Raw genomic sequence first — 113983 nt, forward strand, 5'->3', positions numbered from 1 at the left:
GAGGCAGGGCGCGCCCTTGGCGTCCTGCATCTGAATTTTGATGGGGTGGAGCCATACCCTGTAACATTTAAACAGGGCGATCTACGATTTGCTAACATCGGGAACCCAGAAGCGTTCTTCCGTGTAACCGGCATGAAATTTGGTGGAAAGCGAAGCTCTATCGATAAGAGTACCGTCATCTACAATGCCAACATCACCATGCAGGACATCCCGCTTGAGGCGTACGATTATGTCGTCAACGGTAAGTCTGCCCTTGAATGGGTAATGGAACGTCAGTGCGTAAAGACGGACAAGGACAGCGGCATCGAAAATGACGCTAACCGCTATGCCATCGAAACCGTTGGCAATCCGGCCTATCCGCTGGAACTTTTCCAGCGCGTCATCACCGTCAGCTTGGAGACGATGAAAATCGTCCGCAGCCTCCCGGCGTTGGAGATCGAGTCATGACGGAGCTGTGCAAATATAAGCTTTTGTCGCCGGTCTCCGCAGGTGAAGGCGATGATCTTTTGGCAGATAAATCCCCCGAAGACGGGCTGCGACGGGTGCAGGCGCTGCTCGCAGACTGGCTCCGAATGGAAAATGTTGTCGTTCTGACCGCAGCAGGCACATCGTTCAGTGCTGGCGGGAGATTGATGGCTGGGCCAAGGGCGAACAATCTCGAATGTTTGGTTTTGGGTGCTGTCGAGAATTGCCAACTCGCAGATGATGTGCAGGCCATCATCCGCCAGCGAAAAGCGCAGTGGCCCCCCAAAGTAGATTCTGGACCTCTGGGCTTTGAGGATTGGCTAAGCTACCTCTTCAACGCCTCGGAGCTTTCGAAGCCCGAGAAATCTCCCATCAGTACGGTGAAATGGAAAGGAGAAGATAGCATCGGTTTGGATTGCAATGTCGTTCTCGGTGATGAAGACCTAAAGTTACTGAGAAAGCTGATCGAGAGAGCAATTTATGCCGAATGCGCTCTTGAGATCGATCGCAGCGAGCTCTCTGACCTAAGCGCCCAAAATACCACAGGGCATATCCCGTTTCTGGCCAAACTCATCGCCCGCGACACCAATCTTGGCCGCACACACCTTTTCACACTCAACTACGACACCCTGTTCGAGCAGGCGATGGAAGAGCTGGGCATTCAATATTTCGATGGCTTTACCGGCAAAGCAAATTCGCGGTTTGACCCCTCCGTCTATGGGTTGGATATCTACTATCCGGGTGATGTGGCGGAAGGGCGTGTCCGTCGTTTCGATAAGTTTCTCCAATTTTATAAGCTACACGGTTCTATCCACTGGCAGCCAGATGAGCGTGGCCTTGTGCGCGCCCGCCATAGGGAACTTGGATTTGCGAAGCAGTACCGACAAGCAGGCGCTGAACAGAAAGCTGCACTGCTTGCGTCCCCTGAATTTGAGGGAATAGATTCATTCGGAATTCTGCCAACGTCGCAAAAGTTTACGAAGACGCTGGATATGCCCTACGCGCATCTGTTCCGACTTTTCCACGCTCGCCTGAATCAGCCGCAAACCTTTTTGCTGGTATTGGGGTATGGGTTTGGTGACGATCATGTAACCCGCATCATTGAAACGGCACTTATGAACCCGTCACTGGTGTTGCTGGTCGTGGAGCCGAATCCCGGTAGTGCAATCGTCGGGCGCATCCGCAGCTATCAGAGTTTGGGACAGCGTGCTTTCGTGTTGACCGAGCGCGTCGGTGAAGGTGCTGCTTGTTCCTATAATGTCGCAACCTTCTCTGATTTCGCGCAGAACATCATGCCGGATGTGAAGTGGCTCGATGATTACAAACATCTTCGTAGCTTTGAGGAGCAGCTTCGTAAAACTCAGGAACGGCAGCCTGACGGGAAAACGGAGGCCGTTTGATGGAACAGCCGCGCGTCATCGGCCACGTCGTTTCGGTAAATGGATTTCGACTCAAGGTTGAGTTGTCGCAGGATGCGAAATCGTCCTCTCGTGCGACGCCCGATGGCGTGCAGCGTGCGGTTGCAATCAATTCGTTTCTGACTTTTGACCTTGGGGCGGGTTCCCATGCGATCGGTATGCTCAGCGACCTCGAAGCGCGTGAGAGCTATGATCCGACACGGGATGAAGAACTGTCCCTTGAGCTGACCAAGCCGCGCCGAATTGCTTCTGTGCAGCTCCTTGGCACTGTGCGCCATTTGGGAAAAAATAAATGGAAGTTCGATACCGGAATTACCGTTCTTCCGACATTGGACACGCCTGCCGAGGTTGCAAATCCAGAAATTTTGTCGGGTATTTTTGCTCATCCACCTCAGCGGAACCGTCCGCATGGTTGGGCTGACAAGCCTTTTGATTTTGCTCTGGAGATCGGGCACCAAACAGGTGACGAGAATACCAAGGTCAGGGCATCCTTTAATGACCTATTTTCCCGGCCGCTCGCGGTTGTAGGAAATACCGGATCTGGAAAATCCTACACGGTTGCCAGCCTAATCCGGGGTATCGGAGAGCATGATGGATTTGGTTCAGATGCGGAGGCCGATCCCCATATTTTCATCCTTGATATCAATGGCGAATACGCAAACGCATTTCTTGATCCCACCAAGACAACCTATCAGCGCGAACCTAACCGAGTTTACCTCAACGGAGAGGAGTTCTGTCTCCCCGCGTGGTTGATGAACGGCGAAGAACTTTGCGAATGGCTTCAAGCATCTGAAGCAACGCAGGAGCCTGTGCTGAAGGATTGGTGGGCGATTGCGAAAATATCCGGCTCTGGCATCGGAGCTTATGACCCGCTTCAAATTGCTGTCTCGAAGATCGATGCTGCATTCGAGTGGATGGATAGGCAGGGAAATAAGAACAATAACGGCTTTAAAATCCAACTCGATCAAGCATCGGAATATGTCACGAACATAGATTGGAGCGAAATAAAATCGCTTCCAAAGTGGAGCGGTTTCGGTGATTGGGACTCGTTGACCAATGAAAAGGCCGTTCGAGACAAGCTTGTAGAAGTCCGATCCAACCTGCTTACAGCGATTTCCGATCGGCAGAATGAAGGTATCAACTTCGCAAAGTCAGCAGATTCTCCGCGCTTTGTTGCGGTTGCTGAGTTCCGTGACCCCCGCCTTGTCGATCGAACAACGGATCAGGAAAGCGGAAAAAAGATTGACCAGTATCTGACGACGTTGAAGCTGCGTCTGCGCACCCGTCTTGACGACAGGCGATGGCAGTCGCTTTTCAGCTACGAGAAGCAGAGCATTAGCAGCTTTCAGGGCTGGATGGAGAAGCTGGGGGTCGGAAAGAGAACTGGTCCCCGTGTGTCGGTGCTCGACTTTTCCATGTTGGCATCCGAGGTTTTGCCATTCGCATGTGCGCTGTTGGGGCGGTTGTTGCTCGAAGCACGAGAAATGCTTCGCCCAGATACGCGAAGTCAGTATCCGTGGGTTTTGGTTCTGGAAGAGGCGCATAACTATGCCCGCCCCGCTGGCAAGGTCGAAGATCGAGGTCAGGCACTTTCGCGGCGTGCATTTGAACGAGTTGCGAAAGAGGGACGGAAATTCGGGCTATCGCTCATCGTCGCTAGTCAGAGGCCGAGCGAGATTAGCCCTACCATTATAAGCCAGTGCGCCAACTTTTTTTCGCACCGTTTACAGAACCCCGATGATATCGATCATTTCCGACGAATAATTCCAAAGCAAGCGCAGCGTATGCTGGATCAGGTAACAGTTCTCGCTGCTGGTGAAGCTATCGTTTTTGGTAGCGCATTGCATGTTCCGGTGCGCGTCCAGATCAGATTGCCGAAACGAGAGCCATGGAGTGCAACAGCAGCTCCATATATTGATTGGGCTAAGGGCGATGCGTTTCCATTGGCTGAGGTGGTTGAGAGCTGGGGTCTAAAGCCAATTCCTGAATCAGAGAAGTCAGAATCTTCTCAAGTTCCGGATGTACCTTCTGCGTCAACAGAATTGGATGATGAGATTCCGTTTTGATTACGTAATTTATCTGAAAATGTTAACGCTTGGTCATTTGTATTGGCAAATTAGTTATAAATAAATAGTTTGGGTGTTGCTGTGTAGGGAGGGGACATGCAGGATGAGATCTGGTTAGGTAAAGATGGCGTGCTAGCCGTCTTGCCGATCCATTTCAACTTACCGGCGCATGCCATACCTCTCGGTACGTTTGTGCGCACCGCCGAACAAGCGGAAACCATCATTGCCTCTTTGAACAGAGAGCTTTTCGATGGAAGGCTGAAATATGAGATTCTGGTTCTTCCGCCACAGGAAGGCTCCTTCAAAAGCAGGATCGGCGTCTATTTGCTTGGCGGCTGGATCGCTGTTTGGACATTTACGGAAAGCGATATCGGTCAGGCCTTCATCCGTGGTCTGACATTACAGGAACCGGCACACTGGGCCGAGCAGGCAGGTTCGGCGATCAGGGAGCAGATCGTTTCTGATGAGGATGATGAGGCCCTCGATGAAGCGGACAAAGCGCCAGAAGATGACGAAGCGAAATGCCTTGCCGCTGCTGAATTCCTGGTCGAAACAACAAAATCCTTCCTTCAAACAGATGTCGCCGGACTGGAATCGGTTGGCATAACCACGACGCGCTTCCGCGATGGATTCGCCGCACGGAACGAGTTCTACGAAGCTTGCGCCGCCACACCTGATATCCGCGCAGTCGGGTTCGAGGACGAGCCTGTTTTCCCAATCGACCGAAGCGACTTCGCGCGCCTACAGGTTGTTCTCCCGCCGGTGAAGGACGAAGACGACGAGCCGTGGCAGACGGCTATCGTTGACCTCAAGGTGACGTCCCCGAATTGGGAAAGGGAAGATCGTCAGCGTGCTTGGAAGGCGAAAGACGCCAAAGGCCGCGAGCGGCTGTTCCGGATTGAAGATGAACAGTTCTGGGGGCTGGTGAAAGCCGAACAGCTCAACATCCACATCATGGACACGATCAAGGTGCAGTGGGCTTTTCAGGGAAAGGCCAATTCACCCAAGAATATTAGGGTTCTGCGCGTTCTAGAGTTCAATGGCGATGCCTTGTCTGAGCCTCTAGACGATAATGCTCTGTCAGCGGTTTTGGGTGCATTTAGCGAAATCGACACAGATCAGGGGGACCTTTTCGCAGGCAGAGGGGGTAGCGATGAGTAGTGGACATCATTCAACAATAAAGACCATGGCCGTGCGATCCACCTCATGAGATCTCCTAGATTTGATATACGTGCAAAGAAGCTGCGAACGATATTTTCTCCACAGAACATCGAAAGGATTTGGAAAGAGAAAGTTAAAGTCTCAATGCGCGATCAGTTCATGTGCGATGGGATAGAGAATTTCGACTTCCATGTGTCACGCAAAGTAGAGAGCCAAAAACTTTCGCATTTGATATTATCGGGTGATTATGTACCGCAGAAGGCGCAACGGATCCTTGTCGAAAAAAGCAAAGGGCTTTGCAGGCAGCTCGTCATTCCGAGCATACGAGATGCCATCGTTTTGCAGTGTCTATCTGATGCTCTATATTCTGAAATCAAAGGCAAAGCGCCTACGAGCAAGGCATTCTTTGAACCGAAGGATCATAAGTTCTCGTCACCACCGAGTGGTTACGGGACGTTCGCAGCTTGGTTGAATTTCCAGAAAGAGCTGTTCGAGTTTTCAAAGACGCGCAAGTTCGTCGTCGTAACAGACATCGCCAACTACTACGACAGTATATCATACGTTCATCTCCGCAACGCCATTGCCTCGATCAGCGGCGTCGATGAATGTGTGATTGATATGCTGATATACGTCCTCAGTGATCTTCTTTGGCAGCCGGATTACACTCCTCGCATCGAGGTTGGGTTGCCCCAAATCAATCTTGATGCACCTCGCCTGTTAGCCCACTGCTTCCTCTACGAGCTAGATTCGTACCTTGCGAGCGATCCCGGACGAGACTTCGTGCGTTACATGGATGACATCGATATAGGTGTAGACACGATCGTGGATGCCAAACGGGCATTGAAGACCGTCGATCTCGTCCTTCAGACGAAGCAGGTTCGTTTGAACAGCGGCAAGACAGTCATTCTTACACGGTCCGAGGCTATTCGACATTTCCGAATTTTCGAGAACGCGCGGCTAGATTCGGTTCGGGCAAGCGTCGATCACCGCGTGAAACACGGACTTCCGTTGGACCGGCAGCGAGTTCATGTTGAAGCCAGAATCAGGCAAGGACTTCGCAAAAAATCATTCGACGCAGGGAATGGCGAAAAGGTTCTGAAGCGATGGCTGGGGCTTGCGGCTAAAACTGGCGCTGTGGTGAAGCCTGAAGTCCTCGAAGATCTCATCAAAAGAAGACCATCAGTTCGAGAGAATGTTTATTCGTTTATAAGAAGTCGCCCCCTCACTCCATCGATTGCGGGCATTCTAGCAAGGGCAAGTCAGTCAGGCCTTCTTGTTGATGATGCCGCGATGGTGGAGATGTCAAACTATCTTGTTGAAACATTTGTCAAGAATAAGCGATGTCACGCAATGCTTGAAGCGGTCATCGCGAGCAATGACCCACAAAGCTATTTTGGACTCTATTCAAGGCTTTGGCTGCTGTCGAAATATGGGACGCCGGCCCAGATTCTCACAACTCTTCGAGACGCCCGAAACATTTGGTCGCCCCATGAGCGGCTGGGTCGTCTGGCGGCTTCGTTCCTTCCCTTGTTTCACGGTTCGCCTGAAGAGAAGCCTCTTAAGCGGCTCCTCGCGGATACCTTAAATTCTGGGGTGCGCGACACATACAAATTCCATATGAAACTTGCGACCGATCTTCCAACATTTAAGGCAATGTTTGACGCGTTAAAGGCCCCAAATCCATCCCGTGGGACCGGCATTACACACGCAAAATTTCTATGCCTCCTATCCGCACTGAAAAATCCTGCCGCACCGGTCGCTCAGATTACAACCTTAAGAGCTAATCACTCCCGAGCCTTTGAGGACGCTTACTACAAAGAGATAAGCAAGCGAGTCGGTGTCTAGACTAGCTCAAATGCAAAGAGAAAGCGGCGGCCACCTGCCGCCGTTGTCACGCTTACCTGATCTCGCAGAAGGTCGTTGGCGCAGCAAAGGCCACCGAAACCACCTGCGCCGATAGTCAGGCCAGTGCGCAAGAAACATCTTTAATTTCAGAGAAGCTACTCCCTGTCAGCGAAGGCACATTTATAGGGCTATAGCGTAAACGTAGTTATCATCTTCGCCCGGTGCGGCGCGCCATTTTTCATTCGGACTCCTCATCGCCGCTATCTCGTTCGATAAGGTTTCGATCACCGCCAGCGCCCTTCAAGATCAAGGGCGCTGCGGCGCGAACACATCGCGATATCGTCAGATTAGAAGCGGACGTTCAATGTGACGTTGCCTGAGTGGTCAGTCACTCCGGACCAAAACAGCCCGCCATAGGAAATGTCCAGAGTGGCGGCGCTGCCGAGCGTCATTTCAAGGCCGGCGTTTAGAACCAGTTGGTCACTGGCCAGCGGCACTCCCGCGATTGCTGCACTCTCGCCGCCGGAGGCAAACGATAGCTGAGAGGTCGGCGTCCCTCCAAAAGCGTGTCGCCACCCAATTGTTCCACTGAGAGACGCATTCGTGCTGCCCCATCCGATGTCCGTTTCGGCGCGTAGGCCAAGCGTGGTGAAAGTGGCGGAAACTCCATCCCCGGCCGCGCTCAGAGCCGCAGAGCCTCCACTCTCGGCAAACCCCTCGGTGGACAGCCGCACATGAGCAAGGTTGGCGAAGGGTTCCAGTCGCGCACCTCCGGCCTCAAGCTGGTAGGCTGCTTCACCCCACGCTTGCAGCGTCCGGGCATTGTAGCTGGCCGAGGTCTGATCGGCGAAGCCGGAGAACGCCACTGCACGGCTGGTTTCCAGCCTATGCCAGCCGTGGGCAAGCCCGCCCTGCAGACTGAGCCCGTCCCAATGACCGCCGCCATAAATGCCAAGCGTATAGCTGTCGGCGGTGCCGGAGGAGGAACGCATATCAACCCCATAGCGAGAGCGGGAAAAGCCACCGAAGACGCCAAACCGATATACATCCAGGAACGCTGCATCGCCGCCCACCAGCAAACCGCCAACGCTGCGGTCGAGCGGGGCGGCATTGCCGTCGCTATCCCATCGTCCCCATGCGCCAAATCCACGCGTCCACAGACCCGGACGTCCAAACATCGCATGGTCTGCTCCGGCAGCCGAATTGGCACCTGTTTCACCCAATTGATCCCGAAGCCGATCCATCGCGCCATCGCGTGGGAAGCGACTGTCTTCCAGAAGCACCGTCTTCATGGAAGCGTGGATTTCTCCCGTGAGGCTGTCGAAGGCCGCGCGGGCGTCGTCCTCGTCGCCGGAAATTCCGAGCAACGCGTCGAAGACGGCATTTCCACTGCCCAGCGCCTCGAGCGGACCTGCTATCGCCATCTGATTGGGTGTGTCAGCAATATCGGAGAAGAAGACTGCCTGTTCAGAGTGCAGATGGACATTGGTCGCATCATAGCCGAGCGTGAAGTCAAGGAACACGTAGTCATCGGTTGGGCGAGCCGTATCGAATGTTCCGCTTACGCTGCCGGCGGAGATGATGGTGTAGGTTCCGGGCGTATAGGTCGACCCGTCATCGGTGCCGTTCTCCGGCGAAACATGCACCACACCACCATTGATTGTAACCGGACCGGCAGCGTCCAAAAGGTCGTTGTGTGTGCCGGCAGTGAAGCCGCCGCCCGAAAGCTCGACCTCATAGACCGAACCCGGATTGAAGAGGACACTGGCCGCACTCAACGTTCCGATGGAGTTGCCGGGAGCAAGCCGTCCGCCCGATCCCACTGTGGCGGTCCCCGTCAATGTTCCTGTCCCTCCGACAATGCCCCCATTGAGGGAAACCACATTGCCCCCAAGGCTCCCATTGACCAGAAGCGCGCCCCCGGAGATTTGCGAAACTCCGGTAAATCCCGAGGAATCCCCCGTCAGGACAGTTTGGCCGGCGAGCTGGTAGAGCCGACCTTCGCCGATCATATCGACTGCGAACTCGTGAGCGCTCCCGGTGTGATTGAAGAACAGTTTTGCGTCCTCGTGGTCTCCGAACCACAGCTCCGGCGCGTCCAGGTGGCCCGGCGCAACTGCCGTCTGACCGGCGGCAGCACCGATATTGAGCGTTCCTTCAGAGGTCGCGTTGAAGCCCAGATAGGTTCGATTGGCGACGGTCACCCGTCCGCCCTCCGCGATCGTCAGCGTGCCGGTGCCCTCTTCTGCAATGAAAAGGTGGTCGCCTGCCAGGTCGGCATTCGGACCGCTGACCAGAGCCTCCCCCTCGCCGGTGGGCGCATAGCCAAGGGTGATGGTTGAGGTGGCCGAGACTGTGCCGCCGGTGATGGCAAGCTCGCCCCTGCCTTCATCGCCCACAATCAACTCGCCATCGGCATTCAGTTCCGAATCCGCACCAGAAACATTCACCGTTCCGACCGTGTCCTGCTGCGCACCGACATAGACGTCGGAGGTGCTCACCTCGCCGCCATCAGCGATGGTCAGCAGTCCAGTTCCCCCATCGGAATTGCCCAGGTAAACACCAAGATCTGTCGTGAGCTGCGAGCCGGGGCCGGTGACGAGCGTCGTGCCATCACCCAGATCGCCGATGAACAAATAGTCGGAAGATGAGAGTGTGCCCCCCGATGTCAGCGTGAGTGTTCCGCTCGCGCCGACATCCGCTCCCAGGGTTATCTCGCCCGCATCCGACCAGCTTGCATTGTCAACGATCAGGGTGCCCTGCCCCGAACTGTCATGGGATCCCAGATACAGATTGCCATGGTTCCCAAACACCACCGCATTGTCTGAGAGAGTAATCTGGCCGATACCGCCCGTGCCGACATAGGTGTCTGCGCCCATGGTCCAGTTCGAACCGGCTCCCGTGACGGTCAAAGTTCCCGTTCCGCCACCCTCACCGATCGTGACATATCCGTGGGACAGGAACGTGGTCCCGTTTTGGATATTGAGTGCACCGGATTCGATGCGCCCCACTCTCGTGTCGCCTGTGACCGTCAAGTTGGCATTGTCGAATGTGGCGAAGCTGCCGCCGCCACCGGACGAGTGGCCGATCAGGAAATCCGCTCCGGCAAAGACCGATGCTCCGTTGCTGGCTTCAAGCGCACCAAGTCCGGAAAAACCGACAATCATGTTCGCACTGTTGGCATTGAGTTGGGCTGTCGAACCGGTCAGGCGAACCGTCCCTTGCGTGCTGTTGCCCTGCGCGATCAGAATGGCAGCAGCGTCTACGGTCGCATCCGTTATGTCGAGTGTGCCCGTCCCTTGCGAGCCCACGTAAAGTGTCGCGCTGTTAACCCATTGCGACGTGGCGCCTGTAATGATGACGTTCCCGATCCCCGTCGGCGTTGCGCCGAGCACCCCTTGCGTGTTGTTGACAACCCCGCCATCCGAAATGATCAGCGTTCCGAGGCCGAGATCCCCAACGGTCAGCGTATCCCCGATGTTCCAGCTATCCGGCTGGGTTCCGCCGCCCGTTCCGATGACGGTTTCCGTGGCACCTCCGTCGATGACCGCCTGTGCCAGAGCCGCTCCAGGCAATGCGGTCGATGCCATCAGCGCCATGAACGAAGCCTGGACGGTCCGGCAAACCTGTTTGCGCTCTTTCAACTCATCTTGGTTGGACTTTTCCTGCACGTCGCATTCCCCTTGAAAAGACCTCGCGCTTCCCGGATCAGTTTCGAAATCAACTGTCGCGAGTCCGCTTTTTTTTACGCGTGGAAGCGGGATGCCACATGCGACGTTTGTGCGATCGTGAACGGTTTTTCGCCACCCGTTATGGCTGTCAGGGGGTTGGCAGAGCGATGGGCTCGTCCCAGAAGTAGTCGACGATCATCTCGATCCGTGATTCCATGATCTCGGCACGCGCATCACCTTGCTGGACCGTCTGCGCGGGTGTGGTGGTTTTCATGTGGCGCTGAACCGGACGCATGGTTTCAGGATCAAGCAAGGTGGTCACTTGCGACACGGATCTCACAGGCTCCATTGTCTCCTGCGTATGTGAAAATCGCACAAGAGCGACGCCGTCGACTGTCTCCGTGTCGCAGGAGGCGTCCCGAATGGTTTCCCGCAGGGTTGCATTGCGCGCCAGCGTTTCCTCCAGCCAGTTCTCGTTGCGCATCCGGGAGGGCTGCCAGGTCTTCCCGTCGCGAGAGGTGTATTCCTCAGCCCCCAGCACCAGCCAATGAACACCGGTCTCCCGCACGGCCTGATGAAAATGACTGTAATCGCGAAACCATTGCTGCGTGTGCTGCACCGTCGCGCCACCCATGAGGGTACGGGTTTCTATCCGATAATTCTCCCATTTCTCGCCGGCAGAGAGCATGGCCTGGATATCTTCCGTGCAGCCGGCCCGCACCGGGGTGGCGAACGGGAAAATCACGAGTAGGCCGATGAGAATGCGGTACATGACGAGGATCCTATTGCTGCATGAACCCGATGGCGAAAATCCAGAAACCGACCTGACCGGCCAGTCCGGCGAGGAGGAGATAAAAGAAGAACCTGCCCACCCTGCCCTGCAACTGACGGGCTGCCACATGGCGCTTGAAAGGCCGATTGGCGAGGTAGCCCGGTAGTATGGTTTCACGCAGCCAGCTGTATTGAGGTACAGGTCCATCCTGCTCGATCATCGACTTTGCACCAGTGAAGAAAGAGCCGATCTTCCATCCGACAAATCCGATAAAAGCGATCATTGCCGAACCCAGCATCCACCAGGTTGTCCATGCGACATCGGCAATGGGGATTCCATAAATTGTCATCTACCGGTCCTCTTTTCAGACGTTCGGCTGCGTATGGTTCTGCGCGCCATGCCCAGGTTCGCGAAGCCGATAAACAGAAGCAGAGCAACGATGGTGAACGCGCTGCGCATGGATTGTCCACGCATGGCCGGGTCAATTGAGCGGACCTGCGGGTCTGTTGGCAGATATCGGATCGGAACGCGTTGAGGCGGGTCGTGACGCTCGTAAAAGCTGGAGGAGACCTGAACAAAACCCCGGCGCATGGTTTCGCCCACGGTAAAGCCGACTGTCATCTCATAATGATATCTCGGGCGGTCCGTGCCATGGCGCACCATGCGCTTGTCAAGGATGGTCGCCATTGTCTCGACACCAAACCTCTCGAGCGCACCATAGTGACGGTCAGTCGTTGAGAAACTCCAGAATCCATAAAGCAGCGCCGCGGCAAACGGAGCCAGCAGAACGGCGGCTTCGGCAAGGCGTCGCCAAGGTCCGGCAGGCGGTGCATCTCGCTTCGGGTGGGTCACCTCAGCCATGATCTGCCATCCGTGGCGCTCTCAGCCACCGCAGAACGAGAAGGGCCGCAATGAGTGCCGGTATCAACAGCACCTGCCCGATTGCCGCTAAAGCCGCAGGCACGGCCCAGAGCTGTTCGAAATTGTTCTGACGAACATCCCGCTTGCGGTCCGGCGTAAAGAATATTTCGTGCTGCGAACCGACTGGAAAATTCCAGTTGGGGGAGGATTGACCGGTGCTTGCCTGGGTCATCTCACCGTCTGTGAAGCGGTATCGAAAAACCGGACTGTAGTCCGTGGTGGCGCCATCCCACGGATTCCAGCCTTCCCAGGCATAGACATGAACGACCTCCCCCACGGTGCGTTGTGCACGGTGGAGAAAGCTGCGGGTTTCCCATGCCATGGCAGCGGCAGCTCCCAAAAACAACACAGGAGCCAGAAAGACGAGAACCCAGATTCGCCACGACGCTTCACGTTTGCCGTCCGGTCCGGTTCGCAGCAGGTAGAGCTGCGTCATGTTCAGCCGGATCAGGGCGGTGTGTACCATTCTATGGTGCCTCTAATGCGTCAAAGCGCGTACCGGGTTCAGGTCGCCGAAGCTTTTTGCATTGCGCGGAGCGGGTCGGGGCCATAGGCATTGTCGCCTGCGGTTCCCTTCAGAAACCCCAGCTCAATGATCATCCAGATTGCAACCGCCATGGCGAACCACATCAAAGCCATGGCTCCAACGCCCGGGACCAGAATGCTGGTGCCAGCCAGTTCCACTTCCGAGTAGCCGAACTTAAAAATATTCAAAACCTGCGAAACCACACCGGGGGCGATGAAGACGACAGCCCATGGCAAGGCAGACTTCCCACGATCATGCAGGCGTTTTACCACCACGGCCGTCCACAGGTAGACAATGGCGCCGGACAAGAGGATCTGCACAAGGGCCAGCACTGCCCCCTGCGGAAAAAGACTGACGATACCCAGGCTGGCGATCATCGCAATCGCCACAATACCGGCAAACCCAAGCCAGAAACGTCGACGCGAAATGCGCCCCTCAAAGGTGGTGAAAAGGTCCATCGCTCCCCCAACCGCGGTGCCTGAACACCGTCTTTCAAGCTGATAGCGTCATCTATGCTGGATTTTAGGCAAGGGACCGTGACCGGTCATGCGACGTTTGTGTGAGGCCGGCGCATCAAACGCGCACCTGCTCAGACGGGCACGGGCCGTTCCCCTTCATTGAGCGGGAGCAGAATGTCCGCGATCACGCCGCGCATCCAGCGATGCGCAGGATTGTCCGTCGACCGTTTGTGCCACACACCCACAATCAGTGCAGGTTCGATGGGCATCGGGGGTTTGTAGATCGCCAAATTCTGAGATGGCGCCAGTCTCTCGGCCAGTTGGCGCGGGATCAGCGATATCAACTCGCTTTCGCCCACCACGCGGCAGATGCCTGAAAAGACCGGCATTGTCATGACCACCCGGCGGCTGCGTCCCACGCGCGCCAGTGCCGCGTCGCCGGCAGCGGCATGCTTGCCTTCAGGTGAAAACAGGAGATGCCCCATCTCACAGAAGAGATCCATGTCGAGCACATCGCCAGGCTGTGCTCCTGCCCCAGCCAGAACCGGATTGTCGGCCGCAGCAATGACTGCATAGCTGGAGTGAAAGAGTGGGCGACGATCCGTCCATTCGGGAAAGTCCAGATCCGGCATGAGCGCCATGTCCGCTTCATAGCGCTCCAACGAGTCCAGGTAGCTGTTGGGCACAAGGTCGATGAGCTGCATCCGCATCTGTGGCGCCGTGATCCGAAGCTTCTGTGCAAGCTCGGGCATCAGCATCTCGGCAAAGAAATCCGCTCCCGCCAGCTTGAAACTCATCGTGCTGGCGGCGGGATCGAAGGCCGCAGGTGCCAGAAGCGCTTCCAGGCGGGCAAGTTCTGCATTAAGCGGTAGAGAAAGGGACACCGCATAATCGGTGGGCCGCAAGCCCTGCCCGTGGCGAACAAAAAGTTGATCACCCAGTGCGTGGCGAAGCCTGGCGAGCGCGCCGGAGACCGCCGATTGCGACATCCCCAGCCGCTCACCGGCCTTGACCGTAGAACCTTCTCTCAACAATGCATCGAGGACACGCAGCAGATTGAGGTCGAATGTCGCAAAATTCATTTTGCCAATAGACTCTATCTAATCAAACGATTTTTCAGATTAATTCCTCCCTGCTACAGATTGCAACAACGAGAGCGCTTTCGTTTCCTTGACCTGGGTTTATGGAGGAAGCGATGCCTGACGCATTGACCGGTCCTGGCGTCATGACGAGGGATCGGGTTCGCTACAAGATTTCATTCTCCCCTGCCGAAACCGGCAGAGCCGTATCGATCATCGACAGCGGGCCTCCCGCCTCGCGCGGTGAGCATGCAGGTCTGGAGTAGCCATGTCGTCCGCACATCACGAAAGACCGGTTGTCTATCACATCCCGGCCTGCCCTTTTTCGCAACGGCTGGAAATTCTTCTGACCCTGAAAGGACAGCTTGAAGCTGTCGAGTTTCGGGTGGTCGATATCACCCGGCCGCGCGATCCGGAACTGCTTGAGAAAACCCGTGGCACCACCGCGCTGCCGGTGCTCGAAACGCCGCAAGGTGGCATTCTCAAGGAAAGCCTGGTGATCCTCGATTATCTGGAAGAAATTGTCCCAGGGCCGCCGGTGCGGCGCATTGATCCTTTCGAGCATGCGATCGAACACATGCTGATTGCCAAGGAAGGCCCCTTCATCACGGCGGGATACAGGCTCGTGATGAATCAGGATCGCGCGGCGCGTGAAGACAAACGCGGACAATTGCTTCAGCTTTATGCGGATCTCGATGATTTCCTGGTCGCCCATGAGGCTTCAGAAAATGAAGCCAGCAATTTCCTGTTCGGCAGGTTCGGGCTGGCCGAAGTGGTGTTCACACCGATCTTCGCGCGGTTCTGGTTCCTGGATTACTATGAGGGCTTCCAATTGCCGGATGAGGCGCGCTTTGCCCGCGTCTCGGGTTGGCGCGAGGCCTGCCTTGCTCATCCTGCTGCCCAGCAGGTGAGCCGCGAGGAGATTGTCAAGCTCTACTATGACTATGCGCTTGGGTTCGGCAACGGCGCGCTGCCTCCCGGCCGGTCCATTTCCAGTTTCACGGCCCACCCCCACTGGCGGGACCGGCCCTGGCCGCCGGCCGACAAGTATGAGCGGGCAGCAAGCGATCGGGATCTGGGGCTTGCATGAGACGGGCACGACAACCAACACCGCCCGCCCGCCGTTCCGCAGCGCAAACACATCAATGGGAGACAACATGATGCGCGGTATAGCTTTTCTCTTTTTCCTGAGTGCCAGCCTCTATGCGCTGGCCGGCATGGCATTCGGCATCCACATGGCTTCGTCGCAGGATCATTCACTGGCTTCTGCCCATGCTCATCTGAACCTCATCGGTTGGGTGACGCTGGGCATGAGCGGACTTTATTATCACAACGTTCCTCAGGCAGCCGAGGGCTGGCTCGCATGGCTCCATTTCGCGATGGCCTCGCTCGGTTTGTGGATGATTGTGCCTGGGATTGTGCTGGCGCTGAAAGGCGTCACCGAGGGACTGGCCATTGCCGGATCTTTGGTCACCATCCTGTCCATGATGTTGTTTGTTTTCATCGTCTTGAGGAGCAGAACTGACCGGCCTGTCAGCATGTCCGCCTGACGCCGGTTGCAAAGCGATCAGGATTGACCGGAAACGAGAGTGGCGCCACACCACACGGCACCGCTCGGGGGAGCGAGCACCATGGACAAAGCATCAAACCTTGTCGGACAGATTTATGACGCCGTCTTCGACACGGGGATTTGGCCGCAGCTCCTGTGCTCCCTTGCGGATTATTGCGGTGTCGACAACGCCGCGCTGGTCGTAACGGACCCGCACATCCAGTTCTCCTCGGTGGTTACACCACGCGCCGATCCTGAAGTTGTTTCACATTACGCCGAAAGATGGTGGACCGAAGACCCGACAGCTGCAACGACAGCGTCCATGCCCGTGGGGCGGATAACGAGCCTCGCAGACACTGGTCGAGAAAAATTCTTTGCCAGCCGGTTCTACAATGACTATTGGCGCCATTCCGGCCTTGGAGCCGAGCGGCTGGCGAGCAATCTTTTCACTGACGGGGGCGGCTTTTCCAGCATTGTCCTGCAGGCGCCTGCGCGCCGGGATGAGATCGGGGCTGACACGGTCAAGCGATTTTCCTTCTTCATCCCCCATCTGGTGCGCGCCGTCAGCCTTGCGCGGAATCTTCAAAGAACGGCCCTTGAGACCGCGCTTCTGAAGACCGAGAGCCGCGTTCCCTCCCCGACCAGCACGGTTGTTGTTGATCATGAGCGACGTGTGCTTTTCGCCGACACCGAGGCGGAGCGCCTATTCTCACAAGACAGAGGGATTAGGGTGATCGGGGGCCGACTCTACCTTACTGGAGAGGGAGCCCATGCCGCATTTGATGCAGCCCTTTCCGGCTGTTGTGCAACAGCCCTGCCCGCAAGCCGGCGCATCACGGTGAGACGGAGCCTGGAGGCGCCTCCTTATTCGGTGGAGGTTCGTCCCATCCGCATCCCGGGCAGTGTCCCCGGCGCACCAATTCCCGCCGCCGTACTCCGTATCAGCAATCCCGAATTGCATCGCGATCGGCGCATGATGGTCCTTCAGGAGCGGTTTGGCCTCACTCCCGCTGAGGCCCGGCTTGCGTTGGAGATGCGCAGGGGAGATGGTCGCGCCGCCGCCGCCAGACGCTGCGGCATATCCATCAACACCGCCCGAACGCACCTCACAAGCATCTTTGGAAAAACAGGCGTCACGCGTCAGGCAGAGCTGATCAAGGTTTTACTGCAGCTGTAACGAAGCCACTCGACCGAGACGTTGCTCTGTTTCGCATGGATATTGGTCCAGCGCTGCGCTCTTTGAAGGTTCAAGACGAATGGAACCGGTGGCTGCGAGCCCCATGGTGAGCCCGCCTTACGGCCGGGCCGCTATAGGCCATGCCCAGAAAGGCACGGCCGACAGCGGCCCGGGAAGTTCGGTCAATCCTGGGCGTTGTAGATCGTGGCGCCTTCCTTGATGGTTTCCACGACCTTCACCTCCCGCAGAGAGCTTGGTTCGATCTTGAGAGGATTTTGATCCAGGATCACAAAATCAGCCAGCTTTCCTGTTTTCAGGCTGCCCTTCTGATTTTCCTGGTATCCCTGATAAGCGGCCCAGATGGTGAGCGCACGCAGCCCGTCATAGGCACTGACGCGCTGGTCGGGGCCGATGACATCGCCGGTGCGGCTGGTTCGATTGACCGCTGCGGACAGGACCGCCATGGCACTGGGAAGCGCCACTGGCGCATCATGATGCTGGGAGAAGATCATGCCGCGCTTGAGCGCCGACTGGGCCGGCGAAATGCGATAGGCGCGTTCCTTGCCAAGCGTCACCTCGCGATGCAGATCACCCCAGTAATAAGTGTGCATGGCGAAGAAGGACGGAAAAATGGCCAGTTCCTTCATGGCATCAAGTTGGTCCTCGCGCACGGTCTGTGCATGGATCATGACCGTCCGGCGATCATCCATGCCACGCTCTTGCGTCACCGCGCGTACGGCATTGATCAGCTGGTCGCTGGTCTGGTCCCCATTGGTGTGGACCAGCAGCTGCCAGTTGTTCTTGTAGGCCGTGTCGACGATCTTCTGTACCTCGTCCACCTCTTCAATCGCCGGATAACCATTATAGTCCTCAGGCTGGCCGGGGAGCGGTTCCTTGTAGGGTTCGCTGAGCCATGCCGTGAAATTCTGAATGGCGCCATCGAGGCTGAGCTTCGCGCCGGCAATGCGGAAGCCATTGTTATAGATGTGCGATGTGCCCACCGCCTTCAGATAATCGAGGTCTCCGCGAATATCGGGATAAACATCGATGTCGAGAATGAGCTCGTCACTGTTGGCGAGGCTGCGCCAGGTCTCCGCGACGGGCTTGGTTGCCCGCCCCTCCTGGCCGGTGGTGAAGCCGTGGGCCGCATAGGCCTTCATTCCGGCTTTCGCGATGGTGAGGTTGGCTGTCTCGTCGAGCTGGGCCAGCACGGCAAAGAGCGGCGTGAACAGCGCCATTTCCTCCAGCACGCCATTGGGCTTCTGGCTGCCTTCCACGCGCTGGATTACACCGCCTGCAGGATTCGGCGTTTCGGCCGTGTAGCCGGCCATTTCCAGCGCCTTGTCGTTCATCACGCCAAGATGCGTCGACTGATGCAGAAGGATGACGGGAATGTCCTCAGAGATCTTGTTGAGGTCTTCCGCGGTCGGATGACGTTTTTCCGCCAGCTGCGCGTCATCGTAGCCGAATCCAACGATCCAGCCCACCTTGTCGATGGCCGCCTGGTTCTCGCTCACCCATTTGTTCATGATGTCGATGATCGAGGCAATGTCATTCGCCTCGCCATCGGGGGGCGGCAGGAGATTGGCCGCGAGGGCCTGAAAACCGGTGTTCCAGATATGACCGTGGGCATCGAAGAAACCGGGCAACAGCGTCTTTCCGTCAAGGTCGACCTGCCGTGTTCCCTCGCCGATCAGAGCCGCGACGCCGGATTGGGGGCCCACATAGGCGATCTTGCCGTTCCGCACCGCAACGGCTTCTGCATATTCAGGGGCATCCCCCTCCATGGTTATGATATCGCCACCGGTGTAGACGATGTCGACGGATTTTCCCGCCTCGTCCGCCCAGGCCGTCAGGCCCGGCCCGAAGGACGCTGCCACGGTGATTGTCAGGGCTGCGACCAGTCCCTTACGTCTGTTGATCGTCATTTCGATACTCCTGGCATGCAATATGCGGCTAAGGACGGGATCACTTGCTTGCTTTGGTGACCTTCAGAAGCGGCGATCCCTTCCCCAAAAGCTCCAGGGTAGCCACGGTTGCGACCTCCGTACCGACCGGAATGGCCCGCAGATCAACGATGAAGTTGGGATTGTGCGCGGAATAAGGGAACCCCTTGCCGGCTTCCATCGATGCGCGGAACACCTCCGGATCTGCAACACCGACGATCAGATAATTGAAGGCAACGTCTTCATTGGGACCTTTCAGGAGGTGCACATCCTCCGAACCCGTTGCAGCAGGAAGCTGACTGACAACGCCTTCCTTGCCAACGAGCTTGGTGAGAGCGTCCGCGTGGCGTTCCGCCATTTCGTCATCATTCACGAGCGGAGTGGAATACCCCTTCATCGTGTATTCCGGCAGCATGTCCTCGGGCATGCCATAGGTGCGAGCGATTCCATCGCTGATGGATTTGATGCCGGCGATCATCTGTTCACGCACCTTGGCGTCGTACCAGCGCAGATTGACCTTCACCAGCGCGCTGGCGGGAATCACATTGTTGTCGACACCGGCCTGGATCGAGCCAACGGTGAGGACCGCGGTCTGCTGCGGTTCGATCGTGCGGGCCACAATCGCCTGATACTGGGTCACAGCATAGGCAGCCATGATAACCGGATCCTTGGTCATCTGCGGCATTGAGCCATGCCCGCCAACGCCCTTGAACAGGACATCGATCTGATCGGTTCCAGCCATCTTCGGACCGCCGGAACTAACCACCATGCCAACCGGGCCGGGGGCCGTATGGAGACCGATGAGATAGTCCGGCGTGGGCAGGTCGTAATCCGTCCACAGTCCATCATCGACCATCGCCTGAGCGCCAAGGATCAACTCTTCGGCCGGCTGGGCGATGAGGATCAGCGTGCCGCTCCAGCTGTCTTTCTTCTCGGCCATGATCTTGGCCATGCCGAGCATCCAGGTGACGTGGGCATCGTGCCCGCACATGTGGGCAACGGGCGACACCGTTCCATCCTCACGTTCAACGCGGACAGTGCTGGCATAGGGGAGACCAGTTGCTTCCTCAACGGCGTTTGCATCCATGTCGGCGCGGTAGGCAAGCACCGGCCCTTCGCCGTTTTTCATGATCCCCACGACGCCGGTACCGCCAATGCCCGTCTTCACTTCAAAGCCGAGGCTTTCGAGTTCCTTGGCGATGATCTCGGCCGTGCGGGTTTCCATGAAACCGAGCTCGGGATTCTGATGGATGTCTTTGAAAATGGTTTCCAGCCGGGAAGCATCCTCTTTCACGGACGCCCTCACCTGCTCGATCATTTCAGCCGAAATATGGCTCTGCTGCTGGGCATGGGCGTGTCCTGCTCCCACAAACGATGCGCCCACGAGCAACATGGTTGCCGCTATGCCTGTCCGGTTCCAAATACCCATCTTATTCCTCCTGCAGCCCGCCTCTCAGGCGGCGTTTCACATGATGTGTTTCGTTGCCGCCCATGGACAAAGCCAGTCAGGCGGCGATGTTCATCGGAGCGCCCGCGCTTTCCTGCCATATCTGTCGTGTTGCGACTTCAAGACGAGATCTCCGCAAGCCGTAGAATGGCTTTTCCTTCCTCATCCAGCAGGACAAGCTTTCGAAAGGTCTGGTGGATCTCGAAACGCCGCGCTCTCCCCAATGCGTTCAGAAACGCTTGTTCCTGGTTCATCACGGCTGGCGGACACGCCATGTTGGTCGAAGCCAGTGGGGTGAAAAGGATCGAAGCGCCTTCGACCTTCACATTGCCCCGGAAGCGGTTGCAGCCTCCCGATCCGCTCACCGCACCGTCCTCTGACAAGGTCAGCGTGCTTCTCAGGCGATCCATCACGCCGCCGCCGTCAATGTCCTCCACAAGCCATTCACCAAACAGGGAGACACTCTGGCTCACACGTTGAACAAGAATTTCTGTCTGGTTGGGACCGTCGCCGAAAACAGCATGATTTTGGGTGGTGGTGAAAAGCAATCGGCCGCCCGCTGAAATCGTGGCGCGCAAAGCATAGCGATGCCCCGGCCTTACCTGCTGCGGATCGAAACCAAGCTGATAATTGATCGGGCTGCCGGCAGCTCCTGTGACCTTCTGCGAGGCAACAACAACGGCAGGAGCATCGGCGCGCGAAACATCCAGCAACTGAACTTCAACGACAGTCCCGGAAGGGAGCGCCATGCGCTCGCGATAAACAACCGTTCCGTGAATCTCGCCGGCTGAGTCAGATCCGTGCGCAAGATTTGCAGGAACGAGCATACCGATGATGGCAAGAAGCACTGTTCTGCGGTCAACGCTCAACGCAGGGGCGAGTGCTTTGTCGTGGCCCGCCGGCCGCTCAAGATTACTCCCTAGCCCCATCTCAACTCCCGCCAACAATCGGATATGACCGGCAAAAACCTAGCCACACCGCCGGCAGAAGACTATCCAGATCACGCTGGTTTCTTGAAATCATTCAAGTTTGCTAAAGATTTCCCTCTCGTTCCTTTCGCAAGTTTATCCAAACTCAAGTTCTGGTTTCAATCTTGCGCGCCATTAAAACCGCAAGTGCTTTGCTGATTTAAGGAAACCTCGCAGATTTGTTGTACCCTCTCTATTCGGAGCCGGACAAAGACACGGCCTCCGCGTCCCTACGCGTCTGAAACTTCTCACGCGCCTCCGCCTCTATCTTTTTTTGAACCCGACCATCAAGAGACGAATCGCGGCTGAGATAAACTGTCTGACTGGGGAAAGCGAAACCGGAACCGCCCTTGGCAATGACTTCCTGAAGCTCAAGAAGCAGTTCCTCCTGCACTTCCAGAAACTGGCCGAAATCCGGCGTCATGACCGTGGCGCGAACTTCTACGTCGATGGAGGATGAACCAAAGCCGATCAGCCTGATGCGCGGCGTTCCGCTGCCCGTTTCCACCATGGGATGCGCGGCAATGGTTTTGCGCATTTCCTCCAGGATCCACATAAGCTGAAGGCGGGAGGTCTCGTAGCGCAGCCCAAGCACATGCCGGAAAAGACACTTGTTGCGCAGCGAGAAATTCACAATGTGCATCTTCGCAAGATCAGAATTGGGAACCGTGGCCAACGTTCCGTCCAACCCGCGAATTCGTGCAGAACGCGGTCCGATCGCTTCGACCGTGCCACTGCTTGCGCCATACTGGATGTAGTCGCCTATCCGAAAGGGACGATCCGCGAAGAGTGAGACTCCGCCAAACAGGTTCTCCACCGTGGACTGCGCGGCAAGGGCAAGGGCAACACCGCCCACGCCCACACCTGCGATCAGACCAAGTGCAGGAATCCCGATCTTGTCGGCGCCATAGACCAGAACCGCACCAGCAGCAGCAAGACCACCCACGCGCGCCACCAGGCGCAGAAGATTGGCATCGTAACTCTGGTCCGGGATGGCCGGCAGCGCAATGATCAATTCAACCACCAGATGGCAGACGAGCAGTACCAGCCACGCAAGGGCGAAATAGAGGAGAACGGTCGTGACCACGATCTCCATCGTCGCGAAGAAGCCGGCCAACCCCGTCTGGTAGCCTGCAAAATAGTGGGCGCCCCAAACCATTCCACCGAGCAGCAGCGGCACGGTTATCGATCGCAACAAGCCGCCGATCGAGCGGTGCCCCGTCTCGACGCCGCGCATCAGGATCCCCCAGCCGATGGTGATGACCCCGATGCCGATCCAGACCGCTGCAGTAAGAAGTGCTTTCCAAAGCTGAGTGCCCAGAAAGGGCTTCATCAGAACATCCGGCAAAGCATTGATGAAACCGTAGGGGAAAAAGGGGCCGGTAAAGGAGCGCACCTCATCGGTCCAGTTATCGTAAGCCGAGTGATGCAGTGGCGGTAATGCGATGATGCGCTCATGGAATTCCGGCAGGCGCTCAACCGTCGCGGCGGAAAACAGGAACTCCCCAGCGCGTGCGCCTTCTTCCTGCCGAACGATCTCCATCTCGGTGCCCGGGATGGTCCAGCCCTCGGGCAGGTCCTCGGTGCCGCCGGGAATCTGCTCCGCAGCGACGGAAGGCAGGCGCATGAGAATATCCACCAGTTGCGCCACGCGCAGGCTGGCCACTTCGGCGCGCTGGGCTTCAGGAATGGCGCTCATATCGAGAGCGCGGGCCGCGCGCGCAAAACTGTCGAACAGCTGATCAGCGCCTCGCGCACTCTTGCGCGCCCTGTAATCAAGATAGGTCTGCTCCACCTCCTCCGCGATCTCGATGAAGGAGTAATAGGTCGCCCTTGGTGACGAAGTATCGAGCGGGGCCAACGGTGAAACCGTCTGTTCCTGAGCGGTCGCCGATAAAGCGATGAAGAAGCTGAAGAACACAAGAATGAAACGCAATGGAAATTCCTCCAGATTGGCGCTGGATCGACCCGCCAAACACCGCGCGTTCGTGCGGTGGCAAAGCGCCTGTCCAACCGTACCGTTCGCTGGGTTGTGCAAGCGTAACCTCGACAGGCGTTAAGGGCGGTTTAACAATTGGCCTGCGCGGTGCCGCCGTCTTACGGCAAGGCGGAGCGGGCTACCTGCCGCACATGCCAGGCCAGCAGCGCCATCGAAAAACCGACAGAAACGAGCTTGATCCCAAGAAGAAGACCGATCAGCCAGACCGCCACTTGCGGAAGGCTCCACCACAGGATCAGTGAAAGGACAATTCCCAGCAATCCGCTTGCGAGTACCCAATGCCAGTTCGGAAACGGCCGAATGGTGAGCGCAAAAACCAGCTTTGCAATTCCTTCGATCATGAAGAACACGATCAGAAGCAATGTAATTGTCACAAGTCCCTGGCCGCTGTCCCTGAGGAACAGGAGGCCGATCAGGACCGCCAGAGCGACGGAGATGAGCTGAAGCCAGAAATGCGGCACCTTGCTGGCGCCAATCAGACTGACGGCCTGCGCCAGCCCGCTGATGATGAGCAACCAGCCCAGAAGGCTGATGACCGCGACGGATGAAATCGCCGGATAGACGATTGCAAGCACGCCAGCGGCCATCAGCACGGCTCCCTGGAGGAAGTACCAGATCCAGTAGCGGCGCACCGTGTCTCTGACTGCGTCGCGAAAGACTTCAGATGCTTCTTCAAGCGACAGCGACATATGCGTTCCTTCCGCGATGCGCGATCTCAGGCGGTATAACGATTGTTACACCCTGGAGAGCCCCAACAACCTCGTCTCAGAACCGAGCTGTAATGCTCGCCATGGTCAGATGACCGTCAAAGCGGTTTTCGACACCAAATTCCCAGTAGTGGCGTAGCGCGAAACTATAGGGACGCCCATTGATCGCCGTGCTGTAGGACAGAGCCGGCCCGATGCCGAAATTCTGTCCCTTGAAGGCACCCAGCGAGGCGCCGCTTCCCGTGTCGTCGCTGACCTGCTTGTAGGCGAAACCTGCCACACCGAGCGTCAAGCCATTGTCAAACACCTTGCCGATGGCGGCGTCCAGGTTGAGGCCCACACCGTTGCGGTAGTCCGAAGCGGAGTTTTTGAACTCGCCCGTCACGCCGAAGCTGGCCGAAAGCTCTATTCCCGGATCCTTCCAGATCTTGGTGAACCCCCAGGAGACGTTCACACCGAGATGATTCTTGCCGGCATTGGGCGCGAAGCCCGTGTCGTAGCGCCCGGTCGGCAGCCAAAGCGTGGTCGACAACGTATGGGAGAAGCCATTCTCGTTGCTCCAGCCGAGCTGGCCTTTGAGGGTGATATCGCCCATGCCCCAGCCGCTGGTTTCGACGTTTTGACCAAGCGCGTTGGAGCCGGCCCTGAGGCGTGTATAGCTCGCATAGGGCACGGAGACCGTCAGTCCCAGGCGGGCGTTTAAAATCTCCTGCTCGGGCACCCAGGTCAGATTGGCTATGAACGGCGAGGCCGTCTTGCGGGCGTTCAGATCGATGGTTCCGCCATCCACGGAGGCGGCTGCATACCCGTCATAATACATAAACGCCTGGGTGACGTAGAGCCCAGGTGGGGGTGTCACGCCCGCTCCAAAGGCGCTCGTTCCGGGTACGTAGAGACCCGCACCGCTTTCACCAGCCATGGCGGGTGCGCCTGCAATCAGCGCGGCGAGCAGTGCGCCGGACAAAGAAAGTTTCCGGGTGTTGATCAAGACGGTAGCCCCCCGTTTCTAGTATTACGGCGTACCGTTCCTGGCATGTCCCGCCGCCTTACCTCCGAAGGAAGGCCGCGACCGCCGCGAACCGGCACACAGTTGCTGTGGCAGATACAGATATGCTGTAGCCGTGCCTCACAGGTCGCACTTTGTCCGCCCGTCGACTATCCGAATCGCGCACGCTTTCCGGATTTTTCATTTGGTATCGGGAGCGTCTCAATCCACCGCACGGCCGGCGGCTCCCGCCGGGCCATAGCGAAGCAGAAAGGCTACAAACAGCATCAGAGTGGATGCCATAACCATGAACAACGCCGTCACCCCGTAGCCATGGAGAAGCGGAACCATGAGCAATGGGACAAGGGTGGCACCGAAACCGCGCACCCCCCACGACCAAGCGGTGGCGCGTGCGCGCTTGGCGGCCGGAACAGATTCGGCCGCATATACGACGAGGACGGGCAGAAAGATCGCGATAGACAAATTGACCAAAAAGCCTGTCGCCATAAGCCAGACCGCCTCTTGCGCAAGGCCAAACAGGACACCGAGCAGCGCCATGGCAAAACCGGTGAAGGCCAGCACGCTCCGTCGTTCAAAACGATCCACAACCAACCCGGCCAGGATGGCTCCTACCACCGGTCCAATGCTGGATACGCCGACATACAGAAGAGACTCACTGAGGCTCACACCTTTCTTGATGAGAACGGCGCCGGAAAGAAGCGGAAAGCCAATGGTCGACCAGGGCGTCAAGAAATAAAGAAACAGGAGAAAACGTATTCTGGCATCCAGAAAGCCTCCCTCGCCCAATTGTCCGGAATCCGAAGTGGCGTCACCTGGCTGTGCAACATCGCCCCCCGGCCCGTTTTCCGCTTCTGACAAATTACTGTCTTGATGCCGGGCGCGGCTTGCCAGCCAAGCTCTGGATTCCGGAAGGCGGAGAAATATCAAAGCTCCCAACACCGCAAGGACGCCGCAAAGGACAAATGCCCAGCGCCAGCCATCCAGGCCGAGCGGGGCGAGAGGTGTCAGCCACCGAACCAGGAAGGTCAGGACAAGCGGGCCTGTGGCGCCGAGCGCAACAGTGATCATCAACATCGCCCCCCTCCGGGCCGGCGGCAATATGTCGGTCAGATACGCGGCCATGAGAGGAGGATAAGCACCCAGTGCCAGACCCGAGAGCGCCCGTACCGCCGTCAGAAACGCGATATTGGGAGAAGCCGCCGCGAGCGCGGAGGTGAAAGCAATCCACACCATGAGTACGACGATGGTCGGACGTCGTCCAAATCGGTCTCCCGCCCATCCAGCTACAAATGCACCTGCTATGGCACCCAGATAAACAGCCGAAAGCAGCGTGGAGAGCTCGTGCGGAGCAACATTGTGAGGCGGCGCAGAGAAGACCGCTGAAAGAATATTGCCGAGTGCGAATTCTGCGAGATCGAACCACAGCCCCAAGGCGCAGGCCCCAACGCTTGCCAAATGTATTGGCTGCAGTTTCTGGGATTCTGGTTCGGTGGAGTTGGTCAAGGCCGCCCGCGATCAGATATGTTTAGCAACATTCGCCAATCGCTGCATAAGGCAGACGCTACAACGATACAACCAGATCACCAAAAAGGGTGCCTACCCGCCTACGGGAAAGTCTATGCACAACCATGGGCGCTCCAAATCACGCGGTTCTCATTGGCCAATACATGCACGGCAACCGGCTGACCGTCTCCCTGCAAATAGGCGTCCTAGGGCCAAACACCATTGACGAATGATTCTGGCCCGTTCGGCCCGCCCCCGCTGGCGGATCCGATCAATCATTTCCTGATCGATTCCGGTGGCTGTTGCCGGATGGAAGCATTTTTTCTCGCTTCTAATGTTAGAAAATTTTCTATCCATAATCCTCTCTCTTTCTCCTTGCCTCGTTAAACTTAAAGATTTTATGGAGCTTTTGCTTGTCAGAAAATCTCTGCCTATGTTAGATTTTCTAACATTATGAGAGAGATTGATATCGGCTGGCTGCCGTTGAATTCACTGCGGGCCCTGGCTGCATTTCACGAAGCGGGGTCTGTGGGAGCGGCAGCGCGCGCGCTCAATGTCACGCATGGGGCGATCAGCCAACATTTGCGAAGCCTCGAAGATCGGCTGCAGAGAAATTTGTTTGTCCGTTCAGGAAACCGGCTGGTCATGTTGCCGGAGGCCGCCAGCTTGGCCGAAAATTTGCTGCGCAGCTTTCGCAGCATAGGTGGAGATGTCGAACGCTTCAGGCGTGATGAGAATATCTTGAACATCACGGTCACCCCGCATTTCGCACAACATTGGTTGCTGCCTCGTCTCGGAGCCTTCCTCCAACGTCACCCAGAAATCGACTTGCGCATCAACACCGATGCCACGGTACACGATCTCGTATCCGGCGATTTTGATGCCGCGGTGCGACACGGCGATGGAGACTGGCCGGGGTTAAACTGTGAAAAGTTGCTCGAGGGGTGGGATGTCGTCGTGGCAGCGCCTTCGGTCATCGAGAGCGGAAGCATTGAGACGCCCGCCGACCTGACAGAACTGCCTTGGGTGCTGGACGAGGACAGGGAAAAGGAAATGGCCCTGTGGTTTGCCGAACATGGCGTGGCATACGAAACCCACACACGCGTCACGCGCCTGCCGAGCGCCCTAACGCTCGTCGCGGCCCTCGATGGGTATGGCGTGGCATGGCTGCCTCATGTCTACGCAGCACCCTATCTGGCTTCAGGACGTCTGCGGCAACTGTTCAGTGGGGACAGGACAGGAGATCAAGCCATGCGTTACTATTATCTGTGCTGGGCCGACCACAAGAACCGCCCGGCCTTCAGAACGTTCCGGCAGTGGATCAAACGTCGGATTTCAGAGGAAGCCGACTCCATCTGATCACCTCTTGACCATTGGACCGCAGCAGAAAGCCGGCACAGGCACCGGCGGCAGGCCTACCCCAGCGCCCGCGCAAGGGTGACGGAAGGCGTTTCCCCATACACTGATCGGTATAACGCGGCGAACCGTCCAAGGTGGAGAAAACCGTTGTGCATCGCGACCTTGGTCACAGTCATGCCCGGCTCAGGCTTTAGGAGACTCTCACGAGCAAACGCCAGATACCGACGCTGCAGATACTGCAACGCTGTCATGCCTGTTCGGTTGCGGATAATCGCCTCCACGGTTCGCAGCGCCAGCCCTGCTCCCTCACATAAACCGTGAAGCCCGATGGGATCTTCGCGATGCTCGTCGATGAGGCGCTCCATACGCGCCATACAGGCCGTCTGTCGTTGATGAGCCAGGTGGTCGCGCTTTGCTTCCCCCTCAACCAACACGCCGAGGAGCGTTGTAACAACATGTTCGCGGAGCAGCCTTAGTGCAGAAGCGCTCTCCACCGAGCACAGCGCATCTACCGAATGCGCCTGCAGCATCCGCGTGGCACTCAAATACACCTGAACCAGCGCCCGAAACCGTTTGGGATCCGGCGCCATAAAGGATGCGGGATTGAGAAAGACTTCGGGGTGCTCACGCCCGTAGAGCATGGAGGCGGCTCTGCGAAATGCTTCGTGCCTGACGACCACCCCTCCTATTTCTGCCGGTCCGTTTGTGCGCACCAGCGGCGTTTGGCCCGGAACCCTTGAAACGACCCGACCTTCCAGAAAGTCCCGCCCATCAAACAGGATATTTTTTTCGTTCAGCACGGGAAACAGGAACGTGATTGAGGGTTTGGCTCCACCCATGAATTCCGATCTTAACGCTACGGGATGGGAGAGAGAAACACCGCGAACTGCCACACCGTCGGTTAGGCTGCTGACCCTGACAGACGCCTCAAACGCCCCGTTTGCGGCGGGCACCACGCCGAAACGGCCGCCGGGAATCGCCTGGGCGAAACGTTCGAGGTCCCGGAAGGTGTGAAAACAGGAATTCGCGGGGTTGTATGGATCAGATTCCCCGGCTTCAGCCGCGCCGCCGCCGGACCTGTCAGCCTGCTCCCGCACCACTTGTTCCCGCATGCGGCTTCCGCGATCCGCTTCTTCGCGCAGCACCACAGCCCTCCCGATACGTTCACGGTGACGCGAGCATAACGAAAAACAGATCGACGCCCAAGCCTCAAGTTTCCACGAAACAACTGGCTGGGGGCAGACAGGCGCAAGATGAAAATTCTTTGAGGAGGTCCGCCCACGGCTCGGTTTGGGCCGTGGGCATTGCATATTCTTAGAAGGGAGCCTTTTCGCTCTTTTCGAATGCACCGGTTACATCCCCGGCGAGGGAAATGTTATCCGGGTCGAGCATCATGACCGGCGAACCTTCGGAAAGGTCGAACTTCCCGAGCTCGGCCCAGATCACGTTCGGGCTTGTCGTCAGTTCGAAGAAGTAGCGCCCCTCAGACAGGTTGATAGCCGTGCGATACTCAGTGTTGTAGATACCAAACCCTCCATACGGCGCGCCGAACGGCACAGAAACATTGCGGGCGATCGCCAAGACGCCGGCAACGGCCTGCTGCTCGTTTTCAGGCTCGGGAAGCATTGCCGAATAGTAAGCGGCGCGCTGGAAGCGGTCCGTCGCCTTCACGTTGCCCGGAAGAGGCGTGTTGCTGCTGGGCTCGCTGAAATCCATCTTGGCCAAAAGCGCCAATTGTTCATCATAGGCAGGATCGTTCGTGACAATGCGGTAATCCTTGCCGTGGTGAACCACCGCTTTGCCGTCGATATACTCGATCACGGCCGAATCGCCCGAAGCATCCTCCATCACCAGATGGAGCGTGCCCTTGTGGCCGTTGACTTCCGCCATGACCACCTGAACCTTCTCGAGTTCGGCCAGCGCCTCGGCAACCGTAGCCGCATTGTCGAGCACATATTGCCCCCAAAGCGCAATTTGAAGACCCGGCTTGTTGGGGTCCCGCTCGGGAAGATCGGTAGCGCTCAGATAAAGCAGGTGAACGGCAAGACCCTTTTCGTTGAATCCGTCCACCGCTCCGACACCGTACACGGTGGTAACAATTGACCCATATTTCGACGTCCATTTGGCCGGGTTATCGGAAATCAGTCGTTCCTCGCCCACCAGGCCGCCATCGCGTTCCATCCCACGCGGAAACACGGTCAACACCGGTTCGGTCGTTTCGGGCCAATCCATGGTTCGGCTGACGAAAACACCGAGGCTGTTATCGTTCCACAGGACGCGCGAGCACGCCTGTGCTGATTGAAGAGGGATCGATACGATCGCGCTTGCAGCAAGAAGAATACTTACTGCGCGATGAAACCTGGTCTTCATCTCATTCCCTTTCTGTCCGAAATCGGCTTTGTGCGAGCAATGGGCGATCTGGACCAGAACCAGCGGCTCTCGTCCCCAAACCGGCCACAACAACGAGCGACAGCGCTTGACGACGCGACCGCAGCGGCGCGAAATAGACCGCGTTGTGTCCGATCCGACTATCCAATTCTCGCAAGATACTGGAAATTGAGGTTCCTGCGTCTCGCAATGAGAGGAAAGACCAAAGCAGGGTTAACCGCATCATAAGCGCAGCGTTCACACGGGGCTTGGGTAGGATCTGTTGCCCGTGCGCCGAGCTGTAAGCCATGTGCCAGGAATGGACCCGATTGAAACTGGCGATCCCGGCAGGATTCGAACCTGCGACCATCGGCTTAGAAGGCCGGTGCTCTATCCAACTGAGCTACGGGACCGAGGTGTGGCGCTAATTCAGTGCGTCCACGGGGTCTTGCGGTCATAGCGGAAATTGTCCGCGTAGGAAACCTGGCGCCTTTTGGGCTTGTGGGGTTCTTCCACACGGAAGGGAATTCCGTTCCGCTCGGCGTAGGCGATAGCCTCTTCCCTGCTCTCAAATGTCAGGCGAACCTGACTCTTCATGTCGGCCGAGGTGGTGTAACCCATGAGAGGATCGATCTTGCGCGGTATTTCGGGATCGAATTCAAGCACCCAAAGGCCGGTCTTGGCCTTGCCGGACTGCATGGCCGTCTTGGCCGGGCTGAAAATGCGCGCAGACACGTCGTAAACCTCGTTCCAGAGCATTTTTCAGTCAGGTGGTGCCACCTGACATCCGCACGAATGCGAAAGGGTGGTCGGAGCGGCAGGATTCGAACCTGCGACCCTCTGGTCCCAAACCAGATGCGCTACCAGGCTGCGCTACGCTCCGAGCGAATGAACCCCTATAGTCTCAGAATTTTCCGCGCAAGCCCAAATCGTTGATTTCCGCATGAAGTGCGGCAACAAGTACGACATCGCCCGGCGAGGCCGGGCGATGAAAGTAGTTATTCCGTTGGTTTGGGCGTTTCGATGGTGACCTTCTCCGGAACATCAATGTTCACGCCACCTCCGTCACCGCCGCCCAGCGCGCCGCCGAAAAGCAGAAAGCCTCCAAGAGCAAGAGCAACGACGAGCCCGCCTGCGATAAACCAGCCGGCACCGCCGCCACCCCCTGAGGTCACCACCGTGGTGCGATCCTTGCGCTCATCAGTCATCATGCACTCCTTTGTCACTTGTCTGACCTGTGGAGAGCAAAACTGAGATCGGCGAGAATGGTTCCCTCAGCCACACCCCGCACACGCGTCTCGAACACGGGCTAGTCTTCGAACATCCTTTCGCCCGCTTCCAGAGCCGCGACCATCTCGGCGGCGAGCGGACGGGTGATTCTGGTCTTTCGTTCGAGGGCTGCGCGGTCAATGGCGTCCACCGCGCGGATGGCGCTTGAAAGGGAGCGTTCGATGCGGCGGACGAGAAACTGCACCACATGCGGTTCCACATCCACCTGCCGGTCGGCGAAAAGCTTCGTGATCACACCAGCAAGGAGCATATCGTCTGGCTCATCGATCTCCACCATCGCGGCAGCCCTGAGCCGCGACAGGAGATCGGGAAGTTTGATGCCCCAGGCGCTGGGAAAGCTGCGCGCGGTCAGGAGCATAGCCTGCCCGCCCGAGCGCGCCGCATTGATGAGATGGAAGAGGCCGTGCTCGTCCACCGGGCCGCCGTCCACATTGTCGATCAAGACAGGCCGCAAACCTGCCTGCTCCATGGATTCGGCCTGGATCGCTTCGCGCGGCACCGTCACCGCATTCGCCTCTTCCCGCCAGATGGCCGCAAGATGGGTCTTGCCGCTGCCAGCAGGACCAGCGAGGATCACCACAGGGGCCGGCCATGAAGGCCAGTTCTCGATCAGGGCGGCCGCGCGTGCGTTGGCAGGCGTCACCACCAGATCGTCACGGCTCAACGCTTCTCCGGGGGCCAAATCGAGCGGCAGCTGGCGCGACGGCATGGTTTCAGCCCCGGGGTTTCGGCGTTTTGGCCGGCGCGCCTTCGTGCCCGCTATAGAGCGGCGAAGCGAGGTACTGGTTGATGGCGAAGCGCACCAGAACCGCAACGGCCGCCGCTGCCGGAACGGCAATGAGAAGACCCGCAAAGCCGAACAGATAGCCGAAGGCGAACAGCGCGAACATCAGCCACACCGGATGAAGGCCCACGCTCTTGCCCACCAGTTTCGGCTGCAGAATGTTGCCTTCCAGGAACTGGCCGGAGAAGAAGATCGCCGCCACCGCGAGCACCCACCACCATTCGGGCCAGAACTGCACCAGCGCGATGCCGATCGACAGGCCGAAGCCGACGAGAGAGCCCACATATGGAATAAAGCTGATCAGCCCCGCAAAAAGCCCGATCAACAGCCCGAAATTGAGCCCCACCAGCGACAGGCCGACGGCATAGAAAATGCCGAGAATGAGACACAGTGTGCCCTGCCCGCGCACAAAGCCCGCCGTTGCGACGTTGATGTCGCGCGCGATCTGGCGCACCGTCTCCACATGGTCGCGCGGCACCCAGCTGTCCACTTTCTCGACCATGTGGTCCCAGTCGAGAAGCATGTAAAACGCAACCACCGGCGTGACGATGAAAAGGCTCGCCACATTGACGATCGCCACGCCTGAACTCCAGACCGATTTAAAGAGCGTGCCCAGAAAACTCGATCCCTGAGCAAGGATCGAGCTCAGATTTTCGCGGACCGCGTCGGTCTCACCATTGATGACATTGTCGAGCCATGCCGGCTCGAGCTGGTTTGCCAGTTCCTGAAGACGTGTCAGATACTCGGGCAGGCGCCGGGCGAAATCGGCCAGCTGCGTTCCCAGAACCGGCAGAACGATCATCAGGCCCAGCAAGAGAGCGACAACAAAACTTATGAGGATCACAACGGTCGCAGCGATGCGCGACAGCCCCATCTTCTCCAGCCGGTCGGCGACAGGATCGAGAAAATACGCAAGCACCATGCCCGCCAGAAACGGCAGCAGGATGGAACTGAAAACATAAAGAAACAGGACGAGTCCCAGCCCCGCCAGCGCCCAGAAGGCGACATGGCGCGCCAGCGTCGGGCGGGCGATCACCGGCCCGGCCCCGTTTTCAGCGTCCTTCGGCGTCACTTTCTGCATAACCACCCATATGCTTGATCCAAGCGATGAGATAGGCTGCTCCGGAAGCCACGGTCAAGAGGCCGGTTGCGACGATCAGCGCGATCCGCACCGCACCCGAACTGTACCCGAATGCGAGTTCGGCCAGAACCAGCAGCGCCAGCAATATCTGCACAAGTGTGTTCGCTTTGGAGACGAAAAGCGGCTTCATTGCCACCGGGTGCCCCATCACGTTGGCCAGAAGCACGCCGCCGACGATCAGCGCATCGCGCGAAACGACTGCGATCACCAGCCAGAGCGGCAATTCCCTCATATAGCCGAACACCACGAAAACGCTGACCAGCAGCAGCTTGTCGGCGATCGGGTCCAGATAGGCGCCAAGCTCGGTACGCTGGTCGAAATGCCGCGCGATGAAGCCATCCACCCCGTCAGATATGCCCGCTGCGAGAAAACCGGCGAATGCCCAGCCATACTCCCCCGTCAGAAGAGCGAAGACGACCCCCGGAACGAGGAAGAAGCGCATCAAGGTGATGATGTTGGGTATGGTCAACTGATATTCTCCACCCTAGCCGCCCCTTTGCTCCTGGCCGCCCCTTGCCTTGTCATTTCATTGTGGTCAAAGGCGTTTTCGGGACACACTTATCGCAGGCTTTCACACATTGTAGGGTAAGGGCACGCTTTCAATAGGCCAGCCTGTTAATATCTCCCGCCTTGCAGAAGCGCCCCCTTCATGTCAGAAGCCGAAAAAAACGCGGCGGCGAGAACGAAATGGCTCAGGACAGCAAAAATGGCCTCACCTATGCCGATGCGGGCGTCGACATCGATGCCGGCAGCCGGATGGTGGAAAAGATCAAGCCCATGGTGCGCGCCACGCGCCGGCCGGGTGCCGACAGCGAGATCGGCGGCTTCGGCGGTCTGTTCGATCTGAAAGCAGCCGGCTTCACCGACCCGATCCTCGTGGCCGCCAATGATGGCGTCGGCACCAAGCTCAAGATCGCCATCGACGCGAACCGACACGACACGGTCGGCATCGACCTCGTTGCCATGTGCGTCAACGATCTCGTCGTTCAGGGTGCCGAGCCCCTCTTCTTCCTCGACTATTTCGCAACCGGCAAGCTCGACCCCGATCAGGGCGCGGCGATCGTTTCGGGCATAGCCGAGGGCTGCCGGCAGGCCGGGTGCGCGCTCATCGGTGGCGAGACGGCGGAAATGCCGGGCATGTATCACGGCGATGACTACGATCTGGCCGGCTTTGCCGTGGGCGCGGCAGAACGGGACCGGCTTCTGCCCACCGGCGACGTGACCGAGGGTGACGTTCTTCTGGGCCTTGCCTCCTCCGGTGTTCATTCCAACGGGTTTTCGCTCGTGCGCCGCATTGTTTCCGATGCCGGTTTGGGCTGGGACGACAAGGCTCCTTTCGCGCCGGGCAAGACGATGGGCGAAGCGCTGCTTGAGCCCACCCGCATCTACGTCAAACCGATCCTTGAAACGCTCAAGGCCGCGTGGGGCATCAAGGCGCTCGCCCACATCACCGGCGGCGGCTTTCCCGAAAACCTGCCACGCGTGCTGCCTGATCATCTGGCTGCCGAGATCGATCTCGACGCAATTGATGTTCCCGATGTCTTTTCCTGGCTTGCCAAAACCGGTGGTGTTGCCGAGAGCGAAATGCTCTCCACCTTCAATTGCGGCATCGGCATGGTTGTGGCCGTTGCCGCCGATGAGGCGGCGCAGATCGCGGCACTCCTCCAGCAGGCGGGCGAGCAGGTCACCATGCTTGGCCAGATCGTGCCGCGCCAGGCTGCCGGCGTCACCTATCGCGGTTCTCTCGCCCTATGACGCGCCGGACACGCAAAAAGGTCGCGATCCTTATTTCCGGCCGCGGGTCCAATATGGCGGCCCTCATCGCGGCCGCCATCGACCCATCATTCCCTGCCGAGATCGTTGGTGTCATTTCCAATCGGGCCGATGCGCGCGGGCTGGAGGTCGCCGCCACGCACAGCATCCCGACAACAGTGGTTTCATCGCGCGATTATGATGGGCGCGAGGCGCATGACGCCGCCATCCATAAGGCTCTGACCGAGTTCAAGGCGGAAATCGTCTGTCTGGCTGGCTATATGCGCCTTCTGACACCGGATTTCGTGCAGAAATGGAAAGGGCGGATGATCAATATCCACCCTGCCCTCCTGCCAAGCTTTCGCGGGCTCGACACCCATGCCCGCGCCCTTGCGACGGGCGTGCGCGTCCACGGATGCACGGTGCATTTCGTCACGCCGGAGATGGATGAAGGCCCGATCATCGCCCAGGCGGCCGTTCCCGTCCTCACCAGCGATACGGAAGAGACGCTGGGCGAGCGGGTTCTCAAGCTTGAGCACCGTCTTTACCCGCTGGCGCTTCGCCTTCTGGCGGAAGGCCGCGTGCGGATGTCCGATGGCGTGGCCGTGTTCTCCGGCGTCGAGGACGAACATCGAGATATCGCGATCGTTTCTCCCGGCGAACGCCGCGATTGAGGGGGAAGCCTCAATCTTCGTCATCCTCGGACCTGATCCGAGGACCCATGCCAAAGCGCCGGGGATAAACCGCAGTCCTTAAAGCGTCACGCAATTTTCCTCCGCCGCACCCCATCACCACCGCAACGGCATGGATCCTATGGTCAAGCCATAGGAGACGACGTTGGCGAAGCGCATTCCCTACTCGCTATTCGCTCCTCGCTATTCGCTCTTTTCTCCCCACCCCCAAAACCTCCACTACACTCCCAGCCATCACCCCTGTCGGGAACCGGGTCCGGAGCCGGGGATCAGGAGGGGCGACGGCAGCCTCCCCCTCGGGTTCGGTGACCCGAGGCCTGTGAGGGCCCGCGAAAGGCCGGCGGCCGGCATCATGTCGGTTGCGGAAAAGCCGCTAGGGCACAGATCGCCCGAGTGACCGGTCGGCAGTCGGGACAGCGGCCGGCGGGGCGCGCTTTTCGCGCCACTTACTTCACAACAGAGAGGCACGAAAAACGCGCCCCGTTTCCCGAACCGATGGCAAACCCCGGCGGCAACCCCGCGCGGCAACGATGGAGCCTGCCCGAAATGTATCGCTGCCCAGCAAATTGCTCACCAACTTCAAACGCCCCCTTCTCCCCGCGGGCGGGGAGAAGGTGAGGATGAGGGGCGAGCGCCATCACCTGCAAGGAAACCGACAGAGGTGGAAAAGCTCGCAAGGCCTCGCCCGCTCCTCATCCCCCTGCCGGGACCTTCTCCCCTCAGGCGGGGAGAAGGAAGCCGTCATCCCGGGCCTGACCAGGAACCCATTGGAGGAACGCGCGGGCGCAGGGCCTGGAGTTCACAAAGCGCGCACCCAGACTTTCGTGTCGTGAAAGGCCGCACCGCCGTAAGGCGCAATGGAATCGGCACCCGTCAACACGTTGATGCCCTCACCGCGCTCATGCGCGCTGTTCGGCCAGATGCCCTCGGCGATCACCACGCCGCGTCGCACACCGTCGAAAAGCTTCACATGCAAAACCACCTCGCCGCGTTGATTGCCGATCTCCACGCGATCGCCTGCCTGAAGCCCGAGCTCTGCCGCATCGTCGGGGTGCAGCATCAGCTCTGGCCGCCCTTCCCGTTTCACCGAGCCCGGCGTTTCCGTAAAGCTCGAATTCAGGAAGGTGCGCGCCGGCGAGGTCGCCAGCCGGTAGGGATGCTCCGGATCGGCCACTTCAATAAAATCCATATGGTCGGGAAATTCCGGCATACGGGCGTGCGGTCCCTGCAGGCCGATAGAGGCCGGCGGACGGTTGGGCGCTGGCGTTCCGGTCCAGTCCGGCCGGAACCGATACTTGCCATCAGGATGACCGAAACCCTCGACAAAATGCGCAGTGTCGAAATCAGGCTGCACATCAGCCCAGCGATCGGCCTTGAAGCTTTCGAACGTGCCGAGCCCGCGCTTCTCCAGCATGAATTCGACATGCTCGCGCGCCGTGAGCCCGAACCCCGGCTGTCCAGCGACACCAAGTCGTTTGGCGAGTTCCTCGATCACGAACAGGTTTTCGCGTGCTTCACCAGGCGCATCCACGAGCTTGGGGCCGAGAATGATGTGCTGATGACCGCCACCGCGATAGATGTCGTCGTGTTCCAAAAACATCGTCGCCGGCAGAACCACATCGGCAAGCTTCGCCGTGTCGGTCATGAACTGCTCGTGCACGCAGGTGAAAAGATCCTCGCGCAGAAAACCCTTCTTCACCAGCCGCTGTTCCGGAGCGATGTTGGCCGGATTGGTGTTCTGGATCAGAAGTGCCGTGACGGGCGGGCCGCCATGCAGCGCTTCGTCGTCATTGGTCAGAATGCGCCCGATCTGCGCCTGGTCGAGCGAACGGATCGAGGGATCGCGCAGCGCACTGCCCTCGATCTGCGACTTGTCGAGGCGAAAAATGCCGGAATTGGAGTGAAACGCCCCTCCACCCTCATATTGCCAGCAGCCGGTAACGGCGGCAATGGAGAGGGCGGCGTGCATGTTCACAACGCCATTGCGATTGCGCGTGAACCCATAGCCCAGCCGGAAGAAGGTGCGCTTCGTCTCGCCCACCAGCCTGGCAAAGCCCTCGATTTCGTCAACCGAAAGGCCGGTGATGGCAGACGCCCATTCGGGCGTGCGGGTCTTCAGATGCGCTTCAAGTCCCTTCGGATCGTCCGTGTATTTGTCGAGAAACGCCCAATCCGCCAGACCATCGCGGAAAAGGACATGCATGACCGCGCAGGCAAGGGCAGCATCCGTGCCCGGCTTCAGAACGAGGCCGAGATCGGCCTGTTTCATGGTCGCATTGTCGTAGACGTCGATGACAATGATCTTCGCACCGCGCTCCTTGCGCGCCTTGATCGCATGGGTCATCACATTGACCTGGGTCGCAACGGCGTTGGTGCCCCAGATCACCACGCAGTCGGACTTGGCCATTTCGCGTGGATCGGGCCCGCGCAGGTCACCCGCACCCATGACAAAGCCGGTCCAGGCCGCATTGGTGCAGACCGTGCCGAAGAAGCCGGAATAGCGTTTGGCGTGCCGCAGCCGGTCGATGGAATCGCGCTGCACCAGTCCCATGGTTCCGGCATAGTAATAGGGCCAGACCGTCTCGGTCCCGTATTTTTCCTCCGCCTTCAGGAAGGCTTCGGCCACACGGTCGAGCGCGGCTTCCCAGCTCGCCTCCTTCCACTGCCCCTCACCCTTGGCGCCGGAACGAACCAGCGGCTTCAGCAGGCGGTCGGGGTGGTGGATGCGTTCGGCATAGCGGGCAACCTTGGCGCAGATCACGCCGGCGGTGTAACTGTTGTCCTTGGCGCCATGGACGCGACCAATGCGCCCGTCCTTTATTTCGACATCGAGGGCACAGGTCGATGGACAGTCATGTGGACAGGCCGAATGGCCGATATGGATGTTTGCGTGTGTGTTCATGGCGGGAACACTAGCGATTTTTCGCGTGGACGCGTAGAGCCAATCAACAGAAATTCAGATACAGCCATTACCAAAGCGGGAACGATGAACTATCGCCATGCCTATCATGCGGGAAACTTCGCCGATGTGGTCAAGCACGCCATCGTGGCCCGCATCGTCGAATATCTGAAGCGCAAGGACAAGGCGTTCCGCGTGATCGACACCCATGCGGGAATCGGTTTTTACGACCTCAGTTCAGAAGAAGCGCAGAAAACTGGTGAATGGCGCGACGGGATCGGTCGTCTGATCGAGGCTTCGCTCGATGAGAAAACATCAAACCTTTTGAATCCCTTGCTGGAAGCGGTTGAGAAAGAGAATCACGGTCCGGGCCTCCAGCACTATCCCGGCTCGCCGCGCCTCGTGCGCCATCTTCTGCGCAAGCAGGATCGCCTGACAGCCATCGAACTGCACCCACAGGACGCCGCGCGGCTGAAGGAAATTTTTGCCGGCGATTTCCAGACACGGATCATCGAACTCGATGGCTGGCTGGCGCTGGGCGCGCATCTGCCACCGAAGGAAAAACGCGGACTGGTGCTGATCGACCCTCCCTTCGAGGAAGAAGACGAGTTCGGGCGCATCGTCACGAAACTTGAAAAGGCACACCAGCGCTGGCCGGGCGGCATCTATGCGGTCTGGTACCCGATCAAGAACCATGACGCGGTTCAGGGTTTCCGCAGACGTCTTGCCGAAAGCGGCATTGCCGATGCGATCGACATCCGTCTCGAATTGCGTGCGCCCTCCAGTGAACCGCGCCTCGACGGGACCGGCATGATCGTGGTCAATCCGCCTTTCGTGCTGCGCGAGGAGATGGAAACACTGCTTCCGGTCCTTGCCGGCATTCTGGGCGAAGAGGGCAAGGGGCGCTGGGCACTCGAAAGGCTTACGGCAGAATAGCGTGACCATGCTTGACCCAAACCGCGCACTGGCGCAAAACTTTACCCCACTGCAGCGCAACAATCCGGGAGACAGACCTATGGCGCGCTTTTTGGCTCTCGCAGCCGGCCTCGCCGCTTCATTCCTTTCGATGCAGGCGATGGCAGCCGATCCGGTCGGCTCGTATGGCGCGGTCGACGATGTCTGCGCGGATGCGCGCGTTCATTCGACCATTCAGAAGCGGTTCCGCTATCAGGTTACCCATGTGCCGAACCTGCCCAACGTCGACATCGTCGATTTCTACGGATCCTACCAGACGCGCTACAGCCCGTCCTCCTATGACAGCCCGATCGAGCGGCGCTATTGCCGCGCCACGGCGCGCCTCTCCGATGGGCGCGATCGGACGATCTGGTATCTGATCGAGTATGGCCAGGGCTTTGCCGGACTCGGCAACAATGTTGAATTCTGCGTTTCCGGCTTCGACCGCTGGAACGTCTATGACGGCCACTGCCGCGTGCTGCGATAGACGACGCGATTGCGGGGCGGACCATGCGTATCGCAAAGCGGCTTTCCGCCGCCCTTCTGGCATGTCTTGTAACATTCCCTGCCCCGGCGATTGCCGGCGAGCGCGGCGCGCCGGCGGGTGAGTTCGATTTCTATGTGCTGTCTCTGAGCTGGTCGCCCAGCTACTGCGCCGCCGAAGGTGCGGAGGCCAACCGGCAGCAATGCGGACGCGAGCGCCCCTATGCCTTCGTGGTCCACGGGCTCTGGCCGCAATATGAGAAAAGTTACCCGGAATATTGCCAGTCGAAGCGCCCGCAGCGTGTGCCCAATGCGCTGGTTGATCAGTATCGAGACATCATGCCATCAGCCGGCCTGATGGGCCATCAATGGCGCAAGCACGGCATGTGTACGGGGTTTGCGCAGGAGGACTATTTCGCCCTCTCCCGCAAGGCGCGGGAACGTGTTGAAACGGCTCCCGAGTTCCGCCAGCTTGCAAAGCCGGAGATGGTTTCGCCGAAACGGGTCGAAGAGGCCTTTCTTGCAGCCAATCCCGGCCTGAAGAAAGATGCCATCGCCGTCACATGCGATAATCGCTATCTGCGCGAAGTGCGCATTTGCATGACCAAAGATCTGGAGTTCCGGTCCTGCGAGGCCGTCGATCGAAAGGATTGCAGGCGCGAGCGGGTTCTGATGCCGCCGGCGCGGGGCGGATAAAGAAAAAGCCGGGCACAGGGCCCGGCTTCTCCATTTCAGTCTGTCGCTTCGATCAGAACTGCATACCAAGGCCGAACATGACCTTGTTGGAGCTGTCGCTGACTTCCTGCGCACCGCTGCCGGTGTTGAAGGCTTCGTCACCGAACTTGGTGTAACGGTATTCGACGCGACCAAAGACCTTGTCGGTCAGCTTGGCATCGACGCCGGCACCGGCAGTCCAGCCCAGCATGGTGTTGGTGTCGGAACCGGCCGCATCGGTGATCTTCAGACGCTGCGCAGCGCCACCGGCCGTGCCGTAGATCAGGATGTTGTCGGTCGCGGCGACACCGAGACGGGCGCGCAGCGTACCGTCGACGCCATGCTTGGACTCGACACCTGCATTGGTGCCCTTCATGCCGTTGTAGCCCACATCACCTTCGACACCGTAGACGAAGCTGCCGGACTGGAAGTTCCAACCGGCAAAGCCGCCGCCCACAAAGCCATCGGTATCAATGTCGTTGCCGGCAACCGGCTGGTTTGCAGAGGTCTCACCGGAGAAACCATAGCCAAGCGCGATACCGGCGTAGCCACCTTCCCAATCGTTGATCGGGGTGGAGATCACCGGAGCGGCGGGTGGTGCAGGCGGCTGCTCCATGACTGCATCGGCAGCCTGTGCGGCACCGGCCGCTGCAACAAAACCAACGGCTGCGGCCGCGGAAAGAATAACGTTCTTATGGGCTTTCATGGTCCATACTCCTTAAGCCACTAGCATTTTCGTAGCTGTGGGCGCCCCTCTTGGCATCATGCCCTTCAAACGCTCCACGCTGGCGAAACCGGTCTCCTGGGAGGAAGCGGGCCGATCTCGCATGAGCCCTATCTGGGCGCGAAATGAGGCTGAACGTGCCCGAAAAATGGGTCTTTCAGCGGCACCAATGAGGCGGAAAATTGACGTTGCAAATAGGCAACATCCCTGTTCCGGCACCTTGGGGTCACGGGTGCGAGCTCCTATATTCCCACAGCTGTTCCGATTCTCACGAGGTTCTTCATGCTCTTCAGCCTGCTCATCCTTGCAGCCGGTGTCGCTCTTCTGATGCTGGCCGGCGACATATTCGTCAAAGGCGCTGTGGGACTGGCTGAGAACCTTGGCATCTCGCCCCTCATCATCGGTCTGACCGTGGTTGCCTTCGGCACGTCTGCACCAGAACTTTTTACCTCGATACAGGCAGCCCTTTCAGGCGCGCCCGGCCTGGCGGTGGGCAATGTGGTGGGTTCCAACATCGCCAACATCCTTCTGGTGCTTGGCCTTCCGGCGATCATTTATCCCATCGTGTCAGAGGGGAAAGGACTCAAACGCAATCTTGTGGCAATGCTGCTGACCACCGTCATCTTCATGTGGATGCTTACGGGCGGGGTGATCTCTCGCCTTGAAGGCGCACTGCTTTTCGCAGGCCTCTGCGCCTTCATCGCCTGGCAAGCGCGCGATGCTGTGAACGGCAAGGCAGCGGCAGAGCAAGACTTTCACGACGAGATCGGTGAAGCTCCGCATGATCGCAAACGGGTGACCGCCTATCTGATGGCCGGTGTAATCGGTCTGCCCATAGCGGCGCAGTTGACTGTAGCCGGCGCTGTGAGGATCGCGGAAAGTTTTGGTGTGAGTGACGCCGTGATCGGCCTCACCATCGTTGCCATCGGCACTTCGCTTCCAGAGCTAGCCACAAGCCTGGCGGCGGCACTGAAGCGTCATTCCACCGTTGCGCTCGGAAATATCGTGGGGTCGAACATCTTCAACATCGCCTGCATTATGGGCCTGACAGCGCTCATTACGCCGATCGCTGTAGATCCGCGCATTGTGTCGATCGATATGTGGGTAATGCTCGCCGCTGCCTGTGTGCTTGCGCTGCTTGGCTTTCTGCGCATCGCGTCTGGCAAACTCATGGGCAGCGCAATGCTCGCGGGGTTTGCCGGTTATATCGTCACGGTCTTTTGATCCTGCGCGAAAAGCGTATGTCGGACACAACGCGCAACTGTCAGCAGTGAAAGGTCATTCACTTTGCGGGCTTGGACGTGATCGGCATTGGGCTTAAACAACTTTGTTGAACGCTTTGACGCGGCCACCAGGTTTCGCAGTTGAGTTAAACCAAACGAGAAAGATATGGCTCAATCGAGGGCAACGGCACTGATTACTGGAGGTTCAAAGCGCATTGGCGCAGCCATTGCGCGCGACCTCGCGGGGCACGGCTTTGCCGTTGCCATTCACTGCGGTCGGTCCCGTGAAGCTGCTGAGAGCCTGGCAGATGAGATCGTCAGGGCGGGCGGTGAAGCCCATGTGGTGCAGGCTGATCTGCAGGATGGCGCGGCCACCCGCGACCTGATCGGCCAGACACGCCGAGTGCTTGGCGTACCATCCATTCTCGTCAACAACGCCTCGGTGTTTGAAGATGACGGAATTACCGACTTTACAGATGAAAGCTGGGATGCGCACTTCGACCTGCATGTGAAAGCCCCGGCTCTGCTCGCGCAAGCCCTTGCAGGAGCACTCAAGGGCGATCAGGAAGCGTTGATCGTCAACATGATCGATCAACGGGTGTGGCGTCTCAATCCTCGCTTCTTCAGCTACACCCTCTCGAAGTCAGCGCTCTGGACTGCCACACGAACCATGGCACAAGCGCTCGGTCCGAACATACGCGTCAACGCCATCGGGCCCGGCCCCACCCTGCCCAACCAGCGCCAGCAGCAGGCGGATTTCGACCGTCAGACGGATGCACTGATTCTCGAGCGCGGCCCAGATCTTGCAGATTTTGGACGCACCATCCGCTATCTTTGGGAGACACGCTCCATAACCGGTCAGATGATCGCGCTTGACGGGGGGCAACATCTTGCGTGGGAGACGCCCGACATTGCGGGAGTTCCCGAGTGAGCACCATCGTCAAATTGAAGGAGCCAGCGAACCTGGCCCTCGAGTGGGACAGCGGCGAAACAACAGACGGTGTTGTCGGGATTGAAGTCATTCAGTCAGCCGTAAAACGGCTGCCCAACGCCCCGGGCGTCTACCGCATGATGAATGCTGCAGGCGACGTGCTTTATGTCGGCAAGGCGCGCAACCTCAAGAAGCGCGTCACCAACTACGCGCAAGGCCGCGGCCACACGAACCGTATCGGGCGCATGGTTCGCGAGACCGCGTCCATGGAATTCGTGGTCACGCGGACAGAAACCGAAGCGCTGCTTCTGGAAGCCAATCTTATCAAGCGGTTGCGCCCCCGCTTCAATGTGCTTTTGCGCGATGACAAGTCGTTTCCCTATATTCTCCTGACCGGCGACCACCCGGCCCCCGGGATTTTCAAGCATCGCGGGGCGCGATCAAAGAAGGGCGATTATTTCGGTCCGTTCGCCTCGGCGGGGGCCGTTGGCCGCACAATCAACTCTCTGCAGCGCGCCTTCCTTTTGCGCACCTGCACCGATTCTGTCTTTGAGAGCCGTACCCGCCCCTGCCTGCTGTTTCAGATAAAACGCTGTTCTGGACCTTGCACGGGCGAGATCAGCGAAGAGGGCTATGCAGAGCTCGTTTCAGAAGCAAAGGCCTTTCTGTCAGGCCGCTCCAGCAAGGTGAAAGCGGAAATCGCCCAATCGATGCAGGAGGCATCCGAGGCCCTCGATTTCGAACGCGCTGCGATCTACCGTGACCGGCTTTCCGCCCTCAGCCATGTGCAAAGCCATCAGGGCATCAATCCACAAGGCGTTGAGGAAGCCGATGTGTTCGCTATTCACCAGGAGGGCGGGCAAAACTGCATTCAGGTCTTCTTCTTCCGCACCGGCCAGAACTGGGGTAACCGTGCCTATTTCCCGAAGGCCGACCCGAGCCTTGAGGCGGGAGAAGTGCTCGGCGCATTTCTCGCCCAGTTCTACGACGACAAGCCCTGCCCCCGCATGGTTCTCCTCTCGCACGAGATCGAGGAACAGGAGCTTCTGGCCGACGCGCTTTCGACACGTGCGGGCAGAAAGGTGCAGGTTTCCTGCCCGCAAAGGGGGGAAAAGAAAGATCTGACCGACCATGCGCTGCAGAACGCGCGGGAGGCATTGGGGCGGCGGCTGGCAGAGACATCTTCGCAGGCGAAGCTTATGGAAGGCTTTGCAGAGACATTCGGCCTTGAAAGCGCTCCACGGCGCATCGAGGTGTATGACAATTCGCATATCATGGGCACGAACGCGGTGGGCGGGATGATCGTTGCCGGCGCCGAAGGCTTTGCGAAGAACCAGTACCGGAAATTCAACATCCGTTCGACCGACATCACGCCGGGCGACGACTACGGCATGATGCGCGAAGTCATGCAGCGGCGGTTTTCTCGGCTGATAAAGGAGAATGGGCTGCCAGGATCGGCGGCGCCATCCGATGCAGAAATCGATCAGGAGGAGGCAGGCGAAATGCCCGCCTGGCCTGATGTTCTTCTCATTGACGGCGGCCAGGGCCAATTGGCGGCGGTCACGCAAGTGCTGGAAGAGCTCGGAATTGCGGGGCTCGTCACCGCCATCGGCGTGGCCAAGGGCGTCGATCGCGATGCCGGGCGGGAGCGCTTCTTCATAGCGGGCAGAAATCCGTTCAGTCTGCCGGTTCGCGATCCGGTTCTGTACTTTATCCAGCGCCTGCGCGATGAAGCGCACCGGTTTGCAATCGGCTCACACCGCGCCCGGCGAAAGAAGGAAATGGTAAAAAATCCGCTGGACGAGATCAGCGGCATCGGCCCTGGCCGCAAGCGCGCGCTCCTGCATCATTTTGGAACCGCGAAAGCCGTCAGCCGCGCCGCCGTTGAAGACCTCATGACAGTGGATGGCATTTCTGAGGCCATCGCCCGGCAGATTTACAATCATTTTCACGAAAACGGGTGAAGCGGCGTTGTTTCGTCGCGCCCCATCAGGTTGGCGCTTGCCGTATGCGCCTGGTTCTGATTTGACAGGAGATGATTGGCCCCTGCGCACGCAGACAGATGGGCCGGCTTCAACAGACTGGGGTGCCCAAAGCCCCCGCGGCAGACCGGAGCAGGATTGCGCTTCATGGCCAGACGTAGCACACCGGCATTCAACATCCCGAACCTCCTGACCTACGGCAGAATTCTCGCGGTGCCAGCGATTGTCCTGTGCTTCTTCCTGGAAGGCAGGCTCCAGTCGAGCGATTTCGCCCGCTGGTCGGCCCTCGCGCTTTTCATTGCAGCAAGCATCACTGACTACCTGGACGGCTATCTCGCTCGCATTTGGAAACAAACGTCCAACATCGGAAAAATGCTCGATCCCATCGCCGACAAATTGCTCGTTTCAACGTGCCTTCTGCTTCTTGCAGCCGACACGGACCGGACCATCGCCGGGTGGACCTTGTGGGCGGCGATTATCATCCTCTGCCGAGAAATTCTCGTTTCTGGCCTTCGGGAGTATCTGGCAGCTCTGAAAGTCAGCGTTCCTGTCACGCAACTGGCCAAATGGAAAACCACGATTCAGATGGTTGCCATCGGATTTTTGCTCGCCGGTCCCGCCGGTGACAAGGTCTTGCCCTATACCACACAGCTCGGCATCGCGCTCCTTTGGATTTCTGCCATCGTCACGCTTTATACGGGCTATGACTATTTCCGCGCCGGGCTGAAGCACATCGTGGAGGAATGACGATGAAGCTGATTTATTTCGCATGGGTGCGCGAGCGCATCGGCCTGTCTGACGAGACTGTGGACCTGCCTGCTGAGGTGAAGACGGTGGCAGACCTGCTCAACTGGCTGAAAGGGCGGGGAGAAAACTACAGCGCCGCACTGGAAAGGCCTGATGTTATCCGTGTCGCCATTAATCAGGAGCACGCGGACCATTCCACACGCCTGCCTGACCATGCCGAGATTGCTCTGTTCCCACCGATGACGGGAGGGTGAGAATGTCGCCGACGTGCGATCCCCTGGTACGCGTACAGGCGGATGATTTCGACCCCGCCACAGAAACCCGGCGGCTGACGGCTGGGAGACGCGACGTCGGCGCTGTGGTAAGCTTCACAGGGCTTTGCAGGGACGAGAACGGCCGTCTTGAGGCACTTGAACTCGAACATTACCCTGGCATGGCAGAGGCGGAGATTGCCCGGATCGCCAATGAGGCAACGGGACGCTGGCCGCTTACCGGGCTGACGGTTATCCACCGTTTCGGAAAGATTGCGCCGGGCGAGAACATCGTCCTCGTGGTGGCCGCTTCTTCCCACAGGCGTGCCGCGTTCGACGCCGCCGACTTCCTGATGGATTTTCTCAAGTCCCGCGCACCTTTCTGGAAAAAAGAGCATGTGGCGGGCTCAACCGAGGCAGGCTGGGTCGAAGCAAAAGATTCGGATCTCGAGGATCTAAAACGCTGGGAAGGCTGAACCGGGAGCCTTTACGCCTCGCTAACGATAGCGTTGATTTCTCTCAAGACTAGACGTTTCGACAAACCATTCGGGGTTATAGCTTCCTTCAGGTAAAGCCGGGGAGCGCAATGTCGGAATCCTTCCAGACGATGCTGGTTGCGGGAACGAATCCCGCCTGGTTGGTCGCAGCAGCAAGCCTTTTGGGATGCTTGGGGCTTGGATATCAACTGGCCCGTGTCAGCCGGCGTTATCGGGACGTGCGGGAGGAGCAGAAGAACCATCGGGAACTGATCGACAATCTTTCCGAGGGGATCTATCGCTCTTCACCCGACGGGCGGCAGCTCAGCGCCAATCCAGCTCTTGTGCGCCTTAACGGCTACGAGAGTGAGGCAGCGCTCCTTGCAGGGGTCAAGGATATTGCCAAGGAATGGTATGTTGACCCCACCCGACGCGACGCATTCCGGGCCGAGCTTGAGACCAATGGCAAGGTCGAAAATTTTATCTCCGAGGTCTATCGTCACAAGACGCGGGAGCGCATCTGGATCAGCGAATCGGCGCGCCTGGTGCGTGATCGCCGCACCGGCAAGCCTGTCTATTATGAAGGCTCCGTGCGCGAAATCACCGAAACGATGAAGCGCCTGAAACTTCAGGACATGTTCGAGAAGCTCACCTCCCAACTGCCTGGGGGACTCTTCCAATTGCTGCGACACGACAATGGCGCGTTTTCCGTTCTGTATGTGTCCAAGGGTTTACGGGAATTGCTCGGCTATGACGATCGCACAGTGCCGGACAATCCGAATACCGTTCTCCACATGGTGCATAATGATGACCGCGCACACTATCTGGAAACATTGAAGGATTCGGGACTCAAGCTTCAGCCCTGGGAATGTGAGTTTCGCATTCATGCGGTGGACGGGGTGGAAAAATGGCTGCGGGTCGCTGCCATGCCTGAAACGACGAAAGAGGGCATTGTCTGGCACGGATATCTCTCGGACATCTCCCTGCGCAAGAAGACTGAAATGGAGATCGAACGCCTGGCGTTCTACGACCCGTTGACCCGGCTTCCCAACCGGCGGCGGCTCTTCGATCAGGTCGGGCGGCAGATGGCGTTATGCAAGAAGAGCGGACATCGCGGCGCAATCCTCTTCATCGATCTCGACAATTTCAAGACCCTGAATGACACGATGGGCCACGATGTCGGGGATGTCTTTCTCAAGCAAGTCGCCGATCGCCTGCAGGCTGCCGTCGGCCCCCAGGACTCGGTGGGCAGGATCGGCGGCGACGAGTTCGTTATCGTCCTGTCCCTGAATGACACCGCGGCTGCGACGGCGACACGCAACGCCATCGTGGCAGCCAACAGGGTTCTTGCTGCTCTGCGTCAGGAATTCGTCCTGGGGCATATGATCCATCACACTTCGGCGAGCGTTGGCGTGCTCGTGTTCGACGGCAGCGAGAAGGGCCCCGAAGTGCTGATGAAGAATGCCGACATGGCGATGTATCAGGCGAAGAGTCTGGGACGAAACAATGTCGCGCTATTCGATCCGAAAGTGTTGCGGAAGGAGCGTAAGCGTTTTCGTCTGCTCAACGATATGCGCAGTGCGCTGGTGGACAACAATCTCGAGCTGCACTACCAGCCCCAGGTGAATGCTGCCGGCCATGTGGTGGGGGCAGAGGCGCTGCTGCGCTGGAACCATGCGGAGCACGGCGCGCTTTCGCCAAGCGATTTCGTGGGGCTCGCCGAACAGCACGGGCTTGCGGAACTCCTGGGACGCGGTGTGATCGACACCAGCGTGCGAACCCTTGCCCAATGGAAAGACAATCCACGGCTTGCAGGGCTGAGGATGGCCGTGAACATCAGCCTCAAGTCGCTGCGCGATCCGGATTTTCTCGATTTCCTGCATGACCGGCTCATTGCGCATGGCCTCGATCCGCAGCGGCTTACCCTGGAAATGACGGAGCGTGTCCTGACCAGCGATCAGATGCAGATTACCCGGCGCATGCATGAGCTGAAGGCACTTGGAGTGCGGCTTTCGCTCGACGATTTCGGAACGGGATACTCCTCCATCGCCTATCTGAAGAAATTGCCCTTTGACGAATTGAAGATCGATGGGAGCTTCATCGCAGATATTGAAAGCAGCGAAAGCAACCGGGCACTTGTTCAAACCATGCTCGACATGGCGTCCACGCTCGGTCTATCGGCTGTGGCGGAACATGTGCAGACCCAGCAGCAAGAACTGCTCCTGAAATCTTCAGGCTGCGCATATTTTCAGGGCTGGCTCTATGGTCGCGCCATGACGGTGACCGATTTTGCCAGTTACGTGCTGGACCGCAATCCCGCTTCCGTCCTCAAATTCCCAAACTCGCGCCAAGGCGCATGAAAAAACCGGGGCCAGGGCCCCGGTTTCAAACAATAACGGTCCTTGAAGGAGCGTTGATCAGCCGACGATCTCGGTGTCGGAGAACCAATAGCGGATCTCTTCGGCGGCGGTCTCAGGCGCATCGGAACCGTGAACGGAGTTTTCACCGATCGAGGTGGCAAATTCCTTGCGGATCGTGCCCTCCGCAGCTTCAGCCGGGTTGGTGGCGCCCATAACCTCACGATTCTTGAGAATGGCGTTCTCGCCTTCGAGCACCTGAACGACGGTCGGGCCCGACGACATGAACTCGCACAGCTCGTCGAAGAACGGCCGCTCCTTATGCACAGCGTAGAAGCCCTCAGCCTGGCGGCGGCTCATCCATACGCGCTTCGATGCCACAACACGCAGGCCGGCATCCTCGAGCTTCTTGGTGATGGCGCCAGTCAGGTTGCGCTTGGTGGCATCCGGCTTGATCATGGAAAATGTGCGTTCGATCGCCATGGTCGGTCCTTTAATTGTCTGGATTTTGAGCGACAGCTCATTTTTGGAGATGGCGCGCTCTATAGCGGTCTCGAAGGCACATGGGAAGGCCCTTCCCTTCAGCAAGCCGCCGGGACACGCCTACCAATTCCGTCGTGCAGGTCCAGGCAGCGTTCGAACCAAGCCGCAACCGGATCATCCGCCGCGAGAAGCGGGAACGGAGAGATAACGCGCGCCCACTGGAAAAAGCCTGCGACGATATAATCGGCAAAAAGAGGCGTCTGCCCACCGATGAATGGCTGCCCTGAAAGCATCAGGCGCAACGGCAGGAGGCTTGCCCGAAACCCTTCGAGACGATCCTCCCTCCCCTTTGCCGTTTCCTCCAAGGTGCGCCCGAACCGTTTTTCCCGACTGTCGCGGAAATAGGCCTGGTCGGCGGGATCAAGTGCAGCATGGATTTCAAGAAGCAATGAAGGGCCGATATAGCCGGTGAGGGTGGCCTGCGCCCATTTCTCGACAAAACGCGAGAGAGCCTTGCCCCCCTCCCCCCCGAAAAGCGAAGGTCGGTCGGGATAGGCATCTTCGAGGTAAAGTGCGATCTCGAAAGAATCGACGCACAGGCGCTCACCGTCCCGGATAACCGGAACGGTCTTGAACGCACCGGTCTCAATCTTCCCGATTTCCGTAAAACGTACGGGCATCGACTTGAACTCAAGCCCCTTGTGGGCGAGCGCAAAGGCAATTTTCCAGCAATGCGGACTGAAGGGACGCGCTTCGTCTGCGCCCACGAGATCGTACAATGCAATCGTCACGCCTGGTCCTTTCGATTACGGATGAGACCTGAGAGATTTCTCACGATTGCATATTCACTGCTTAAGGCAATGCTCCAAACGCAGGATTATCTGCTCCAGACCGCGGAGAAAAACAATGAAACAACATTTTGAGATGTTCGCCTCCTATAACCTTTGGGCCAATGCAAAAATCTATGAAGCTGCACAGGTCCTCGATGCGGAAGCTCTCAATCGAGACGTGGGCATCTTCTTCAAATCTCTGATGGGCACACTGAACCACATCCTGGTGGCAGATCTCATCTGGATGAAACGCTTTACAGGTGAAGGCGCGGCCCCCGCCCGGCTGGACACGATCCTGCACTCTGCCCTTCCTGCCCTGCGTATCGCGCGCGAAAACGAGGACAGGCGCATTCTGGACTGGATAGAAAGTCATGAAGAAGAGGCTTTTTCCGGTCGCTTCACCTATGTCACAGTCACTGACGTTCGAACAATTTCGCAACGCCTTGCGCCTGCATTGAGCCATTTCTTCAATCATCAAACACACCATCGCGGACATGCCCATGCGGCATTGTCGATCCTTGGAATAGACGCACCATCGATTGATCTGATATACTTCCAAAGGACAAAACAAGGTTCTCGCTTTGGTTGAAATATTATATACATATTTCAACCAATAAGTATCTTCGTGAATAGTATTTTATTACAATTTTTTCATTTTTGTTTTCTTGAATAAACTCTATCGTAAATACGGGTATTTAATATTCCATAGCTGCCCTACCTTTCTCCTTGTCGGAAATTACTTCGATCCAACTAAGGAGGACGATGATGAGCAGGAAGTATCAAAAAGTATACGCCAATCTGGCGTGTGGAGTTGTTATGCTCAGCATGTCACTGCCCGCAGCGGCAATCGACCTTGGCGGCGTCAGCATCGGCGGAAATGACCGTGGCGGTGTCAGCGCCAGCGTAGGTGGCGTGTCCGCGTCGGTGGGTACGAGCAATGGCGTCTCGGCAGATGTGAATGCGGACCTGGGCTCGACATCCGCCAATGTGGGGGCTTCTGTCGGAGGCGGCAGCGTTGCTGGCGTCAATGCAGACGCGAATGTTGGGGGAGCTCTCGGCGCCCAGAGCAGCACAACGGTCGGTGGAGGCGGTGGAAGCCTTTTCGGCTCCGAAACCACAGCATCGATTGGCGGCAGCAACGGTTTAAACGCAGGCGTCAACGCGAATGTCGGTAAAGATGGCGTCGGTGCCGGTCTCAGGCTGAGATTGGGCGGCGACCGCCCAGGAACCGGTGGTCCCGGCACAGGGGGGCCTGGCACAGGTGGGCCCGGTGTTGGGGGACCCGGTGTTGGGGGACCTGGCAACGGGGGTGGCGGCAATTTGGGACGCCGAGCGCTCAGCGGCTTGAGCGACCAGCAAATCGCGATTTACCGCAAACGTTGCGTCAACATCCTGCGCAATCCAAACGCATGGGAATACGATCTCGTGCAACTGTGCAAACTTCTGCGCCAAGCGGCCGCACGTTAACAGGCGCTTTATGAACACGGTGTGGCCCATCTTAGCTGGGCCACACCTGTCTGCTTTTGGCAACACCCGCCATTTTCTGATCGCCTGCAGCTTCCGGGGCGACAGTCGCGGCTTGCAAGGCTGACGACGACCCGTCAAAACGCCGTCATGTTGACGATTTCAAACTTATCGCTGCGCATTGCAGGTCGACTTCTCATCGACCAGGCTTCGCTTACTCTTCCTGCCGGAACGAAGGCAGGCCTGGTCGGCAGGAACGGAACCGGCAAAACAACGCTGTTTCGTGCGATTACTGGAGATTTAGTCTCTGAAAGCGGCACTGTAAGCGTGCCAAAGGGGACGCGGATCGGTCAGGTTGCCCAGGAGGCGCCGGGCACGGACGAGCCGCTGATCGATATCGTCCTGAGGGCCGATACGGAACGGGAAGCGCTTTTGACCGAGGCCAAGACGGCCACCGATGCGCATCGAATTGCGGAAATACAGACACGCCTTACCGATATCGACGCCCATTCTGCGGAAGCGCGCGCGGCCTCCATCCTCTCGGGCCTCGGATTTGATGCGGACGCGCAGAAGCGTCCGGCCTCCTCGTTTTCGGGCGGCTGGCGAATGCGCGTGGCGCTTGCGGCGGTGCTCTTCACCCAGCCTGACCTTCTCTTGCTCGACGAACCGACGAACTATCTGGATCTCGAGGGCACACTCTGGCTTGAAAACTACCTGTCTCGCTATCCGCACACGGTTCTTCTCATCAGCCATGATCGCGACCTTCTGAACCGGGCCGTCTCGTCCATCGTGCATCTGGAACGCAAGAAACTCACCTTCTGGCGCGGGGGATATGACCAGTTTGCGCGTCAATATGCCGAGAAGGCGGAACTGCAGGAAAAGATGCGCGTCAAGCAGGAAGCACAGCGCAAGCACATGCAGTCCTTTGTCGATCGCTTTCGCTACAAGGCGTCAAAGGCCCGCCAGGCGCAGTCACGCCTGAAAGCGCTGGAACGCATGTCGCCCATGGCCGCGGTGGTGAACGAGACAGTGCTGCCGTTCCGCTTTCCCAATCCGGAGAAAGCGGTCGCCTCCCCGATCATCGCGCTCGACGGCGGCGCGGTCGGCTATACGCCCGGCAAGCCCGTTCTGCGCGGTCTGACGCTGCGCATCGACAATGACGATCGCATTGCCCTTCTTGGGGCAAACGGCAACGGCAAATCGACATTCGCGAAACTGATCGCCGACCGGCTGACGCTCGAAAAGGGCACCAAGACGGTTGCGCCCGGACTGAAAGTCTCGATCTTCGCCCAGCATCAGCTTGACGACCTGCGCCCGGACGAGGACGCCTATCAGCATTTGCGCCGTCTGATGCCCGATGCCCCGGAAGCGAAAGTGCGGGCGCGGGTGGCGCAGTTCGGCCTGACCACCGAAAAGATGTCGACACCCGCCCGCGACCTGTCAGGCGGGGAGAAGGCACGGCTTCTGATGGGGCTTGCCACATTCGAGGCTCCGCATCTGCTTATTCTCGACGAGCCGACCAACCACCTCGACATCGACAGCCGCGAGGCGCTTGTCGAGGCGCTCAATATGTTCGACGGAGCGGTGATCCTCATCAGCCACGACCGTCATCTGATCGAGGCAACTGCGGACCGGCTGTGGCTCGTCGGTGACGGGACCGTCTCGTCCTATGAAGGTGATATGGACGATTACCGCGCCCGCATGACGGGCGGCGCCAGCCGCAACCGGGAGAAGCGGGAAACGGACAAGGCCTCCAAGGCGGACAAGCGCAAGGAGGCAGCCCGCAAGCGCGCGGCCCTCGAACCGCTTGCCAAGGAAATCAAGGCTACCGAGGGACTGATCGAGAGAACCCGCAAGCGGATCGACGCCATCGAGGCGCGGCTTGCCGATGCGAGCCTTTACGACAAGGAGCCGAAAAAGGTTTCGGAGTTGGCCAAGGAGCGCTCCGATCTTGCCACAATGCTGGCAAAGCACGAAGACCGCTGGCTCGCACTCTCCAGCGATTATGAAGAAGGGATGGCTTCGTGAAAGCGTCGTTCACCATTGGCTTCGATGCCGACGACACGCTCTGGCACAATGAGCGCTTCTACCGCTTGACGGAGGCACGCTTTGCGGAATTCCTTGCCGATTTTGCGGAGGCCGGGCATCTGACGGAGCGCCTTCTCGAGGCAGAAAAGCGCAATCTTGGGAAATATGGGTTCGGCATCAAGGGATTTACCCTCTCGATGATCGAGACCGCCATCGAGGTGACGAACGGGCAGGTGCCAGCGACAACAATCCGTGACATTCTCGACGCAGGCAGGGAAATGCTTGACCATCCAGTGGAGACTCTTCCCCACGCGCGAGAGGCCCTGGAGGCGCTTGCCGGGCGTTATCGGCTGGTGCTGATAACCAAGGGCGACCTGTTCGATCAGGAACGCAAGCTGGCAGCATCAGGCCTTGGCGATTATTTCGACGCCGTCGAGATTGTCAGCGACAAGTCTCGTGGAACCTATCAGCGAATTTTCGCAGCGCATGGCGAGGGGCCGGATCATGCGATGATGATCGGCAATTCACTCAAATCCGACGTGATCCCGGCAATCGAGGCTGGATCATGGGGCGTGTTCGTGCCGCATGACCTGACCTGGGCGCACGAACACGCGGATGAACCGGACAACAAACCCCGCTTCCGAAAGGTCGCGCATCTGGGTGAGATCGAAACTGTTCTGGCGGAAATCAGCTAACGGATTCGGTGAATTTCTGGTGCCAGGCACCCTCGCCTTTCGACAAGCTCAGAGTGCGGGCGGCAAGCGCAGAGTGAGCGCTATTGCAGCAAGGTGCTCCACGCGCCGAAAACGAGCGTCCGTCTAGGCCTTCTTCTGCCAGCGCCTGTCTGGCCCCTGCTGCCAGTAGGTGACGGAATGGCCTGCAGATTTAAGCGCTTTCCAGTATCCGCGCGCCGCGTCGAGCTGGGAAGCGTCATGACCGTCGAACATCACGACAACGCGCTCATATCCGTCCACGCCGGTTGGATCGGCTCCGTCCACGAAAAAGCGGATCTGCGCGCCATTCGGATTGACGGCTGCATCGGTCAAGAGGACTGGTTGTTGCTCGGGATGCGCGTCCCGATCCGTACCGTGGGCGAGGAAGGCCTCCTCGCGCCACGTCCACAGCCAGTTGTCGAGCGCGTCGCAACGCTCGCGGGAGCCCGTCTGGATCACCACCCTCCACCCCCGTTCGAGGCTTTTCTCCACCAGAGGCGGCAATGCCTCCTCCAGTGTCGATTCGGTCAGATGGTAGAAGAGAACATCCATCGGCCTATTCGTAATGATCCGCTACAAGGCGGTCGAGCAGGCGCACACCGAAACCCGACCCCCAGGATCGATTGATTTCGTCAAGCGGCGCGCCCATGGCGGTGCCGGCGACATCCAGATGCGCCCATGCCCCATCCTTGACGAAACGCTTCAGGAACTGTGCTGCCGTGATGGAACCGGCCAGACGGCCGGCAGAGTTCTTCATGTCTGCGTTCTTGGAATCGATCTGCTTGTCATATTCTTCGCCAAGCGGCAGGCGCCAGACTTTCTCGCCCGTTGCCTCGCCGGCAGAGAAAAGCCGCTCGGCCAGCGTGTCGTCGTTGGAAAACAGGCCCGCCCGGTGGTGACCGAGCGCCACCATGACCGCGCCGGTAAGCGTGGCGAGATCAACCATGAACTGCGGCTTGTAGCGTTCATTGCAATACCAAAGCACATCGGCGAGCACGAGACGCCCTTCCGCATCCGTGTTGATGACTTCAATGGTCTGGCCGGACATGGATGTGACGATGTCACCCGGGCGCTGGGCATTGCCATCAGGCATGTTTTCGACAAGGCCAATCAGGCCGACGGCATTGACCTTTGCCTTGCGGGCGGCGAGCGCATGCATGACGCCCACCACGGCAGCCGCGCCGCCCATGTCGCCCTTCATGTCTTCCATACCGCCAGCCGGCTTGATGGAGATGCCACCTGTATCGAAGACAACGCCCTTGCCAACGAAGGCGACAGGTTTCTCCTTCGCCTTGCCGCCGTTCCACTGGATGATGGCGAGACGTGGAGGCCGGACAGAGCCCTGTGCAACGCCGAGCAACGCGCCCATGCCGAGCTTCTTCATTTCCTTCTCGGTCAGAATTTCGACCTTGGCGCCGAGCTTTTCCAGCTCTTTCGCCTTTGCAGCAAACTCGACCGGGCCAAGGACATTGGCGGGTTCATTGACAAGGTCGCGCGCCAGCAGAACACCGTTGGCCACAGCTTCGGCACGGACAAATGCCTTTTTTGCTGCTGTTGGGTCCGCACACTGAATGACGATTTTCAGTTTCTTGGCGGGTTTGTCGTTTCCATTCTCTCGGCTTGTGGTTTTGTATTTGTCAAAGCTGTAAGCGCGCAACAGCATGCCAAGCGCCAGATTGGCTGCAGCCGCAGCATCGATTTCGGCGCCGTCGACATCCGCCACGACAGTGATCTCGGAAGCGGACTTGCCAGCGGCCAGCGCCGCACCGCCGATTTTTAAAAGTGCCTCCTCAGCAAGCTCATCGGGCTTGCCGACGCCGACGGCCGTCAACCGATCGAGCTGCGAGCCGGACGGCGCCAGAACCTCGACACTTTTTGCCAGCTTACCCGAGAAGCCTGACACCTCGAAGGCCCGCGCAAGCACACCTTCTGGATCACAAGCCTTCGCTTGCTCCCCCAGACTGCCGCCTTCGCTTGCCAGAACGACAACGGTGCCCTTGCCGGGCATTGCAAATTTGGCGAAGGAGACACTCGGTCTGTCGGTCATGATATTTCCCAGATTTCCGTGATTGGTCGATAAAGGGCGCCGGCGATCTTGGAGGTTTTATGCAAATTGGCAAGGCCCGCACACAGGGGGATCCCGAATTTTCACCGGTGGGTGCGCCCTGCACGGCTCGATTATCGCCCCATAAGCAAGCTGTTAACCGCGTTTGTTTCGCATTTTCTAACCAATCCCACCCACAGTCACCCGTGGGACAAGAAATGGTGGGCCGCCCTTCAAAGCCGGCAGTTGCGCATTGTGCGCGCGTGTCAGGACCGTTAGGTTCGCGCGCGCCTTTAAAGGGCTGTTCCAACGAAACGGATTGTCAATATCCATGCGGGTGATCGAACTTTACATCATGCGTCGCACCTTCGCGCTGTTCGCGGCGGCGTTGCTGTGGGTGCTCGCGCTGGTGTGGACGACGCAGGTCCTCAACCGGATCGATCTCGTGACCGATAGCGGCCAGTCCGCCGGCACGTTCTTTTTCGTTGCGGCCCTCGTTCTGCCGTCCGTCATCCCCATTGTGATCCCCTTTGCGCTCGGCATCGCTGTGGCTCAGACGCTCGCCACGATGAACTCGGATTCCGAGCTTGTGGTCATCAACGCGTCGGGCGCGCCGCGCGCCACCATCATCCGGCCGATCCTCATCATCGCCATCGGTGCCAGCCTTGCCTCCTTCCTGATCAACAACACGCTTGAGCCGGCCTCGCGCCAGGCTTTCCGGTCGGTGCTCGCCAATGCCCGCGCGGATCTGATTACCACAGTGCTGCAGGAAGGCTCTTTCCAGAAGGTCGATGACGGGCTTTTCGTGCAGGTTTCGGAGCGTCTGCCCAACGGCCTTCTGGGCGGTATTTTCGTGGCCGATTCGCGCGATGAGAACACCAAGCTCGTCTACCACGCACGAACCGGCGCGGCAGTGGAACGCGAGGGAGGCTCAATCCTGGTAATGCAGGATGGGATGGTACAGCGCCAATCGGTGAATGGCGACGTCTCGACGATCCGCTTCGATTCCTATGCGTTCGACCTTTCGCAGTTCACGAGCGGAGGTGGGGGAGAACCGACACTGCATCCAAAGGATCGGTCACTCCGCTTTCTTTTGAATCCGGATGTGAATGACACGTTCTACAAGAAGTCGCCCCAGATCATCCGCGCGGAACTGCATATGCGGCTTTCGGAATGGTTGTATCCGCTCGTTTTCGCCATGGTCGCGCTTGCCGTCGCCGGCGATGCGCGGTCGTTCCGCGAGGCCCGGCTCCATCCGATTGTGACCACAATGGCGATTTCGCTGATCGTGCGGTGGGTCGGGTTTTATTCGGGCACGGAAGCCGAAAGCTCCCCATTCTTCTCCTTCGTGCTTTATGCCGCTCCCCTTTTGATGATTGGACTATGTGCATTCTTCATCCTCACCAATCGCGTGATGGAATTGCCAACGCACTGGGTTGAGAAGCTGAACGCGCGCATGCAACGACTTACCGAGAGCATGACGCATTGGCGCGTCAAGCTCGCAAACAGGCGGACACCGGCCGGGAGGCGCGGATGATCGGCCTGACGCTGGGCGGCTACTTCTTTCGCCGATACGCCTCGATTGCGGCATGGAACTTCTTCGGCATCGGCCTGCTGATCTTCATCGTGACGTTCGCTGAAGTGTCGAGCCGCTCGGCCGGTTTGCCCGGCTATACGGCTCAATGGGCATTTTCTCTTGCCGCGCTGCAGACGCCGATCATCCTGTTGCAGGCTATACCCTTTATCGGGCTCATCGCCGCGATGGCGACGCTGATCAGCCTGAACCGCAAGTATGAACTCGTTGTGGCCCGCGCCGCCGGTGTGTCCGCCTGGCAGTTCCTGACGCCGATCGCGTTCGGCTCGTTTTTGTTCGGTGTTCTGGCGGTGGCGGCGCTTAATCCGCTTGCCGCCAACGGATTCGCCCAGGCACAGAGCGTTGAAGCCGAAGTGCGCGGCGCCAAGAGCAGCACCAATTCCGAGGCTGAGCAGTGGATCAAACAGCGCTCGGGCGATGAGGAAACCATCATCGGATCAAGCTCTGTTTTGAACGGCGGCCAGGTGCTGGTGCGCCCGACATTTTTCCGAATCGACGCCGACGGCCGCATCTTCGAACGACTTGACGCCGCGCGAGCGTTCCTCCGCGACGGCTACTGGGATCTCCAGGACGTGGCACGTCGACGCGGTACCGCTGCGGCAGAAAAGATCAGGAACATCCAGATCGAAACCAACCTGCAGCCGGAGTTCGTTGGCGAGCAGCTTGCCCGCCCCGAAGCAACATCGATCTATGCACTGCCTGGAAAGATTGAAGTTGCGCGCTCTTTCGGGCTCAAAGCGAACGCGTTTGCCACGCATTTTCATTCACTTGTGGTGTTGCCCCTATTGCTGGTCGCCATGACCCTGATTGCCGCTACGGTATCGATGAGATTTACCAGAATGGGACAGTCAGCAACGGTGATTCTGGGTGGAATCCTCGCCGGGTTTCTGCTTTATGTGGTTTCGGTCCTGGTCAAGGCGTTCGGCAGCGCTGGAGTTGTTCCTCCGGTGGTGGCTGCATGGACGCCTGTGGTCGTGGCGATGTTCTATGGGGTGACTTTCCTATTGTACAAGGAGGACGGTTAGTGGGGGTTGCGGCAAAGAGAGCCGGCATGTCCACACGGTTAGCGCATTTGATGGGCGCGACCGCGTTGGCAACCTTGTGCACCTATACATTGCTTCCACAGGCCCCTGCCCTTGCGCAGACGGGCGGCCTGGACGTTTCCGATTTGCCGCAGGGCGCGCAGATGCTCCTGACTGCGGACAACCTGATTTACGACAACGATCTCAATACAATCACCGCTGCTGGCGGTGTGCAGATAGAATATGCAGGCAACAGCCTCGTCGCAGACCGCGTCGTCTATGACCGCAGGACATCGCGCGTGGTGGCTCGCGGGCGCGTGCAGATAATCGAAGAAGACGGCAACAAGATCTTTGCCGACGAGATCGATGTCACCGACGACTTCCGTGACGGTTTTGTCAACGCACTGCGGATCGAAACTGTCGACAAGACCTATTTCGCTGCTGAAAGCGCGGAGCGTTCCGGCGGACAACTGACGACGTTTAACAACGGTGTCTACACCGCGTGTGAACCGTGCCGCGAGAAGCCCGGCAAGCCACCGATCTGGCAGATCAAAGCCCAGAAGATCATCTGGAACGGCGAATCAAAAACCGTTCGCTTCGAAGGTTCGCGATTTGAATTCTTCGGCATGCCGATCGCCTACCTTCCCTTCTTCGAAGTCGCCGATCCGACCGTGAAGAGAAAGTCCGGCTTTCTCATTCCCGGAGCGACCTACAAGGAGGAAATGGGGGTCGGCATCAGTGTCCCCTATTATTTCGCCTTTTCACCGACCTACGACCTGACCGTAACGGGCACCTATTATACCAAGCAGGGTTTCCTCGGTGAGGCCGAATGGCGCCAGCGTTTCGACAATGGCCAATACAGCATCAAGATCGCCGGCATCAAACAACAGGATCCGGAAGCCTGGGATGCGAATACGGTCAACAGAAGCGAAACCGGTCGTGGCATGATCGGTTCGAAGGGCCAGTTCCGCATCAATCCCCGCTGGACGTTCGGCTGGGATGTGCTGGCGCAGACCGACAAGAATTTTTCACGCACCTATGGCATCGACGGGTTTTCCGACACGGTGCAGACATCGCAGCTCTATCTGACAGGTCTCGACGACCGGAACTTCTTCGATCTCAGAGCCTATCATTTCGATGTTCAGGAAAACGTTCTCGATAGCTCGAACAAGGCGCGGAACGACAAGCAGCCCTGGGTTCTGCCCAGCTTCGATTATTCCTACACGCCTGATGAAGCGGTTGTCGGGGGCGAGCTGAATTTCGATGTGAATGTTCAGAATATTTACCGGGACAGCCTCAGCCAATCCATCGTCAATGGGGATTCGACAAGAATCGACGGCATCGAGGGATTGGCCAGCCGAATGACGGCGGAGGCCGAATGGAAGCGTTCCTTCGTAAGCGCCGGCGGCCTTGTTGTGACGCCGATCCTGCAGGCGCGGGGCGATGCGATCTACACCGACTACGATGCCAACACCGTTAATGGTGTTACCAGTTTCGAGCTCAACAGCACGGCTGTCGGCAGTGACGTTCGCTCTTCCTATTATCGCTACATGGCCACGGCCGGCCTGGAAGCGCGCTGGCCCATCCTGTTCTCCACCTCGAGCGCCAGCCATGTTCTGGAGCCGATGGCGCAGATCTTCCTGCGTCCCGATGCATCCCATCAGGACAGGCTGGGCATTCCGAACGAAGACGCGCAGTCGCTTGTTTTCGATGCGACGACCTTGTTCGAGCGCGACAAGTTCTCCGGCTATGACCGGATTGAGGGCGGCACACGCGCCAATGTGGGCGTCCGCTATTCAGGCAGTTTTGCCAATGGATGGACCACCCAGGGGCTGTTTGGACAATCCTATCATCTGGCCGGTGCCAACCCATATGCCCAGACGGACCTCGTCCATGCGGGTGCCTATTCGGGCCTGGAAACGGACGTCTCCGATTTTGTGGGTATGATCGGCATTGCCAGCCCGAATGGTTTTGCGTTTTCGGCCGGAGCACGCTTCGACGAAAAGACATTCGACATTCGCCGCACCGATCTGAAGACGGCCGCGACGTTCGGCCAGCTCACGACGTCGCTGCAATATGCCTACATCGAAGCACAGCCACTCTACGGGTTTGAAGAGGACCGGCAGGAAGTTACCGGTGTTGCCAAAGTTCGCTTTGACGAAAACTGGAGCGGCTTCGCCTCGGGTACATATGATGTCGAGAGCCAGACCCTCGTGAAGAACGATTATGGGTTCTCCTACGGCGACGAATGTTTCATCTATTCGATGACCTATTCCCGCAGCAAGAACCGCGACACGCAGGAAGTCAGCCAGTCTTTCGGTTTCCGTATTTCGCTGCGGACAATCGGCGACTTCGGCACCAGCAGCGGCGAGCTGAACACCAGCTTCTAGCCTGCCTCTTTTCAGGCCCCGTTCAGGTGACGGGGCCTTTTCACTTGGCATTTGCGCCTTCTCTCATGGCAAAAGGCCATGTTTTTGCCCCACCCGATGACGATAAAACAGCTTAAGGGACTGTAGCTCCCGTGCATTTGCTGTTATCTCAGGCGCAATTGCGGGGTGCAAAGATGAGATCAATGACGATGTTTAGCAATTGCAGGCGGTTTCTGAGCGCGGGTGTTCTTACGGTAGCCATGGCAACGGCCCTACCGTTTTTCGCCGGTGCGAGCGCACAGGCGACGGAAATCCGCTATGTGGTGAACAACGCGCCGATCACCAGTTACGATATCGACCGTCGCGTGGCGTTCCTCAAACTGCAGCGTGAAGGTGGCAATCTGCGCCAGAAAGCGACCGATCAAATGATCGAGCAGACGCTGAAAATGCAGGAAATGCAGCGGCGCAACATCAACATTCCCGATGAGATGGTGAACCAGGCCTATGCCCGCTTCGCCAGCGGCAACCGTATGTCGACCAGCCAGCTGAATACGGTTCTGGCGCAAAGTGGCGTTACAGCCGATCATTTCAAGGAATTCATCCGTTCACAGATCGGCTGGGGGCGTGTCATGCAGGCGCGCTCCAATTCGGCGGGTCGCATGAGCGAGCAGGATGTCGTTGCCAAAATGCTCCAGCAGGGCGGCAGCAAACCAAGCGCCACCGAATACATGCTCCAGCAGGTGATCTTCGTGGTCCCGTCGGGGGAACGTTCCAGCCTTCTGGGCAAGCGCAAACGTGAGGCGCAAGCCATGCGCGATCGCTTCCGCGGTTGCGATAGCACGCGTCAGTTTGCCAAGGGCCTGATTGACGTGACGGTGCGCGACCTTGGCCGCATTCTTGAACCGGAGCTTCCAGCGGACTGGAAGGATCAGGTCAAAAACACCTCTCCCGGAAATGCCACGGGCGTGCGTGAAACCGAGCGCGGAGTCGAATTCATCGGTGTGTGCAGCACACGCGAGGTTTCCGATGATCGCGTGGCACAAATGGTCTTCCAGAATGAAAATTCTGGCAATGACGCAATGGAAAAGGAAGCTCAGTCCTTCCTGGCAGAGTTGCGCAAGAACGCGCGTATCAGCCAGCGCTGATTTGCTACGGGTCCGGCGCAACCGGGCCCCTTCTTTCCACCAGCTGTTTGTCCAGAAGGAGATAGGTCGTGCTCCCGCTCGCGCTCAGCATCGGCGATCCTTCCGGGATAGGTCCCGAAATCATCCTCAAGGCCTGGCTGGAAAGACGCAGGCATGAGTTGCCTCCATTTTACCTCCTTGGGGATCCGGCGCTTGTTTCGGCGCGTGCGCGGTCCCTGGGACTGGATGTTCCGATTGCGGAAACCGAACCGGAACAGGCGGTGGTCGGCTTTGCTACACACCTGCCAATTTCGCCGCTCGACAACAGGCTGTCCGACAATCCGGGACATGCAGAAACGGTGAATGCTGCTGGCGTCATCGAGGCGATTTCGCGGGCCGTGGATGATACGATGCAGATGCGCTCTGCAGCGGTGGTGACAGCTCCCATAGCCAAGAAGCCACTCTATGACGCGGGTTTCCGCTATCCAGGCCATACGGAGTTTCTCGGTCATCTGGCAGTAGAGAATACCGGCGCTCCAGCAAAGCCTGTGATGATGCTGGCAGGCCCTGAATTGCGCACCATACCGGTGACTGTTCATGAGCCGCTGGCAACGGTTCCTTCAACACTTACACGGGAGCTTGTCGAAGAAACGGCGAGGATTGCCGCACACGATCTGCGCGCGCGCTTTGGCATTGCCGCCCCCCGGCTTGCGATCGCCGGCCTCAATCCCCATGCAGGCGAAGGTGGGGCAATGGGAACCGAGGACAACGATATCATCGCACCCGCAATCCAGACGCTGCAGGCGGAAGGCATCGACGCATTTGGCCCTCTACCCGCCGACACGATGTTTCATGCTCGCGCTCGACAAGGCTATGACGCAGCGCTTTGCATGTATCACGACCAGGCATTGATTCCCGTTAAAACCGTTGCGTTTGATGAGACAGTGAATGTCACCCTTGGCCTCCCCTTCATTCGCACCTCTCCCGATCATGGCACAGCGTTTGATATTGCTTCCAAAGGCATTGCGCGAGCTGACAGCATGATTGCGGCGATCAGGCTTGCGCGTGAGCTGGCGAACAACGCCGGTGGCGTGCGATGAGCGCCGACGGCCTGCCGCCGCTGCGCGAGGTGATCGCCGCTCATGGCCTTGCCGCGAAGAAATCGCTCGGTCAGAATTTTCTTCTCGATCTCAATTTGACGGCGAAGGTGGCGCGCGCTGCCGGAAACCTCGAAGGCACGACGGTGATCGAGGTTGGCCCCGGCCCTGGAGGCCTGACGCGAGCACTTCTCATGGCAGGCGCCGAACGTGTCATAGCTGTCGAGCGCGATGAACGCTGCCTTGACGCCCTGGCTGAAATCGCCGGTCACTATCCGGGCCGGCTTGACGTTGTCAGTGGCGATGCCATGGAAACGGATTTCGCCGCTCTGGCACCGCATGCGGCAGGTGATGTGCGGATCGTGGCGAACCTGCCCTATAACATCGGCACCGAGCTTCTGCTGCGCTGGCTGACGCCGGAAAGCTGGCCGCCCTTCTACGCCTCCATGACATTGATGTTTCAACGCGAGGTGGCGCAACGGATCGTCGCGCAGCCTGGCGACAAGGCCTACGGCCGGCTTGGGGTTTTGGCCGGGTGGCGCACGGAGGCAAAGATCGCTTTCGACCTGCCTCCACAAGCCTTCACCCCGCCGCCCAAAGTGACCTCGTCGGTGGTGCATATCGTCCCGCGTACGGCACCGCTGGCCGTCGAACCGGCGAAGCTGGCGAAAATCACCGAAGCGGCCTTCGGACAACGTCGCAAAATGCTGCGCCAGAGCCTGAAATCGCTCGGTGGGGAGACGCTTCTGGCACGGGCGGGGATTGATGCCACGCGCCGGGCAGAGACGCTTTCGGTGGCTGAATTCGTCACGCTGGCAAACAACGCCTAAGCGTCAGTTCGCCTCTTCTGCCAAAAGCCCTGCCACGAAATCGAACAGGCCGGGACGCCGGTCGCGGCGAAGGCGTTCTGCCTCGACGATCGAGCGTACTGAAGAAAAGGCCCGATCAAGCTGGTCATTGATGACCACGTAATCGTAGTCGATCCACTTTTCGATCTCGGTGCGTGCGTTTTTCAGACGTGTTTGAATGATCTCCGGCGTATCTTCTGCGCGCCGTGTGAGTCGGCCGAGAAGCTCTTTCATGGTCGGCGGCAGAATGAAGATCGACACGACATCGCCGCGCATCTTCTCGCGCAATTGCTCTGCTCCCTGCCAGTCTATGTCAAAGAGCATATCGCGGCCCTCTGTGAGCGCCCTCTCCACCGGGCCGCGTGGGGTGCCGTAAAAATTGCCGTGAACTTCGGCCCATTCGAGCAGCTCGTCATTGTCGCGCATGATTTCGAATTCGCGCTGCGACTTGAAATGGTAATGGACCCCTTCGATCTCGCTGCCTCTACGCGCGCGCGTCGTCACGCTGACAGAAAGCTCGAAACCTGGCACCTGCGCCAGCAATGTGCGCGCGATGGTGGATTTTCCCGCCCCCGAGGGCGATGACAGTACCAGCATAAGACCGCGCCGCGAGACGTCGGTGGAAACGGCAGGCGAGAATTCCGAGGACATGGTCTACTCCAGATTTTGCACCTGCTCGCGAAACTGATCCACCACGGCCTTCAGCTCCAGGCCAATGGCCGTCACGGTTGCCGCATTGGATTTTGAGCAAAGCGTATTGGATTCGCGGTTGAACTCCTGGCCCAGAAAGTCGAGCTTTCGCCCGACGGGGCCGCCTGCGGCGATCAGCGCCCGCGCCGATGCAATGTGCGTGCGCAGACGGTCAATTTCCTCGCGTATGTCGGCTTTTGCCGCGAGAATGGCTGCTTCCGCATGCAAACGATCCGAATCGAAGCCGGTGGTTGCATCGAGAAGTCGCGCTACCTGCTCCCGCAGTCGCTCCCGAATAGCCTCGGGAGAGCGCGAAGCATCTGCTTCCACCTGATCGGTCAAGGCCTCGATACGCGCCACATGATCGAGCATTATTGCTTGCAACGCACTGCCCTCATCCCGTCGGGCTTCCTCAAGGCCCTGCAGCGCTTCGTCGAAGGCCGCAAGGATCGCCTCATCCAGGGACGCGCGCATCTCTTCATCCGCGACTGGATCGGCGAAATCGAGAACCCCACGCAGACCCAGCAGCCCATCGGCTGTTGCCGGCCCCGTGCCGAACTGGTCCTGCAACCGTCCGGCAAGAGCCGCTATCTCTTTTAGAAAGTCCTCGTCGACGACAGGGCGGCGCAAAGCGGCGCTCTGCGTGAAAGTGAGTGAAGCCTGAACATTGCCGCGGGAAAATCGCTTCTGCAGGCGCTGACGCGCCGTCTGCTCGATGCGCTCGAAGCCTGCCGGCAGACGAAAGCGCGCTTCGAGGCTACGCCCGTTGACCGACTTCACCTCCCAGGCGACGCTTCCTGCATCGTGGTCGTGTGCGGCACGGGCAAAACCCGTCATGCTCTGGAGCCTGCTCATGCCTCCCCCTCGTGCAGTCGTGTCAACGCGCGCACCGGCTCAGTTCGAGCCGTTCTCGCCGGCGCTCTCACCCCCCGCCCGCCGCTCGCGTTCCACCTTGCGCCAGCGAGCGACATTTTCGTTGTGTTCCTTGAGCGTCTTGGCGAAAACGTGCCCGCCTGTTCCATCGGCGACGAAATAGAGCTCATCCGTCTGAGAGGGATTGGCCACGGCCTCAAGTGCCGCGCGGCCAGGATTGGCAATGGGTGTGGGCGGCAAACCATCGATCAAGTAAGTGTTGTAGGGCGTTTTCTTGTCGAGATCGGATCGATAAATCGGTCTATCAGATGGTTTACCCTGACCACCGAACAACCCGTAAATGATCGTGGGATCCGACTGCAGACGCATGCCTTTGCGCAAACGGTTGATGAACACGGCGGCAACCCGCGGGCGTTCGTCAGCTATGCCCGTCTCCTTCTCCACGATGGAAGCGAGTGTCACGAATTCGTTCTTGTCCTGAATGGGCAAGTCTTCGTCGCGACGTTCCCAGATGCTGTCGACAAGCTCTCGCTGATCCTCGAGCAGTTTCTCCACGACCGCCGTCCGGTCCATCCCGCGCGTGAAACGTAGCGTATCGGCGGCAAGACTGCCTTCGGGCGGGAGTTCCTCGGGCAGAGTGCCAGAAAGCTCTTCGGTTTCACGGATCCGCTCGAACACCTGGAACACGGTTTGGCCCTCAGGAATGGTGAGCGAGTAAAGAACGCTTTTGCCGCTCTTCAACAATTCCATGATCTCATGCATGGAAGCGCCGGCATCGATGGCGTACTCGCCCGCCTTCAACTCGGAATCCGCGCCATAGGCACGAACGCCGAGCGAGAATATCCGGGCATCGGAGATAACGCCTTCCCGCTCAAGCAGGCTTGCTATCTGACGAACACCGGTGTTCGGCTTGATCATAACGGTCTCAGCCGTCCGCGAAGGGCCTGGCTGATGGAATTCCCGCTTGCCAAAGTAAAATGCGAAACCGGCAAGAATGACCAGAAACACGATGGATGAGAACACGAAGTTCAGGAAAACCACAAACTGGCTGCGCGCACGCTTCGAGCGCCGCGGAGGCGGTGTGCCCGCCTCTGGCCGCAAGGTTTGGTTGGCCGATTTGAACGCACGACCGCGTTCCTCGCCCGCCTGACGGCCGTAGCCCGTATTGTCTCCGGAAGTCCCTGTCATGCCTGTTGGACCGCTCCCTCAGAACGGCGCCAATGGTCGCCGGTCCTGTCCTAATCTGTATAAACACCCTGAGCAATCACGCTGGCTTCAGAAGATCGATCTTCCAGAGCCTGGTGACCACCGTTTCGATTCGTGACTGCCAGACTGAATTGCGAAAATGGCAAAACTGCAAGCCTGTTGTTGCAAAGCCTCAGGCGTCATACCGTTTGAATACGAGAGACGCATTGGTGCCACCAAAGCCGAAAGAGTTGGACAATGCCACGTCAATCTGTCGCTCGCGCGGCTGATTGGGTACCAAGTCTATGGGTGTTTCCACCTGTGGATTGTCGAGATTGATGGTCGGCGGGGCGATGTTATCGCGAATGGCCAAAACCGAGAAAATGGCTTCTGCCGCGCCGGCTGCACCCAGAAGATGACCGATCGACGACTTGGTGGACGACATCGACACCTTGCTCGCGGCATCGCCCAGAAGACGCTCCACGGCACCGAGTTCAATCGTATCCGCCATGGTCGACGTGCCATGCGCGTTGATGTAGTCCACATCGGCGGCGGAAAGACCTGCGCGCTTCAGTGCAGCCTTCATGCAGCGATAGGCGCCGTCACCATCCTCGGCCGGAGCCGTGATGTGGTAAGCGTCGCCCGTCAGGCCGTAGCCGACCACTTCCGCATAGATCTTTGCGCCACGCGCCTTTGCGTGTTCCAGTTCTTCCAGAACGACAACGCCGGCGCCCTCGCCCATGACAAAACCGTCACGGTCGCGGTCATAGGGCCGGGAAGCCTTTTCCGGCGTGTCGTTGAAACTGGTGGAAAGCGCCTTGCAGGCCGAAAAGCCGGCAATGGAAAGGCGGGTGATCGGTGCTTCCGCACCACCCGCCAGCATGACGTCTGCGTCGCCGAGCATGATGAGACGGGCAGCGTCGCCGATGGCATGCGCGCCTGTGGAACAGGCGGTCACCACCGCATGGTTCGGTCCCTTCAACCCGTGGCGGATCGACACCTGGCCCGAGACCAGATTGATGATGTTGCCGGGGATGAAGAAGGGGCTGATGCGGCGCGGGCCGCGCTCAGCAAGCGTCAAGGCGTTTTCAGCAATGCCCTCGATGCCGCCGATTCCCGAGCCGATGAGCACGCCGGTGGCGTATTTCTCATCGTCGGTTTCCGGTTTCCAGCCCGAATCCTCAAGCGCCTGGTCTGCCGCAGCAATGCCGTAGGTGATGAACTCACCGATCTTGCGCTGCTCGCGCGGCTCCAGAAAGGCATCGGGGTCGAATGCCCCCTCGCCTTCACGCGGGATCGAATTGGCGATCTTGCAGGCCAGGTCATCGACCTCGAAACGATCGATGCGGCTGGCCGCACTCTTGCCCGAAAGCAGGCTCTTCCACCCATGTTCAACACCGAGGCCGAAAGGTGAAAGAAGCCCCATACCGGTGACGACAACGCGTCTCATATGCTGATTATCCGCCTTGACTACGTTTCGTAGCGAGAACGCCGGACGGGCGTCAGGCGGTCGCCTTGTCGATGTACTTCACAGCGTCGCCGACGGTGAGGATCGTCTCGGCTGCATCGTCCGGGATTTCCACGCCGAACTCTTCTTCGAACGCCATGACCAGCTCGACCGTGTCGAGGCTGTCTGCGCCAAGATCATCAATGAAGCTTGCGCCTTCGGTCACCTTGTCGCCTTCGACGCCCAGATGTTCGACAACGATTTTCTTAACGCGTTCTGCAGTATCGCTCATGAGAGAACCCTCGACTTTCTGAATTTCCGATCTTCGTTAGCCGCACGAATGCCGCTAATCAAGCGAAATGACGACTAAAGCGCCGATACGATCGACGCCCAGTCTGTTATGCTCCGATGACGATGCACAGCGTGCATGCGGCGGGCGGAACGGCTTCGAGCGGGCGCTTATCACGATTTTGGCGCGCGCGCCAAGCGTTATTCCTCATCCCTCCACTCCTGCGGCCAGTCGCATCAGACACCGGCCCCGGCGCGCCAGTCACGGCGCAGGAAACGCCAAACGACAAGCTCACCCGGGGTCGCGATCCCTTTGTTTCCCTGTCGTACAGGCCTTTCGAGACGAGCGCCAAGAAAGGAAGCAAGCCTTGCCGCCTGGTGATTTTGTGCGGTGGTTTCACCAAATATCTCGCAGAGGGCGAGCGTGGAGAAACCGAAGTCTAACAGGCCGCGCGTGATCTCGGCGGCACTGCCGTAGCGCCCCCACATATCCGGCGAAAGCTCTATACCCAGCTCACCACTGCCCTGTGGACAATTTGCCGTGCGGACACCGGCGCAACCGACGAGCCGGCCGGTTTTGCGCTCGATGACGGCAAACTGGTGGTTCCGGCGCGGGCGCTCCTGCGCCCAAGAGCGAAAGAGCGCCACCAGTTTGGCGGGATCGCCCGCCTCCTGCCCTGCCTTTTTGCGGGCGGAAACGAAGCGCGGGTCGGACTGGTAGGCGGCCAGCGCCGGAACGTCGGCGGGCTCGAAGTCGCGCAGCACAAATCGCCTCGTGGCAAGCCCGTCCATCGCTCCTCCTGCCCGAACCGCGCTCAGATCATCGCCATGCCGCCATTGACGTGCACGGTCTGGCCCGTGACGTAGGAGGCCTCATTGGACGCCAGATATGCGACGGCGGATGCGATTTCATCACCGCTGCCCATGCGTTTCATTGGTATGGCACCCATGATCGCGTCGCGCTGCTTGTCGTTGAGCTTGTCGGTCATGGCCGATTCGATAAAGCCGGGGGCAACGCAATTGACGGTGATGGAGCGGCTGGCGATTTCCTGGGCGAGCGACTTGGAAAAGCCGATCAGACCAGCCTTGGAGGCACAGTAATTCGCCTGGCCGGGATTGCCGGTGACGCCCACAACCGAGGTGATGTTGATGATGCGACCGAACCGGCGACGCATCATCGGGTGCGTCAGTTCGCGGGTGAGCCGGAAAACAGAGCCGAGATTGATCTCCAGCACCTGATCCCAGTCATCGTCGCTCATGCGGACAAAAAGGCCATCGCGGGTGATGCCCGCATTGTTGACGAGGATATCGACACCCTCGAGTTCCGATTCCGCCTTCTCCGCCAACTGTTTGACTTCATTGCGGTCAGACAGATTGGCGGGAAACAGCTTAACGCGATCACCGAGATCGGAAGCGAGGGTCTCCAGCTTTTCAACCCGTGTGCCGTGCAGGCCGACGACGGCACCCTGGGCATGCAGGGTGCGCGCGATGGCCTCGCCGATGCCGCCGGACGCCCCCGTCACCAGTGCCTTGCGGCCGCTCAGATCAAACATGGCCTTGTCCTTTTCAATCACCTAAATTCTTCGTTGTACAAGCGGCCCGGCTCAGCCGAGTGCCGCCATCGCCGCTTCTATATCTGCCGGTGTGTTGACCGGAACTGCGGCGAGATCGCGGTTGATGCGACGGGCGAGACCGGAGAGCACCTTGCCGGAGCCGATCTCATAAAGGGTCTCCACGCCGTTCTGTGCAAACCAGTCAATGGTTTCGCGCCAGCGCACACGGCCCGTGACCTGCTCGACCAGCCGTTCGGCGATCTCTTCGGGATCGCGCAAAGGCGAGACGGTAACATTGGCCACCACTGGAACCGCGGGGGCGTGTTTTCTGACATCGGCCAGCGCCTCGCGCATCGCCTCGGCGGCAGGCTGCATCAGCGCGGAGTGGAAGGGGGCGGAAACCGGCAGCATGATCGCACGCTTGGCGCCCTTTTCGGAGGCGAGCTTCGCGGCTTCTTCCACGGCGCTTTTGGCACCGGAGATCACGAGTTGTCCTCCGCCATTGTCATTGGCGATCTGGCAGACGCCCTCCTTGCCGGCAGTGGAGCAGACCGCTTCCACGTCTGAAGCTTCGAGACCGATGATCGCAGCCATCGCCCCCTCGCCCACCGGCACCGCAGCCTGCATGGCATTGCCGCGAATGCGCAGCAGCCGAGCGGTATCGGCCAGGGAGAATGTGCCGGCAGCGCAGAGCGCGGAATATTCGCCAAGCGAATGACCCGCCACGTAGGACACCTTGTCCTTGAGTGAGAGACCGCCCTTTTCCATCACCCGCATGGCCGCGATGGAAACGGCCATAAGCGCAGGCTGCGCATTGGCGGTGAGGGTCAACTCATCCTCCGGGCCTTCCCACATGATCCTGGAAAGCTTCTGCTCCAGCGCGTCATCGACCTCCTGGAACACGTCGCGCGCTTCTGGAAACGCATCGGCCAGATCGCGCCCCATGCCGACAGCCTGACTTCCCTGACCTGGAAAGGTGAAAGCGATGCTCATCGCCAAATCTCCGGTATTCGTCCTTATCGGGCGCATCTGGTGACGCAACACAATCGGCGCGTCAAGCTTTTTGGGTGTTTTCGGCCTGCGTTCCCTGTGACATGAAAACTCCACAATTAAGGAGAGATGTATCGCTGTTCCGCCCCATTTCCGGTGGCGTGCAGGGGTATTTTTAGACATGTCTTTTGAAACAACAGCGTTGCGACAGCAGGACGTCGCGCCTCGCGGCAAGCTTACACTTGCGCAAACGGTGGGCTTTGTTTCCGTAACGCTCTTCATTTCCACGGAAGTTGCCGCCGCCTCGGCTGCAAGCATCTGGGGGCTCTCCGGCCTGTTGCATCTTCAGGCCGTTGGCGAGATCATCCTGTCGGCCATCATAGGCGTCCCAGCGCTCTATGCGATGGTGCGGTGCGGACAGCTAGCCTTCGCTACAGAGACCGATCCGGAAAACAACTGAGCCCGTCGAAGGGTAAAACAACCTCCGCTCATGTCAGGAAATGTCAGCGAACAAGTGCGGGCGCTGGCAAGCAGGTTGCATATTGCCTATATGTGCGCGGCCTGCCATCGCCCCGACATGAGGGACTTTTCCCATGACGACAGCTCTTTCCATCAAAGATCTTTCAAAAACCTATGATACCGGTCTGACCGCTCTGAAGTCAGTGGACCTCGATATCCAGCGTGGTGAGATTTTGGCGTTGCTCGGCCCAAACGGCGCCGGGAAAACAACGTTGATCTCCATCATCTGCGGTCTGGTGAAACCTACCACCGGCACGGTGACGGTGGAGGGCAACGATATTGTCCAGAACTATCGCCAGGCCCGCCAGCTCATCGGCCTGGTGCCGCAGGAGCTGCACACCGAAACCTTCGAGACGGTGTGGGCGACGGTTAGCTACAGCCGCGGCCTTTTCGGCAAGAAGCCGGCGCCGGCGCTGGTCGAGCAGATCCTGCGCGATCTCTCACTCTACGACAAGAAAGACAGCCAGATCATGGCGCTCTCGGGCGGCATGAAACGGCGCGTGATGATCGCCAAGGCCCTGGCACATGAGCCGCGGATCCTGTTTCTGGATGAACCGACCGCGGGTGTCGACGTGGAGCTGCGCAAGGATATGTGGCGACTGGTCAAGCGTCTGCGCGACACCGGCGTCACCATCATCCTGACCACGCATTATATCGAAGAGGCGGAAGAGATCGCCGACCGGGTGGGTGTCATCAACAAAGGCCAGCTCCTTCTGGTCGAGGAAAAGGCCGAGTTGATGCGCAAACTCGGACAGAAGCAGCTCACGCTCGACCTGCAGAAGCCGCTGAAGGCACTTCCGGACCAACTCGCCGGATACGATCTTGAACTCGCCGATGGCGGCACGCGGATCATCTATCATTATGACACACAGGCGAAACGGACGGGAATTGCCTCCCTCTTGTCTGCGCTGAGCGAAGCCGGGATCATCGTCAAGGATCTCGACACGGAACAACGCTCGCTCGAAGACATTTTCGTGAGCCTCGTGGTGGAGGAAAACCAGTGAATTTCGAAGCCGTCAAATCCATCTATCTCTTCGAGATGGCGCGCATGAAACGCACGCTTCTGCAAAGCGTGATTTCGCCCGTTCTCTCCACCTCGCTTTATTTCATCGTCTTCGGCGCGGCCATCGGCTCTCGCATCGAGGAGATCGACGGCGTCCAGTATGGCGCCTTCATCGTTCCCGGGCTGATGATGCTGACGCTGTTGCAGAACTCCATCTCAAACGCATCGTTCGGCATCTACTTCCCCAAGTTCATCGGCACGATTTACGAGGTGCTTTCGGCACCGATCTCCTTTTTCGAGATCGTGCTTGGCTATGTGGGGGCGGCGGCGACCAAGTCGCTGATCCTCGGCCTCATCATCCTGGCAACGGCGCATCTCTTCGTCCCCATAGAGATAAGACATCCCTTCTGGATGCTGTTCTTCCTGGTGATGACGGCGATTACCTTCAGCCTGTTCGGCTTCATCATCGGTATCTGGGCCGACAATTTTGAAAAACTTCAGCTGATACCGCTTCTGGTGATCACGCCGCTCGTCTTCCTTGGCGGCTCGTTCTACTCCATCGAGATGCTGCCGGAATTCTGGCAGAAGGTGACGCTTGCCAACCCGGTGCTCTACCTCATCAGCGGCTTCCGCTGGAGCTTTTACGAGACGTCGGATGTGGGGATCGGCGTGAGCATCGCCATGATCTCGTTCTTCCTTGTCCTCTGCCTCAGCGCCATCTGGTGGATCTTCAAGACCGGTTACAAGCTCAAGACGTGAACGCTAAAGCGCGTCGCGATCTTTCAGATTCGCTCTGTGCGCTTTAGGTTCTTGATTTGACGCATGTCTTTGTCCCGAAACCGGTGCCCGCTTTCGGGAGACATGCGTTAACGCAGGGTCTTCAGGTAGTCCTTGAACTCCCTGCCGGCCTCTGGCGCAAAGCGGTCGCCGGTTTCGGCGACCGTCACCAGCCGATCAATGCGAAAGTTGCGGAAGTCGTCGCGCTCCTCGCACCAGGCTGTCAAAAGCCAGACATTGTCGAATGCGGTCAGCCCCAACGGGCGGACCCTGCGCGTGCTCTTCTTCTCCTTCAGGTCGAGATAGACGATTTCAAGACGCCGGCGCCCACGTACCGCACGGCGAAGGGCAGCCAGGTGGCGCTGTGCATCCGACGCCCTTGAATAGGCGATCATGTCCCCTTGCCGCACACGCCCATGCTGACCGTCGGGCGCTATTGCATCAACCTTTGCGGCCACACGGGCGGCAGCCTGCTTCAGATCGCCATCGCCGCGCGCTGAAATCAACTGCATGCCAAGTGTGATCGCGTCGAGTTCATCGGTGTCGAAGTGCAGGGGAGGAAGGAAGTAGCCGCGCTCGATCTGATAGCCGACACCGCCCTCGCCCCGGATGGGAGCCCCCATGGACTGAAGCGTGGCGATGTCGCGGTAGAGAGTGCGGACCGAAACGCCCAGCGTTTCTGCCAGTTGGGCAGCGCTGACCGGCTGGCGGTGCATCCGCAATTGTTCAAGCAATCCGAAAAGTCGTGATGCGCGCATGCTCCACCCTGACAGAAACTGTCAATCCTTCGGGATAGCTACGGCACACCGGCCTGTTCGGCAAGCCCGCCCGCAGCCGCTGCCCCTATCAAGAGGAAAACAGTCAATGTTGAGAAAATCCGAAGGCCCTGTGAGGGTGATGGGCTTTGCCCGATACCAAAAGCGCGCGGACGTGGAAACCGCCCGCATGATCGACGCCGCCCTCGCCTGGCAGGAAACCTTTCTGCGCCCGATGGACGGCATCCTCTTTCATGCGTTTCTCGGCAATCTGAACGGCGGTTTTGCCGACATCATTCTGGCCCGTGATGACCAGAGCTTCGAGGGGATGCTCAAAGCCTATGACGACGCAGAAAGCGCGAAGACGTTCATGGCATTGCTGGAGCCCGGCACCGTCCGGCTGTCGCGCAACCAGATACTGAAGCAGATCGCATCCCCGCCGGACGCGTTTTCCTGCGTTGAATTCGGAACCTTCAAGATCGCTGACGGCAGCAGTGCGAGTGAGCAGGACGTGCTTGCGATTTCGGAACGGATCGCAAGCGAATATCTCGGCCAATCCGACAATACGAGGCTCCACTACATCGGGCGAGATGCGGAAAACCGCTTTTGCGAGGTGACTTTCGGACGTTCGCTGGGCGAAACAACACGCCTGTGCGAGGGCTATGTCGGGCACCCGGTCTGCCAGCCGCTGCTCGATCTGTGCGACCCCACCAGCCTGGACCTTGATTTCTGGTACCTGCTCGCCTGAAACCGCCGCCTTGCAACTTCGTTGAAAACCTGTATAAGCGCGCGATCTGCCGGTCTCAGCTGGGGGCTGAACGGAGGGCCGTGCGCTTTTCCCGATATCGGGAAGCGTGCGTTGTGAAGACAGGTTCTTCCGCCTCCCGTGTCTCCGCTCTCGACCGTCCAACGCGCTTTTCTTCGGCCCCTCGGGGACAAGACTAGTCGCAGAGGCTTAGCCGCTGGGCCGGTGGATGGAAACGAAGAAAGGCAAGACAATGGCACTTTACGAACACGTGTTCCTTGCCCGGCAGGACCTCTCGCAGCAGCAGATCGATGCCCTTGTTGAACAGTACAAGGGTGTGATCGAAGCTGGTGGCGGCACCGTCGGCCGGGTTGAAAACTGGGGACAGAAGTCCCTCGCCTACCGGATCAAGAAGAACCGCAAGGCATACTTCACGCTCATGGACATCGACGCTCCGGCTGCGGCCGTGAAGGAGGTCGAGCGCCAGATGGGTCTGTCGGAAGACATTCTGCGCTTCATGACGGTTCGCGTCGACGCGCACGAGGAAGGCCCTTCCGCAATGATGCAGCGCCGCGACGACCGTGGACCGCGCCGTGACGACCGTGGCCCGCGTGGACCGCGCCGTGACGATCGTGGCCCGCGCCGCGACCATGACCGCGACAGCAACAAGGAAGGCTCCGAATAATGGTCGACATCAATCAGATCCCGACGCGGCGTCCTTTCCACCGCCGCCGCAAGACCTGCCCGTTCTCCGGCGCCAACGCACCGAAGATCGACTACAAGGACGTGAAGCTCCTGCAGCGCTACATTTCCGAGCGCGGCAAGATCGTTCCTTCCCGCATCACGGCGGTCAGCCAGAAGAAGCAGCGCGAATTGGCCAAGGCCATCAAGCGCGCCCGTTTCCTGGGCCTTCTGCCCTACGTGGTGAAGTAAGACTTTCGGCGCGGGCGGTTTTTCGCCCGCCCCCTCTCCGCGGCGGGCGCGGTCGAGGCTTTTCAAATCCCGAGTTGGGGCGGATGCCCCTAACTGCCACCATGGGCAGGACAGCGACTTTCGTGCCGCACAGCGGCATTTCCGTTTCTGACCTGCCTTTATGAAATTCCGGCGCAGGGCGCCGATGACAAAGGACAGAAACGATGGACGTTATTCTCCTTGAGCGTATCGCCAAGCTCGGCCAGATGGGCGACGTGGTGAAGGTCAAAGACGGCTACGCACGCAACTTCCTCCTGCCCAAGGGCAAGGCTCTGCGCGCCAACGAGGCCAACCGCAAGAAATTCGAGAGCCAGCGGGTCGAACTCGAAGCACGCAATCTGGAACAGAAGAAGGAAGCCGAGGCTGTTGCAGAGAAGCTCGACGGCAAGTCCTTCGTCGTCGTTCGCTCCGCCGCCGAGACCGGTCAGCTCTACGGTTCGGTCGCCACACGCGATATCGTTGAGATCCTGGCCGATGAAGGCTTCAAGATCGGCCGCAGCCAGGTCGAGCTCAACCAGCCGATCAAGACCATTGGCCTGATCAATGTGGCAATCGCGCTTCACCCGGAAGTCGAGGTCACCGTGACGCTCAACGTTGCGCGTTCGAGCGACGAGGCCGAGCGCCAGGCACGCGGCGAGACGCTGGATTCGGCGGAAGCCATTTACGGTGAGGACATCAACGACAGCGCGCGTCCGGACGAGTTCTTCGATCCGGAAGCCGAGTATGAAGATGAAGCTCCTGCGGGCGATGAGGCGGCAGCCGAAGAGACCGACGAAAACGCATAAATACCGCTTCTTAAGACTGGAAGCCGGGCGCTTGCGCCCGGCTTTTTTGTTAGCTGACATTGCGCGGATCAATTGTTTTGATGCTGGCTTGCATACTTTAAATGCGTATTACCAGAGCCCAGATTTTCCGCGTTTCTTTAGCCAAGCAATGGCAAGAAGCGGCAAGAGCAATCGACTGACCAAGGGCCTGACACTGTCTGGCCCCTTTTCAACGCTCACATAATTGTTTCATACTCGCAGCCTCCCGAGACTTTTGGGGGTTATGCGATGAACTGGTTGCTGGAAAAGTTCGTTTCTCGCCTCGTCCGCAAAGGAAAGCTGTCGATCACCGATGCGACGGGGAATGTGCAGGTCTTTGGTGATGGGAGCGGCGATCCGGTCCACATCGCGATTCGCACCAAGGCCGCTGAGCGCGCCATTGCCATAGATCCGATGCTGGCCGTTCCCGAACGCTATATGGACGGCGAAATCGACCTGATTGAAGGTGATATTCTCTCCTTTCTTGAGTTGGTCTATTCCAACATGGATGAAACCGGCTCTGAGCTTTTCTTGCTGAAACTGGGAGAAGCATTGCGGCACCCTTTCCGCCGGCTTCAGCAATGGAACACCGCAGCGCGGGCCAAGCGCAATGTGCATCGGCATTACGACTTGTCCGAAGAGCTCTACCGCCTCTTCCTTGACGAGGACATGCAGTATTCCTGCGCCTATTTCGAAACGCCCGAGGTCTCACTCGAGGAAGCGCAAAGGGCCAAGAAACGACATATCATGGCGAAGCTGGCCCTTGAGCCAGGACAGAAGGTTTTGGACATCGGCTGTGGCTGGGGCGGGTTGGGCCTTGATATCGCACGGCAGTTCGATGCCAATGTGTTGGGCGTAACGCTGTCGGAAGAACAGCACCGCGTGGCCAACGACCGTGCCCGCGAACAAAAGCTTTCCGACAAGGCGCGCTTCGAAATTGCCGATTATCGCTCTTTAAAGGGACCATTCGACCGTATTGTCTCCGTGGGCATGTTCGAGCATGTGGGCATCAACCACTACCGAACCTTCTTCGATCAGAGCGCACGCCTTCTGGCAGACGACGGCGTAATGTTGCTGCACACGATTGGGCGTTCTGCGCCGCCGGCCGCCACCAACGCATTTATTCGCAAGTACATTTTTCCCGGAGGTTACATTCCGGCGCTCTCGGAGATCATGCCGGCAATCGAAAGGTCCGGGCTGATTGTCACCGATGTCGAGATTTTGCGCCTCCACTATGCTGAGACGCTGAAGCACTGGCAGGCGCGCTTCCAGAAGAACCGCGCGAAGGCGGTTGAAATTTACGATGAGCGCTTCGCTCGCATGTGGGAATTCTACCTGGCGGGTTCCGAAGCCTCGTTCCGGTGGCAGGAAATGGTTGTGTTTCAGATTCAGCTCACCAAAAAGCGCGAGACCTTGCCATTGACCCGCACGTATATCGGAGAAACCGAGAAGCAGCTCGCTGATGCTGCAGCAAAGCGAGCGGGGAAATTCACCCAGGCAGCGGAATAGACTTGCAGCAAGATGGCCGATTCGGGCTCGGCGGCAATGCGATCACCGTCAAGCCTATGCTGACAGTTGCCCACAACTGAGACACTTGAGACTGTGAATCGCGGTCACATTTCATCTCCGAGCTTTCACCTTTCCCTAAGAGGGGGTACGAGAGTTCTTTGGGGGTTCCGGGTCTTCGTGTTTTGTTTGCCCGGGCACATGTGGCGCAATCATACCGGACTAAGAACAAATGGCAGAGGCGGCAATCCGCAAACTTGAGACAGCGGAAACCCAGCTTTATCGAGAAGCACCAAACAACATCGAAGCCGAGCAGGCGCTGCTTGGCGCGATTTTGGTGAACAATGACGCGCTTTACCGCGTGTCCGACTTCCTAAAGCCTGTCCACTTTTATGAGCCCTTGCACCGCAAGATCTTCGAGGTTGCCGGCGAGCTCATCCGTATGGGCAAGACCGCCAACCCCGTAACGATCAAGACGTTTTTGCCTGCCGAGGAAAAAGTCGGTGAATTGACCGTTGCTCAATATCTGGCACGCCTGGCTGCGGAAGCTGTGACCATCATCAATGCCGCCGACTACGGTCGGGCGATCTACGACCTGGCCATCCGCCGCGCGCTGATCACAGTCGGCGAGGACATGGTGAACATCGCCTATGATGCGCCGGTGGATATGGCGCCGAACAAGCAGATCGAGGATGCGGAGCGGCGTCTTTTCGAACTGGCGGAAACCGGCCGCTATGATGGTGGCTTCGAGAGCTTTGGCGATGCCACAAAGATCGCCGTGGACATGGCAAATGCCGCTTTCATGCGCGATGGGCATCTCTCGGGCATTTCCACGGGCCTGCGCGACCTCGACGCGCGTATGGGCGGGCTCCAGCCTTCGGATCTTATCATCCTCGCCGGCCGTCCGGCCATGGGCAAGACCTCGCTTGTGACCAACATCGCTTTCAACATCGCCGCAGCCTATGAGCCTGCCCAGCAGGCAGATGGCTCCTTTGCCGCTGCGAATGGCGGGGTCGTCGGTTTCTTCTCTCTGGAAATGTCGTCCGAGCAGCTGGCTACCCGTATCATTTCCGAGCAGACCGAAATCCCCTCCTCCAAGATCCGACGCGGTGAGATCACGGAAAGCGACTTCGAGAAGCTGGTTGCCTGCGCCCAGACCATGCAAAAGATCCCGCTGTTCATCGATCAGACAGGTGGCATCTCGATCGCCCAGCTCGCGGCCCGTGCAAGGCGACTCAAGCGTCAGCGGGGCCTCGATGTCATCATCATCGACTATGTACAGCTTATGCAGGGCTCTTCAGCAAAATCCGCTCAGAACCGCGTGCAGGAAATCACCGAGATCACGACGGGCCTGAAGGCACTCGCCAAAGAGCTTTCCGTGCCGATCATCGCGCTCTCTCAGCTCTCGCGCCAGGTGGAAGCGCGCGACGACAAGCGCCCGCAGCTTGCCGACCTGCGCGAATCGGGCTCCATCGAGCAGGACGCCGACGTCGTGCTTTTTGTTTATCGTGACGAGTACTATCTGAAGAACAAGGAACCGAAGCCCGGCACCGAGGAGTATCTTCAGTGGGAAGCCGAGATGAACGAAGTGCGGGGGAAGGCCGAAGTGATCATTGCCAAGCAGCGTCACGGCCCCACAGGCACTGTGCAGCTTGCCTTCCAGGGCGAATTTACCCGCTTCTCGGACCTTGCCGAAGAGGACCGCATGCCCGAGCGTTTTGAGTAACGGCGATATGACACATTCCGATCCGCATCTGCGCGGCGCCGACCCCCGTGTGGCCGGAGGGCGCCTTACGGTCGACCTCGATGCGCTCGCGGCCAATTACAGGTTCCTGGCGGAACAGTCGACACCGGCAGAGGCTGGCGCCGTTGTAAAGGCGGACGCCTATGGGCTCGGAACGGGTCCGGTGGTCGAAGCTCTGGTCGCCGAAGGGTGCCGAAAGTTCTTCGTCGCCCTCCCCGAAGAAGGACTTGCCGTTCGTGCATCGGCTCCAGAAGCCGACATTTATGTCTTCAATGGTCTGTTCAGTCCTGAAGCAGCCTCTTTCTATCGTGAAGGACGGCTTCTGCCGGTTTTGAACTCCCAATCGGATTTGGCAATCTGGGAGGCGCATGGCTGGGATGATGGGGAAACACCTCGCCCCTGCGCTCTGCACCTCGAGACAGGAATGAACCGGCTCGGACTTTCCGCAGAACGAGCGAATGTTCTGGCACAGGAAAACGCCCTGACCGGCGCACTGACGCCACGCCTGATCATCAGTCACCTGGCCTGCGCAGACTCGCCCGATCACCCGATGAACCGGCAACAACTCGAATCATTTCAGGCACTTTGCGCGCTTTTTCCAGGTGCTGAATCAAGTTTGGCAAACTCCGCAGGAATATTTTTGGGCGGCGAGTTTCTTTGCGATGTGACACGGCCCGGTGTCGCTCTCTATGGCAGCAATCCTGTGAGCGGTACCACCAACCCGATGCGGCCTGTAGCAAGCGTGCATGCCCGTATCGCACAATTGCGTCACGTGCCGGCCGGAGGCACAGTCAGCTATGGCGCCACGCCGCTCAGCCGCGACACACGCATTGCGGTGACCGCCACCGGTTATGCGGACGGCTATCATCGGTCAGGCTCTGGAGCTGGCGTGCCCTTGCGTTCTGCTCTGCCGGAAGGCGCCCACGGCTTCGTAGGAGGGAGACGCGTGCCCGTTCTCGGGCGCGTCACCATGGATATCACACTGTTTGATGTCACGGATCTCGGGCCCGATGCGTTGCAAGTGGGCGATTTCATTGAGCTCATGGGTCCCAATGTTCCGGTGGACGAACTTGCATCCGCATGCGGCACGATCTCGTATGAGCTCCTGACGTCTCTGGGGCATCGGTTCGAGCGCCACTATCTGGGTGGTGGAGGTCCCGTCTGATGGCCCGCGCACGCGTTCAGTTCATCTGCCAGAACTGCGGTACGGTGCATGCGCGCTGGGCAGGCAAGTGCGATGGTTGCGGCGCCTGGAACACGCTCATCGAGGAAGGCACCTCCAGTGGAATTGGCTCCGGCCCACAGGCGGCCTCGCGCAAAGCGCGCAAGGGACGCGCGGTGGCGCTGACCACGCTTTCCGGCGAGATCGAGGATGCGCCGCGAATCACGACGGGGATCGGTGAGCTCGACCGCGTCACGGGTGGAGGATTTGTTCGCGGTTCCGCGCTCCTCGTGGGAGGAGACCCCGGCATTGGCAAGTCCACCCTTCTGACGCAGGCGGCGGCTGCCCTTGCCGCGCGTGGGCACCGCATCGTCTATGTATCAGGCGAAGAGGCGGTCGCCCAGATCCGCCTGCGAGCCCAGCGTCTTGACGTGGCACAACAGCCGGTGGAACTGGCCGCAGAGACCAATGTCGAGGATATTCTGGCCACGATCGAGGACGGCAAGCGGCCCGATCTCGTCATCCTGGATTCCATCCAGACGCTTTGGACCGATATGGCCGATTCTGCGCCCGGCACGGTGACACAGGTGCGCGCGTCGGCGCAGGCCATGATCCGCTACGCAAAATCAACAGGCGCAGCCGTGGTTCTGGTAGGGCACGTAACAAAGGAAGGCCAGATCGCAGGCCCACGCGTGGTTGAACACATGGTCGATGGCGTTCTCTATTTCGAAGGCGAAGGCGGCCATCACTATCGCATTCTGCGCACGGTCAAAAACCGCTTTGGCCCAACCGACGAGATCGGCGTGTTCGAAATGGGCGACAAGGGGCTGCGCGAAGTGTCCAACCCCTCGGAGCTGTTTCTGGGGGAGCGAAGCGCCGCTGCGCCGGGCGCTGCCGTATTCGCCGGTATGGAGGGGACAAGGCCGGTTCTTGTGGAAATCCAGGCGCTTGTCGCGCCCTCCCCGCTCGGCACACCGCGCCGCGCCGTGGTTGGCTGGGATTCTGCCAGACTTTCCATGGTCTTGGCTGTTCTTGAGGCGCATTGCGGGGTGCGTTTCGCGACCCATGATGTGTATCTGAATGTGGCGGGCGGCTACCGGATTTCAGAGCCTGCGGCGGATCTTGCCGTTGCAGCGGCTCTGGTATCCTCGCTCACCGGGCTTGCCCTGCCCGCCGATTGCGTCTATTTCGGCGAAATCAGCCTTTCGGGCGCTGTCAGACCCGTTGCACATGCAGCGAGCCGTCTCAAGGAAGCCGAGAAGCTCGGTTTTGCCCAAGCGGTCATGCCGCCGGGTAATGAAGACGGATCGGGCGCGATAGCATCGCGGTCCGCACGCCCTGAAGCGCTGGCCGAACTTGTGGCTCGGATTGCGGGCTCCAAGGCGGAGTAGCTGGGGCGGCCTGGCGGGGCGGTTTGAACAGATCGATTGGCGGCACAGTGGCCCGAAAGACGAAGACAATGACCTTGCGGGGGCATCCTATCTGCCAAAGGAGTAGGGGTGACAATGCCAATCACGTTGCTTGACGGAATTCTTGTCGGCTTCACGCTCGTTTCGGCCATGTTGGCCATGGTGCGTGGTTTTTCACGCGAAGTGTTGTCGATCGCATCATGGGCGGCAGCCGCCGTGGCAGCCTATTATTTTCATTCTCTGGTTCTTCCCTACGTCACGCCCTATATCAGCAACGATATGTTGGCTCTGGCGGTAGCTGCAGCGGTCGTGTTCCTCATTGCACTGATCGTAGTGACGATCATCACCATGAAGATCGCGGATTTCATCATCGATTCGCGCATCGGCGCGCTCGACCGCACGCTCGGCTTCCTCTACGGTGCCGCACGCGGTATTCTGGTGGTGGCTGTTGCGTTGCTGTTTCTCAACTGGCTGATGGGTGCGAACCCGCCCAGCTGGGTAGCGGAAGCCAAGTCCCGCCCGCTGTTGGACGGCGTGGGCCAATGGATCCAAGGAATGCTTCCGGATGATCCGGACAATTCGGTTTTCGACCGCCTCACCGATGGGGTATCCGGCGAGGGCGAAACCGCAAACTGACGGTCACGGGCCGTCTGTGTCACAATGAAAGGGCGGCCAGAAATGGCACTGGAAGACAATTTGCCTCTCGCAGGCGAAGCGGACGACCATTTTCATGATGAATGCGGCGTCTTTGGTATATTCGGGCGCAGTGACGCGGCGGCGATCGTAACGCTTGGCCTGCACGCCCTGCAGCACCGCGGACAGGAAGCAGCCGGCATCGTTTCTTTTGATGGCTCTCAGTTCCATGTCGAGCGCCATATCGGCCTGATCGGCGACACGTTTACCAAACAATCGGTCCTTGACCGCCTGAACGGAAGCCGCGCCATCGGCCATACGCGCTACGCCACCACCGGCGGCTCGGGCCTGCGGAACGTTCAGCCCTTCTTTGCCGAATTGTCGGATGGTGGTCTTGCGATCGCCCACAATGGCAACATCACCAACGCAATGACTGTTCAGCGAAAGCTGCAAAAGGAAGGGGCGATCTTCTCGTCCACCTCCGATACCGAGACCGTTCTGCACCTGGTCGCCACCAGCAAAGAGCGCGACACCAACACGCGGTTCATCGAGGCGGTGCGGCAAATTGAGGGCGCGTTTTCGATTGTTGCGCTAACCTCAAAGAAGATGATCGGCTGCCGCGACCCGCTGGGCATCCGCCCGCTGGTTCTGGGCGATCTCGACGGCGCTTACATCCTGGCCTCGGAGACCTGCGCGCTCGACATTATCGGCGCACGTTTCGTGCGGGATTTGAAGCCGGGCGAGATGGTGGTCGTGACCGAAAAGGGCATCGAAAGCTTCTTCCCCTTCGAGTCAAAGGAGAAACCGCGCTTCTGCATCTTCGAGTACGTTTATTTCGCGCGCCCCGATTCTCTTGTCGAAGGACGCAACGTCTACGAGGTGCGCAAGGAAATCGGTGCCGAGCTTGCGCGCGAGATGCCGGTGGAAGCTGATATTGTCGTTCCGGTTCCCGACTCAGGCACGCCTGCCGCCATTGGCTATGCGCAAGCAGCCGGCCTCCCCTTCGAACTTGGCATCATCCGCAATCACTATGTGGGGCGCACCTTCATTCAGCCGACCGATTCCATCCGTCACATGGGTGTGAAGCTGAAGCACAACGCTAATCGCCGGTGCATCGAAGGCAAGCGGGTCGTGCTGGTGGATGATTCCATCGTGCGCGGAACCACGAGCCAGAAGATCGTGCAGATGGTGCGCGATGCGGGCGCGGCCGAAGTGCACATGCGCATCGCCTCCCCGCCCACGCGTTCGCCCTGCTTCTACGGGGTGGATACGCCGGAAGCCACAAAACTTCTGGCATCGCGCATGTCGATCGAGGAAATGGCGGAGTTCATTCGTGTCGATTCGCTCGCCTTCCTGACGATTGACGGGCTCTACCGCGCCGTTGGCGAGGCGGCTCGCAATTCAGAGCAGCCGCAATATTGCGACGCCTGCTTCACCAAGGACTACCCGACGCGGTTGACCGATCACGAGAGCACAGACAATGTGCGCACGCTTTCCCTTCTCGCAGCAGGCGGTCAATGACAGACAAAAAACCAGACCTGAAAGGCCGGCTGGCTCTTGTCACCGGCGCATCCCGCGGCATTGGCTATTTTCTTGCAAAGGAACTTGCAGCCTGTGGCGCGCATGTCATTGCCGTGGCGCGTACCGTTGGCGGTCTTGAAGAACTCGACGATGAAATCAAGGCTGCAGGCGGCGAAGCCACACTTGTTCCGCTTGACCTAACCGACATGGCCGGTATCGACCGTATTGGCGGCGCCATCCATGAGCGTTGGGGCAAACTGGATATCCTGGTCGCCAACGCCAGCATTCTCGGTGTGATCGCGCCGCTGGGCCATGTCGAGGCCAAGGTCTTCGAGAAAGTCATGAACATCAACGTGACCGGCACATGGCGTTTGATCAGATCGGTGGATCCGCTGCTGCGTGCTTCAGACGCGGGGCGCGCGATCGTGATGTCGTCGGGAGCGGCACATTCCGCGCGCGCATTCTGGGGTCCCTATGCGGCCTCCAAGGCCGCCGTGGAGGCAATGGCGCGCTCCTGGGCCGATGAAACAAAGAACATGCCGCTGCGGGTCAATTCGGTAAACCCGGGTGCAACGCGAACGGCCATGCGCGCTCAAGCCATGCCAGGCGAGGACCCCGAGACATTGCCGCACCCCTCTGAAGTGGCCGCTAAAATCCTGCCGCTTGCGAGCCCTGCATTGACGGAAACGGGACTCATCTTCGATGTGAGGAAAAACCGTTTCACCCGCTACCAGATGCCTGAATGAAGCGAATGCAGGCGCGGTTTCAAACCAGACTTCACGATTGACCTGCGGAACGCTTTCGTTACCTTTCCACGCGGCAGCGGACGAAGAGGCCGCGCCGCGAGGGGCTGCGGAAAGATGTGCGTCTTGGACGCAACTGTCCGAAGATTGAGAATGATGCCGGGCTGCACCCAAGGGTAGAGGACCGGCGATTGGGAGATGCGGCATGATACTGATCATCGAATTCGTGCTGCTTGTCCTGGCGGTGTGGGCCGTCATGGCAGGCATCGTCCAGTATCGGCGCGGTGTCAGCTTTCATCAGGCGGCCTTGCATGCGCCTTTGAAACTTCTGTTTCGCATAAGCGATCGTGAGATCGATGCGGCGCGAAAGGCCGACACACCGGTCATCTATGCCGTGTGGCATCAGTCCAGCCTCGACCCGGCAACGATGCTTGCGCTGTTGCCGGACGACACACTGCATATTCTGGACGAAGCATCGGCGAAGTCACCCTTCCTCGAACCCTGGCGTGCGCTCGCGCGTACAATCGCCTTCAACGCGCATCATGTCTTTGTCAGCCGCAGGCTCGTACGCCGCCTCAAAGGCAATGGACGGCTTGCCGTCTACATGCCGGACGAGACGGAACCGGACACCAAGGCATTTCGCCTGTTTCGTGCCGTCGCGCGCATTGCGCTCAAGGCAGAGGCACATGTGGTTCCTGTCTATATGGAACGGCGCGGGCTCGTGCCCGCGCGCCACGTGCGCACCCTGCCCCCGATGACAATCGAGGCCCTGATTGCACGCTCCGGCCGGGAAGAAATGCGCGCTTCCGAAGCCCTGTTTGGACGGATGATCGAGGTGCGCGGCGCACCGGCTCCGACGAGCGAGGCCTGATCCTACAGGATTATATCTGCTCTTCGCCGGCTTCTTCTGCCGCCTTTTTGTCTTCCAGTTCCGCGCGGCGGGCATAGGCCCGCATGCTGAAGACAAGGAAGACCAGATAGCCGAGGGCTGAGACTGTAAGCGTCATCCAGGTGAAGCTGGTGAGAAGAAGTACGTAGAGCGCCAATCCCAGAATCAGTGGAAGAACATATTCGCGCGGGACACGGCTCCCGGAGCTCTTTCCCGAATAGACTGGCAAGCGGCTGACCAACAAAAAGCCGATCAGAACAGTATAGGCTGAAGCGGCAAAGGCCATGGTGGTATCCGGCGCAATGCCCAAAAAGCCCAGGTAAACCGGCAGGAGCACAAGCGCTGCCCCGGCTGGAGCGGGAACTCCAACAAAATAATCCGTGTGCCAAGCAGGCCGATCGGGATCCTCAAGCATCACATTGAACCGGGCAAGCCGCAGACAACAGGCAATAGCAAACAGCAGTGCTGCAATCCAGCCGAGTGCGCCAGCCCTGTCCAGAACGTAGGCGTAAAGGACAAGCGCCGGCGCGACGCCGAAATTCACGATATCGGCGAGTGAATCCATTTGCGCGCCAAATTTCGACGAGGCCTTGAGCATGCGCGCCACACGCCCGTCCACCGCGTCCAGAAAAGCCGCGATCAGAACCATGACCACTGCTGTTTCGACGCGGTGCTCAAAGGCCAGTCGTATACCGGAAAGCCCAGCGCAAATTGCCAGAACGGTTATGACGTTCGGCACCAGCATGCGCAACGGAATTTCACTAAGTTTCGGCCCGCCCCCGCCATGCGGCTCGAATGGTGGAAAGGGGCCTGCCATCAGGAAACCCTGACGATGGGCTGTTTCAGATCAGCTCCGAAAGCCGCGATAACGGTCTCTCCTCCCACTGCGGTCTGTCCGACCGCCACACGGGGGACTGCACCGTGTGGCAGGTAAACGTCGACGCGGGATCCGAAACGGATAAGGCCGAAGCGCTCTCCTACAGTGATCTGGCCGGGCGCCTCCGCCCAGCAAACAATACGCCTCGCCACGAGGCCGGCGATCTGCACAACAGGAACCGGGCCGTGCGGGCTTTCGATCACAAGGCCATTGCGTTCGTTCTCGCTGCTCGCCTTGTCGAGTTCGGCGTTGAGAAACCGGCCCGGTCGATGCTCGATCAGAGAAATGCGGCCCCGCACCGGCGCGCGGTTGATGTGGCAAGAGAAGACATTCATGAAAACGGAGATGCGGGTCATCTCCCCCTCGCCCATCCCGAGCTCGGGCGGCGGGACTGCAGGGCCTACGAAGGACACCACCCCATCGGCCGGTGCGATCACCAAATTGTCGTCGACGGGGGTCACCCGCTCAGGATCGCGGTAGAAATAGACGCACCAGGCAGTGAGTATCAGACCGATCCAGAACAACGGTCCCCAGATCAGCCCGAGGACAATGGTTGCGCCGGCGAAAGCCGCAATAAAGGGATACCCTTCGCGGTGGATCGGCACCAGCGTGTTGCGGATCGTGTCAATCAGGCTCATCGGCGGCCACTTTCAAACTGAATGAATGTGCCGCCTTGGTAACGGAATCCGGGTTCTCCCGCAACGCATCAACCGGCCTGACGGCGCGTTTCCAACATCTGTGTGCGTTTGCGCTGCGTTTCAGAATGCAGTGCCGATGTCATCAATATGCCGGTTGCCGGCGAACCACCACGCCCATTTCATCCGTCTCTCGCGCCTTGCGCAAACGCTCCTCGGCTTCGGTGGCTTCACGCTGCCTGTTCCACATTTCGGCATACAGACCGCCTGCCGCGAGAAGGTCGCCATGGCGACCCCGTTCGGCGATTTCTCCGCCTTTCAACACAATGATCTCATCTGCATTGATCACCGTCGAAAGCCGGTGCGCAATCACCAATGTGGTGCGGCCACGGCTGACCGTGTCAAGCGCCGTCTGTATTTCCTGTTCCGTATGCGTATCCAAGGCTGACGTGGCTTCGTCAAGCAAGAGGATGGGCGGTGCCTTGAGGATCGTGCGGGCAATGGCGACACGCTGCTTTTCACCGCCAGAAAGCTTCAGCCCGCGCTCACCGACCATCGTGTCATAACCCTCCGGCAAACTCTCGATGAAGGAACCGATCTGCGCCAACTCGGCTGCCTTGCGCACCTCTTCATCGGTGGCGTCAGGCCTGCCGTAACGAATATTGTAGGCTATGGTGTCGTTGAAGAGCACCGTATCCTGCGGAACCATCCCGATAGCCGCACGCAGGCTCTCTTGCGTCACGTCCTTCACATTCTGTCCATCGATCGTGATCTCGCCGCTCTGGGCATCGTAGAAGCGGAAAAGAAGGCGTGAGATGGTGGATTTCCCAGCCCCCGAAGGGCCAACAACCGCGACAGTCCTCCCGGCCGGGATTTCGAAGCTTATGCCTTTGAGGATGGGCCGTTCAGGATCATAGGAGAAGCGCACATTCGCGAAGCGTACGTCGCCCTTCTCAACCGCAAGCGTCTTTGCATCGGGCTTGTCGGTGACCTCGGCCTGAACATCGAGAAGATCGAACATCTGCTCGATATCGGTCAGACCCTGGCGGATTTCACGGTAGACAAAACCAATGAAATTCAGCGGAATGGAAAGCTGCATCAGCATGGCGTTGATGAAGACGAAATCACCCACCGTCTGCGTGCCGCGCATCACTTCGTAGGCAGACAGTCCCATGGCGGCTGTCATTCCAAGGCCCAGAATGACGCCCTGGCCGAAATTGAGCCAGCCCAGAGATGTCCAGGTGCGGGTGGCTGCGTCCTCGTAGCGCGCCATCGACCGGTCGAAACGCCGGGCTTCCATGGCTTCATTGTTGAAGTACTTCACCGTTTCAAAATTGAGCAGGGAATCGATGGCCTTGGTGTTGGCGTCGGTGTCGGAGTCGTTCATCTGCCGACGAATTCCGATGCGCCAGTCACTCGCCCGGATCGTGAACCAGGTGTAGAGCCAGACCGTAACGGCAATGATCGCAACGTAGACCCAGCCATAGGCGAATGCGAAAATGCCTGCAGCGAGAACGAATTCGAGAACCGTGGGAATCGAGTTCAGAATCGTGAACCGGACGATCGTGTCGATACCCTTGGTGCCGCGCTCGATGATGCGTGACAGCCCGCCTGTGCGTCGCTCGAGATGAAAGCGAAGCGACAACTGATGCATGTGAACGAAGGTGCGGTGAGCAAGCTGGCGTACGGCATGCTGCCCCACACTTGCAAAGAGCGCATCGCGCAATTGGTTGAAACCAAGTTGAACGACACGCACGACATTGTAGGCCACGACCAACATGATGGGTCCGGCCAGCATGGCGGGCAGAAAGCCGGGTGCCTCACCTTCCCCGGAAAGTGCATTTGTGGCCCATTTGTAGAAATAGGGCACAAAAACCAGAATGACCTTGGCAAGCACCAGGAAAAAGGCGGCTATAACGACACGCCGTTTCAAATCCGCCCGATGAGATGGCCACATATAGGGCCAGAGATTGCGCAGGGTCTGGAAGGTCGAGCCCTCAGCGGATACGGTTTTACTGCTCATTCGCTTCGGCCTCGTGGTTTGATTCTCTGCTTTTCTTGGCATCGATACAGGTCTGCGTGAGACGAGCCAGGGATCCGGTCAGGCTCTGGAGAGCTTCTGTATCAACCTCGTAGCGCGAACTCTGGCGCTCTGGACGCACATGCACGAGACCTGCATCCACGAGCACTTTCAGATGCTGGGATACCGTGGATTGGGCCAGATGAAGATGCTTTACCACATCCTTGCAGCAGCACGCGTGATAGCCGGAAAGATGCTTGAGTATCTCTATCCGCGCGGGGTGAGACAACGCATTCAACCCCTTCGTCATGGTGTGATGCGCGCAGCACGTATCCGGCATTGCTCGCCGCATGGCCTGGCCCTTTCATCGTTTATCGGCGATATACGATGAAAGGGCCAGGACTTTCAAGACCTGCGAGAATTTTGTTGCCGGCTAGTTTGAGCTTTCCGGTTTGACCGCCTGATCTTCGATGGCATCCATATCGGCGGCTTCCCCTTCCTCTGTGCTCTCTGGAACGGCGAAAACCTGGCCCGGCCAGATGCGGTCGGGGTCTTCGATCTGATCCTGATTGGCGAGATAGAGCGTGGTGTATCGAATGCCACGACCATAGACCCGCCGGGAAATATGCCAGAGCGTATCGCCGCGCCGGATAATCACGGAACCATCGGCCGGAGCAAGCTTTGGTGCCGTCGTCTCGTCGGGGCCGGAAGCAGCAGCGCCGGGCGCTGCCGTCTGTTCCTCACCGGCCTTGGGTGCCTCGGTCGATGGAGAAGGAGTGTCCTTTTCATCGGAGACATCGTTGCGCACCTGGGAACCGGAATTCGCAGCAGCGACCGCCGCCACCTGCTCACCCTCTGCCCGCGTGAAGGGCACGGCTGCGCGCGCAATGACGGTGCGGCCGTCATCTGACAGCATGTCGGCACGCACGATATAGTCACCTGTCGGGAGTTCACGGGTGGCTTCGATCAGAAAGCGTCCGTTGGGTGTGGTGACCGTTTCTCCCAGAAGAATCTGGTTCACGTAAATACGGATTGTGCTGCCGGGTTGAGCAGCACCGGCAACGAAAACCTGGCGTCCGTCAATCTCGACCGCTTCGATGAAGGGGGTTTGAGGGCTCGCCGCTGGCGGTGATGTTTGTTCTGCTGCCGGCGCAGTCTCTTCCGTCGGCGGGTTCATGGCCTGGACGTTGGCTGGCGCCGGTTCGCCCTGTGGCGTTTCTTCCGGGAGCGCTTTTTCCTGACCTGCTGGTGTGGCTTCGGCCGCCTCTTCCACTTCCAGCTGCGCCCTGCCCTCTTCGGGGGTCTTGGCTTCAGGCACCGTGATCAGGCGGCTCGGCGCACCTGGCTGATCGACAAGGGCAAGCACCTGCCCGGATTCGCTATCGGGCACTGTGACGATTGCTGTTTCGACGGATGTGGCGGCGAGATTTTCAGGTGTCGTCGCCCGCAAAACGATTTGGTAGTCGCCCGGCGAGAGGGGCTCTTCAAGCACAGCTGCGAAATCACCCGAAGGACCGCTTGTCGTGGTTCCGAGAACCGTCGCGCCATTAATGATCTCCACCCGGGCGTTGGGCGCTGCCTTGCCGGCGATAACCATCGATCCGTTCGGTTCGACTCGCACAATGTCGAAGGTTGGCGGTTCAATCTCCTGTGCAGATTTCAGGGTGTCAGACGCCCTGTTTTCCGCCTTGTCATCGTCCGCACTTTCCAGGCGCGCTTCCTTTGTGCCGGCGCCTGTGCCCGCGGCATCCTGCTTGGCGGAGTTCGAAGATGCATCCGGCCCAGGAGACGGCGCCGATGACAAACCTGCCTGTTGCGGCACCTGGGTCTCGAAAGCGCCCATAACATACGCTGCCCCGAGACCCGCCACGACAGCGCCGGAGAGAAAAAGAAGCCCCTTTAAAGGTGTCAAGCCCATAAACCCACGATAGTCCCTTTGTGAAAGGCTGTAACGCTTTTTCGCGTTAGCGACAAGAAAAAGCCATCGCCCTCTTGACCGCGATGGTGGCGCGGATGAGCAATGATTGCATGAGCAAAATTGAGTCGATTTGCGTTTATTGCGGTTCAAGCAATGGGCGCCATGAACGGTATTTTCAGGCGGGGCTTGCGCTGGGACGCGATTTGGCGAAGGCGCGCCTTCGACTTGTCTATGGTGCGGGAACCAAGGGCATCATGGGCGCCGTTGCCCGAGGCACCATGGACGCCGGAGGAAAGGTAACCGGCATTATTCCCAAATTCCTCATCCGCCGTGAAGCCAACGAGGTCGATCTGGCGGAGTTGGATGAACTGATCGTCACCGACGACATGCACCAGCGCAAGCACACCATGTTCGAGCGCTCAGACGCGTTTGTCGCCCTGCCGGGCGGCATCGGGACGTTGGAAGAAATTGTCGAGATCATGACCTGGGCCCAGCTTGCCCGACACGACAAGCCCATGGTCTTTGCCAATATAGGCGGGTTCTGGAATCCCCTCCTGACACTGATCGATCATATGAAACAGGAAGGTTTTGTGCATTCCGACCACCGTGTCCGTCCCATTGTGGTGAATGAGGCTCGGGACATCGTTCCTGCTATTCTCCAAGCAGCTGAACAGCGCGCTTCCACCAATGGTGAGGACCAGGCGGTCATCGACCGGCTTTAATTCTCCACAGCTTTCCTGCAGTTGCGAGGGATTGTCATCGCCCCGTTACGCAAGTGCCGTGTCACTGTAACACTGGGCTGCTTGGCTCTCATGGCGCGGTGTAGGGCTTATGCATCCCAATTCAACTGCCGGGCCAGATTGTTTTTTATGTTCCCGGTTCCGCTTGCTCCGCGCAGCCGTCCCTGACCCGTCGATGTCCGCCGCACCCCTTCCAGACATCACGGGCTTTTCTTGCCGCCCCTCATTCAGCTTTTGGGGCGGCTATTTTTTTGCCCGGCGCGCATCCCGCAGCATCGACCAGCTATAGAGGGCAAGGGCTGCCCAAATGAGAGCGAACGCTACCGCCTTGACGCCTCCGAAAGGCTCCTTAAAGACAAACACCGCGATCAGGAAGATCATGGTCGGCGCGGTGTACTGCATGATGCCGATCGTTGAATAGCGCAGCAATTTGGCACCCATGGCGAACAGGATAAGCGGAATGGCCGTAACCGGACCGCAACCGATCAGCAGCGCGATGTCGCCCGGGTTTGACAGTGTAAAGTGCGCCCCACCCTTTGCACCCAGCCACAAGAGATAACCAAGGGCTGGAAGCGCAAGGATCAAGACTTCAAGAAAAAAACCCTGGCTCGGACCAATCGGCAGGGTTTTGCGCAAAATGCCATACGCGGCAAAGCTGAACGCCAGACTGAGGGACACCCAGGGCAGCCCGCCCGCATCCGTGGTCAGGATCAAAACGGCGAGGCCGGCAAGGCAAACCGCCGCAATCTGGTACCGGTTCAGCCGCTCACCAAGAAAAAGCGCCGCCATGGCGATGCTGACCAGCGGGTTGATGTAATAGCCGAGCGCAGTTTCGACGGCGCGGTCCACGGAAATTGCCCAGACGTAAATACCCCAATTGACGGAGATAATCGCCGCCGTCAGCGCCGCCATCAGCAGTGTGCGTGGTGAGCGAAGCGCCTGACGGATATCGGCCGTGCGTCCCAGAAGATAAAGGATGATGGCCGCCACCGGCAGGGACCAGAGAACGCGGTGAGCCACAACCTCCGTGGCGGGGATATGGGACACGAGTTTCATATAAAGAGGCAGAAAGCCCCACAGCCCATAGGCGGACAGTGCGAAGAAAAATCCGCGCATGGCATCGTTTCGGTCCGCATCAAGCGGCTTCTCTGCAATCTCGGACATGAGCTTTCCACGAGAGCCCGACCGGGGGCGACAGGCATTCTCACATCCTGTCACACCGCTCTGGATCGGCGCCATTTCATTTTATTGGTCCAGCGATCAGCGCACCACAATCAGGCAGCGCTCTCCTCTGCCTTCGCCAAAGTATCGCGGTTTTTCACCAGCTTGTAGACAATGGAATCCATCAATGCCTGGAACGACGCATCAATGATGTTGTCGGAGACACCGACCGTCCACCAGCGTGCGCCCGTGCCGTCGAAAGACTCGATCAGAACGCGGGTAATCGCCTCGGTGCCCCCATTCAAAATGCGCACCTTGTAGTCGGCCAGCGCCAGATCAGAAATTTCAGCCTGATATTTGCCAAGATCCTTGCGTAGAGCGATATCCAATGCGTTGACGGGACCATGGCCTTCAGCCACCGACATCAGCGTCTCACCATCCACCGTCACCCGGACGACGGCCTCCGATACGGTTTTCAGTTCGCCATTGGCATCGAAGCGACGCTCCACCATGCACCGAAAACCGTCAACCTTGAAGAACTCCGGCACGCGGCCGAGGGTTCGGCGCGCCAAGAGCTCAAAGCTCGCATCCGCGCCTTCATAGGCATAGCCTTGAGCCTCACGCTCCTTTACGAGCGCTATGAGCGTATCGAGACGCGGATCGGCCTTGTCTACAGCAATGCCCCGGCGCTTGAGCTCTGCGATGAAATTCGACTTCCCGCCCTGGTCAGAGACCATGACGCGGCGCGTATTGCCCACGCTTTCCGGGGGCACATGTTCATAGGTTTCAGGCTCCTTTAGCACAGCAGAAGCGTGGATGCCGGCCTTGGTGGCGAAGGCCGATGCGCCGACATAGGGCGCCTGCTGCTCCGGCGCGCGGTTCAGAAGCTCATCAAACCCATGAGAAAGGCGCGAAAGATCGGCCAGGTTCTCGTCGGGAATGCCGGTCGTAAAGCGTTCCGCATAGGCCGGCTTGAGCGCCAGTGTGGGCAGGATCGTCACCAGATTGGCGTTGCCACAGCGCTCGCCAATGCCATTGAGCGTGCCCTGTATCTGGCGCACGCCTGCCTCGACGGCGGCAAGCGAATTGGCCACGGCCTGGCCCGTATCGTCATGAGCATGAATGCCCAGATGCGCGCCGGGAATGCCGGCTGCAATCACGGCACTCACGATGTCCCTGATCTCCGCCGGCTGCGTGCCGCCATTGGTGTCGCACAGCACCACCCAGCGGCTGCCTGCGTCATGGGCCGCCTTTGCACAGGCCAGCGCATAGTCCGGATTGGCCTTGTAGCCATCGAAGAAATGCTCACAGTCGACCATCGTCTCCTTGCCGGCGGCAACCGACGCCTCGACCGAGGCGGTAATCGATTCCAGATTTTCCTCATTGGTGCAGCCGAGCGCAACGCGCACATGGTAGTCCCAACTCTTCGCAACAAAGCAGATCGCATCGCTGGCCGAATGAAGCAGGGCCGCGAGACCAGGATCATTGGAGGCCGAGACACCGGCGCGCTTGGTCATGCCGAAGGCGACGAAGGCCGCCTTCTCGGTCCGCTTCTTCGAAAAGAAGGCCGTGTCGGTGGGGTTTGCCCCGGGATACCCGCCTTCAACATAGTCGAAGCCGAAATCATCGAGCAGCTTTGCCACGGCGATCTTGTCCTCGACGGAAAAATCGACGCCCGGTGTCTGCTGACCATCGCGCAGCGTGGTGTCAAACAGGTAGATGCGTTCTTTCTGTGCCATGGTCATACGCCTGCAAACTGGTCTGTTGCCCGGATCAATCGATCAAGAATGCCCGGTTCTGAAAAGGCGTGCCCTGCCCCCTCGATCAAGTGGAATTCGGCATCCGGCCACGCCTTGTGCAATTGCCAGGCGTAGTGCACCGGGCACGGCATGTCGTAGCGGCCATGAACGATGACGCCGGGAATACCAGCAAGCTTGTGGGCGTCGCGCAGAAGCTGCCCTTCCTCGAACCAGCCGCCATGGACGAAGAAATGATTTTCGATGCGCGCGAAGGCAATGGCGAAATCCTCTTCACCAAAATCCTCTGTGAGGCCCGGATCCGGCAAAAGCGTGATGGTCTCGCCCTCCCACAGGCTCCATGCCTTTGCCGCCTCGAGCTGAACCGTCCGGTCATCCGAGGTGAGGCGCTTGCGGTAAGCCGACATCATGTCACCGCGCTCCTCCTCCGGGATCGGGGCAACGAACCGCTCCCACTTGTCCGGGAACATCTGCGAGACACCGAACTGGTAATACCAATCGAGTTCGGCACGGGTGAGCGTATAGATGCCGCGCAGGATCAGTTCACTGACGTGCCCTGAGTGCGTCTCAGCATAGGCGAGCGCCAGTGTGGAGCCCCAGGAGCCGCCGAAGACCAACCACTTTTCAACACCCATCAGGGTACGCAACCGTTCGATATCGGCCACCAGATGCCAAGTGGTGTTTGCCTCCAGCTCCGCATGGGGTTTCGAGCGCCCGCAGCCGCGCTGATCGAAGAGCATCACGTCGTATTTTTCCGGATCAAAAACGCGGCGATGCGTTGGGGAACATCCACCGCCCGGACCGCCATGAAGGAAGACGGCCGGTTTTGCGCCACGGGTGCCCACGCGCTCCCAATAGACCGCATGGCCATCGCCCACATCCAGCATACCGCTGGCGAAGGGCTCGATTTCAGGATAAAGCGTGCGCAATTCAGTCATTCTCAGTGTCTTTCCGTGCGTTTTCAGGCAGCGGCCAGTCGTCCGTGTCGTGATCAGGGTGCTGGTAGGAGACCAGGTCGCGCAGAAACTCCACCGCGTCCGCATCTTCCTCGGAGGTGTAACCTGGGAGGGCCGCGATGCCGTCAGTATAGGGGAGCTTCCCCTCCAAGCCCCACTGCACCACCGGCGCGATTTCCTCCGGGTGGTCGAAGGCGGCGATGGTTATCGCCTGCCCGTCGGGCGCTTCATAGGTAAGGGGCGTGCCGCATTCGGGGCAAAAACCCCGCAGCACATGGCTGGATGACTGGAAGCGCTTGGGTTCAGCGCGTGTCCAGGTGAGTTTCGCGCCACGCACCGAGACCAACGGAAGCATGATGTTGCCGCTCGCCTTCTGACACATGCGGCAATGGCAGACCGACGCCTCGCCAAGCGCGCCCTCAATGCGGAACCGAACCGCACCGCATTGGCAGCCGCCGGAATAGACAGGTTTGTTGTCGAGGCTCATTAGATGCCCCTCCTAGCGAATGTAAATCCTGTCTTTCACCGTTTCACCTCCCACCTGGTGCGACGTTCACTGGTTTCGGGGTCCTTATAGTCCATAAGCTGGATGCCCTGCGCGGCGAGCTCATCGCGGATGCGATCGGCTTCGGCGAAGTTTTTGTTGCGCAACTGCGTGAGCCTCTTCTCCACCGCTGTTTCGACGAGCCCGGCATCGATGGCGGCTTCGGACACCTTGAGGGCGGACCAGTTGCTTTCCGTGCCGGCGAGCAGCCCGAGAAGACCTGCGCTCGTTTTGAGGGCCTTTTTCGCCGCGCTGCTGCCCTTTGTCGCCTCGCTGCGCAATTCATGAAGACTGGCAATGGCAGCGGTCGTTCCCAGATCGTCGCTGAGCGCGGCTATGGTGTCGGCGCATCCGATATCTCCGGCTTCGACATCGCCGACAGCCCGATACCACCCGTCGAGCACCGCCTCCGCCTCTTCGAGCTTGCGCACCGAAAAGTCGATGGGCTCGCGGTAATGCGTCATCAGCATTGCAAGACGCAAAACCTCGCCCGGCCATTTACGCCCGCCGAATTTTTCCGTTTCGAGCAATTCATGGATGGTGACGAAATTGCCCTCGGATTTGGACATTTTGCGCCCCTCCACCTGGAGGAAGCCATTGTGCATCCAGTAATGCGCCATGACATCGCGGCCATGGGCGCAGCAGGATTGCGCGATCTCGTTTTCGTGGTGCGGGAAGATCAGGTCGAGGCCACCGCCGTGAATGTCGAACTCCTCGCCAAGATAGGCCGCGGACATGGCCGAGCACTCGATGTGCCAGCCGGGGCGGCCGCGAATGGTCATTGCAGCGCCACGAATGGTGAAACGCGCATCCCACCCCGGCTCATCTGCCGAGGACTGCTTCCAGAGAACGAAATCGGCCGGGTTCTTCTTGTGCGCTTCCACCGCCACACGGGCACCTGCCTGCTGGTCTTCCAACCTGCGTTTGGAAAGCCCGCCATAGGCCGGCATGGAGGCGGTGTCGAAAAGGATTTCTCCTTTCGCTTCATAGGCATGGCCGCGATCGATGAGAGATTGAATCAGGCTGGCCATATCCGTCAGCCCGTCCGCGCGCGGGAGCACGAAATCGGTGGCACGCGGCTCGATGGTCGGCTTCAGGCAACCGAGGGCGGCAACGTCGGCATGATACTGATCGGCGGTCTTCTGCGTGACTTCGCGGATCGCCTCATTGAGCGGCAGGTCGGGATAGTCGCGGCGGGCGCGGGCATTGATCTTGTCGTCGACGTCGGTGATGTTGCGCACATAGGTGACGTGGTCCTCGCCATAGAGATGGCGCAGGAGACGGTAGAGAACGTCGAAAACGATGGCCGGACGCGCATTGCCGATATGCGCATAATCGTAGACCGTCGGACCGCACACATACATGCGAATGTTCTTCTCATCGATGGGGACGAAGTCCTCTTTGGCCCGCGTCAGCGTGTTGTAGACCCTGAGGCCCCTGAAACCGTTCGTCATCCTCGCCTTCCGTTTTCAACCCCACAGCCGTGCTCAAGCGTCACGCATATTGCGGGCACGGTTTACGCCGGCCTCTGGCCTGGGCGTTTTTCTCATCGGGAAAGAAGGGCGAAAACGTCCGGACCAGCGGTGAGGCGCTAGCCGATAATGCAAATGCCAATAATGGTGCACAGCGTTTTCATGGGCTTTCTTATCGCCGCAGGCGGCAAATGCGTCAAGACTAAAAGCTGAAAGCCAAAAGGCTGGGGATCATGCCGAAACCCGGCTTCGCGCCCCGAAAGAGGTATTGCATGCAAAATGGCAATGTGAAGGAAATGTTAAGGCTGATGCGGCAATTTTAAGAATGCGTCTTCCGACGGGGCAGTCTGTCAAGATTTTGTCGGATTTGGTCCCCATCTGCGCGGAAGGGACGACAACGCGGAACCAAGGATTAGTTATGCCCCGCGACATGAACAAGCCAGCAGAGTATACCGCCGAACAGGAAAAGCTCCTGCTTAGCCAGTATCACGCGGTTGGACCCGCAGCGATCAATGCCGCTCTGCAGTGCAAGACCGAGAAGCCGGCACCGGCACCCAAGCAATCCCCTTACGACACGCAGACCGACTGAGGTTTTGCTCCGGCCTGACCGGAGCGGGTGACTAGGGGCAGCACAGTTTCCGGACATTGCGACAGCGATGGCGGGATGATGTGCAATGCTTTCAATGCCATCCCTGCATGACATCATGCGGATTTTTCGCTTGGTTCAGCAGCGACGGGCGTGTGATCTGTCGGTGCTATCTCGGTTTTCAGTGAGTCCGCCAGATGAGGAACGACCCGCTTTCCCACGGCCTGTGGGAGAAGACAGCCCCCGCAGCGCCGCAGACAACGGCCCTGACAGGCGATGTGAAGACTGACATCGCCATCGTCGGAGGGGGCTATACCGGCCTTTCCGCAGCGCTGCATCTGGCCGAGGCCGGAGCCGACGTCGCTTTGCTCGAAGCCGACGAGATCGGCTTTGGCGGCTCCGGACGCAATGTGGGCCTCGTGAATGCAGGCATGTGGGTCATGCCCGACGACCTTCCTGGCATTCTCGGCGAAACTTATGGCGAGCGGCTGCTCCGCGTTCTTGGCAATGCGCCCAGCGTTGTGTTCGAACTGGCGACACGACACGGAATGGAGTGCGAGGCTATGCCTGTGGGGACGCTCCACTGTGCGGTTGGAGAAAGCGGCCTCAGACAGCTTGACGCGCGTGCAAGACAATGGAAGGCGCGGGGCGCACCGGTTCGGCTTCTTGAACGTGAGGAAGCGCGAAAGAAGATCGGGAGCGATGCGTTCTCCGGCGCGTTGCTGGACGAGCGGGCCGGCACGATCCAGCCGTTGGCATATGCAAGAGGACTTGCCCGTGCCGCCCAAAAGGCTGGCGCGAGGCTTCACACCGGTTCCCGGGTGACGAAAGCGGAGCAATGCAGCGGCAGCTGGCGGCTTGAAACGCCCAGGGGCACGCTGACGGCACGGAAAGTGATTGTGGCAACCAACGCCTACACAACCACGCCCTGGCCGCAGATCCGTGAAGAAATTGTCCACCTGCCCTATTTCAATTTCGCCACGCCCGCCCTGCCACAAACCGTGCGCGACCACATTCTGCCGGAGCGGCAAGGTGCGTGGGACACGAAACAGATTCTGACCTCATTCCGGTGGGATCAGGAGGGGCGCCTTGTTTTCGGCAGCGTGGGAGCCCTGAAGGGCACCGGCCAAGCGGTGCACCGTGCGTGGGCTGAGCGTGCGATTGCCCGGCTGTTTCCGGAGCTGAAAGGCATCCGGTTTGAACATTGCTGGTATGGTCACATCGGCATGACCGCAGATCACCTGCCGAAGTTTCATCGCCTCGGTGACAATGTGGTCGGCTTTTCCGGATACAATGGCCGCGGCATCGGACCGGGCACCGTGTTCGGTAAAGCTTTGGCAGAGCTAATGTTGGGCCGCATTTCGGAGGAAGAGCTCCCCCTGCCCGTCAGCGACGTGTCGCGTCAATCATTCCAGACCTTGCGGGAAGGCGTGTACCGTTTTGGTGCCGAGGCAGTCCATCTCTTGCGGACCATCGCTTAAAACAGGTCGAGCTGGTCGCTGTCTTTCACGGCTTTCGCGCCGGAAACTTTTTCCTCGTGGCGTTCCACGCGCTCCTGAAGGTCCGGGCCGGCATTTGCCACCTTGTTAACCCGATCCGAGACGGGCACCGCCTCGAAAAAACCGGGCTCGGCCGGTGTGAGAAGATCAGCCACGTGACGCGGTTCCTGGTTGAGGCAGTCCAGCCAGCGGTCGAAATCCTCCGGCCTGATAACCACAGGCATGCGATGGTGAATACCACGCAAATCCTCATTCGCTTCCGTCGTCAGGATCGCGCCAGTATCGATTTCGGTTCCCCCGGGGTCGGACCAACTTTCCATCAATCCGGCGAAGGCAATCAGCCCGCCATCGCGTGGCCGGATCCAATACGGTTCCCCACGTTTCGAGCCGACACGGCGCCATTCATAGAAGCCATTGGCCGGAACCAATGTGCGGCGATGGCGCATAGCGGTGCGGAAGGACGCTTTTTCCGCTGCCGTTTCAGAGCGGGCGTTAAACAACAGTGAGAAATCGTCGGGATTTTTCGTCCAGGAGGGAATAAGCCCCCAGCGTACAAGCACGCTTTGCCGTGAAGGCAGGTTGGAACCTGCTGCCCTTGGCTGTCCCGCCAGAGCCATCAGAACTGGCTGCGTTGGCGCGATGTTGTAGCGCGGGGGAAACGGTTCAAAATCTGTCACCGCGAGCAGCGATTTCACCGCATCGGGCGTATCAGTAAGTGCGAAACGACCACACATGAAAGAGGGCTCCCTCCTAAGCCGTCAGTAGCGGCGCGCCGCCTCCTCATAGAGGTAGCGATCATACAGGCGCTCGGCATCACGCACACGCCCCTCGGCAAAGAACAGATCCGACTCCTTCAGTGAGATCCGGTTGCGAATCTTCCGTCGATCCTCATCCTTGGCAGCATCTTCCAGATTATCGTATAGCTGTTCGAGTTCGCTCTTCAGGCGATCATATTCTGATCTGGCATCATGCACACGCTTACCGACGCGATACGCGCTCTCAAAGCCGGGGGCAGCATCCGCCGGGCAGGAATTGGCGTAGCTGCGCCCGTCGCGCCCGGCACTCAAACCGTTCTCCGGTGTGCAATAACGGCGGATACCGTCTTCCCAACCGGTGCGCCATGCACGTTCGTCCACCGGCAGACTGTATTTCTCACAGGCTTCCCGGTGGCGCTGAACATAGGACGAACTCTGTCCGGCCGCGCCATCGCTGCGTCCCAAGTCGCTCCAATTTACTGTTTCGCACTCGCTCTCATTCAGCGTTGCACAGGCCGACAAAGACAACATGCACGCCAGACCTGCAACCACCCATGTGTTCTGCACCACCTGCATGATTGTCTCCTGCCACTTCAACGGCCATAACTCTCTGCCACCAATTGACTGGCAACAGTTCGGGCCGGACTTTTGGTGATCGGATTGCAGGATGCAAGGGCTTTGCTTGTGAAACCGGAAGAAATCCTGGCCGTTTCCGCGGCCGTCATTCAGGAAGACCGCGTTCTGCTGGTGCGTCGCGGCCGCGCGCCGGCCAAAGGATTGTATGCGTTTCCGGGTGGCAGGGTGGAAACAGGCGAGACACTGGAAAAGGCACTGGCGCGCGAGCTGCTGGAAGAGACCGGCTTGTTGTTGACGACAGCGAGCCCCTATCGCGATGTTGTGTTGCGTGGCGACGACGATCAGCAAATCTTTCGACTGACCGTTTTTCGCGCCACGGTCGCACGTGGCCCTGTCATAGCGGGTGACGATGCCCACGAAGCCGGATGGTATTCCCCAGAAGAAATCGCTACCCTGCCTCTGACTGAGAGCACACAACACATTATCGAAGAATTGCGTCACCTTCCCAGCGGATAAACCTGCTGGGCACCCTGCCCTCAATCTTGCCACTTTCGTGACTGTTTTGTGGTGGTCTTCCCGCAATCGCAGGCGTTTGACAGGCAGCGCCCGCTGGGAGACAACACGGCATGCGTAGTGGTTCAATATTTTCCGGCCTCGTGGCAGTTTTTCTTGTGGCTGCGCCTGCAACGCAAGCCAACGAGGCCAGCTATGAAGCCCCCCTTCTGAGATTGGCCGAGGTGCTCGGTTCGATTCACTATCTGCGCAATCTTTGCGGTGAAGACTCCGAAACATGGCGCGGGAAGATGGAAGAGCTTCTGGAGACAGAAGCGCCGTCGCCGGCCCGCCGCGAGAAATTGATCGCCAGTTTCAACCGCGGCTACAGATCCTTCGCAGGAACGTATGAAAACTGCACGGATCAGGCGCTGTCGGCCATCAACCACTATATGAGTGAGGGTGCACGCATCTCCACCGAAATCGTGCAGCGCTACGGAAACTGAGACTGACAATGAGCCGGACTCTGATCAACGTTCCAAACCTTGCCAGCCCGCGAACTCGCAGGCGTTGGCGGCATGTTCTACTGGCTGGTCTGACAGCCTTCGGCTTGAACGGAACCTCGGGCCTTTCAGCATTTGCTCTCAGTGAACTTCAGCAGGTTGAGCCCATAGAAGAAGAACAGCCCGGATCCGACAAGGTCGAGCGTGTTCCGCTTCCGCCGCCAATCCGCTTTCCCAAGAATGACACCACCGCGCCAGAGAGCCCGGAGCCCGCTGAGGATGCCTCGCCGATTGGGGACACGCCGCTGCGCGATGTCGTACGCCCGGACACCCAGATCGGCAAGGAGCTACCGGAGATCCATTACGATCTTGAAGAGTTACCCGAACCCGTTCAGCGAATGCACGGGCTTATCGTTGAAGCTGCGAAAAGCGGCGACATCGAAAATCTGCGCCCGCTAATCGGTAACGGCGACAGTGCGACCCGCCTCTCGCTCGGTGGTCTGGATGGGGATCCTCTCGAATTTCTCGTCGAGCTATCCGGAGATGAGGAAGGCCAGGAGGTTCTGGCCATACTTCTGGAGGTCCTGCTCGCCGGATATGTCCATCTCGACGCAGGGACACCCCAGGAAATGTATGTCTGGCCATACTTTTTCGCCATCCCGCTTGAATCCCTCGACAAGAGGCAGAGGGTTGAACTGTTTACGCTGGTGACCGCCGGCGACTATGAGGACATGAAAAGCTTCGGAGCCTACATCTTCTATCGTGTGGGCATCACGCCGGAGGGGCACTGGGCGTTTTTCGTCGCCGGAGATTGAGTTCATTCTTGCAAAATTAGTCGTCACCCCCATATCCGTTGAAGCTTCAGGGAGGTTTGCGATGGAGGGGATAGCGCAGTCGCAAAACGGCGTGGCGGCATTGCCAGAGAGCCGAGGTAGGCGTGGGCGTCTGGTCCGACGTGTCATTCTCTTCCAGCTCAAACTCATGGCTGACGGCATGCGCGACGTGGTGATGAGCCCTCTTTCGATTGCCGCGGGCCTGCTCGGTCTTCTTTCGCGCAATAACAGCGCCGAGGTTTATCTGGATCGTCTCATGCGCTTTGGCAGGGAGACGGATCACTGGATCAATCTGTTCGATCACCGAAGCGCGGCGAACGACTCGCCGTCTCTGGATCGCATTGCCGAACAGATCGAGGAGGCGCTTCGTCATGACTACGAAAGTGGCGGACTGAGCGCCAGAAGCGCCAGAGCCCTTGCAGAAGCGGCAGCGCGCCTGAGGGAAAAGACCACCCGTTGACTTCATCAACCATTGGCGGGTTGTCGTGAGCAACAAAGCATCCTAGCTAAATGCGGACAAGCTCTTCATCTTGCCGGATCAGCCATGCCGACCTGCCATCTCGACGAACGCGCCCTCTTTCAACTGCAGGGACCTGAGGCCGAACACTTCCTCCAGAATGTGATCACAACCGATCTCTCGGCGCTTCAGAACGGCGAGTGCCGTCCAGGCGCTCTCCTCACTCCACAGGGCAAAATCCTGTTCGACTTCCTTATCTCCCGTGCCGGTATTGACGGACTGCGCATTGAATGCCGCGCGGACATCGCCCCGGATCTGGTGAAACGGCTTACACTCTACAAGCTTCGCGCAAAGGTCGATATTTCCGATATAAAACAAACGGTAATCGCCGTTTCGTGGGAAACAGATTCCGGTTCTTCAGATAATGAATCAACCCTGATCGACAGGCGTTTTCCCGCAAATGTGCACGTTCGGCGTCACTACGGCGACGCGCCTGATGCCAGCAAAGGCAAAACGAGTTGGGATGAACTGAGAATTGCCCATGCCGTTGCAGAAAGCGGCAGCGATTTTAGCCTGGGAGACGCCTTTCCGCATGATGTTCTTTATGATCAGAACGGCGGAGTTGGGCTGAAGAAAGGTTGTTATGTCGGCCAGGAGGTGGTGTCGCGGATGCACCATCGTGGCACAGCTCGCCGGCGGTTGCTGATCGCCAGTGGTGCTGCCGATCTACCTCCGCAGGGCACCGAATTGCGTGCTGATGAAAAAATCGTCGGAGCTCTTGGAACGGTCTGCGGTGCGAAGGGGCTCGCCATAGCGCGCATCGACAGAATCAAGGAGGCTATGGACGCTTCGATACCTGTTCTGGCAGGTCAAACCGCTGTCACCCTCGCTGTACCAGAATGGGCGACATTCACCTTTCCCGAGAACAAAGACGGGGCAGACTAATGCCCGCGCGGTCCAATAAAACCGCTGCTCCCCGCGCATGGCAGCGAATGTTATCCGGGCGCCGCCTTGATCTTCTAGATCCGTCCCCCCTCGACATAGAAATCGGCGATATTGCACACGGCCTTGCCCGCGTTTCCCGTTGGAACGGACAGACCGAGGGTGATCATGCCTATTCCGTCGCGCAGCACTCCCTTCTGGTGGAAGATATCTTTCGCAGGATAGCGCGCGACGCCACCCCTGAATGCCTGATGGCAGCGTTGTTGCATGACGCTCCAGAATATGTGATCGGCGACATGATTTCGCCCTTCAAGGCTACGCTGGGCGAGGATTACAAATCAGTCGAAAAGCGCCTGCAACGCGCTATCCACCTTCGTTTCACCCTGCCTCCCGATCTGCCGGCGAAGCTGAAGAAGGCCATCAAACGCGCTGACCAGATCGCAGCCTTTTTTGAGGCGACACAACTGGCGGGGTTCGGTGTAACGGAAGCCGCCAGGTTTTTCGGCCGCCCGCGAGGGATGTCGCCGGAAGAAGTGCAGCTTGAGCCTCACCCCCCCAAACTGGCACAAGCAGCCTTCCTCGAGCGCTTTAAAAAAATAGATGAGTCGAGACGAAATAAAATAATTAAATCCAATATTTAAATCAGCTATTTTAATTACTTATAACGAAAACTGAAAATATAATCGCGGTTTAAAATTATATTACATATATACTTTTGCGCCAGGCATTCACTTGCTATACGCATCATCCAAACTGACGCAGTTTAGCGTTTCTGATCTGCCTGAAAAATTATCTTGGCGGGTGAGAACGTCGACGGGGCGGTGCTTCGGTTTCTGAAAACGGAAACCCTGAACACGCCACGGAGATGTTCGGAAAATGGAAAAGCAAGCTGGACGCCTTATCCAAACCGCAAATGCGGCATTCGGTTACATTACTGAATTTGCGCTGAACTACGGCTTCACATTTCTTGGGGCTTGCGCCCTGTTGGTGATCGGCATAATCGCCGCAAAAATGCTGGAACGCTGGGTGCGCAACACGCTCAGCAAGGTCTTTGCATTCGACGCCACTTTAACTTCATTCCTTTCGGTTCTTGCCAGATATACCGTTCTGGCCCTGTCAAGCGTCGCCGCGCTGACGCAGCTTGGCGTACCGACTGCCAGCATCATTGCCGCACTTGGTGCTATCGGCCTCGCGGTCGGGCTCGCCCTCCAAGGGACACTGCAAAACATCGCGGCCGGCGTGATGCTTCTGATTTTACGTCCCTTTGAGGTGGATGAGCATGTGTTCGCGAACGGCATCACAGGCACCGTCAGCACGCTGGGGCTATTTGCAACGGAGTTGAAAACCGATGAAGGTTTGATCGTCTTCGCTCCCAACAGCACGCTTTGGAACGCGGCCATTACCAATCACTCCCGGAACAAAGCCCGCAGGGTAGAACTCAAAATTGACGTTGGCGAAGGCCTCAGCCCCGAACAGGTGCAGACAGGGCTCATGAAAATTCTCGCTGCCGAAAAGAGCGTTCTGAAGAAGCCCAACGCTGAGACCTTGTTTTCAGCAATTGATGGCGGGACTTCTCAATTGACCCTCCGGTTCTGGACAAGAAGCGAGGGGTGGCAAAGGTCCCGTTCGGCACTAACCGAAGCCATCAACAAAAGCCTTGGCAAGAAAGGGGTGAGTGTTTCCACCCCAGACTGATACACTGAGAGGACGCCGACAGGAGAAGTTTACCTTTCAAGCCGGTCGATGAACCATTGCGTCAGGCTTGTCCAGACGGCGTCTTTTTCCCCGGCATCTTCGCACCCATGGTCGAGATTGGGATTGTCATTGACCTCAATGACATAAACTCCTTCCGGCGTGGCCTTTAGGTCGACTCCGTAAAGGCCGTTGCCTATACAGCGTGCCGCTCGTACAGCGATCTCGAGCACGTCGGAAGGGGTGTCCGCCAAGGTGAAAGAGCGAAAGCCGCCTTCATCCGGGCGTCCCTGCCTTTCGTGATTGACGATCTGCCAGTGCTTCTTGGCCATGAGGTACTGGACGGAGAAAAGCGGCCTTCCGTCGAGCACACCGATACGCCAGTCAAAGGACGTGGGTAGAAATTTCTGTGCGATGAGAAGATCGGAGTCCTCAAGCCATGTCGTCGCCAGAGCCTTCAGCTCTGCCATGTTGGCTGCCTTCTTCACCCCGCGTGAAAAAGAGCTGTCCGGCGTCTTGAGGACCAGGGGAAAGCCCAGCAGATCAGCAGCGCGTTCAAGGTCGGCGGTCCCGGCGATCATCATCGTCGGCGGAACAGGTACCCGGTGCGTGGCCATCAACTCGTTGAGATAGACCTTGTTCGTGCAGCGTATCATCGAGAGAGGATCATCGATGACCGGCATCCCCTCCTGTTCGGCGCGCCGTGCAAACCTGTAGGTGTGATTGGAAATCGATGTCGTCTCGCGGATGAAGAGGGCATCGAAATTCGCCAGACGCGGCAGATCCTTCTTGGTAATTGGCTCTACTTCAACGCCCATCCTCGCCGCAATGCGCGACCAATGCTTGAGCGAGGCTACGCTTGATGGCGGAAGCTCCTCTCTCGGGTCGATCAAGGTAGCGAACCCATAGCGCGCCGGCACCCGTGTGCGGCTGTCCCGCCACTGCCGGCTGGTGTAGTTGTGAAGCGATGATGTGAAGCGTTCCTTCTCGTCGGTGTTCATTCTCGACAGGGAGCGAAACCCGATGCGAGATATTGTCGCCCATTCGCCGTCCTTGATGACAACTTCCAGCGCGGGTGCGCGAAACCAGTCAAAAAGCAGTTTGGCGAAACGTTCCCAGGCCTTATCAGGCCCTATGCCGAAAAAGATGCTGACGCTTGAAGGAAAGCTTCCCCCCAAATCGTTGCGACAGCGGTTCAGAGCCTGCTCCAATTCCGGAAGAGCATTCTCATAGAGTTTGCGCGCAGAGAGATCGATCATGGTCTCGACTGACGGGATCACACGATGGCCACGAGAACTGGCAAGCAGAGACGCGTAGTAGCCACGGCTTTGATAGGCGTAACTGGACGACAGGTTGATGACCTTGGGGCGTTGTCCTCGGAAAAGTGCCGGGTGGGCCAGATAGTCGCGATTTGTGATGATCTTGTAGGGGGTAGCGGTCTCGTCAAGATCGCCTTTTTTGCCAGTCAGGATGACCCAACTCATTTGGGGCCGTTCTCCATGTTCAACGCGTGCAGAGCGATTTCTGGTAACGCAAAGCACTCATACCGTCGTGATAGTAATTCTCATATTGGGCAAAGCTGCGATATCCCATCTTTTCATAAAGCCGGATGGCTGGCTTGTTGTCCGACCTCACTTCAAGTCGCATGGTATGGAACCCTCGCCCACACGCTGCGTTCTCGACATAATGCAACAACAACGCAGCCACCCCCTTTCCGGTTTCCTCCGGTGCCACGGCTATCGAGTAAAGCCGCGCGACACCGCTCGTCCGTCGCGTCAAAGCCAATGCGTAGCCAAGCACCTTCCCACGCTCTTCCGCTACGCCCACAATGGCGGTTTCTGCGCTCGAAAGACGCCGGAGGGAGCGCTCGGAGAGCTTATCGCCCGAGAATGCCGCGTTCTCTACCGCAACGAGAGCAGCGAGGTCGCCAGGGAGGGCAGGACGAACCTCAATCGACATGCTCGCCCCTACGTGAAAACAGCAAGACGGCAAACGCATGACCGTTTTGACGGCGGAGTGGTTTGCAGCAACCATCCCCGGTTGCTAGACACTCGAAACCAACCAGGCAGATGCGACCGGTCGCCTGCCCCGCAAATCTCTCACGCTTGAAGCGTGGCAGAGGAGTTGGAACCGTCCCCTGAAGGCCGGCAACGACAAACATGGAACGGAGACATTCCCCAATATGGAAATGCAAACTGAGAACCTCATGACAGCTGCCCAGGCAGCGTTGTCCCAGGTCAGCGAATTTGCCGTATCTTACGCCTTCTCGATTCTCGGCGCCATCATTCTCATCATCGCCGGCTTTATTGTCGCGGGGATGGTGGAAAAATGGGTGCGCAGCGCGCTCGACCGCTTTCCCTCTTTCGACGTCACGCTCACCAGTTTTCTTTCGAAGATTGCGCGTTACGCGGTTCTGGTGCTTGTCGGCGTTACCGTTCTTGCGCAGTTCGGCGTTCAGACCGCAAGCATTATCGCCGCGCTTGGTGCCGCCGGTCTGGCAATCGGCCTCGCCCTCCAGGGCACATTGCAGAACGTCGCCGCCGGAATCATGCTCCTCGTTCTAAAACCTTTCCGCGTGGGCGAATATGTGGAGGCAAGCGGCATCTCGGGCACAATCCAGTCCATAGGCCTGTTTGCGACAGAGATGAAAACCGTGGATGGCCTGTACATTCTCGCGCCGAACAGTTCGCTGTGGAATACATCGGTCACCAACTATTCGCGCAATACGCGCCGCCGCAACGATCTCGTGATCGGCATCGGCTACGATGACGATATTGATCTGGCGCAAAAAACGATGCTCGAACTGGCCGAGGCCGACGATCGCATCCTGAGCGACCAGGAGCCAGCGACGTTCGTATCGGAACTTGGCGACAGTGCCGTCAACATCACGCTGCGCTACTGGACCACGACTTCCGACTGGTGGCAGACCCGTCTCGATATCACCAAGGCAGCCAAGAAGGCGTTTGATGAGAAGGGTATTTCAATCCCCTTCCCGCAGCGCGACGTTCATTATCTTCCGCTGCAAACCGAGGCGCAGAACACGCAGAAAACCGGCGCCGCCAAGAAGAGCGGAACCAAGAGCTGACTGCAGACATCACCTACCGGCAAGCAATTGTCGGTAGGTGACGTTCGCGAGTTGCAGGAGCCGATTTTCATCGATCGAGCCAGCCACGGTGTAGGCGAACCCTTTCTCCTGCCAATAGAAAGCGCGTCTCCCCTCGTCTTCGAAAAGTCTAAATCCGGTATCCTCCCCCTTTATGCAATGAGCGACATAAAGGGAGATGCGCTCGCCAGCCTGATCTTCATACATGAACTGAGCGGCAGCCTTTCCACCTGAAGGCAGCAGCCTTCCTCCCATGAGATCAAAGCCGTCGGCCCGCAGGTCAGGAGCGATGAGTTTGGTGCCGACCCTGTTCGAAAGCCAGCCGACCAGGTGGCTCCGCTCGCTCGCGCCCACTTCCACAACATGCAGCTTTTCGGCCGCATAGACCTGGTGAGCGGCGACTGCCTCACCGACCACGTCCAACGCCGCCAATGTCTCACCAGTGACGAATTGCTGCCGGCCCGCCCAGAAGCCGAATGCTGCTCCCGCGATAAGGCAGAGAGCGGCGACTGCACCGAGGCGGCGAAGAACCAGAGCGTGACCACCCTTGGCCGCCCGCTCATTCCCTATCATTCCTTCTTGCAGGCGGGGCGGCAGGTTCTCACTGGTCAGTTCCGCCAGCGCGTCACGAAGCAACGCGCGATCAGATTCGTAGCGTGCGCTCAAAGCTCGCATATCGGCTCTGGTTTCCAGCCAGGCTTCGTATGCGGGCATGTCCTCCCGTGGCAATTCACCATCGAGTGCGAGATGGATATCTCTCTCATCAAAGCTGCGTCCTGTCATCACTGCACCGCCTTGAGAATGCGTCGACGCCGTACCAGATCGAGAACTTCGCGCAAGTCCTGTCGTCCACGCGCCACGCGCGACATCAACGTTCCTGTGGGGACGCCCAAAACGTCTGCTGCCTCTGCGTAGCTCATACCTTCTACGCCAACCAGAAGCAGCGCGGCGCGACGGTCAGGACTGACCTCCTGCAATGCATCGAGCACGTCATGAAGATCAAGTACACCGTTCTGTTCCGGGGCGCTGACCGCCTGCGGAATATCGGCGGCTGCAGCCGAGGCGAGTTCGCTTCGTCGCTTGCGTGCCCGCACACCATCGACAAAGAGGTTGTGCATCAACGTGAACAACCATCGCCGGGGCGATGTACCCGTCTGCCAGTTCTCAAGCCGCGAAAATGCTCGTTCCAGGCAATCCTGAACGAGATCATCAGCCGCATCCGCATCGCGCAGGAGAGCTCGCGCATAACGCCGGAGCCCCGGGATTTCCCGCACAATCGCTTCCCTCTTTCCGTCCATGCACCCGCTCCCCTCTCACGGGGCGTTGTTCTTGCCCGATGAACGCTTGCCTGAAGGCATTTATTCCCGGCCACCGTGTCTAACCATTAAAAAAACTGATCGAAGATGCACAATTTGTCGATATCTCTGAAATGCCGCATACGATATTTTCATGGTCGGATTCCGGTACCAAGGCGCTCACAGGCGCGTGAAGGCAAACATGACACAGCAAAGCGCGGGCCGTGCGGCCTCTTCCAATTCGTTTCCCTGGGCGGTCGTGATCTGCGGTTGCTTGATCGCGGCTCTGAATTTCGGACCACGCTCTGCGATGGGGTTCTTCCAATTGCCGCTATTGGCTGAGACAGGGTGGGACCGCACCACGTTCGGCCTTGCGATGGCAATTCAAAACCTGCTCTGGGGGATTGGACAACCAATCTTCGGCGCGGTTGCAGATCGGTTCGGCACCTGGCGCGTCCTTGCTCTGTCGGCAGTGCTTTACGCCGTTGGGCTGTTGATGATGTCGATGCCTACCCATGAAGCCATGCTGCATATCGGCGGCGGTGTGCTCGTCGGACTGGGTGTGGCTGGCGGCTCTTTCGGTATCATTCTTGCCGCTTTCGCCCGTAACGTTCCTGCAGAAAAGCGCAGCCTGATTTTCGGTCTTGCAACGGCTTCGGGCTCCGCCGGCATGTTTATTTTTGCTCCTATCAGCCAAGGCCTGATAGATGCGTTCGGCTGGTCCGATACTCTGGTCTATATGAGCATAGCGATGTTGATCGTTCCGCTTCTGGCCATTCCTCTGGTCGGCAATGCGGCGACAGCACGCAACAATGCGGAGACCTTCAAACAGACAATCGGCGAAGCGCTGCGGGAGGCATTCGCGCATCGCAGCTTCGTGCTTCTGGTCTCGGGCTTTTTCGTCTGTGGCTTCCAAGTGGCGTTCATTACCGCCCACTTCCCGGCCTATATCGGCGATATCGGCATCGATGCACGCTATGCAGTCATCGCTCTTGCCTTGATCGGCTTCTTCAACATCATCGGCTCGCTCGCTTCGGGCTATATCGGCCAGCGTTATTCCAAACCGGGATTTCTGGCGTTGATCTATCTCGCGCGGTCTATCGCGGTAACCGCTTTCCTTCTATTACCGCAAACTCCGGCTAGCGTGATCATCTTCGCCATAGTCATGGGACTCTTGTGGCTTTCAACGGTGCCTCCAACCAATTCGTTGGTGGCGATCATGTTCGGCACCGGGCATCTGGGACTTCTGGGCGGCGTGGTCTTCTTTTCACACCAGGTCGGCTCCTTCCTGGGTGTATGGCTGGGCGGTTATCTCTATGATCTGTTCGGAAGCTACGATCCGGTCTGGTGGCTGGGCGTCCTGCTTGGTCTGTTTGCCGCTGTGGTGCACTGGCCGATCAAGGAAGCGGCGGTCGCGCGGCCTGCCCTGGCACCCGCCGAATAGGCAAACTCAGCCCGCAGCCCCCTCTGTGCTGCGGGCAAGAGCGGCGAGAAAACCACCGCGGGAGACCGGCTCTTCCATTCCGCGGGGCTCATA

Annotated in this window: 112 protein-coding genes and 2 tRNA genes (2 of these 114 running past the window's edge); 59 read left to right on the top strand and 55 right to left on the bottom strand. The window is 58.7% G+C overall.

Features of this window, described 5'->3' with window-relative positions:
• From H7H48_RS02885 to H7H48_RS02905, 5 genes are all read left to right on the top strand, one after another.
• A protein-coding gene (locus H7H48_RS02885) for a type ISP restriction/modification enzyme (protein WP_229447296.1) crosses the window boundary here: on the top strand, nt 1-447 show its 3' end. 4431 nt of this gene lie to the left of the window's left edge; 447 of the gene's 4878 nt are visible here — the last part of the coding sequence; the start codon falls outside the window, past its left edge; its stop codon occupies nt 445-447.
• Nucleotides 444-1865: an SIR2 family protein gene (locus H7H48_RS02890; protein WP_229447297.1), complete on the top strand. Its 1422-nt coding sequence runs from the start codon at nt 444-446 to the stop codon at nt 1863-1865. Before H7H48_RS02885 ends, H7H48_RS02890 begins: the two co-directional genes overlap by 4 nt.
• Nucleotides 1865-3949 carry an ATP-binding protein gene (locus H7H48_RS02895; protein WP_229447298.1) on the top strand — a complete coding sequence of 695 codons (2085 nt, stop codon included), beginning with the start codon at nt 1865-1867 and terminating at the stop codon, nt 3947-3949. Before H7H48_RS02890 ends, H7H48_RS02895 begins: the two co-directional genes overlap by 1 nt.
• 96 nt (nt 3950-4045) lie before the next feature.
• On the top strand, nt 4046-5110 hold the full coding sequence (locus H7H48_RS02900; protein ID WP_229447299.1) for a hypothetical protein: 1065 nt from the start codon (nt 4046-4048) through the stop codon (nt 5108-5110).
• Nucleotides 5111-5254: 144 nt separating this feature from the next.
• Nucleotides 5255-6955 carry an RNA-directed DNA polymerase gene (locus tag H7H48_RS02905; protein ID WP_229447300.1) on the top strand — a complete coding sequence of 567 codons (1701 nt, stop codon included), beginning with the start codon at nt 5255-5257 and terminating at the stop codon, nt 6953-6955.
• Between the two features lie 347 nt (nt 6956-7302).
• Here H7H48_RS02905 and H7H48_RS02910 read toward each other — a convergent pair whose 3' ends face one another.
• The 7 genes from H7H48_RS02910 to H7H48_RS02940 form a co-directional block, all read right to left on the bottom strand.
• Complete coding sequence (locus H7H48_RS02910) at nt 7303-10554, bottom strand: autotransporter domain-containing protein (RefSeq protein WP_229447301.1); 3252 nt, start codon at nt 10552-10554, stop codon at nt 7303-7305.
• 220 nt (nt 10555-10774) lie between these two features.
• The gene (locus H7H48_RS02915; protein ID WP_229447302.1) at nt 10775-11398 is read right to left on the bottom strand and encodes a hypothetical protein; all 624 of its coding nucleotides are present in this window, start codon (nt 11396-11398) and stop codon (nt 10775-10777) included.
• 10 nt (nt 11399-11408) lie between these two features.
• Entirely contained in the window at nt 11409-11747 is a 339-nt protein-coding gene (locus H7H48_RS02920) for a hypothetical protein (protein ID WP_229447303.1), read from the bottom strand.
• Nucleotides 11744-12259, bottom strand: coding sequence for a DUF3592 domain-containing protein (locus tag H7H48_RS02925; protein ID WP_229447304.1), 516 nt, complete (start codon nt 12257-12259; stop codon nt 11744-11746). The genes H7H48_RS02920 and H7H48_RS02925 overlap by 4 nt, the downstream gene beginning before the upstream one ends.
• Nucleotides 12252-12785 (bottom strand): DUF3592 domain-containing protein, encoded by a 534-nt coding sequence (locus H7H48_RS02930; protein ID WP_229447305.1) that lies wholly within the window; start codon nt 12783-12785, stop codon nt 12252-12254. Before H7H48_RS02930 ends, H7H48_RS02925 begins: the two co-directional genes overlap by 8 nt.
• A gap of 38 nt (nt 12786-12823) precedes the next feature.
• On the bottom strand, nt 12824-13303 hold the full coding sequence (locus H7H48_RS02935) for a DUF805 domain-containing protein (RefSeq protein WP_229447306.1): 480 nt from the start codon (nt 13301-13303) through the stop codon (nt 12824-12826).
• Nucleotides 13304-13434: 131 nt separating this feature from the next.
• Nucleotides 13435-14385 carry a LysR family transcriptional regulator gene (locus H7H48_RS02940; RefSeq protein ID WP_229447307.1) on the bottom strand — a complete coding sequence of 317 codons (951 nt, stop codon included), beginning with the start codon at nt 14383-14385 and terminating at the stop codon, nt 13435-13437.
• A gap of 113 nt (nt 14386-14498) precedes the next feature.
• Between H7H48_RS02940 and H7H48_RS02945 the strand changes: the two genes are divergently transcribed.
• From H7H48_RS02945 to H7H48_RS02960, 4 genes are all read left to right on the top strand, one after another.
• A complete protein-coding gene (locus tag H7H48_RS02945; RefSeq protein ID WP_229447308.1) occupies nt 14499-14648 on the top strand; it encodes a hypothetical protein in 150 nt (49 codons plus the stop codon).
• 2 nt (nt 14649-14650) lie between these two features.
• Nucleotides 14651-15472, top strand: a complete 822-nt coding sequence (locus tag H7H48_RS02950) for a glutathione S-transferase family protein (RefSeq protein WP_229447309.1) — start codon at nt 14651-14653, stop codon at nt 15470-15472.
• A 67-nt stretch (nt 15473-15539) separates the two neighbouring features.
• Nucleotides 15540-15932 carry a hypothetical protein gene (locus H7H48_RS02955; RefSeq protein ID WP_229447310.1) on the top strand — a complete coding sequence of 131 codons (393 nt, stop codon included), beginning with the start codon at nt 15540-15542 and terminating at the stop codon, nt 15930-15932.
• A gap of 81 nt (nt 15933-16013) precedes the next feature.
• Nucleotides 16014-17108: a helix-turn-helix transcriptional regulator gene (locus H7H48_RS02960; protein WP_229447311.1), complete on the top strand. Its 1095-nt coding sequence runs from the start codon at nt 16014-16016 to the stop codon at nt 17106-17108.
• A 182-nt stretch (nt 17109-17290) separates the two neighbouring features.
• On the opposite strand, the gene H7H48_RS02965 is transcribed toward H7H48_RS02960, so the two are convergent.
• The 7 genes from H7H48_RS02965 to H7H48_RS02995 all read right to left on the bottom strand — a co-directional run bounded on the left by H7H48_RS02965 (nt 17291) and on the right by H7H48_RS02995 (nt 26612).
• Nucleotides 17291-19036, bottom strand: coding sequence for an amidohydrolase (locus H7H48_RS02965; protein ID WP_229447312.1), 1746 nt, complete (start codon nt 19034-19036; stop codon nt 17291-17293).
• Nucleotides 19037-19076: 40 nt separating this feature from the next.
• A complete protein-coding gene (locus H7H48_RS02970; RefSeq protein WP_229447313.1) occupies nt 19077-20483 on the bottom strand; it encodes an amidohydrolase in 1407 nt (468 codons plus the stop codon).
• Between the two features lie 137 nt (nt 20484-20620).
• A complete protein-coding gene (locus H7H48_RS02975) occupies nt 20621-21430 on the bottom strand; it encodes a YbaY family lipoprotein (RefSeq protein WP_229447314.1) in 810 nt (269 codons plus the stop codon).
• Between the two features lie 232 nt (nt 21431-21662).
• Nucleotides 21663-23405, bottom strand: coding sequence for a mechanosensitive ion channel family protein (locus H7H48_RS02980; protein WP_229447315.1), 1743 nt, complete (start codon nt 23403-23405; stop codon nt 21663-21665).
• A 161-nt stretch (nt 23406-23566) separates the two neighbouring features.
• Nucleotides 23567-24157, bottom strand: a complete 591-nt coding sequence (locus H7H48_RS02985; RefSeq protein WP_229447316.1) for an HdeD family acid-resistance protein — start codon at nt 24155-24157, stop codon at nt 23567-23569.
• Between the two features lie 76 nt (nt 24158-24233).
• The gene (locus tag H7H48_RS02990) at nt 24234-25139 is read right to left on the bottom strand and encodes a transporter (RefSeq protein WP_229447317.1); all 906 of its coding nucleotides are present in this window, start codon (nt 25137-25139) and stop codon (nt 24234-24236) included.
• A 243-nt stretch (nt 25140-25382) separates the two neighbouring features.
• Complete coding sequence (locus tag H7H48_RS02995) at nt 25383-26612, bottom strand: MFS transporter (protein WP_229447318.1); 1230 nt, start codon at nt 26610-26612, stop codon at nt 25383-25385.
• A gap of 525 nt (nt 26613-27137) precedes the next feature.
• Here H7H48_RS02995 and H7H48_RS03000 point away from each other — a divergent pair.
• Nucleotides 27138-28043 (top strand): LysR substrate-binding domain-containing protein, encoded by a 906-nt coding sequence (locus H7H48_RS03000; RefSeq protein WP_229447319.1) that lies wholly within the window; start codon nt 27138-27140, stop codon nt 28041-28043.
• Nucleotides 28044-28099: 56 nt separating this feature from the next.
• On the opposite strand, the gene H7H48_RS03005 is transcribed toward H7H48_RS03000, so the two are convergent.
• From H7H48_RS03005 to H7H48_RS03045, 9 genes are all read right to left on the bottom strand, one after another.
• The gene (locus H7H48_RS03005) at nt 28100-29188 is read right to left on the bottom strand and encodes an AraC family transcriptional regulator (protein ID WP_229447320.1); all 1089 of its coding nucleotides are present in this window, start codon (nt 29186-29188) and stop codon (nt 28100-28102) included.
• Between the two features lie 169 nt (nt 29189-29357).
• A complete protein-coding gene (locus H7H48_RS03010) occupies nt 29358-30413 on the bottom strand; it encodes a linear amide C-N hydrolase (RefSeq protein ID WP_229447321.1) in 1056 nt (351 codons plus the stop codon).
• 333 nt (nt 30414-30746) lie between these two features.
• Nucleotides 30747-30823: transfer RNA gene (locus H7H48_RS03015), tRNA-Arg, on the bottom strand.
• Between the two features lie 16 nt (nt 30824-30839).
• Nucleotides 30840-31145, bottom strand: coding sequence for an ETC complex I subunit (locus H7H48_RS03020; protein ID WP_229448074.1), 306 nt, complete (start codon nt 31143-31145; stop codon nt 30840-30842).
• A gap of 71 nt (nt 31146-31216) precedes the next feature.
• Nucleotides 31217-31293 (bottom strand) — tRNA-Pro (locus H7H48_RS03025).
• Nucleotides 31294-31408: 115 nt separating this feature from the next.
• Nucleotides 31409-31618, bottom strand: a complete 210-nt coding sequence (locus tag H7H48_RS03030; RefSeq protein ID WP_229447322.1) for a hypothetical protein — start codon at nt 31616-31618, stop codon at nt 31409-31411.
• 101 nt (nt 31619-31719) lie between these two features.
• Nucleotides 31720-32409, bottom strand: a complete 690-nt coding sequence (gene hdaA, locus H7H48_RS03035) for a DnaA regulatory inactivator HdaA (RefSeq protein ID WP_229447323.1) — start codon at nt 32407-32409, stop codon at nt 31720-31722.
• A 4-nt stretch (nt 32410-32413) separates the two neighbouring features.
• Nucleotides 32414-33565, bottom strand: coding sequence for an AI-2E family transporter (locus H7H48_RS03040; protein WP_229447324.1), 1152 nt, complete (start codon nt 33563-33565; stop codon nt 32414-32416).
• Complete coding sequence (locus tag H7H48_RS03045) at nt 33537-34094, bottom strand: CDP-alcohol phosphatidyltransferase family protein (RefSeq protein ID WP_229447325.1); 558 nt, start codon at nt 34092-34094, stop codon at nt 33537-33539. Before H7H48_RS03045 ends, H7H48_RS03040 begins: the two co-directional genes overlap by 29 nt.
• A 218-nt stretch (nt 34095-34312) precedes the next feature.
• Between H7H48_RS03045 and purM the strand changes: the two genes are divergently transcribed.
• Nucleotides 34313-35380 carry a phosphoribosylformylglycinamidine cyclo-ligase gene (purM, locus tag H7H48_RS03050; protein WP_229447326.1) on the top strand — a complete coding sequence of 356 codons (1068 nt, stop codon included), beginning with the start codon at nt 34313-34315 and terminating at the stop codon, nt 35378-35380.
• The gene (gene purN, locus H7H48_RS03055; RefSeq protein WP_229447327.1) at nt 35377-36051 is read left to right on the top strand and encodes a phosphoribosylglycinamide formyltransferase; all 675 of its coding nucleotides are present in this window, start codon (nt 35377-35379) and stop codon (nt 36049-36051) included. The genes purM and purN overlap by 4 nt, the downstream gene beginning before the upstream one ends.
• 817 nt (nt 36052-36868) lie before the next feature.
• On the opposite strand, the gene H7H48_RS03060 is transcribed toward purN, so the two are convergent.
• Nucleotides 36869-38971: a molybdopterin-dependent oxidoreductase gene (locus H7H48_RS03060; RefSeq protein ID WP_229447328.1), complete on the bottom strand. Its 2103-nt coding sequence runs from the start codon at nt 38969-38971 to the stop codon at nt 36869-36871.
• A gap of 84 nt (nt 38972-39055) precedes the next feature.
• On the opposite strand from H7H48_RS03060, the gene H7H48_RS03065 reads away from it, so the two are divergent.
• From H7H48_RS03065 to H7H48_RS03075, 3 genes are all read left to right on the top strand, one after another.
• Nucleotides 39056-39904: a 23S rRNA (adenine(2030)-N(6))-methyltransferase RlmJ gene (locus H7H48_RS03065; protein WP_229447329.1), complete on the top strand. Its 849-nt coding sequence runs from the start codon at nt 39056-39058 to the stop codon at nt 39902-39904.
• A 79-nt stretch (nt 39905-39983) separates the two neighbouring features.
• Nucleotides 39984-40409: a hypothetical protein gene (locus H7H48_RS03070; protein WP_229447330.1), complete on the top strand. Its 426-nt coding sequence runs from the start codon at nt 39984-39986 to the stop codon at nt 40407-40409.
• A 23-nt stretch (nt 40410-40432) separates the two neighbouring features.
• A complete protein-coding gene (locus tag H7H48_RS03075) occupies nt 40433-41101 on the top strand; it encodes a ribonuclease (protein ID WP_229447331.1) in 669 nt (222 codons plus the stop codon).
• Between the two features lie 52 nt (nt 41102-41153).
• Here H7H48_RS03075 and H7H48_RS03080 read toward each other — a convergent pair whose 3' ends face one another.
• The gene (locus H7H48_RS03080; protein ID WP_065818289.1) at nt 41154-41825 is read right to left on the bottom strand and encodes an outer membrane protein; all 672 of its coding nucleotides are present in this window, start codon (nt 41823-41825) and stop codon (nt 41154-41156) included.
• A 300-nt stretch (nt 41826-42125) separates the two neighbouring features.
• On the opposite strand from H7H48_RS03080, the gene H7H48_RS03085 reads away from it, so the two are divergent.
• The 7 genes from H7H48_RS03085 to H7H48_RS03115 all read left to right on the top strand — a co-directional run bounded on the left by H7H48_RS03085 (nt 42126) and on the right by H7H48_RS03115 (nt 49813).
• Nucleotides 42126-43067, top strand: a complete 942-nt coding sequence (locus H7H48_RS03085; protein ID WP_229447332.1) for a calcium/sodium antiporter — start codon at nt 42126-42128, stop codon at nt 43065-43067.
• A gap of 165 nt (nt 43068-43232) precedes the next feature.
• Nucleotides 43233-43997: an SDR family oxidoreductase gene (locus H7H48_RS03090; RefSeq protein ID WP_229447333.1), complete on the top strand. Its 765-nt coding sequence runs from the start codon at nt 43233-43235 to the stop codon at nt 43995-43997.
• Nucleotides 43998-44029: 32 nt separating this feature from the next.
• Nucleotides 44030-45961 (top strand): excinuclease ABC subunit UvrC, encoded by a 1932-nt coding sequence (gene uvrC, locus H7H48_RS03095; protein ID WP_255663360.1) that lies wholly within the window; start codon nt 44030-44032, stop codon nt 45959-45961.
• A gap of 165 nt (nt 45962-46126) precedes the next feature.
• Nucleotides 46127-46726: a CDP-diacylglycerol--glycerol-3-phosphate 3-phosphatidyltransferase gene (pgsA, locus tag H7H48_RS03100; RefSeq protein ID WP_229447334.1), complete on the top strand. Its 600-nt coding sequence runs from the start codon at nt 46127-46129 to the stop codon at nt 46724-46726.
• On the top strand, nt 46723-46980 hold the full coding sequence (gene moaD / locus H7H48_RS03105) for a molybdopterin converting factor subunit 1 (RefSeq protein ID WP_229447335.1): 258 nt from the start codon (nt 46723-46725) through the stop codon (nt 46978-46980). Before pgsA ends, moaD begins: the two co-directional genes overlap by 4 nt.
• A gap of 2 nt (nt 46981-46982) precedes the next feature.
• Nucleotides 46983-47453, top strand: a complete 471-nt coding sequence (locus H7H48_RS03110) for a molybdenum cofactor biosynthesis protein MoaE (protein ID WP_229447336.1) — start codon at nt 46983-46985, stop codon at nt 47451-47453.
• Between the two features lie 110 nt (nt 47454-47563).
• Nucleotides 47564-49813 carry a bifunctional diguanylate cyclase/phosphodiesterase gene (locus H7H48_RS03115; RefSeq protein WP_229447337.1) on the top strand — a complete coding sequence of 750 codons (2250 nt, stop codon included), beginning with the start codon at nt 47564-47566 and terminating at the stop codon, nt 49811-49813.
• Nucleotides 49814-49870: 57 nt separating this feature from the next.
• Here H7H48_RS03115 and ndk read toward each other — a convergent pair whose 3' ends face one another.
• Complete coding sequence (gene ndk / locus H7H48_RS03120) at nt 49871-50293, bottom strand: nucleoside-diphosphate kinase (protein ID WP_229447338.1); 423 nt, start codon at nt 50291-50293, stop codon at nt 49871-49873.
• A gap of 98 nt (nt 50294-50391) precedes the next feature.
• Entirely contained in the window at nt 50392-51084 is a 693-nt protein-coding gene (locus tag H7H48_RS03125) for a glutathione S-transferase family protein (RefSeq protein WP_229447339.1), read from the bottom strand.
• A gap of 115 nt (nt 51085-51199) precedes the next feature.
• On the opposite strand from H7H48_RS03125, the gene H7H48_RS03130 reads away from it, so the two are divergent.
• The 4 genes from H7H48_RS03130 to H7H48_RS03145 all read left to right on the top strand — a co-directional run bounded on the left by H7H48_RS03130 (nt 51200) and on the right by H7H48_RS03145 (nt 55310).
• Entirely contained in the window at nt 51200-51712 is a 513-nt protein-coding gene (locus tag H7H48_RS03130) for a DinB family protein (RefSeq protein WP_229447340.1), read from the top strand.
• 227 nt (nt 51713-51939) lie between these two features.
• Nucleotides 51940-52590, top strand: a complete 651-nt coding sequence (locus H7H48_RS03135) for a hypothetical protein (protein ID WP_229447341.1) — start codon at nt 51940-51942, stop codon at nt 52588-52590.
• 147 nt (nt 52591-52737) lie between these two features.
• Nucleotides 52738-54615, top strand: a complete 1878-nt coding sequence (locus H7H48_RS03140) for an ABC-F family ATP-binding cassette domain-containing protein (RefSeq protein WP_229447342.1) — start codon at nt 52738-52740, stop codon at nt 54613-54615.
• Complete coding sequence (locus tag H7H48_RS03145; RefSeq protein ID WP_229447343.1) at nt 54612-55310, top strand: HAD family hydrolase; 699 nt, start codon at nt 54612-54614, stop codon at nt 55308-55310. Before H7H48_RS03140 ends, H7H48_RS03145 begins: the two co-directional genes overlap by 4 nt.
• Nucleotides 55311-55433: 123 nt before the next feature.
• Here H7H48_RS03145 and H7H48_RS03150 read toward each other — a convergent pair whose 3' ends face one another.
• Nucleotides 55434-55880: a DNA polymerase III subunit chi gene (locus H7H48_RS03150; protein WP_229447344.1), complete on the bottom strand. Its 447-nt coding sequence runs from the start codon at nt 55878-55880 to the stop codon at nt 55434-55436.
• A gap of 4 nt (nt 55881-55884) precedes the next feature.
• Entirely contained in the window at nt 55885-57375 is a 1491-nt protein-coding gene (locus H7H48_RS03155; protein WP_229447345.1) for a leucyl aminopeptidase, read from the bottom strand.
• Between the two features lie 328 nt (nt 57376-57703).
• Here H7H48_RS03155 and H7H48_RS03160 point away from each other — a divergent pair, with 328 nt between their 5' ends.
• The 6 genes from H7H48_RS03160 to rsmA all read left to right on the top strand — a co-directional run bounded on the left by H7H48_RS03160 (nt 57704) and on the right by rsmA (nt 65408).
• Nucleotides 57704-58909: an LptF/LptG family permease gene (locus H7H48_RS03160; protein ID WP_229447346.1), complete on the top strand. Its 1206-nt coding sequence runs from the start codon at nt 57704-57706 to the stop codon at nt 58907-58909.
• Nucleotides 58906-59991: an LPS export ABC transporter permease LptG gene (gene lptG / locus H7H48_RS03165; protein ID WP_229447347.1), complete on the top strand. Its 1086-nt coding sequence runs from the start codon at nt 58906-58908 to the stop codon at nt 59989-59991. The genes H7H48_RS03160 and lptG overlap by 4 nt, the downstream gene beginning before the upstream one ends.
• 26 nt (nt 59992-60017) lie before the next feature.
• On the top strand, nt 60018-62378 hold the full coding sequence (locus H7H48_RS03170; RefSeq protein WP_229447348.1) for an LPS-assembly protein LptD: 2361 nt from the start codon (nt 60018-60020) through the stop codon (nt 62376-62378).
• Between the two features lie 188 nt (nt 62379-62566).
• A complete protein-coding gene (locus H7H48_RS03175; RefSeq protein ID WP_229448079.1) occupies nt 62567-63502 on the top strand; it encodes a peptidylprolyl isomerase in 936 nt (311 codons plus the stop codon).
• Nucleotides 63503-63570: 68 nt separating this feature from the next.
• Entirely contained in the window at nt 63571-64581 is a 1011-nt protein-coding gene (gene pdxA, locus H7H48_RS03180) for a 4-hydroxythreonine-4-phosphate dehydrogenase PdxA (RefSeq protein ID WP_229447349.1), read from the top strand.
• On the top strand, nt 64578-65408 hold the full coding sequence (gene rsmA / locus H7H48_RS03185; protein ID WP_229447350.1) for a 16S rRNA (adenine(1518)-N(6)/adenine(1519)-N(6))-dimethyltransferase RsmA: 831 nt from the start codon (nt 64578-64580) through the stop codon (nt 65406-65408). Before pdxA ends, rsmA begins: the two co-directional genes overlap by 4 nt.
• Before the next feature lie 3 nt (nt 65409-65411).
• Here the strand turns inward: rsmA and gmk are convergent, their stop codons facing one another.
• The 8 genes from gmk to fabD form a co-directional block, all read right to left on the bottom strand.
• On the bottom strand, nt 65412-66077 hold the full coding sequence (gene gmk, locus H7H48_RS03190) for a guanylate kinase (RefSeq protein ID WP_223020299.1): 666 nt from the start codon (nt 66075-66077) through the stop codon (nt 65412-65414).
• Nucleotides 66078-66080: 3 nt separating this feature from the next.
• A complete protein-coding gene (locus H7H48_RS03195) occupies nt 66081-66971 on the bottom strand; it encodes a YicC/YloC family endoribonuclease (protein WP_229447351.1) in 891 nt (296 codons plus the stop codon).
• 39 nt (nt 66972-67010) lie between these two features.
• Nucleotides 67011-68177, bottom strand: a complete 1167-nt coding sequence (mltG, locus tag H7H48_RS03200) for an endolytic transglycosylase MltG (RefSeq protein ID WP_229447352.1) — start codon at nt 68175-68177, stop codon at nt 67011-67013.
• A gap of 190 nt (nt 68178-68367) precedes the next feature.
• A complete protein-coding gene (gene fabF / locus H7H48_RS03205; RefSeq protein WP_229447353.1) occupies nt 68368-69624 on the bottom strand; it encodes a beta-ketoacyl-ACP synthase II in 1257 nt (418 codons plus the stop codon).
• 52 nt (nt 69625-69676) lie between these two features.
• Nucleotides 69677-69913, bottom strand: a complete 237-nt coding sequence (locus tag H7H48_RS03210) for an acyl carrier protein (RefSeq protein ID WP_007007691.1) — start codon at nt 69911-69913, stop codon at nt 69677-69679.
• Nucleotides 69914-70146: 233 nt separating this feature from the next.
• Nucleotides 70147-70701 carry a GNAT family N-acetyltransferase gene (locus H7H48_RS03215; RefSeq protein WP_229447354.1) on the bottom strand — a complete coding sequence of 185 codons (555 nt, stop codon included), beginning with the start codon at nt 70699-70701 and terminating at the stop codon, nt 70147-70149.
• 23 nt (nt 70702-70724) lie between these two features.
• Complete coding sequence (gene fabG / locus H7H48_RS03220; RefSeq protein ID WP_065818450.1) at nt 70725-71462, bottom strand: 3-oxoacyl-[acyl-carrier-protein] reductase; 738 nt, start codon at nt 71460-71462, stop codon at nt 70725-70727.
• Nucleotides 71463-71513: 51 nt separating this feature from the next.
• Nucleotides 71514-72455, bottom strand: a complete 942-nt coding sequence (gene fabD, locus H7H48_RS03225; RefSeq protein ID WP_229447355.1) for an ACP S-malonyltransferase — start codon at nt 72453-72455, stop codon at nt 71514-71516.
• A 178-nt stretch (nt 72456-72633) separates the two neighbouring features.
• On the opposite strand from fabD, the gene H7H48_RS03230 reads away from it, so the two are divergent.
• The 3 genes from H7H48_RS03230 (at nt 72634) to H7H48_RS03240 (ending at nt 74733) form a co-directional block, all read left to right on the top strand.
• Complete coding sequence (locus tag H7H48_RS03230) at nt 72634-72912, top strand: hypothetical protein (protein ID WP_229447356.1); 279 nt, start codon at nt 72634-72636, stop codon at nt 72910-72912.
• 133 nt (nt 72913-73045) lie between these two features.
• Nucleotides 73046-73975 carry an ABC transporter ATP-binding protein gene (locus H7H48_RS03235; RefSeq protein WP_229447357.1) on the top strand — a complete coding sequence of 310 codons (930 nt, stop codon included), beginning with the start codon at nt 73046-73048 and terminating at the stop codon, nt 73973-73975.
• On the top strand, nt 73972-74733 hold the full coding sequence (locus tag H7H48_RS03240; RefSeq protein WP_229447358.1) for an ABC transporter permease: 762 nt from the start codon (nt 73972-73974) through the stop codon (nt 74731-74733). The genes H7H48_RS03235 and H7H48_RS03240 overlap by 4 nt, the downstream gene beginning before the upstream one ends.
• A 107-nt stretch (nt 74734-74840) precedes the next feature.
• On the opposite strand, the gene H7H48_RS03245 is transcribed toward H7H48_RS03240, so the two are convergent.
• Nucleotides 74841-75509: a YafY family protein gene (locus H7H48_RS03245; RefSeq protein WP_229447359.1), complete on the bottom strand. Its 669-nt coding sequence runs from the start codon at nt 75507-75509 to the stop codon at nt 74841-74843.
• A gap of 106 nt (nt 75510-75615) precedes the next feature.
• Between H7H48_RS03245 and H7H48_RS03250 the strand changes: the two genes are divergently transcribed.
• The 12 genes from H7H48_RS03250 (at nt 75616) to H7H48_RS03305 (ending at nt 87615) form a co-directional block, all read left to right on the top strand.
• Nucleotides 75616-76254, top strand: coding sequence for a hypothetical protein (locus H7H48_RS03250; protein WP_229447360.1), 639 nt, complete (start codon nt 75616-75618; stop codon nt 76252-76254).
• A gap of 250 nt (nt 76255-76504) precedes the next feature.
• Nucleotides 76505-76936: a 30S ribosomal protein S6 gene (gene rpsF / locus H7H48_RS03255; RefSeq protein ID WP_229448085.1), complete on the top strand. Its 432-nt coding sequence runs from the start codon at nt 76505-76507 to the stop codon at nt 76934-76936.
• Nucleotides 76936-77184: a 30S ribosomal protein S18 gene (gene rpsR / locus H7H48_RS03260; RefSeq protein WP_002963610.1), complete on the top strand. Its 249-nt coding sequence runs from the start codon at nt 76936-76938 to the stop codon at nt 77182-77184. The genes rpsF and rpsR overlap by 1 nt, the downstream gene beginning before the upstream one ends.
• Before the next feature lie 203 nt (nt 77185-77387).
• The gene (gene rplI / locus H7H48_RS03265; RefSeq protein WP_229447361.1) at nt 77388-78008 is read left to right on the top strand and encodes a 50S ribosomal protein L9; all 621 of its coding nucleotides are present in this window, start codon (nt 77388-77390) and stop codon (nt 78006-78008) included.
• Nucleotides 78009-78275: 267 nt separating this feature from the next.
• Nucleotides 78276-79535, top strand: a complete 1260-nt coding sequence (locus H7H48_RS03270; RefSeq protein WP_229447362.1) for a cyclopropane-fatty-acyl-phospholipid synthase family protein — start codon at nt 78276-78278, stop codon at nt 79533-79535.
• Between the two features lie 229 nt (nt 79536-79764).
• Nucleotides 79765-81258, top strand: coding sequence for a replicative DNA helicase (locus H7H48_RS03275; protein WP_229447363.1), 1494 nt, complete (start codon nt 79765-79767; stop codon nt 81256-81258).
• 7 nt (nt 81259-81265) lie between these two features.
• Entirely contained in the window at nt 81266-82441 is a 1176-nt protein-coding gene (alr, locus tag H7H48_RS03280; protein ID WP_229447364.1) for an alanine racemase, read from the top strand.
• Nucleotides 82441-83829: a DNA repair protein RadA gene (gene radA / locus H7H48_RS03285; protein WP_229447365.1), complete on the top strand. Its 1389-nt coding sequence runs from the start codon at nt 82441-82443 to the stop codon at nt 83827-83829. Before alr ends, radA begins: the two co-directional genes overlap by 1 nt.
• A 114-nt stretch (nt 83830-83943) precedes the next feature.
• Nucleotides 83944-84483 (top strand): CvpA family protein, encoded by a 540-nt coding sequence (locus tag H7H48_RS03290; protein WP_229447366.1) that lies wholly within the window; start codon nt 83944-83946, stop codon nt 84481-84483.
• A 42-nt stretch (nt 84484-84525) separates the two neighbouring features.
• Nucleotides 84526-86001 carry an amidophosphoribosyltransferase gene (purF, locus tag H7H48_RS03295; protein WP_229447367.1) on the top strand — a complete coding sequence of 492 codons (1476 nt, stop codon included), beginning with the start codon at nt 84526-84528 and terminating at the stop codon, nt 85999-86001.
• Nucleotides 85998-86747 carry an SDR family NAD(P)-dependent oxidoreductase gene (locus tag H7H48_RS03300; protein ID WP_229447368.1) on the top strand — a complete coding sequence of 250 codons (750 nt, stop codon included), beginning with the start codon at nt 85998-86000 and terminating at the stop codon, nt 86745-86747. Before purF ends, H7H48_RS03300 begins: the two co-directional genes overlap by 4 nt.
• Before the next feature lie 202 nt (nt 86748-86949).
• The gene (locus H7H48_RS03305) at nt 86950-87615 is read left to right on the top strand and encodes a 1-acyl-sn-glycerol-3-phosphate acyltransferase (protein WP_229447369.1); all 666 of its coding nucleotides are present in this window, start codon (nt 86950-86952) and stop codon (nt 87613-87615) included.
• 10 nt (nt 87616-87625) lie between these two features.
• On the opposite strand, the gene pssA is transcribed toward H7H48_RS03305, so the two are convergent.
• The 5 genes from pssA to H7H48_RS03330 form a co-directional block, all read right to left on the bottom strand.
• Entirely contained in the window at nt 87626-88450 is an 825-nt protein-coding gene (gene pssA / locus H7H48_RS03310) for a CDP-diacylglycerol--serine O-phosphatidyltransferase (RefSeq protein WP_229447370.1), read from the bottom strand.
• Nucleotides 88450-89148, bottom strand: a complete 699-nt coding sequence (locus H7H48_RS03315) for a phosphatidylserine decarboxylase (RefSeq protein ID WP_229447371.1) — start codon at nt 89146-89148, stop codon at nt 88450-88452. Before H7H48_RS03315 ends, pssA begins: the two co-directional genes overlap by 1 nt.
• A gap of 142 nt (nt 89149-89290) precedes the next feature.
• A complete protein-coding gene (locus tag H7H48_RS03320) occupies nt 89291-91168 on the bottom strand; it encodes an ABC transporter ATP-binding protein/permease (RefSeq protein WP_229447372.1) in 1878 nt (625 codons plus the stop codon).
• Nucleotides 91158-91475, bottom strand: coding sequence for a helix-turn-helix transcriptional regulator (locus H7H48_RS03325; protein WP_229447373.1), 318 nt, complete (start codon nt 91473-91475; stop codon nt 91158-91160). Before H7H48_RS03325 ends, H7H48_RS03320 begins: the two co-directional genes overlap by 11 nt.
• 123 nt (nt 91476-91598) lie before the next feature.
• Nucleotides 91599-93083: a LysM peptidoglycan-binding domain-containing protein gene (locus H7H48_RS03330; RefSeq protein WP_229447374.1), complete on the bottom strand. Its 1485-nt coding sequence runs from the start codon at nt 93081-93083 to the stop codon at nt 91599-91601.
• 95 nt (nt 93084-93178) lie between these two features.
• On the opposite strand from H7H48_RS03330, the gene H7H48_RS03335 reads away from it, so the two are divergent.
• Complete coding sequence (locus H7H48_RS03335; RefSeq protein WP_370633301.1) at nt 93179-93805, top strand: TIGR00730 family Rossman fold protein; 627 nt, start codon at nt 93179-93181, stop codon at nt 93803-93805.
• A 261-nt stretch (nt 93806-94066) separates the two neighbouring features.
• Here H7H48_RS03335 and rarD read toward each other — a convergent pair whose 3' ends face one another.
• The 5 genes from rarD to cysS form a co-directional block, all read right to left on the bottom strand.
• Entirely contained in the window at nt 94067-94987 is a 921-nt protein-coding gene (gene rarD, locus H7H48_RS03340) for an EamA family transporter RarD (protein ID WP_229447376.1), read from the bottom strand.
• Between the two features lie 110 nt (nt 94988-95097).
• Nucleotides 95098-96729 carry a citramalate synthase gene (gene cimA / locus H7H48_RS03345; RefSeq protein ID WP_229447377.1) on the bottom strand — a complete coding sequence of 544 codons (1632 nt, stop codon included), beginning with the start codon at nt 96727-96729 and terminating at the stop codon, nt 95098-95100.
• Complete coding sequence (pip, locus tag H7H48_RS03350; protein ID WP_229447378.1) at nt 96726-97679, bottom strand: prolyl aminopeptidase; 954 nt, start codon at nt 97677-97679, stop codon at nt 96726-96728. The genes cimA and pip overlap by 4 nt, the downstream gene beginning before the upstream one ends.
• On the bottom strand, nt 97672-98184 hold the full coding sequence (locus tag H7H48_RS03355; RefSeq protein ID WP_229447379.1) for a GFA family protein: 513 nt from the start codon (nt 98182-98184) through the stop codon (nt 97672-97674). The genes pip and H7H48_RS03355 overlap by 8 nt, the downstream gene beginning before the upstream one ends.
• A gap of 35 nt (nt 98185-98219) precedes the next feature.
• Entirely contained in the window at nt 98220-99695 is a 1476-nt protein-coding gene (gene cysS, locus H7H48_RS03360; RefSeq protein WP_229447380.1) for a cysteine--tRNA ligase, read from the bottom strand.
• 436 nt (nt 99696-100131) lie between these two features.
• On the opposite strand from cysS, the gene H7H48_RS03365 reads away from it, so the two are divergent.
• Nucleotides 100132-100302 carry a transcriptional regulator gene (locus H7H48_RS03365; protein WP_229447381.1) on the top strand — a complete coding sequence of 57 codons (171 nt, stop codon included), beginning with the start codon at nt 100132-100134 and terminating at the stop codon, nt 100300-100302.
• 194 nt (nt 100303-100496) lie between these two features.
• A complete protein-coding gene (locus H7H48_RS03370; RefSeq protein ID WP_229447382.1) occupies nt 100497-101780 on the top strand; it encodes an FAD-binding oxidoreductase in 1284 nt (427 codons plus the stop codon).
• Here H7H48_RS03370 and H7H48_RS03375 read toward each other — a convergent pair.
• Entirely contained in the window at nt 101777-102532 is a 756-nt protein-coding gene (locus tag H7H48_RS03375) for an SOS response-associated peptidase (RefSeq protein ID WP_229447383.1), read from the bottom strand. The genes H7H48_RS03370 and H7H48_RS03375 overlap by 4 nt on opposite strands.
• A 24-nt stretch (nt 102533-102556) precedes the next feature.
• The gene (locus tag H7H48_RS03380) at nt 102557-103129 is read right to left on the bottom strand and encodes a DUF2799 domain-containing protein (protein WP_229447384.1); all 573 of its coding nucleotides are present in this window, start codon (nt 103127-103129) and stop codon (nt 102557-102559) included.
• A gap of 108 nt (nt 103130-103237) precedes the next feature.
• Between H7H48_RS03380 and H7H48_RS03385 the strand changes: the two genes are divergently transcribed.
• The 7 genes from H7H48_RS03385 to H7H48_RS03415 all read left to right on the top strand — a co-directional run bounded on the left by H7H48_RS03385 (nt 103238) and on the right by H7H48_RS03415 (nt 108051).
• Nucleotides 103238-103645 carry an NUDIX domain-containing protein gene (locus H7H48_RS03385; RefSeq protein ID WP_229448086.1) on the top strand — a complete coding sequence of 136 codons (408 nt, stop codon included), beginning with the start codon at nt 103238-103240 and terminating at the stop codon, nt 103643-103645.
• A gap of 110 nt (nt 103646-103755) precedes the next feature.
• Nucleotides 103756-104127, top strand: coding sequence for a TIGR02301 family protein (locus tag H7H48_RS03390; RefSeq protein WP_229447385.1), 372 nt, complete (start codon nt 103756-103758; stop codon nt 104125-104127).
• Nucleotides 104128-104135: 8 nt separating this feature from the next.
• Nucleotides 104136-104939, top strand: a complete 804-nt coding sequence (locus tag H7H48_RS03395; protein WP_229447386.1) for a hypothetical protein — start codon at nt 104136-104138, stop codon at nt 104937-104939.
• 61 nt (nt 104940-105000) lie between these two features.
• Nucleotides 105001-105417 (top strand): hypothetical protein, encoded by a 417-nt coding sequence (locus tag H7H48_RS03400; RefSeq protein WP_229447387.1) that lies wholly within the window; start codon nt 105001-105003, stop codon nt 105415-105417.
• Nucleotides 105418-105501: 84 nt separating this feature from the next.
• The gene (locus tag H7H48_RS03405; RefSeq protein ID WP_229447388.1) at nt 105502-106359 is read left to right on the top strand and encodes a folate-binding protein YgfZ; all 858 of its coding nucleotides are present in this window, start codon (nt 105502-105504) and stop codon (nt 106357-106359) included.
• Nucleotides 106359-106997, top strand: coding sequence for a YfbR-like 5'-deoxynucleotidase (locus tag H7H48_RS03410; protein WP_229447389.1), 639 nt, complete (start codon nt 106359-106361; stop codon nt 106995-106997). Before H7H48_RS03405 ends, H7H48_RS03410 begins: the two co-directional genes overlap by 1 nt.
• A 235-nt stretch (nt 106998-107232) precedes the next feature.
• Nucleotides 107233-108051 (top strand): mechanosensitive ion channel family protein, encoded by an 819-nt coding sequence (locus H7H48_RS03415; RefSeq protein ID WP_229447390.1) that lies wholly within the window; start codon nt 107233-107235, stop codon nt 108049-108051.
• A 29-nt stretch (nt 108052-108080) separates the two neighbouring features.
• On the opposite strand, the gene H7H48_RS03420 is transcribed toward H7H48_RS03415, so the two are convergent.
• Together H7H48_RS03420 and H7H48_RS03425 are read right to left on the bottom strand one after the other, a co-directional pair.
• Nucleotides 108081-109532, bottom strand: a complete 1452-nt coding sequence (locus tag H7H48_RS03420) for a RimK family protein (protein ID WP_229447391.1) — start codon at nt 109530-109532, stop codon at nt 108081-108083.
• A gap of 19 nt (nt 109533-109551) precedes the next feature.
• Entirely contained in the window at nt 109552-110007 is a 456-nt protein-coding gene (locus H7H48_RS03425; protein WP_229447392.1) for a GNAT family N-acetyltransferase, read from the bottom strand.
• A gap of 247 nt (nt 110008-110254) precedes the next feature.
• On the opposite strand from H7H48_RS03425, the gene H7H48_RS03430 reads away from it, so the two are divergent.
• Nucleotides 110255-111133 carry a mechanosensitive ion channel family protein gene (locus tag H7H48_RS03430; RefSeq protein WP_229447393.1) on the top strand — a complete coding sequence of 293 codons (879 nt, stop codon included), beginning with the start codon at nt 110255-110257 and terminating at the stop codon, nt 111131-111133.
• A 9-nt stretch (nt 111134-111142) separates the two neighbouring features.
• On the opposite strand, the gene H7H48_RS03435 is transcribed toward H7H48_RS03430, so the two are convergent.
• Nucleotides 111143-111934, bottom strand: coding sequence for an anti-sigma factor (locus H7H48_RS03435; RefSeq protein ID WP_229447394.1), 792 nt, complete (start codon nt 111932-111934; stop codon nt 111143-111145).
• On the bottom strand, nt 111934-112449 hold the full coding sequence (locus tag H7H48_RS03440) for a sigma-70 family RNA polymerase sigma factor (RefSeq protein WP_229447395.1): 516 nt from the start codon (nt 112447-112449) through the stop codon (nt 111934-111936). Before H7H48_RS03440 ends, H7H48_RS03435 begins: the two co-directional genes overlap by 1 nt.
• A gap of 199 nt (nt 112450-112648) precedes the next feature.
• On the opposite strand from H7H48_RS03440, the gene H7H48_RS03445 reads away from it, so the two are divergent.
• Nucleotides 112649-113890, top strand: a complete 1242-nt coding sequence (locus H7H48_RS03445; RefSeq protein ID WP_229447396.1) for an MFS transporter — start codon at nt 112649-112651, stop codon at nt 113888-113890.
• 6 nt (nt 113891-113896) lie between these two features.
• Here the strand turns inward: H7H48_RS03445 and recO are convergent, their stop codons facing one another.
• A protein-coding gene (gene recO, locus H7H48_RS03450) for a DNA repair protein RecO (RefSeq protein ID WP_229447397.1) crosses the window boundary here: on the bottom strand, nt 113897-113983 show its 3' end. 654 nt of this gene lie beyond the right edge of the window; the window shows 87 of its 741 coding nt (coding positions 655-741); its start codon lies beyond the right edge, outside the window — the gene reads right to left on this strand; the stop codon is at nt 113897-113899.

This window comes from Nitratireductor sp. B36 (assembly GCF_020833685.1).
In the GTDB taxonomy this organism is placed as follows: Bacteria; Pseudomonadota; Alphaproteobacteria; order Rhizobiales; family Rhizobiaceae; genus Nitratireductor.

Bases quoted from the DNA above. Each gene is read 5' to 3' on its own strand.
- gmk (WP_223020299.1), bottom strand. From the start codon at position 66,077: ATGTCCTCGGAATTCTCGCCTGCCGTTTCCACCGACGTCTCGCGGCGC.
- H7H48_RS02925 (WP_229447304.1), bottom strand. From the start codon at position 12,259: ATGGCTGAGGTGACCCACCCGAAGCGAGATGCACCGCCTGCCGGACCT.
- H7H48_RS02985 (WP_229447316.1), bottom strand. From the start codon at position 24,157: ATGTCGCTGTCGCTTGAAGAAGCATCTGAAGTCTTTCGCGACGCAGTC.
- H7H48_RS03230 (WP_229447356.1), top strand. From the start codon at position 72,634: ATGTCTTTTGAAACAACAGCGTTGCGACAGCAGGACGTCGCGCCTCGC.
- fabG (WP_065818450.1), bottom strand. From the start codon at position 71,462: ATGTTTGATCTGAGCGGCCGCAAGGCACTGGTGACGGGGGCGTCCGGC.
- H7H48_RS03090 (WP_229447333.1), top strand. From the start codon at position 43,233: ATGGCTCAATCGAGGGCAACGGCACTGATTACTGGAGGTTCAAAGCGC.
- H7H48_RS02955 (WP_229447310.1), top strand. From the start codon at position 15,540: ATGATGCGCGGTATAGCTTTTCTCTTTTTCCTGAGTGCCAGCCTCTAT.
- H7H48_RS03245 (WP_229447359.1), bottom strand. From the start codon at position 75,509: ATGCGCGCATCACGACTTTTCGGATTGCTTGAACAATTGCGGATGCAC.
- H7H48_RS03305 (WP_229447369.1), top strand. From the start codon at position 86,950: ATGATACTGATCATCGAATTCGTGCTGCTTGTCCTGGCGGTGTGGGCC.
- H7H48_RS03370 (WP_229447382.1), top strand. From the start codon at position 100,497: ATGAGGAACGACCCGCTTTCCCACGGCCTGTGGGAGAAGACAGCCCCC.
- rsmA (WP_229447350.1), top strand. From the start codon at position 64,578: ATGAGCGCCGACGGCCTGCCGCCGCTGCGCGAGGTGATCGCCGCTCAT.
- H7H48_RS02940 (WP_229447307.1), bottom strand. From the start codon at position 14,385: ATGAATTTTGCGACATTCGACCTCAATCTGCTGCGTGTCCTCGATGCA.
- cysS (WP_229447380.1), bottom strand. From the start codon at position 99,695: ATGACGAACGGTTTCAGGGGCCTCAGGGTCTACAACACGCTGACGCGG.
- H7H48_RS03080 (WP_065818289.1), bottom strand. From the start codon at position 41,825: ATGAAAGCCCATAAGAACGTTATTCTTTCCGCGGCCGCAGCCGTTGGT.
- H7H48_RS03195 (WP_229447351.1), bottom strand. From the start codon at position 66,971: ATGAGCAGGCTCCAGAGCATGACGGGTTTTGCCCGTGCCGCACACGAC.
- rarD (WP_229447376.1), bottom strand. From the start codon at position 94,987: ATGTCCGAGATTGCAGAGAAGCCGCTTGATGCGGACCGAAACGATGCC.
- H7H48_RS03000 (WP_229447319.1), top strand. From the start codon at position 27,138: ATGAGAGAGATTGATATCGGCTGGCTGCCGTTGAATTCACTGCGGGCC.
- H7H48_RS02910 (WP_229447301.1), bottom strand. From the start codon at position 10,554: ATGGCGCTGATGGCATCGACCGCATTGCCTGGAGCGGCTCTGGCACAG.
- H7H48_RS03440 (WP_229447395.1), bottom strand. From the start codon at position 112,449: ATGGACGGAAAGAGGGAAGCGATTGTGCGGGAAATCCCGGGGCTCCGG.
- ndk (WP_229447338.1), bottom strand. From the start codon at position 50,293: ATGGCGATCGAACGCACATTTTCCATGATCAAGCCGGATGCCACCAAG.
- H7H48_RS03380 (WP_229447384.1), bottom strand. From the start codon at position 103,129: ATGCAGGTGGTGCAGAACACATGGGTGGTTGCAGGTCTGGCGTGCATG.
- H7H48_RS03140 (WP_229447342.1), top strand. From the start codon at position 52,738: ATGTTGACGATTTCAAACTTATCGCTGCGCATTGCAGGTCGACTTCTC.
- H7H48_RS03400 (WP_229447387.1), top strand. From the start codon at position 105,001: ATGGAGGGGATAGCGCAGTCGCAAAACGGCGTGGCGGCATTGCCAGAG.
- fabD (WP_229447355.1), bottom strand. From the start codon at position 72,455: ATGAGCATCGCTTTCACCTTTCCAGGTCAGGGAAGTCAGGCTGTCGGC.
- H7H48_RS03315 (WP_229447371.1), bottom strand. From the start codon at position 89,148: ATGAGCCTGATTGACACGATCCGCAACACGCTGGTGCCGATCCACCGC.
- H7H48_RS03250 (WP_229447360.1), top strand. From the start codon at position 75,616: ATGTTGAGAAAATCCGAAGGCCCTGTGAGGGTGATGGGCTTTGCCCGA.
- lptG (WP_229447347.1), top strand. From the start codon at position 58,906: ATGATCGGCCTGACGCTGGGCGGCTACTTCTTTCGCCGATACGCCTCG.
- H7H48_RS03420 (WP_229447391.1), bottom strand. From the start codon at position 109,532: ATGAGTTGGGTCATCCTGACTGGCAAAAAAGGCGATCTTGACGAGACC.
- H7H48_RS02965 (WP_229447312.1), bottom strand. From the start codon at position 19,036: ATGACGATCAACAGACGTAAGGGACTGGTCGCAGCCCTGACAATCACC.
- alr (WP_229447364.1), top strand. From the start codon at position 81,266: ATGACACATTCCGATCCGCATCTGCGCGGCGCCGACCCCCGTGTGGCC.
- fabF (WP_229447353.1), bottom strand. From the start codon at position 69,624: ATGAGACGCGTTGTCGTCACCGGTATGGGGCTTCTTTCACCTTTCGGC.
- H7H48_RS03170 (WP_229447348.1), top strand. From the start codon at position 60,018: ATGTCCACACGGTTAGCGCATTTGATGGGCGCGACCGCGTTGGCAACC.
- pip (WP_229447378.1), bottom strand. From the start codon at position 97,679: ATGACTGAATTGCGCACGCTTTATCCTGAAATCGAGCCCTTCGCCAGC.
- pgsA (WP_229447334.1), top strand. From the start codon at position 46,127: ATGGCCAGACGTAGCACACCGGCATTCAACATCCCGAACCTCCTGACC.
- H7H48_RS03415 (WP_229447390.1), top strand. From the start codon at position 107,233: ATGGAAAAGCAAGCTGGACGCCTTATCCAAACCGCAAATGCGGCATTC.
- pssA (WP_229447370.1), bottom strand. From the start codon at position 88,450: ATGGCAGGCCCCTTTCCACCATTCGAGCCGCATGGCGGGGGCGGGCCG.
- H7H48_RS03375 (WP_229447383.1), bottom strand. From the start codon at position 102,532: ATGTGTGGTCGTTTCGCACTTACTGATACGCCCGATGCGGTGAAATCG.
- H7H48_RS03065 (WP_229447329.1), top strand. From the start codon at position 39,056: ATGAACTATCGCCATGCCTATCATGCGGGAAACTTCGCCGATGTGGTC.
- H7H48_RS03445 (WP_229447396.1), top strand. From the start codon at position 112,649: ATGACACAGCAAAGCGCGGGCCGTGCGGCCTCTTCCAATTCGTTTCCC.
- rpsF (WP_229448085.1), top strand. From the start codon at position 76,505: ATGGCACTTTACGAACACGTGTTCCTTGCCCGGCAGGACCTCTCGCAG.
- H7H48_RS03425 (WP_229447392.1), bottom strand. From the start codon at position 110,007: ATGTCGATTGAGGTTCGTCCTGCCCTCCCTGGCGACCTCGCTGCTCTC.
- H7H48_RS03435 (WP_229447394.1), bottom strand. From the start codon at position 111,934: ATGACAGGACGCAGCTTTGATGAGAGAGATATCCATCTCGCACTCGAT.
- purF (WP_229447367.1), top strand. From the start codon at position 84,526: ATGGCACTGGAAGACAATTTGCCTCTCGCAGGCGAAGCGGACGACCAT.
- H7H48_RS03355 (WP_229447379.1), bottom strand. From the start codon at position 98,184: ATGAGCCTCGACAACAAACCTGTCTATTCCGGCGGCTGCCAATGCGGT.
- H7H48_RS03150 (WP_229447344.1), bottom strand. From the start codon at position 55,880: ATGGATGTTCTCTTCTACCATCTGACCGAATCGACACTGGAGGAGGCA.
- moaD (WP_229447335.1), top strand. From the start codon at position 46,723: ATGACGATGAAGCTGATTTATTTCGCATGGGTGCGCGAGCGCATCGGC.
- H7H48_RS02935 (WP_229447306.1), bottom strand. From the start codon at position 13,303: ATGGACCTTTTCACCACCTTTGAGGGGCGCATTTCGCGTCGACGTTTC.
- H7H48_RS03070 (WP_229447330.1), top strand. From the start codon at position 39,984: ATGGCGCGCTTTTTGGCTCTCGCAGCCGGCCTCGCCGCTTCATTCCTT.
- H7H48_RS02895 (WP_229447298.1), top strand. From the start codon at position 1,865: ATGGAACAGCCGCGCGTCATCGGCCACGTCGTTTCGGTAAATGGATTT.
- rpsR (WP_002963610.1), top strand. From the start codon at position 76,936: ATGGTCGACATCAATCAGATCCCGACGCGGCGTCCTTTCCACCGCCGC.
- H7H48_RS03115 (WP_229447337.1), top strand. From the start codon at position 47,564: ATGTCGGAATCCTTCCAGACGATGCTGGTTGCGGGAACGAATCCCGCC.
- mltG (WP_229447352.1), bottom strand. From the start codon at position 68,177: ATGACAGGGACTTCCGGAGACAATACGGGCTACGGCCGTCAGGCGGGC.
- H7H48_RS03160 (WP_229447346.1), top strand. From the start codon at position 57,704: ATGCGGGTGATCGAACTTTACATCATGCGTCGCACCTTCGCGCTGTTC.
- H7H48_RS02970 (WP_229447313.1), bottom strand. From the start codon at position 20,483: ATGGGTATTTGGAACCGGACAGGCATAGCGGCAACCATGTTGCTCGTG.
- H7H48_RS03270 (WP_229447362.1), top strand. From the start codon at position 78,276: ATGAACTGGTTGCTGGAAAAGTTCGTTTCTCGCCTCGTCCGCAAAGGA.
- H7H48_RS02905 (WP_229447300.1), top strand. From the start codon at position 5,255: ATGCGCGATCAGTTCATGTGCGATGGGATAGAGAATTTCGACTTCCAT.
- H7H48_RS02950 (WP_229447309.1), top strand. From the start codon at position 14,651: ATGTCGTCCGCACATCACGAAAGACCGGTTGTCTATCACATCCCGGCC.
- H7H48_RS03300 (WP_229447368.1), top strand. From the start codon at position 85,998: ATGACAGACAAAAAACCAGACCTGAAAGGCCGGCTGGCTCTTGTCACC.
- H7H48_RS03175 (WP_229448079.1), top strand. From the start codon at position 62,567: ATGTTTAGCAATTGCAGGCGGTTTCTGAGCGCGGGTGTTCTTACGGTA.
- H7H48_RS03405 (WP_229447388.1), top strand. From the start codon at position 105,502: ATGCCGACCTGCCATCTCGACGAACGCGCCCTCTTTCAACTGCAGGGA.
- H7H48_RS03215 (WP_229447354.1), bottom strand. From the start codon at position 70,701: ATGGACGGGCTTGCCACGAGGCGATTTGTGCTGCGCGACTTCGAGCCC.
- H7H48_RS03030 (WP_229447322.1), bottom strand. From the start codon at position 31,618: ATGACTGATGAGCGCAAGGATCGCACCACGGTGGTGACCTCAGGGGGT.
- cimA (WP_229447377.1), bottom strand. From the start codon at position 96,729: ATGACCATGGCACAGAAAGAACGCATCTACCTGTTTGACACCACGCTG.
- purN (WP_229447327.1), top strand. From the start codon at position 35,377: ATGACGCGCCGGACACGCAAAAAGGTCGCGATCCTTATTTCCGGCCGC.
- H7H48_RS02920 (WP_229447303.1), bottom strand. From the start codon at position 11,747: ATGACAATTTATGGAATCCCCATTGCCGATGTCGCATGGACAACCTGG.
- H7H48_RS03130 (WP_229447340.1), top strand. From the start codon at position 51,200: ATGAAACAACATTTTGAGATGTTCGCCTCCTATAACCTTTGGGCCAAT.
- H7H48_RS03235 (WP_229447357.1), top strand. From the start codon at position 73,046: ATGACGACAGCTCTTTCCATCAAAGATCTTTCAAAAACCTATGATACC.
- radA (WP_229447365.1), top strand. From the start codon at position 82,441: ATGGCCCGCGCACGCGTTCAGTTCATCTGCCAGAACTGCGGTACGGTG.
- H7H48_RS03110 (WP_229447336.1), top strand. From the start codon at position 46,983: ATGTCGCCGACGTGCGATCCCCTGGTACGCGTACAGGCGGATGATTTC.
- H7H48_RS03330 (WP_229447374.1), bottom strand. From the start codon at position 93,083: ATGGGCTTGACACCTTTAAAGGGGCTTCTTTTTCTCTCCGGCGCTGTC.
- H7H48_RS03060 (WP_229447328.1), bottom strand. From the start codon at position 38,971: ATGAACACACACGCAAACATCCATATCGGCCATTCGGCCTGTCCACAT.
- H7H48_RS03430 (WP_229447393.1), top strand. From the start codon at position 110,255: ATGACAGCTGCCCAGGCAGCGTTGTCCCAGGTCAGCGAATTTGCCGTA.
- H7H48_RS03410 (WP_229447389.1), top strand. From the start codon at position 106,359: ATGCCCGCGCGGTCCAATAAAACCGCTGCTCCCCGCGCATGGCAGCGA.
- H7H48_RS02930 (WP_229447305.1), bottom strand. From the start codon at position 12,785: ATGGTACACACCGCCCTGATCCGGCTGAACATGACGCAGCTCTACCTG.
- H7H48_RS03085 (WP_229447332.1), top strand. From the start codon at position 42,126: ATGCTCTTCAGCCTGCTCATCCTTGCAGCCGGTGTCGCTCTTCTGATG.
- H7H48_RS03365 (WP_229447381.1), top strand. From the start codon at position 100,132: ATGCCCCGCGACATGAACAAGCCAGCAGAGTATACCGCCGAACAGGAA.
- H7H48_RS02945 (WP_229447308.1), top strand. From the start codon at position 14,499: ATGCCTGACGCATTGACCGGTCCTGGCGTCATGACGAGGGATCGGGTT.
- H7H48_RS03320 (WP_229447372.1), bottom strand. From the start codon at position 91,168: ATGAGCAGTAAAACCGTATCCGCTGAGGGCTCGACCTTCCAGACCCTG.
- rplI (WP_229447361.1), top strand. From the start codon at position 77,388: ATGGACGTTATTCTCCTTGAGCGTATCGCCAAGCTCGGCCAGATGGGC.
- purM (WP_229447326.1), top strand. From the start codon at position 34,313: ATGGCTCAGGACAGCAAAAATGGCCTCACCTATGCCGATGCGGGCGTC.
- H7H48_RS02890 (WP_229447297.1), top strand. From the start codon at position 444: ATGACGGAGCTGTGCAAATATAAGCTTTTGTCGCCGGTCTCCGCAGGT.
- H7H48_RS02900 (WP_229447299.1), top strand. From the start codon at position 4,046: ATGCAGGATGAGATCTGGTTAGGTAAAGATGGCGTGCTAGCCGTCTTG.
- H7H48_RS03395 (WP_229447386.1), top strand. From the start codon at position 104,136: ATGAGCCGGACTCTGATCAACGTTCCAAACCTTGCCAGCCCGCGAACT.
- H7H48_RS03275 (WP_229447363.1), top strand. From the start codon at position 79,765: ATGGCAGAGGCGGCAATCCGCAAACTTGAGACAGCGGAAACCCAGCTT.
- H7H48_RS02975 (WP_229447314.1), bottom strand. From the start codon at position 21,430: ATGGGGCTAGGGAGTAATCTTGAGCGGCCGGCGGGCCACGACAAAGCA.
- H7H48_RS03155 (WP_229447345.1), bottom strand. From the start codon at position 57,375: ATGACCGACAGACCGAGTGTCTCCTTCGCCAAATTTGCAATGCCCGGC.
- H7H48_RS03325 (WP_229447373.1), bottom strand. From the start codon at position 91,475: ATGACGAAGGGGTTGAATGCGTTGTCTCACCCCGCGCGGATAGAGATA.
- H7H48_RS03335 (WP_370633301.1), top strand. From the start codon at position 93,179: ATGAGCAATGATTGCATGAGCAAAATTGAGTCGATTTGCGTTTATTGC.
- H7H48_RS02915 (WP_229447302.1), bottom strand. From the start codon at position 11,398: ATGTACCGCATTCTCATCGGCCTACTCGTGATTTTCCCGTTCGCCACC.
- H7H48_RS02960 (WP_229447311.1), top strand. From the start codon at position 16,014: ATGGACAAAGCATCAAACCTTGTCGGACAGATTTATGACGCCGTCTTC.
- H7H48_RS03390 (WP_229447385.1), top strand. From the start codon at position 103,756: ATGCGTAGTGGTTCAATATTTTCCGGCCTCGTGGCAGTTTTTCTTGTG.
- H7H48_RS03075 (WP_229447331.1), top strand. From the start codon at position 40,433: ATGCGTATCGCAAAGCGGCTTTCCGCCGCCCTTCTGGCATGTCTTGTA.
- H7H48_RS03040 (WP_229447324.1), bottom strand. From the start codon at position 33,565: ATGCAGAAAGTGACGCCGAAGGACGCTGAAAACGGGGCCGGGCCGGTG.
- H7H48_RS03290 (WP_229447366.1), top strand. From the start codon at position 83,944: ATGCCAATCACGTTGCTTGACGGAATTCTTGTCGGCTTCACGCTCGTT.
- H7H48_RS03010 (WP_229447321.1), bottom strand. From the start codon at position 30,413: ATGAAGACCAGGTTTCATCGCGCAGTAAGTATTCTTCTTGCTGCAAGC.
- H7H48_RS03210 (WP_007007691.1), bottom strand. From the start codon at position 69,913: ATGAGCGATACTGCAGAACGCGTTAAGAAAATCGTTGTCGAACATCTG.
- H7H48_RS03135 (WP_229447341.1), top strand. From the start codon at position 51,940: ATGCTCAGCATGTCACTGCCCGCAGCGGCAATCGACCTTGGCGGCGTC.
- hdaA (WP_229447323.1), bottom strand. From the start codon at position 32,409: ATGCCGTCGCGCCAGCTGCCGCTCGATTTGGCCCCCGGAGAAGCGTTG.